Origin of the sequence: Pseudomonas sp. RIT-PI-r (genome assembly GCF_001297015.1) — a bacterium.
Taxonomy (GTDB): Bacteria; Pseudomonadota; Gammaproteobacteria; order Pseudomonadales; family Pseudomonadaceae; genus Aquipseudomonas.
Window position 1 is genome coordinate 229,348 of sequence record NZ_LIGE01000036.1, and the last position, 113,727, is coordinate 343,074.

Here is a 113,727-nt window from a genome sequence, read left to right on the forward strand (position 1 = left end):
CCGGGGTGAGGAATGCCAGACCGACGAACTGCCCTGACGTGTAGAAACCGATGGCCGTGGCGCGCTCGCGCTCGGGAAACCAGGTTGTCACCACGCGGCTGTTGATCGGGTAAGCCGGGGCTTCCAGCGCACCGACCGCCATCCGCAGCACAAACAACGCGATGAAACTGGCAGCGAAACCGAGCATCACCGTGGCCACAGACCACAACAACAAAGCGACGCTGTAAAGAATGCGCGGCGGCACGCGGTCGACCAGCCAGCCACCGGGGATCTGCATGGCGGCGTAGGTCCAGCCGAACGCAGAGAAAATCAGGCCGACGTGAATCGGATCGATGCCCAGCTCACTGGTCAGCGCTGGCGCGGCAATCGACAGGTTGCTGCGGTCGAGGTAGTTGATGACCACGGTGATAAACAGCAACACCATGATGAAAAACCGCTTGCGGCTGGGCGTGACTAAAGACGCCTGCCCGGTGAGGGTTTGCGGTTGCATGGGGAGAGCCTCTTTTTATGTTTATTGAGGTCGGCCTGAGGCCTTGCACAAATCCCTGTAGGAGTGAGCCTGCTCGCGATAGCGTTTTGTCTGGCACAGACATGCTGGATGACACACCGAATCGCGAGCAGGCTCACTCCTACATTTGAACTGTGTTGAGTCAGAGACAAATCACCACTCGGCAAAGCTGCCATCGGCGTGGCGCCAGATCGGGTTGCGCCAGCGATGCCCGACTGCCGCACGCTCGATCACGTATTCCTCGTTGATCTCGATGCCCAACCCCGGCCCGTTCGGAATCTTCACGAAGCCTTTGTCGTAATCGAACACCCGTGGATCTTTCACATAGTCGAGCAGGTCGTTGCTCTCGTTGTAATGGATGCCCAGGCTTTGCTCCTGGATAAACGCGTTGTAGCAAACGGCGTCCAGTTGCAAACACGCCGCCAGCGCAATCGGCCCCAGCGGGCAATGCAGCGCCAGCGCGACGTCGTAGGCTTCGGCCATGTTGGCGATCTTGCGGGTTTCGGTGATACCACCGGCGTGGGAAGCGTCCGGCTGAATGATGTCGACGTAGCCTTCGCTCAACACCCGTTTAAAGTCCCAACGCGAAAACAGTCGCTCGCCGAGGGCAATCGGCGTGCTGGTCAACGGCGCCAACTCTTTCAACGCTTCGTAGTTTTCGCTCAACACCGGTTCTTCGATGAACATCAGTTTGTACGGGTCGAGCTCCTTCATCAGCACCTTGGCCATCGGCTTGTGCACGCGGCCATGGAAGTCGACGCCGATGCCGACGTTCGGCCCAACCGCATCACGCACGGCGGCAACGTTGGCCAGCGCCAGATCGACTTTTTCAAAGGTATCGAGGAATTGCAGTTCTTCGGTGCCGTTCATTTTCACCGCGGTGAAGCCACGGCTCACCGCCTCTTGCGCCGCACGCGCAGTGTCGGCCGGACGGTCGCCGCCGATCCACGAATACACACGAATCTTGTCGCGCACCTGACCACCGAGCAGATCGCTCACCGACACCCCGAGGGCCTTGCCCTTGATGTCCCACAGTGCCTGATCGATACCGGCCAGCGCGCTCATGTGGATCGCGCCGCCACGGTAGAAACCGCCGCGATACAGCACCGTCCAGATGTCCTCGATGTTGCGTGGGTCTTTGCCGATCAGGTAGTCGGACAATTCTTCGACGGCAGCGGCAACGGTGTGCGCGCGCCCTTCAACCACAGGCTCGCCCCAACCGGTCACGCCCTCGTCGGTTTCGACCTTGAGGAAGCACCAGCGCGGCGGGACGATGAAGGTGGTGAGTTTGGTGATTTTCATCTTTTTGTCTCTCTTATAGATGCAGCGCACGCAGCGCCAAAAAGTCTTAGCGAAGGGCCTTCCACGCGGCCACGTAGGCCTTGGCATTCACCGCCACTTGCTGCGGCGTCATGCCCGGTTTGAACAGGCCGGAACCGAGACCGAAACCTTTCACGCCAGCGTCGATAAACGCCTGCATGTTGTCCGGAGTTATGCCGCCGACCGGCGCCAGCACCGTCCCGGCCGGCAACACCGCGAGCCAGGCTTTGACGACGGCCGGGCCCATCTGCTCGGCCGGGAACAGCTTGAGAATGTCCGCGCCCTCCTCCAGCGCCGCGAACGCTTCCGTGGGCGTGGCGACACCCGGCGACAGAAACAGCCCCGCCGCTTTTGCCGCGCGCAAGACCTTGGCGTCGCTGTGCGGCATGACGATCACTTGGCCGCCGGCTTCCTTCACCAAACCGACCTGTTCCGGCGTCAACACCGTGCCGGCACCGATCAGGCAATCGGCGGGCAAGGTATTGCGCAGGATGCGGATACTTTCGTACGGCGAAGGGGAATTGAGCGGTACTTCGATGACGCGAAATCCGGCTGTATAAAGGACTTCTCCGACAGCGGCGGCTTCCTGCGGATGCAGGCCACGCAGAATCGCGATCAGACCGTTTTGCGCCAATGCTTGCTTGAGCATGTCAGGCCTCCAGTCAGGGTTAACGGGATGAGGAATCGATCAGTCCGGCGGCCAGCGCCAGTTGCCACAAACCACGCTCGGTGGCCTGTTCGGCCAGCGTTACGTTGGCGAAACCGCAGGCATCGAGCGCGCGGCTGTAGCGCGCACAGAGTTGCGCGTTACCGATGAGGATGATCGAAGGGAGATTCGGATTGTTGCGGCGACGCCGCTGAACCGTGGCCAGCGCCGCCAGTTCATGGCCGATCATCAGGCCGGACAGATAATCCGCCTGCGCGGTCGGGCTGAGTTCGCCGGTCAGACCCAGGGTACGGGCGCTGAACAACGTCGACAGCACGCCGAGTTCACCGTCCGCCGACTGCGCAACCTGCACGCCCCGGTCAAACGCCAGAGCATCGAACGCCGCGCCTTGCTTCAGGGTCCGGCCGAGAATGCTGTGCTCGCTGAGTACAGCGAACACTTCGCCAGTCATGAACGTGTCGAAATGAGTGATGCAGCCATCGACCACGTCGACCCATTTCGAGTGGCTGCCCGGCAGGCCGATCAACAGATCGGCACCCGCCTCAATCGGCAGATTCTGCAGCACACCGAGCACTTGGGTTTCTTCGCCACGCATCACATTCGGCAGACGCGAACGCTGAATCACACCCGGCACGATATGCACGAGAGTGCCGCGCAGACTGACAACTGTTTGTAGGGAGTTTCCGAGATTGGCGACGTTCGCCGGCGTCTCGCAGTAGGCCGCTTCACGCCAGCCCTGTGCGCTGCCAACCATGCCGCAGGCAATCACCGGCAGATCCGGCTGCGCATCGAGCCAGTCGCCGCACGCCTCGTCAAAGGCCAATTCAAAACCATCGGTGCATTCGCGACCGTTGATGATTCGCGGGGTCTTGGGCAATTGCATGATCCCGGACGACAGCGCGCGCTGCTCCAGCACCACACCGCCCGCCGCGAGTTTGTAAGCACGTAATGAGGTCGTCCCCCAGTCGAGCGCGATCAATTGCGCCAGCATCGCTTCACCTGTTTTGTTTTTGGCAGTGAGTGCGACGGACTATAGCCCTCCCGGAAGGGAAATCTCAATATGTAATTTTACATCCCATATTATGGGACGGAATCAGTCCGTTTTGTCCAGCGCTGAACGACATCCAGATTGTTGTCGATCAGGATCCTCACTGTTTCGTACTCGCTGGATCCCACCTCATGTGTGCGGCCCTTGTCGTCAGTTACTCCGGGCTCCCGGCGTCCGTCAGCGCGAATAATGGTGTACGCCGCGAAGGGCGCCGGGTTTTCCTCTGAACCTGAAACAACCTTCAGCTTCGTGTTGTTCGGCGCAAACGAGGCCAGCATGCCGGTATAGGGCACGTCGCTACAGAGTCCGAGGCTGTCAATCTGGTCATAGCCGAGCGTCAGGTCATAGCGCCAGCGCACGATGCACACTGAGGCAAAAGGCAGCAACGACCTTGGTTGGTCGGGCTGTTTGAGCGAAATACGCGCGGGTGCCACGCGCGGATGTTCTATTGCGGCAATGAACCGCGACGTGGGCATGTACATGACTTTCGAGTAATACGCCACGAACGGGAACGCGGTGATCACCACCTTGCACGGAATGTATTCCTGCGGTTTGAGGATCTGCACCAACTCAACCGGTCGGATGTGGTTACGGCCGTCATTGACAGCGTGATTCTCGACACTGATATTCGCGAACATCTCATAGCGACGATCGCCTTCGATCACGCGCATGCCGCTGACGATTCCCGAGGCTTCCAGAACGATTTCATGTTCGATGGAAAAATCCGCATCGCCATTCAACGAGCAATGGATCCAGGTACCAATCTGCCCTCGTCGCCCATGATCCTCATACAGGTCAATGAGGTTTCGGTCTGAGGTGAAACGCAGGTCGTAAGAGGAAGATATCTCGTGATTGATCGAGACAAATTCAAGCCTGGCGGGTGGGACATTGAGGTGCAGGCAAGATGAACACAATAAAAAACCGGCAATCAATAAAACCTTGTAGATTTTTCGATTCATTAGCGGTGTTCCTCCTGAATCACACACGGTTGCAACTGTTGAAATGAATATTCAAGATCACCCGCCGAATACAAAGTTTGATCCCGAAACAATAATTCGGCTTATTTATCCAAAGCACAAAACAACTGACTCATCACTCCAAGCCATCGATTTCTTTTAAAAAATCTTTGGAAGGAATACGCATAAATTCCGAAAAGTAGGTTTTATATTTTGTTGTATGCACTCTGAATGTACACACAACGAAATCATTCGCCATTAAAGCTCCGCGCAACCCATTACCATCAAGAATACGCTCCTTACCCTGCACTTCGCCGGTCTCTTTAAAAATAACTCTGGCGATATACTTTCCTTTCGACGGGTTTTCACTCACCTCAACGATACCGTTGCCGTAGAGCTTCTGATAATGGCCTATAGAAAAATCCAGATCAGCACCCAAGGTGCAAACCAGTTCCTCGCCAATTTTAGACTGGAACAACCCCAACAAATCGGTATGACTTGAGAAACCAATGAAGAACGAACTTCCACTCGAGCTAAGTGAAACCGCTCTGTAATCAAGAGCGGCAATTGGCCTGCCATGATTCGAGGAACATGAGCAACAAAACAATAGGGCAAGCGTCAACAAAAATCTATTCAAAGTCTATTTCTCCCTTAGATAGCCAAGTATAGAGTCTGCCAACAGCTGGCGAGCGGACTTACCCCCATCCAGTTTTTTATCGAACATGACATCCGCATCTGCGTGATTGACATCAACTCGGCCACTGACATCAGGACCTGAAGTTATTTCCCATTGCTCACCAAAGTCCGCGACAGTATCAGATATGTCTCGATTCTTGATTTTATCCGCACGGATATTTACCCAGAACCCCGCCTTTGGTTCAGGTTTTCGCCTATAAATGGTTGAAATACCATATACGATCTTTCCCTGCCCCACGGGATCTATCGTTATCAGCATTTTGACCTTATAACCCTTATCGGTCAAAACACTGGAGAGGTGTGCGCCGTTCCAACCGCCCAAACTGTGTCCTATGATATAAACAGGCGTGGATTTTTCAGGAACTTCAACCAATACATTTTTGGCCAGGTCCTCATCGGTCAGGAATTTATTATAAGCCAGTGCTTTCATGTCGCACTTCGACAAATAGCACAGCGCTGCAGCATCAGCCTCTACTTTAGTTCGAACATGACTCACGTTCCAGTTCGGCCCACTGAGGTAGTAACTTTCCTGGTCTCCCGCACCACCGACAAACAAAATGAAGACTTTCTTCATGCTGATCGCAATGATTTTGGCGCACTTATCTTCTGGCTTGGTTAATTCAACGCTCCCCGCGTCTCTTTTAGCCAAAGGTTCCAGGCTCGCCGCATTCTCTCCTGCCATATCAGTCACTCAACAAATAATTTAATAGTTTCAGGTAAATGCGAGCTGACGGTATGGGTAAATCCCGACGCATCGGTAACGCCATGTTCTTCACTGCCGTTACCGCGCTGAATCGTGTAGGGGTGATAAGGCACAGGCTCTCCAGTTGCCTCATTCACTACTTGCAACCTGTCCGTAAAATGCACCGGCATCGGCAACAACCCGCTAAACGCCGCCCCTCCACCACTCTGGCCAATGATCACCGTCCCCGAACCACCCACCACGACATTGCCGTGGCCGCCGGTGCTGTCGAGCGTCGCGGCATTCAAGCCGTTGATGAAAACGGTGCCGGAAACGGCTCCGGTAATCGGGCTGCCACACGCCGATTTATCGGTCATGCGCGCAGCGGCGAGGCCGTCGAAAAAGACGTCGGGCGAGCCGGAAACAATCGGGTTGGTGCCATGCCCTGGCAGTGGGCAGGCGGTCGGGTCGGTGACGCGTGCAGCGGGTTTACCACTCAATTCAAAGCTCCTTGCTTCAGGGGTTCCGGGTGCGGCTGATGAATATCGATGTCGGTCGCGGCGAAGCGCCAGCGGTTGTCGACGGGGTCGAACAGGACGTGGCAATGCTCACGGCTGTCGGGTGATGCGGCGGTTTGCAGGTGTCGCCAGGCTTCGTCGGTTTGCCAGGCCAGTTCAGCCGGCGAGGCGTCGTCGAGTTCGTTGAGCCAGGCGTTGTAGTTGCGCAGGTGATTACGCTCATAAGTCGATTGCAGCAGTTCGGCCATTTGTGCGCCGAGGTCGAGATGATGCTGGGCCGTCCACTGGCCGATCTCGGAATAGACGTACCAGCCCATCGGCATCAACCCGCCGTCCTTGAGCAGCGAATACCCGGCAGGGGAGACAAAACCGCAACAGACGTGCAGTGTCAGCCAGCCTTGATGGGCATCGATAAACGCCGTCGGATCGAAGGTGCGCAGCGCTATCACGCGGTAATCGGCGAGCCCGGCACTGCGCGTCATCAACTCGGCATCAAGGCGTGACACGAACGCACGAATGGCAGTGCCGCCCGTGCTGTTCGTCGTACAGAGAATGTCGACCGGTTGGCGCTGGGGGTTGTCGCTCGAGCCTGAGTTTTTCACCAGGCCATACAGACGCATTGTCGCCCGTAGTCCGCTCATCGCCGGTCACTCGTTGACGCAGCGAAGGCTCCACGGGCGTGGAGAAGTTGTGCCAGAGGCATTGCAGGTGTCGTCCGTGAGCGCGCAAAAATGGCGCGTAGAATGCCGGACTAGAGCGCTGGCGACAATCGAATTAGTACTGGATTGCCATCATTGTTTTCAGCCCTCGGCAAACTCGCGCAGGACCTGGCCATCCATACGGTAGCGCACCCACTCTTCCTGCGGTTGCGCGCCGAGGGATTTGTAGAATTCGATGGCCGGCGTGTTCCAGTCGAGCACGCTCCATTCGAAGCGGCCGCAGTCGTTGTCGCAGGCGATTTTCGCCAAGTGCCGCAGCAAGGTTTTGCCGGCGCCGCCGCCACGTTGTTCGGGGGTGATGTAGAGGTCTTCGAGATACAGGCAGTTGCTGCCGAGCCAGGTCGAGTAGCTGAAGAAGAACACCGCGAAACCGATGGGCAGACCATCGCGCAGGCAGATCAAACCGTGGGCGGTGGCGCCTTCGCCGAACAGGCTGCGTTCGATGTCGGCAACGCTGGCGATGACTTCGTGGCGGGCCTTTTCGAAATCGGCGAGTTCAGTGATGAAGGCGAGGGTTTGCGGGGCATCGCTGGGGGTCGCCGGGCGGGTTTCGATCGTCATTGACGGGCCTTGTCGGAAAAGGGAAACGCCATACTAAGGCGGTAAGCGGCGCTCGTCACATGGCAAAACACACACTACCCTGCGCAATGTTGCAAACACTGCAGTTACCTGTGGGAGCGAGCCTGCTCGCGAATGCGGACTGTCAGTGACATTGCGGTGAATGATACTGCCTCTTCGCGAGCAGGCTCGCTCCCACAAGAACTGGGACAATCTGAAAGGATGCTTATGAACCTTGAGCTTTTTACACCCGTGGAGGCACTGGCAGCAGAGTTGCTGCCCCACGCTCTGGAACCGTCCGACGACGGCGCCCACGACCTCGCGCACCTTCAGCGGGTCTGGCACAACGTGCGTACGCTGCATACAGAAGAAGGCGGTGATCTGGAGGTTCTGCTCGCTGCGGTGCTCCTGCACGATTGCGTGGCTGTCGAGAAAAACTCGCCACTGCGCGCGCAAGCCTCGCGTCTGGCGGCAGAAAAGGCTTCATCGGTGCTCGCCGATCTGAACTGGCCCGAAGAAAAAATCACGGCCGTCGCCCACGCCATCGAAGCCCACAGTTTCTCCGCCAACATCACCCCGCTCACCCTCGAAGCCAAGATCGTCCAGGACGCCGACCGCCTCGACTCACTCGGCATGCTCGGCGTCGCCCGTACGTTCTATATCGCCGGGCGCATGGGCTCGGCGTTGTACGACCCGCAGGATCCCGAAGCGAAACAGCGCGACTACGACGACAAACGTTTTTGCCTCGATCACTTCCAGACCAAGCTGCTGCACCTCGCCGACGGTTTCCAGACAGACGCTGGCCGGCGTCTGGCGCAGGTCCGTCATCAACGCCTGAAAGGTTTCATGGAACAATTCAAGGAAGAGATCGGCATCGCCTGAGGGTTACTCCGGCGCGCAGCGATCCTGACTTCGCCAACCTCAGACCTAATCCGCCGGCCCGCCGTGTTAAACAGATGACGCTGAATTTTTCCGGTCAAGGAACCGCGTCATGTCGCAAGCAACACCCACGGTATCGAGCAAGCTGTTCGGCCTGTTCTGCCTCGCCAGTTATCTGTTGTCGCTGTCGTATGGTTCGACGTTTTTGCTGTCGCTGCTGATCGGTTCGCGCGGTGGCAATGAACACGATGCCGGCAGTGTGATTTCGGCGGCGATGGTCAGTACGTTTGTCGCGGTGCTGGTGTCCGGGCATTTGTCGGACTGGCTCGGGGCGGCGCGTTCGATTGCGCTGTTCGGGTTGTTGCTGGTGACGGCGAGCCTGGGTTTTGCGCTGACGCCGGGGTTCGGTCATTTACTGCTGTTTTTCGGTTTGTTGTTGGGATTGGGCTGGGGCGTTTTTTACACCTTGGGGCCGATTATCGTTGCCAGTCTGGTGACGCCGGCGCAGCGGGCCAAATATTTCGCCTTGCTGTCCGGCAGCATGATGACCGGCATCGGCAGCGGGCCATTACTGGGTCGTGCGGCGAGTGCATTGGGGTTGCCGGTGACCTCGGCATTTTATCTGGCGGCGCTGGCAAGCCTGATCGGGGTGCTGCTGTTCTGGCAGCTTGGCGCAAAACTGAAAAGTACCCAAGCCACAACCGCTGCAAGAATCACCTGGCAGACGACCACTCAAGTGCTCGGTTCACGCGCCCTGTTTCCGATCATCATGGTCGGTCTCGGCGGCTGCGTATTCGGTGGCCTGTCGAGTTTTCAGACAAGTTATGCCGCCGCCCTTTCGCTGGATTATTCGTTGTTCTTTCTCGGCTTCATGAGTGCCGCGATCAGCAGTCGGATGCTGATCTCGGGATATGTCGTCAAGCGTGATCCATTACGCGCATCGTGCCTGCTGTCGGGACTGATGCTGGGTTCGATTGTGCTGTTCGCGTTCGGTGTGCACAGCGGATTCAGCTATCTGTTGGCGGCGCTGATGCTCGGCGTCGGTTATGGCCTGACGTATTCGGTAATCAATGGCCTCGCCGCCAACGAAGCACCGGCCGGCACCACATCGCAGGCGTTGTTGCTGTTCAGTCTTTCGTACTTCATCGGTGTATTTGGTTTCCCGCTATTGGCCGGGAAAATCATCGTCGAGCACGGCATGAGCACGCTGCTTTTGACGGTATTGCTCGTCGCGTTGGCCAACTGGCTGATCACCCTTGGTCGCTTGCTCTGGCGCCGAATCAACGCCAAAACCGCAGCGACGATCCAGACCGTTCGTCGTTCATCAGGCACCAATCCAATCCGAGGGCAGACCAACGACAGGTAAGGATTCCAATCACTGGAGAAGCCCTATGATCCCGTCAAGGTTGACCGCTTTCGTATTCAGCGCCCTGCTCTGCCCTGCGGTTTTCGCCGCATCTGCCACCGCTGCGGGCACCGGCCCTACCGACCCTACCCCACCCCGCGCACCCGCCATCAACAGTGCCCCCGGCATGAACACTGATGGCTCGGGCGTGCCGTTGATCAATCAGCCTCCCGCCACCGGCACCGATCCGCGCACTCAGGGCAGTGACCCGGGTCGTCAGGGCGGCATGAACACTCCCGATGCCCCCGCCACGCCAGACAACGCGGGCCCCGGCGTCGGCTCGAAAACCACCACTGGTGGCTCCGGTTCCGAAGGATCCGGTCAGTAGTTCGCCGACGCGAGCGTCCTGTTCACATCCACGAAGAGGTAACCATGAACGTCGATAAAAACCTGGAAAGAGAAGTCCTCACCCGCCTGCTGCATGCTCATCCGAGTGGTCTGGGCAAGGAGGTGCTGGACAATTACCGGGGCGAGAAGGTTGTGGCCAGCGCCCTCGCCGCTTTGCAGGATCGTGGACTGATTCACCACGGGCATGTGACCTGCAACGAGGCTGGCGAACATTCGTTGAACCTGCCGATCAAGCTCAGTGCAGCCGGCGTTGAAGCGGCACGCAAGCTGGATAGCTGAGCGATATGATCGTGTGATCGTGTGATCGTGTGATCGCTAATCATGCAGGAGCTGCAATTGGCTGCGATCTTTGCTTTTAGAAGATCAAAAGATCGCAGCCTTCGGCAGCTCCTACATTGGATCTGAGGCGAACATAAATCCCCTGTGGGAGCGAGCCTGCTCGCGAAAGCGGTAGATCAGGCGCCGCCGGAATCGAGGATAAACGCATCCACCTCAGCCGCTCCCGGCGAAGTCGCCGGCCCCCAGCGCGTCACCGCAATAGCCGCTGCCGCATTCGCCCGCCGCGCCGCTTCATGGGCAGACAAACCCTGCGCCAATCCGGCAATAAACACCCCTGCATGGGCATCACCGGCGCCATTGCTGTCCACGGCTTTCACCGCAAACCCCGGCACATGCCGACGCTCATCGCGCTGATGAATCCAGCAGCCCTGCGGCCCGTCGCGGACCACCATCAGCACTTCATTGGGTAGATGTTCAGCGAGACGATCCAACGCCACGCCAATATCCTCAGCCCCGGTAAACCGCAGCGCCTCGACACTGTTGCTGGTCCACACATCAATGCGTGGCAGCAGCGCTTGCATCATCGGCGAGTCGGGCGATTCCACCAACGGGCCCGGATCGAAAACCACGTTGATCGCGTCCGGTAACGCCAACGTCCAGTCGAGCAACGCTTGCGCTTTACCCTCGTGCAACAGGCTGTAGCCGCTGAGATAAACATAATCGCCCGCCACAACCGCAACGCTGTTCAGATCCTCTTCGGTCACCTCACCTTCAGCGCCGATATAGGAAATGAAACTGCGCTCCGCCGACGCATCGGTCAGCGCCACACACAAACCGGTGTCTTTCTGCGCGGGTTCGGTGATGCCGATGTGAATCCCCTCGGCGTTCATCGCCTGGCGCGCCAGATCGCCGAAACGTCCGGTGCCATGCCGGCCAAGATAAACCACCGGCAAACCATTACGCACCGCCGCCGCCATCACATTGAACCCGCCGCCCGCTTCAAAACCGGCCGACTGCGCCAGCACGTCACCGCCAATCTGCGGCAGCTTATCCACGGCCATGACCAGGTCGATGATGACCTGGCCGGTGTGCAACATCTTAGGCATGAGCATTCTCGGTTTGCGCGGCGCGGCGATCTTTCGCCCCGCCGAGGACGAAGTAAATGCCACCAGCGACGACGAAGGTCACGATCCAGCCGAGGCCGTTGTGGCCCAGCCACGAGTCGGACAGGAAGCCCTTGAACCAGACGTTCTCGGCAGTGGTGCCGATGGTGGTGAAACTGAAGCCGAGGACGATGGCAATCGCCCACGCGCCGAATGCGCGCCATTCGATGCCGCCGCGATACCAGTAGGCACTGCTCGGGCTGACGTCGAGCAGGTCTGTCGGGCTGTAGTAGTGACGGTGAATCAGGTCGACCACAAAGATCCCGACCCATGCGGTGATCGGCACCGCCAGCAACGAAATGAAAGTAATGAACGGCCCGTAGAAGCTGTCCGCAATCAGCATGAAGTAGATCGAGCCGGCGAAGATCGCGACGATATCGACCACCACCGCGTAGACGCGCTTGACCTTCAGGCCGAGGGTCAGCGTGGTCAGACCGGCGGAGTACACCGACAGGTTGTTCGACAGCAGCAGGCCACCGAATGCGGTGATCAGGTACGGCACCGCCATCCAGGTTGGCAGCATGTCGCGGATCGCCACGATCGGGTCAGTCGCCGACGCCAGGTCGTTGTTGCCCACCGAGAGCAAACCGCCGAGGGTGATCAACAGCACCAGCGGAATACCCGCACCAAACGCGGCAGACGCGACCAGACGCACAGCCTTGACGCTGCGATGCTGGTAGCGCGACATGTCGGCGCCAGCGTTGGCCCAACCGATACCGGTACCGGCGGCCATGGTGCCGATGCCGATGATCATTGCGCTCATCGGTGCGGGCGTGGCGTTGAACACCGCGCTCCAGTCGATGGTTGCGCAGAGGAAGCCACCAACAAGGATGTTCAGCGCGCCGAACACGTAGGTCGCCCACTTCTGGATCACCAGCAAGGTCGCGTGGCCGAGGCCGGACACCGACAGGGTCAGCAGCACAAAAATCGCGATGAAGATCAGCGTCAATACCGGTGCGCTTTTCGCTTCGACCGGTGAGCCGAACAGGATCGAACACAACGACAGCAGCACGAACGCGGCGGTGGTTGTATTGACGGTTTCCCAGCCCAGACGCGACATCAGCGAGACCAGCGTCGGGCCGATATTGCCGCGCACGCCGAAGATCGCTCGCGACAAGGTCAGGCTCGGCGCGCGGCCACGGCGACCGGCAATCGAGATGATTCCGACTACCGCAAACGAACCGGCAGCGCCGATGATCGCGACGATGATTGCCTGCCAGATCGCCAGCCCGCGAAACGCCACCAGCGTGGCGCCCAGCGGCAGACCGAGGATGGAAATGTTGGCGGCGAACCAGACCCAGAACAGCTGCAGCGGGTGGCCGTTGCACTCGGCTTCCGGCACCGGTTCGATGCCGCGGGTTTCCAGTTGCCCGGCGCTTTGCCCGGCGTTTGATGAACTCATGAAGGTGCTCCTGTTTGCCTTTTTTGTGGTTGTGGCAATTGATGCAAAACGACAAGACATCGCGGCCGTCCTCGGCCTGTCTGTGCGATCCATTGCGGGTGAATATTCGATTATGCGGTGCGCCTATCGCTGGCAAGCCAGCTCCCACAGGGATCAGGGTGTACACAAATGTGTGTTCACAGCAAAAACCTGTGGGAGCTGGCTTGCCAGCGATGGCGTCAGTTCACTCAGCGCAAGGCCAACAGCCCCTGCACCAACGGTTCAAGCTGCAGATGATTAACGGCCTTCACCGTATCAATCATCTCGGCAGGCCAACTCTCAAGGCCCAGGCAGGCCCCAAGCATTGCACCGAGAATCGCCGCGATGGTGTCAGTGTCGCCGCCCAGACTGGCAGCCATGCACAGCGCATCAAACGCGCTCATTTCACCGACCGCGACTTGCTGCGCCAGTGCAAACGAGACCACCACCGATTCCTGCGACGCCACAGATGTGCCGATCACGTCGTAAAGCAAATCGGCGAGCAGGGCCTTGTCACTATCGACGCTGATGCTGCGTGCCCAACTGATGCGTGACGCGATACGTCCACCGGCGACCCAGTGGCCGTGCTTTTCCGCTTGCTGAGCGATTTGCTGACCGAGGTTCAACGCCTCGCCCAGATCCATGCCGTTGATGCCCGCAGACACCACCGCCGCCACCGCCGCCGCGCTGGAAATCCCCAGCGTGGTGTTGTGAGTCACTTGGCAGGCCTGCACTACCGCCGCAATAAAACGCTCAGAGTCGGTCACGTCTGACGCAATTCCCACCGGGGTAATACGCATCGCCGCGCCGTTGGTGGTGCCATAGCGTCCGGCCTCTTCCGGCGAATGCCCGGCAAGGATCATTTCGATCGCGCGCTTGGTCGACGGCCCAAGCAAATCCTGCGAGCCCTTGGCCTGCATCTCGGCTTCCCACTCGATCAAACGTTGCGCGAGGATCGCCGGCTCGATGCGGCCCTTGCCTTCGACCAGCAACTCGCCGACCAGGATTGCCTGTTCGGTGTCATCGGTGATCGAGCCTTTGGGCATGTTCGCGGCAATCGGTTGCAACGGACCGGCGTCCTGCAAATCAGTGATCTTGCCGAAGCGGGTCTGGATGGTTTCGCGGTTCAGCGATTGCGTCGGCATGCCAAGCGCATCACCGAGGGCCAGGCCATAAAACGCACCGAGGGCACGGTTGAGCGCGGTCATTTCGATTCTCCAAATTGCAGGTGCAGACGAAAATGCACCGGGTCGAGCAGGCTTTCGACCAGCTCCATGAAACGGTTCTGGCGGTCGTAGGTGGTGCGCAGGGCTTTGAGGAACACCGTGCCTTCCGGGCGTCCGAGCAGTTCAGCGTCGACGGCGTTCAACGGTTCGGCGCCGATCCATTGATCACCGCGCTCGCCGATGTAGCCGTAAGCGGCCAGGGTGATGGTCAGGGAATTGTCGATCAGACCGACGCGCGGCAGGCTCTCCAGGCCGCCGGTAGCCGGCATCAAAGAACGTTCAAGGGACACCAGCGTGCCTTCGGTGGAACGGCGACGACGGTCGAGGGTGATGAATTGATCGGTGCCGAAACGCGCCATGAGATCGGGCCGGGTCACGGCTTCCAGACGCAACACTTCGGTATTGATCATCGCGCCGCTGTCGGCCAAGGCCTGCGCCCAGCCACTGCGTTGGTCGAGGGCGACACCATCGAAGGTGACGATCGAGCCGACGCCGCTTTGCGTGGCGATGTAGTTCCGCCGTTTCAGTTCGGCCAGCGCTTCGCGCAGCGTGCCTCGGCTGACCTGGAATTCTTGAGCCAACTGATGCTCGCCGGGCAACAGAAAGCCGTCCTCCATGAGGCCGCTTTCGATGCGCCGGACGAGTTCGTCGACCACCCGTTGTTTCTTGTCAAATCGTACCTGTCTAATCATGTACAAATTGATACCCGAAACAAGCGTGGGCGGGCAAGGGATATTTAGGGAGAGTGACGAAAGGCGGGAGAATCAAAAGCCCCTCACCCTAGCCCTCTCCCGGAGGGAGAGGGGACTGAATGGGGGATATTTGGGATATACATCGACCTGAAAGTGCTTTACCGAATCCACAATCGACCTGAAAGCGCCTTGCTGAATCCATAATCGACACAATCTTTCAGGTCGATGTATCACGCAAGACCACTCGGTCGGCCCCCTCTCCCCCAGGGAGAGGGCTGGGGTGAGGGGCTCTTGATTCTAGCGTTGCTTCAGTCGGTCAATCACCACAGCCAACAGAAGGATCGAACCACGAATCACATACTGATAAAACGTGTCGATATTCTTCAGGTTCATCGCATTCTCAATGATCGCCAAAATCAACACCCCGGCAATCACATGCCGAATCATGCCGATCCCGCCGCTCAACGACACCCCGCCCAGCACGCAAGCCGAGATCACCGTCAGTTCAAAACCCTGACCAATCATCGGCTGCCCGGAGGTCATCCGCGACGCCAGAATCACACCCGCCAGCGCACCGATCACACCGTGCACGGCAAAGATAATGATCTTGGTCCGGTCAACGTTGACGCCCGCGAGCAACGCCGCTTCCTGGTTGCCACCGATGGCCATGGTGTTACGCCCGTAGGTGGTGTAATTCAGCAGCCAGCCAAAAAACAGAAAGCAGACGATGGTGATCAGAATCGGCACCGGCACGCCGAACAACTGGCCATTGCCGAAAACGAAGAACGATTCCTGCGACACGCCCACCGCTTTGCCGTTGGCAAAAATGTACGCCAGACCGCGAACAATCTGCATGGTCGCCAACGTGGTGATCAATGCATTGACGCGCAACTTGGCAATCACAACCCCGTTGAACAGCCCGACAATCAGGCCCACCCCCACCGCCGCCCGGCCCCCGAGAAGCGCGCTGTTGGTGCCACGCATCCCCACCGCCGCGACCACGCCGGCGCAGGCAATCACCGAGCCCACCGACAAGTCGAAGTGCCCCGATGCCAGGCAGTACAACATGGTGCACGCGGCAATCCCGGTGGTGGAAATCGCCAGACCCAGACCACGCATGTTCAGCGGCGAAAGGAAGTTGTCGATCAGCAGCGTACAGGCAACGAAAATGCCCACAGCCGCCAGCAGCATGACCCAGTCATCGAGGAAGCGACGCATGTCCAGAGGTTTGCGTTCTTTGGGCAGGGTTTCGTTTTGGGTTGTCATCATAGTCACCTCTCAGTTCGCCACGCCGTCAGCGCGGTGGCGCGGCAAAGCCAGTTGCAGCAGGTTGGATTCATTGGCCTGGTCGCGGCTGATTTCGCCGCGCAGGGCGCCTTCGCAGAGCACCAGAATGCGGTCGGAAATACCCATCACTTCCATCAGATCGCTGGACACCACGATCACCGAAATGCCGTCGGCGGCGAGGTTATGGATGATCTGGTAGATCTCGGCCTTGGCGCCGATGTCGATACCGCGCGTCGGCTCGTCGAGCAGCAAGACCTTCATCGGCATCGACAGCCAGCGACCGAGAATGGCCTTCTGCTGATTGCCACCGGAAAGGAATTTGATCTGCTGGCCGGCATGCGGGGTTTTCACTTTCAGGGCTTTGATCTGTTTGTCGGCATTGCCCTTTTCCCACAGACCGCGAATCAGGCAACCGAGCCCCGAATGAGCACCACGTGCGCTGATGTTGATGTTCTCGGCGACGCTGGCCAGCGGGATGATGCCTTCCTTCTTGCGATCCTCCGGACAGAGCAAAATGCCCGCCGCAATTGCATCACGCGGTGAGCGCAACTTCAGTTCGTGGCCGCGCAGTTCGAGGCGTCCGGCGGTGTTGCGCTCAAGACCACTGAGCAGGCGGAACAGTTCGGTGCGCCCTGCCCCGACCAGTCCGAACAGGCCAAGAATTTCGCCTTTGTGCGCGTCGAAACTGATCGGCTCGCGCAGGCCCGGGCCGAGCAAACCGTCGACCTTCAGCGCGACGGCGCCGCGCGGACGATGGCGGTAATCGTAGATATCCTGAATGTCGCGCCCGACCATGCAGGTCACCAGTTGATCGTGGCTCAACTGGCTCATGTCGTCGAAAGTGCGCACGTAGCGACCGTCCTTGAACACCGTCACCGCGTCGCAAATGCGGAACACTTCTTCCATGCGGTGCGAGACGTAGAGCACGACTTTGCCCTCGTCACGCAGACGGCCGATGATCGCCATCAAACGGTCGATCTCGCGGGCCGAGAGGCTGCTGGTCGGTTCGTCGAAGGCAATCACATGGGCGCCGCGTGACAGCGCTTTGGCGATTTCGACCAATTGCCGCTGGCCGAGGGACAGGCGTCCGACCTTGGTCTGCGGATCGATCTCGTCGGCCAGGCCTTTCAGGCAATTCAAGGCTTGTTGGCGCAGCGTGCCGCGATTGATCAAACCGAAACTGGCCGGCAGATGGCCAAGAAACAGGTTCTCGGCGACAGTCATTTCCGGCACCAGATGCAATTCCTGGTGAATCACCGCGACGCCACTGCCGATGCTGTCGGCGGTCGACTTGAACGCCATGGTCTGCTCGCCGATCTGCAACTCGCCGCTGCTCGGGATGTAAGCGCCGCCGAGGATTTTCAGCAGGGTCGATTTGCCGGCGCCGTTCTCGCCCATCAAGGCATGAACCTGCCCCGGATGCGCGACGAAACTGATAGCGTCCAGCGCTTTCACGCCGGGAAAGGTTTTGCCGATCCCGTTGAAACGCAGGCTGCCGCTGGCGCTGTGTTGTGCTTGTGTCTGTACTTGCGCATGCATAAAGCCACCTCTTCACACCGAAAAACGGCCCGGCTGCCCGGGCCGTCGCTACGTCAGTTCCACAAGCCGATTTTTTCCAGCTCTTGCTTGAAGTTCTCGCGGGTGATCAGGGTGACGTCGTCCATCGCGGTGTACTTCGGTGGCTCTTTACCGGTGGTGACCCACTCGTACATCATCTCGGCGGTTTTGTAGCCTTCGATGTGCGGGCTTGGCAGCATCGAACCGAAGAAGCCACTGTTGGGCTTTTTCAGTTCGCCGATGGCGTCGGTACCGTTGATGCCGATGCCGATCACGTTGGCCGCAGCAAACCCGGCGGCTTCGGTGGCGCGCACGCCGCCGAGCACGGTGTTGTCGTTCATGCCGCCGATGATCAGGTTTTTCGCCGCGCTCGGCAGTTTCACCAGCGCCGAGTTGGTGGCGTCCATGCTGCCCGGTACGTCGAGGGTTTTCAGCGCGGCGAAGAGGATGTGATCCTTCGGCATGCCGGCGTCTTCAAGGGATTTCACCGAGCCGTCGGTGCGCTTCTTGCCGGTGTCGAGTTCGTTGTAGGTGTTGACCACCGCGTAGGTGTCTTTCCAGTCCCAGTTGCGTTTTTTCGCTTCGGCAACCATGGCGTTGCCCTGCTTCTGGCCGACTTCGAATGCCGCCATGCCGAGGTACGGCACGTCTTCCATGAACTTGCCGTTGGCGTCGACGAAACGGTCGTCGACGGCAATCACTTTCAGGTCATTGAGTTTGGCTTTGGCCATGATCGCCGGGCCGAGCGATACATCCGGCGGGCAAATCACAAAACCCTTGGCGCCGTTGGCGGCGAGGCTGTCGATGGCCGACAGGGTTTTCTCGCCATCCGGCACGGCGATCTTGATCAGTTCAAAACCCTTGTCCTTGGCGGCTTTCTCGGCGAAGGCCCACTCGGTCTGGAACCACGGTTCTTCCGCCTGTTTGACCAGGAAACCGATTTTCACGGTGTCGGCAGCGAGCAGCGCACTGCTCAGGCTGAACGCGGTAACCGCCAGGGCGGTACTGCACAGGGTACGAATCCCGAAACGACGTTTCATAAGCTGACTCCTTGTTATTTTTTTGAGCAAATTTTGAAAAGCGTTAAAGCGTGTTCCTGCAAAGCCTGTTGAAAATAGTCATATCGTATGATGATTGAATTTCAAGCGGACTCATCCGCATAAAACCCGATCAATCAGTCGTGGTACATCACCGAGCGCCCACCATCGATGGTGATGCATGACGCGTTGATGAACGGCGCTTCGTCGCTGGCCAGGAACACCGCGGTCATCGCCACTTCAAGCGGCTGGCCGATACGTTTCGGCGGGTGCAGATCAAACGCGCGCTGACGTTCAGCGTGCGGATCGGCGAAACCGTTCCAGTAATCGACGTTCAGTTGCGTTTCGATATAGCCGGGTGCGATGGCGTTCACGCGGATGCCCTTCGCGGCGTACTCGATGCCGAGGGCACGGGTCAGGCCGAGCAAACCGTGTTTCGCCACCGGGTACGGGAAGCAGCCGGGAATGATGTGGCTGGAATGGGTCGAGGCAATGTTGATGATGCTGCCGACGCCCTGCTCGATCATCTGCGGCAGCACCGCTTTGCAACCGAACCAGGCGCCATCGAGGTCGATGGCGAAGCAGCGATGCCAGTCTTCTTCGGTCATTTCCAAAGGATCACGGAAGACGTTGACCCCGGCGCAGTTGACCAGCACGTCAATGCGCCCGTGCAACTCAACGGCGCGTTTGGCCATGGCGTGCAAATCGTGCTGACGCGAGACATCCGCCTTCAGCGCCTGCACATCAGAGCCCTGGTCGCGCCAGTGCGCGGCCACCTGCTCGACCTTTTCGGCCTGAATATCGCTGATCACCAGTTTCGCTTGCTGCGAGGCAAACGCAGCGACGATGGCTTCACCGATGCCTTGCGCAGCACCGGTCAGCAGCACGACCTTGTTTTTCAGACGCTCGCCCTTCGGCGGTGCGGGCACCGGCGGCAGGGAAAGAGGTTCAGCCATGGAACAGGACTCCTGTTTCGCGAGCACAAAAAAACCGGGCATCTGCCGATGTCCGGTCTGGAAGGCGGTTGGAACGAAACAGGCAGGCGCGGCTGACGGCATCGAGCCGTTGCGAGACGCGGACTCCACACGGGAGTGCGATAGACATTCGCTGCATCACTTCACCTGTTTTGTTCTTTTTAAGTGTGAGTGCGTGTTACTGCTGGAGCCGACTATAAACCCGACTGCCAAATAATCTCAATATATAATTTTGCATCCCATATTTTGGGATTTAGTTTGCAAACCGTGTACAGAGTTTTCCTGCAACATCAACGCGCATCGACAGCACCGCGCCATCCAGTGGATGGTTGTGCGGACTCTGGGCGCTGGTGATGAACAGGGTTTTCAGGTCTTCACCGCCGAACACACAACTGGTCGGGCGGCTGATCGGCAGGTCGATTTTGCGCTCGACTTTGCCATCCGGTGTCAGCCGCAGCAGGCAACTGCCGTCCCAACGCGCATTCCAGATGTAGCCTTCGGCGTCCATTGCCGAACCATCCGGCCCGCCCTGCTGGTCAGGGCCGTACCAGGTTTCAGCCGCACCGAGGTTGCCGTCGGTGTGAATGAAATAGCGGTGCAGCGTGCTGTCGAGGCTGTCGCCGAACAGCACTGTTGTGCCGTCATCGCTCCACAGCAGCGTGTTGGGAATCCCCAGATTACGCAGTAAGGGTGTAACGCGTTTATCCGGATCGATGCGGAACAAACCACCGGAGCGCCGAATGATCGGCAGATCTTCCCCCTGCTCGCCGATGTTGTTTTGCATGGTGCCGAGCCACAGGCGACCTTGACCATCGCAACGCGCTTCGTTGGGGCGATTGCCTGGCTGCGGATCGGCGACGCAGAACAACGTCAGGCGTGGCTCGAGGCCGGGAGAATCGAGGTCGAGACGGTAGACGCCGCTGCTCAGGGTCACCAGTGCATCGCCGCTGGCACAGGGGATGAACGCGGAAACGTGTTCGGGCATTTGCCAGATCTGCACGTTCTGGCCAATTAGGCGCAGGGCCTGTTTGCCAGCGATGTCGACCCAGTACAACGCCTGCGTCGGTGCGTCCCAGAATGGGCCTTCGCCGAGCTGGGCGCGGTGTTGGGTCAGGGCGGTCCACGGCATATAACGGTCTCCATTGTTCTTGTTTTTACTGTAGGAGTGAGCTTGGTCGCGATCGCGGTAGACCAGTCGAAGCTACTTTGCCTGATACGACGCTATCGCGAGCAGGCTCACTCCTACAGGGGATTTTTGTGTCAGCCCGCTTTTCTGTCAGCCATGACTTTCGGGTAAAAACGTTTGATCGCCAGATCGGCGTTATCAATCAGGGTCATGCACGCCCACACACCGCGCGCAGAATCGCGGGCGGCGATGGCATCGGCCATGTCCTTGTGGATCGGCAAAGTGCGGCGCAGTTCATCCGGATCGGCCGCAGAAACTTCAAATGACACTGCGAGCAACGCACCGAGCGCCGGGACCATTTGTTCGATGAATTGATTGTGGCTCGCCGCGAGGATGCATTCGTGGAAGGACTGATCGGCGCGGTTGTAATCGGTGCCGCTGTCGACCGCACGCTCAAGGGCGTTGTAGGCCAGTTGCACCGCTTCGATCTGCTCCAGGGTCGCGCGCTCACAGGCCCAGCGCACGGCCATCGGTTCGATGGTGCGGCGCAGGTCGAGCAAGTCATCGACGAAGTTTTCCGGCAAGCCATTACGCGACAGCCAACCGACGACTTGCGGATCGAACAGGTTCCAGCGCCGCACCGGCAGCACGCGCGTGCCGACTTTCGGCCCAACTTCGAGCATGCCTTTGGCGACGAGGGTTTTGATCGCTTCGCGGATGACCGTACGGCTGACCCCGAGCTGTTCGCCCAGATCGGCCTCGACCTTGATGGTCTGCCCCGGTTTGACCTGGCCGGCGGCGATCCAGCTGCCCAGCCAGTCGACCGTGGATGCGTGATAGCTGCTGGACATGAACACCTCAAAGCGGATCGCGATGGGTGATCAAGCTAATCATCATATGATTAACTGTCAACGACAAAAAAGATCGCAGCCTTCGGCAGCTCCTACAGGTGTACGCCATGTAGGAGCTGCCGAAGGCTGCGATCTTTTAAGGTTCGAGGCCGATGCGGAAGAACTCGCCGCCGCTCCACACACCCAGCCAGCGCTGACCGTCGATTTCGCGACTCACTGCCAGTTCCACCAGTTGGTAGAACACATTGCGATGAATCAGCGCTTCAAGGTTGCTGCGGATATGCACGTAAGGCGCCGGCTCTTGCGTTGTCGGATCGATCTCGACGCGGATCGGATGCTCCGACCCGGCCTCGGCGGTTTCTTCAACGTTGGTGGTGAAGCGCAACAATTGCGCCTCCCCTTCGCCTTCAACCTCGACCGCAATCGCCACAAACGGCGCATCGTCGACCTTGATCCCGACCTTCTCGACCGGCGTGATCAGGAAATAATCATCACCATCGCGGCGGATGATGGTGGAGAACAACTTGACCATCGGCTTGCGCCCGATCGGCGTGCCCAGGTAATACCAGGTGCCGTCGCGGGCGATGCGCATATCGATGTCGCCGCAAAAGTCCGGGTTCCACAAGTGCACCGGCGGCAAGCCTTTGGTTTTCGGGATCTGTCCCAACAGGTCATTGGCTTTTTGCGGGCCACTCATGGCGTTCTCCTTGAATTATTGGTCGCCGACTCCCAACAGACTGCGCGCGTACTGTGCCAGCGGCGGGCCGATCAGGTCTTCGGGCTTGCTGTCGTGGAACGTCAGTAAACCGCCACGACTCTTGATCCGTGCAGTATCAATCAAATACTGGGTGCTGGTCTCGATCAACATGATCTGAATCACGCCGCCGTCGATGCCGAGACGATCCACGGCTTCCTGATCGAGCCACTCGTCAGAGTTGCCGATGCGGTCGTCAGCCTTGGCAAAACGCGTGTACAGCAGATAATGCGCGCCAGCGTCACGAGCTTCGCCCATTGCCTGATCGAGGCCTTCCGGCGCACGCGCGCGACGAACCATCGGGAAGTATTCGACGAAACCCTTGAAGGCTTCTTCGGCCACCACATTGGGGCGTGGATATGAACCACCCGGCGGGGCGAACGCACCTTGGGCGATGTAGATGAACGAGTCCGGTTGAATACGGAAGTTGTTCACCCGACGGCTGTCGCTGTGGTCCAGCAATCCTGCATCGCTCATCTGGTAGCGAGTGCCTTCGGCCATATCGCTGACAGTCATACAGCCGCCAAGCGCCAAAACGGCCAGCAGCAAAACCAGGCTACGCATCCTATTCCTCCAGAGGCCGGTGACGGAAAACCGGCGAATGGCCGTTGGATGCAGCTTTTGCGCCAGCTCGGGATCTTTGTCGAATGAAGGATGGCTTTCGCGAGCAGGCTCGCTCCCACAGGATTACGAAAAACGCTGTGGGAGCGAGCCTGCTCGGGAAAAAGAGGTATCAGCCGCCGATAATCTTCATGACTGTTGCGCCGCCAGAGAACGCCACTTCCTGCTTGTCCCCCAACGCTTTGACCAGCAAACGCTGCAGCGCCGGCAAGGCTTGATGACGCGGTTTGTCGAGCAGATCGCCGACATAGTGGCGGTTACTCGACGACAGGCAACCGTGCAGCCAACCGGTCGACGACAGGCGCAAACGCGAGCAGGTCCGGCAGAACGGCACGCTTTCGTTGGCGATCACGCCAAAGTTGCCCAGCCCAGGGATCGCATAACGCACGGCCGTGGCGTCCACAGGCGCATCGGTTTGCGCATACTCGTAGCGCTCGCCAATCAGCTCCAGCAACTGTTGCAGGCTGACGAACTGTTGCAGGAACGCATTGTTGTCCTTGGCCAGATGGCCCATGCGCATCAACTCGATGAAACGCAGTTCGTATCCGCGCGCCAGGCAGTAATCGAGCAGCGGCATCACCTGATCAAGGTTCTGCCCGCGCAATGGCACCATGTTGACCTTGATCTTCATCCCAGCGGCGCTCGCCTGATCCATGCCATCGAGCACGGTGGCCAGGTCACCGCCACGGGCAATGCTGCGGAACGCGCCGGCGTCGAGAGTATCGAGGGACACATTAATCCGACGCAGACCGGCATCCACCAGCAGCGGGAGTTTTTTCGCGAGGAGTTGACCGTTGGTCGTCAGGCTGATGTCGTCCAGGCCCATCTTGCCGACAGCCGTCATGAACGATTCGAGTTTGGGGCTGACCAGCGGCTCACCGCCAGTAATGCGCAAGCGCTCGATGCCAGCGGCTTCGATCAGATACGCCACGCCACGTGCCATGGCTTCGGCCGACAGTTCATCCTGCGCAGCCACCAACCGCTTGCCGTTAGGCACGCAATAGGTACACGCGTAATTGCAGGCTGAGGTCAGGCTGATGCGCAAATTGCGAAAACGCCTGCCTTGACGGTCAACGATCATGATCACTCCGGCGATAGAATTTCGAGCCGCTAAAACTTGACTCACAAATCAAGTTTTAGCAAGCCCTATGCCTGAGTATATTCCTGCGGTACTGCGTCATGTAGCGAAATCATGGCGCAATAAGGCAACTGAATGGTTCAGCTGCTTGGGGTTTCCGGATCGCGCTTGCGCTTGTTGCCCATACGCACGCCGATGTCCATCAGGAACTGGAAGAAACCTTCCTGATCTTCCAGCACATTGCTCCAGAACGGCGAGTGATACAGCGCGACAGCGCCGTGCACCAGGGCCCAGGCCGCGCAATAGTGGAAGTAAGGCGGCACGTCTTCGAGCTTGCCTTCGCTGATGCGGCCCTTGATCAGCAGGGTCAGGCGTTCAAAGTTCGAGGCACGGATCTTGTGCAGCTCCTCGACCATTTCTGGCACCTGATTGCCCTTGACCACCTTTTCTTCGAGGCGGTCGAACAGGCGATAGCGCTGCGGGTCGCGCATGCGGAATTCGAAGTAGGCGCGGGACAGCGCTTCCTTGTCCTTGTCGACATCAGCCGAATGCAGCAGCTCGTTCAAATCACGCTCGTAGTCGAGCATCAGGCGCAGATAGATCTCGGCCTTGGATTTGAAGTGCTTGTAGATCGTGCCTTTGCCGATACCCACGGCATCAGCAATCATCTCGACGGTGACACTGTCTTCACCTTGGTCGAGGAACAGCTTGAGCGCGGTATCGAGAATTTCTTGCTCGCGGCGACGAAACTCACGGACCTTACGAGGTTCTTTGTGCATAAGAAAAGGTCTGAAGGGTCAAAATTCGAAGCCGCGTATTATGCCTAACTTGCGCAAAAATGCACGGATCATCCGACCATATCTGTGTTTCTTGTTCGTTTTGAGAACGTTTTGGGCGCAATGAGAACTCAACTGAAGCGAACGTATTCCAAATTTGTTTAAAAACCCCGACCAGCTAACTGGACTGCGCGCCAGACTGATCAATACTTGAACTGTCGGGCGACATCTCCCCCAAGTGTCGCGCCGATAAAGGTACCAAAGGACCGCGTGCCTTTGTTTTACTCCTAATGGTCTTAACCCGGATTCACCCCCCAGAACCCGGGTTTTTTTTGCCTGCGATTTAACGCTTGGCCCAGCTACCTGCACATCACAACTGTAAGGGCTGCCGCAGGCTTCGATCTGTGGCCTTTGCCTGTCAAAATCAAGATCAAAAGATCGCAGCCTTCGGCAGCTCCTACGCGGCCGATTTAACGGAGGCCAGCGGGAACAGGCGCTTGAAGTTCTCGGTGGTCTGTTCGGCAAAGCGCTCGTAGTTCTCACCGCGCAACATCGCCAGGAATTCCGCCACTTCACGCACGTATTGCGGCAGGTTCGGCTTGCCGCGATAAGGAATCGGCGCCAGATACGGCGAGTCGGTTTCCACCAGCAGGCGATCCGCCGGGACTTTGCTCGCAACATCACGCAACGCATCGGCATTGCGGAACGTGACGATACCCGACAAGGAAATGTAATAGCCCATGTCCAGCGCAGCCTTGGCCATGTCCCAGTCTTCGGTGAAGCAATGCAGCACACCGGCCTGGGGCAACGCCGCTTCGCGCAACAGTTCAAGGGTATCGGCGCGAGCGCCACGGGTATGGATGATCACCGGTTTGCCGGTCTGCTGCGCGGCTTGCAAGTGCAGGCGGAAAGACTCCTGCTGCAATTCGGCGGCTTCCGGCTCGTAGTGATAATCCAGACCGGTTTCGCCGATCGCCACCACTTTCGGGTGATTAAGTTCGTGCAGCAACCAGTCCAGCGCAGGCGCCGCGCCCGGCTGTACATCCAGCGGATGCACGCCAACCGAACAATCAACGTCGTCGTAACGCTCAGCCAGCGCTTTGACGTCGGCGGCGTTATCGGCACTCACACCGATGCACAGAAAGTGCCCTACTCCGCGCTCGCGTGCCGCATCAAGTGCGGCATCCAGCGAGCCGTCATGGGCAGCGAGGTCGAGGCGATCAAGGTGACAATGGGAATCTACGAGCATAAAAAGGACGGCTACTTACATCGTATGAGTGGGACGGTCGGATTTAAGCGCTCCGGCCAGATGGGTTTCGATGCGACTGCGCGCGGTATTGTCGCCATCGTTGAACTGCACGCCGACACCGGCGGCGCGGTTACCTTGTGCACCTTTGGGAGTGATCCAGGTGACTTTGCCGGCAACCGGAATTTTCTCGGCCTCGTCCATCAGATTGAGCAGCATGAACACCTCGTCGCCCAACCTGTAGCTCTTGTTGGTCGGGATGAACAAGCCACCGTTCTTGATGAACGGCATGTAAGCGGCGTAAAGCACCGACTTGTCCTTGATGGTCAGAGACAAAATGCCGTTGCGCGGGCCCGGGCTGACAGATTCATTCATGTTGACCTCCACTGCTGATGCTCAGAGTCTAGGTACACATTCTTATCTTTGACCAGGCAATCCCGCCCATTGCACCAACAATGCTTCAAGCAACAGTGCCGGATTGAGGTTGGCCTTGCTCATGACTTTCTGGCGCTGGGCGAGAATCCAGTCCTGAATCTCGAGAACTTTGCCCTGCGCGCTTTTCTGCGCCAGATACTGCACGACTTTACGCATATCGGTCACACCGAGACCCGCTTCATCCTGCGTCAATTGATAGCGCAGGATCAGGCTCGACCAATCACAGAACCAGTCGAACAGCCGCAGCATCGGAATGCTTTTCCATTCTTCGGCCAGTTGTGTCGGCGATTGCTGTTGCTTGAGCAACTTCTTCACGCCCTCGACCACTTGCGCGCGCTGTTCGCGCACACCCTGCGACTGCAGACTGACCGCCATCAGCGGCGATCCGGCGGCCAGCGTCAGCAGTTCGACACGTTCGTCTTCGGAGCAATCCGGCAAAGCCTGAGCCAGCCATTGCAAGCTCATCGCCTCGCCCGGCAACGGACAGGCCTGCTGTACGCAGCGGCTCTTGATCGTCGGCAGCAAACGGCTGGTCTGATGGCTGACCAACAGCAAAACCGTATCGCCGGACGGCTCTTCAAGGCTTTTCAGCAAGGCGTTGGCGGCGTTGATATTCATCGACTCGACCGGCTCGATCAGCACCACTTTGCGCCCGCCCAGTTGCGCGGTCTGCACCACGAAGCTGACCAGATCACGCACCTGATCGACCTTGATGGCCTTGTCGGCTTCTTCCGGTTCGAGGATGTAATTGTCAGGGTGACTGCCAGCCTTGAGCAGCAGGCAGGATTTGCACTCGCCGCAGGCTTCCGGCGTCGGCCGCTGGCAAAGCAGGCTCGCCATCAAACGTTCGGCCAGCGCACGCTTGCCGATGCCTGCCGGGCCGTGCAGCAGATAGGCGTGCGCGTGCTGCTTACGCCCGGCCAGTTGCTGCCAGAGACTGTCCTGCCATGGATAGGCCTCAGCCACGGGCCAGCTCCAGCAGATTCGGAATCAGGGTATCCAGCGATTGCTGTACCTTGGCCAACGGCTGACCGGCGTCAATGCGCACATAGCGCGCAGGATCGGCTTCAGCGCGTTTGAGAAACGCATTGCGCACTGCCTCGAAAAACGCCCGGCCTTCCAGCTCGAAACGATCCAGACGACCACGGGCACTGGCGCGGGCCAGGCCGATTTCCACCGGCAGATCGAAAATCAGCGTCAGGTCCGGGCGCAGATCGCCTTGCACAAAGGTTTCCAGCGTGGCGATGCGCTCCAGCGACAAGCCGCGACCACCGCCCTGATAGGCGTAAGTCGAATCGGTGAAGCGATCGCACAGCACCACTGCGCCACGCACCAGTGCCGGGCGGATCACCTCGGCCAGGTGCTGGGCGCGTGCGGCGAATACCAGCAGCAATTCGGCATCCGGGGTCATGACTTCGTCAGCTGGCGCCAACAACACCTCGCGAATTCGCTCGGCCAGTGGCGTACCGCCGGGCTCACGGGTCAACACCACCTCGATACCGGCGGCGCGCAGGCGCTCGGCGAGGTATTCGCGGTTGGTGCTTTTGCCGGCGCCTTCCGGGCCTTCCAGCGTAATAAACAAGCCAGTCACAGGCAGTCCTTAATCAAAGTCATTGCGTGTTTTGTGGGGCGGCGGCTTCCGGTGCCGGGGTCGGCGCAGGCTCCTGAGCTGGAACCTGCGGCAACGCTTCCGGCGCCGTATCCGGTGATGCACCTGGAAGCGCTTCTTCCGTCGCCGGGGCCGCTTCAGGCGTCAATGCAGGCGCCGGGCTGGAACGGTAATCCGCGCGGCGCTTGAGCTGATACTCACGCACCGCATTGTTATGCGCATCCAGATCATCAGAGAAGACATGGCTGCCGTCGCCACGGGCAACGAAATACAGGCTGGTACCTTCGACCGGATTCAGCGCCGCATGAATCGCTTCACGCCCGACCATCGCAATCGGTGTCGGCGGCAGGCCGGGAATCACATACGTGTTATACGCCGTCGGCTCTTTCAAGTGCGCACGGGTCAACTTGCCGGTGTAGCGATCGCCCAGGCCATAGATGACTGTCGGATCGGTCTGCAACTGCATGCCCAAGGCCATTCGACGCACGAAGACGCCAGCAATCTGCCCGCGCTCCTGGGGTACGCCGGTCTCTTTCTCGACCAGCGAGGCCATGATCAGCGCTTGATAAGGCTCGGTGTACGGCACATCGGCAGAACGGCTTGCCCACTCTTTCGCCAGGACTTCGTCGAGGCGATCAAAGGCTTTCTTCAGCAACTCGGCATCAGACATGCCACGCACGAAACGGTAGGTATCGGGGAAGAAACGGCCTTCCGGGAACAGACCTTTATGACCAATCTTCGCCATGACGTCGCTGTCGCTCAAACCGTTCAGGGTCTGTTCGATTTTCTCGTCCTTGGCCAATGCGGCGCGCACTTGATGGAAGTTCCAGCCTTCCACCAGGGTCAGGCTGTACTGAACCACGTCGCCACGTTTCCACGAGTCGATCAGACCGTTGACGGTCATGCCCGGCTGCATGCGGTATTCGCCGCTGTGGATCGGTGTACCCGCGAGATTGAAGCGCCAATAGACCCGCAACCAGAACGCGTCCTTGATGACACCATCGGTTTCGAGTCCAAGAAAAGTACGGGTCGGTGTCGAGCCTTTCGGCACATCCAGCAGTTCTTCCTGCGTGATGTTCAGGGGCTGTTCCAGCGCGGAGTGAATCATCCAGGCGCTGGCGCCCAGCAACAGCCCTGCCAGAACCAGTCCGGTTTCCAGCAGCAGCAGCAAAAGTTTACGTCTCACTAATCAGGCATCCAGTAGGGCGCGGGCAATGGTTTGCAGTTTACGGGTGAGCGGGCCAACCGGCCAGCTCAGTGCAGCGTAGGCGCGTACCGGCCAGACGCCATAAACGCTGTTGCAGAGAAACACTTCATCGGCCCATTGCAGCTGTTCGAGGCTGATGTCGGCGATTTGCGTGGGGATGGCCAAAGACTCGGCCTGAAACAATATTTCGGCACGCATCACGCCGGCAACGCCGCAGCGCTTCAAGTCCGGCGTGATCAACACACCGTCGCGCACCAGAAACACATTGCTGAACACTCCTTCGATGACTCGACCGGCCTGATCGAGCATCAAGCCTTCGGCGTGCTCGCTGTCCTGCCATTCGGCGCGGGCGAGCACCTGTTCAAGGCGATTGAGGTGTTTGAGTCCGGCGAGTAACGGCTGTTTGGCCAGTCGCGTGCTGCACGGGAACAGGCGCACGCCCTGCTCGGCATGAACAGCAGGATAAGCAGCAGGAGGATTGCCTTGCAGAATGCGTCGACCCGGTGCGGCAGGGTCGGGCGCATAACCGCGCAAGCCGTCGCCACGGGTGAGGATAAGCTTGAGCACGCCCTCGCCCATCGCTGCCGCATAACTCAGCAGCTCTTGGCGAATCAGCTCGATATCGGCCGCGATGGCCAGACGTGAACAACCATCGGCCAATCGCCTCAGGTGTCGATCCAGCAGGATCGGCTGACCATTGCGCACAGCGATGGTCTCGAACAGACCATCGCCGTAAGCCAGGCCGCGATCTTTCAGCGACAGACTGTCAGCCGGTTGACCGTCGACCCAGCAGTCCATCAGCCTGCGAACCGACGGAACGCCAGGGTGCCGTTGGTGCCGCCAAAACCGAAGGAGTTGGACAGCACGACATCGATGTCCATGTTGCGCGCGGTGTGCGGCACAAAATCGAGATCGCAGCCTTCGTCCGGCTCTTCGAGGTTGATGGTCGGTGGCGCCACCTGGCTGTTGATCGCCAGCACGCTGAAGATTGCTTCCACCGCGCCCGCCGCGCCCAGCAGGTGACCGGTCATCGACTTGGTCGAGCTGACTGCCAGTTTGTAGGCGTGTTCACCGAACACCGACTTGATCGCATTGGCTTCGGCAAGGTCGCCGGCCGGGGTCGAGGTACCGTGGGCATTGATGTACTGCACTTGATCGACGTTGATCTTCGCATCGCGCAGGGCGTTGGTGATGCAGCGCGCTGCACCGGCGCCGTCGGCCGGTGGCGAGGTCATGTGGAACGCATCGCCGCTGGTGCCGAAACCGATCAGTTCGGCATAAATGGTCGCACCGCGTGCCTTGGCATGTTCCAGTTCTTCAAGAACCAGTGCACCGGCACCGTCGGACAGCACGAAACCGTCACGGCCCTTGTCCCATGGACGGCTGGCGCGAGTCGGCTCATCGTTGCGCGTCGACAGCGCACGGGACGCGCCGAAGCCGCCCATGCCCAGACCGCAAGCGGCCATTTCAGCACCACCGGCAATCATCACGTCGGCTTCGTCGTACATGATGTTGCGCGCCGCCATGCCGATGCAGTGCGTACCGGTGGTGCATGCAGTGGCGATGGCGTAGTTAGGTCCCTGTGCGCCCAGATGGATGGACAGGAAACCGGAAATCATATTGATGATCGAGCCTGGCACGAAGAATGGCGAGATTCGACGCGGGCCCGTCTCATGCAGAGTACGGCTGGTTTCTTCGATGTTGGTCAGACCGCCGATACCCGAACCCATGGCCACGCCAATGCGTTCACGGTTGGCGTCGGTGACTTCGAGCCCTGCATTGCGCACGGCCTGAAAGCCGGCAGCGAGACCGTACTGAATGAACAGGTCGAGCTTGCGCGCTTCCTTGACCGACAGGTATTCCTCGACATTGAAACCCTTTACCGAGCCGCCAAAGCGGGTGGAATAGGCAGAAAGGTCGGTGTGTTCGATCAGACCAATGCCACTGCGGCCAGCCAGAATGCCCTGCCAACTGCTCGGCACATCCGTGCCCAGTGGCGACAACATACCCATACCGGTGACTACGACGCGTCTACGCGACACAGCACTCTCCTTTTTCAAATGACGACGACTTTGCATCAGGCCTAAAGAAAAAACCGCACGCCATGATGGCAGTGCGGTTTTTCCATGACAGCAAACAACGATTACAAACTATTACGCCTGGTGGCTAGTAACGTAGTCGATTGCAGCTTGTACAGTAGTGATCTTCTCAGCTTCTTCGTCAGGGATTTCGGTCTCGAATTCCTCTTCCAGAGCCATCACCAGCTCAACGGTGTCAAGGGAGTCGGCACCCAGGTCTTCTACGAAGGAAGCAGTGTTGACCACTTCTTCTTCTTTAACACCCAGTTGCTCGGCAACGATTTTCTTGACGCGCTCTTCGATGGTGCTCATACCTTGTTTTCACTCCTAATGGACAAATTCAGGCAGCTGGCCAGTGGGTAAGTGTATAGAAAGACTTTTCAGCTTTTCAACTGAAAGCTTCACTCCTCAAACCCTGCGGCCCTCTGCCTATAAATAGATTGCAGCTTTATAACGGATTTTAGACAGCTCGTATGACATTTTTTTGAAGCAATCCGTCACATTTTACTTACATGTACATCCCACCGTTCACCGGGATTGTAGCCCCAGTGACGTATGCCGCACCGTCGGATGCAAGAAAAGCGACCACAGACGCGATCTCTTGAGCTTGTCCCAGACGACCCAGCGGAATCTGCGTCTGCAAGGCTTCACGCTGTGCTTCAGGCAGCTCGCGCGTCATATCGGTGTCGATAAACCCTGGGGTTACCGAGTTGACCGTAATCGAACGCGAACCGACTTCACGCGCCATTGCACGGCTGAAACCTTCCAGACCGGCCTTGGCGGCTGCATAGTTTACTTGGCCAGCGTTGCCCATGGCACCCACCACCGAGCCAATACTGATAATTCGCCCCCAACGCGCCTTGGTCATGCCACGTAGAACGCCCTTGGACAGGCGATACAGACTGTTCAGGTTGGTATCGATCACGTCGTACCACTCGTCGTCTTTCATGCGCATCATCAGGTTGTCGCGGGTAATGCCGGCATTATTGACCAGAATCGCCACTGGCGCACCAAACTGCTCCTGGATGCCTGCCAGCACGGCGCTGACCGATTCATCGCTGGTGACGTTGAGTTCGAAACCTGCGCCCTGAATACCATTTTCCTTCAGGGTCGCAGCAATGCGCTCAGCGCCCGAAGCGGAAGTCGCGGTGCCGATAACGATGGCGCCCTGACGACCCAGTTCCAGTGCGATGGCCTGGCCAATGCCGCGGCTTGCACCGGTGACCAGTGCAACTTTACCTTGCAGACTCATGCAAGTTTCTCCTGATTCAGGCTTGCGCTGCACGAGTGGCAGCGAAAGCGTCTGGGGTATTGAGGTTGGAAGTCGCCACGCCTTCGGCGCAACGTTTGTTCAGACCGGCCAGGACTTTGCCCGGGCCGCATTCGACCAGACTGGTCGCGCCTTTGGCGGCCAGAGTCTGTACCGACTCGACCCAGCGCACTGGCTTGTACAGTTGTTCGAGCAGATCACGCTTGAGGGTTTCCAGATCGGCCGGCACTTGTGCGCTGACGTTCTGTACCACCGGGATCTGCGGCGCCTGCCAGTCGATGGCGGCGATGGATTCGGCAAAACGCTCGGCAGCCGGACGCATCAGCTCGCAGTGCGACGGCACGCTCACCGGCAGCGGCATGGCGCGCTTGGCACCACGCGCCTTGCAGCCTTCGATGGCGCGCTCAACGGCAGCCTTGGCGCCGGCGATCACGACCTGACCCGGGGAGTTGAAGTTGACCGCGCTGACCACTTCGCCTTGCGCAGCTTCCGCGCAGGCTGCCAGCACGTCAGCATCTTCCAGACCGAGGATGGCAGCCATGCCGCCCTGCCCGGCCGGAACCGCTTCCTGCATCAGTTGACCACGGCGCTCAACGAGCTTGACCGCGTCAGCCAGTGTCAGGCTGCCAGCCGCGACCAGTGCGCTGTATTCACCCAGGCTGTGACCGGCAACGAATGCCGGACGCGCACCACCTTCCGCCAGCCACAGACGCCACAGGGCGATCGATGCGGTCAGAATGGCCGGTTGGGTTTTATCGGTTTGATTGAGCAGCTCTTCCGGGCCCTGCTGGGTCAATGCCCACAGGTCATAGCCCAGAGCCGCAGAGGCTTCTTTGAAAGTTTCGAGGATCAACGGATATTCCGCGCCCAGCTCGGCCAGCATGCCGAGGGACTGCGAACCCTGTCCTGGAAAGACGAATGCGAGGGAAGCAGACATGTAACAAGCCCCTAATGATCTTGTCGTCGGAAAATGACGCCCCGCTTGGGGACGCAAGAAACTGACAGTTGGATGGCCCTTTGAACCGGGCGGTCACATTTAAGCATTGTCCGACGAAAACGCCTAAGACAACAGATCCTCCAGACGACCGTGAAGGCGCTCGGGCAAGTTCTCCTGGATCTCGATCAGCGCGCGCTGAATCGCGCTCTGAAAGCCCTGAACCCCGGCCGAACCGTGACTTTTCACAACGATGCCCTGCAACCCGAGAAAGCTTGCGCCATTATGTCGCGCCGGCGCCAGGTCAGCTTGCAGGCGCTTCATCAGCGGCAACGCCAAGGCCCCGACCGCACGTGAGGCAAAATTCTTTTTGAACAAGGCCTCGATGCGCGCCGCAATCATCGTCGCCAGACCTTCGCTGGACTTGAGCAGGATGTTGCCGACAAAACCGTCGCAAACCACGACATCCGCCTCACCACGATACAAGCCATCACCTTCAATGAAGCCGATGTAATTGATACCGCGAGCAGCCTGTAACAACGTCGCCGCGAGTTTGACCTGCTGATTGCCCTTGATGTCTTCGGTGCCGATGTTCAGCAGCGCAACGCGCGGACGATTGATCCCCAGCGTCTGCGCTGCCACCGAGCCCATCACCGCAAATTGCAGCAAGTGTTCGGCGCTGCAATCGACATTGGCGCCCAGATCGAGCAACTGGCAAAAACCTTTCTGCGTCGGAATCGCGGCCACCATCGCTGGGCGATCAATGCCGGGCAGCGTCTTCAGGACAAATCGCGACAGCGCCATCAACGCACCGGTATTACCGGCGCTGACACAGGCCTGAGCCTTGCCATCACGCACCAGTTCCAGGGCGACACGCATCGACGAGTCCGGCTTGCCACGCAAGGCCTGGGTCGGCTTTTCGTCCATGGTGATGACTTCGCTGGCCGCAACAATCGTCAGGCGCGCGCGATCGGCAGCCGACTGGCCGAGGATCAGATCTTCAAGAAGGGAGGGTTGACCGACGAGGGTCAGGTGCAGCGAGGGTGTAGCAGACAGACAAGCGAGGCTCGCCTGAACAATGCTGCGGGGACCGAAGTCCCCGCCCATTGCGTCAATCGCGATGACTTGAGCGGACAAGTGATTACTCGTCAGCGCCCTTGTCGATCACTTTACGGCCACGGTATACGCCTTCTGGCGATACGTGGTGACGCAGGTGAACTTCACCAGTGGTTTTTTCTACAGACAGGGTGCTAGCCTCGAGAGCGTCGTGCGAACGGCGCATGTCACGGGCAGAGCGGGATTTTTTGTTCTGCTGAACAGCCATAATTGATTAACTCCTAAACGTTTGGGTCACGCTTTAACTGCGCCAATACACTGAACGGGTTGGACCGCGTTGACTCGTCCTCGCTCGGTTCGGGCTCATCGAGACCCGCCGGCTGCTGGCATTCTTCCGGATGATGAGCAGGCACAATGGGCAAGGCGAGCAAAAGCTCCTCCTCGATCAGTGACTGCAGATCCAATGGATCTTCGCCCAGTTCCAGCACGTCATAACCTTTCGGCAACGACTGGGTATTCGCACCCTCTTTCACCACAGCATAACTGCATTCGCTGTGGATCGGCAGGGTGACCAGCTCAAGACAACGCTGGCAAACCATTTTGACTTCGGTGTCGATAAAGCTGTGGATTACCACAGATTTACGTTCATCTCGTTCAAAAACGAATTTCGCCTGCACCGTACCGACATCGTCGGAAAGCGGGTCGCAGAGTCTCTTCAAATCGGCTAGCAGCAATTCACCTTGAAGGGTGGTGCCACGATCAGCCAATTTGCGCGGGTCAACGTGAGGTGGAATCGGGTCATTCAACATAGGCGCAGCATTATAGGGATGCACCCACCCATGTCAAAGGAAATTGTGCCCTGTCCGTCACTTGCGTGCCTCCGCTAGAATTCGCACCTGCCTCAGGAGATGCGAATGCTGCCTTTATTACTCGCTTCAAGCTCGACCTATCGTCGGGAATTGCTCGCCCGCCTGCACCTGCCGTTCGTCTGCAGCTCGCCGGATATCGATGAAAGTCATCGCCCGGGCGAGTCAGCCAGCGAACTGGTCAAGCGCCTCGCCGAGCAAAAAGCCCGGGCACTGGCCGACAGCCATCCCGCTCATCTGATTATCGGCTCGGATCAGGTAGCCGTCCTCGGCGAACAGATTATCGGCAAGCCGCATACCTTCGAGAAGGCTCGCGAACAACTGATGGCCGCCAGTGGCGCCAGCGTGACATTCCTGACCGGTCTGGCGCTGCTCAACAGCCAGACCGGCGAATGCCAGGTCGATTGCGTGCCGTTCACCGTGCACATGCGCCAGCTCGACCAGGCGCGCATCGAGCGCTATCTGCGCATCGAGCAGCCATATGACTGTGCTGGCAGCTTCAAGGCGGAAGGGCTCGGCGTGAGCCTGTTTCAATCCACGGAAGGCCCTGACGCCACCAGCCTGGTCGGCTTGCCACTGATTCGCCTGATCGACATGCTGCTGATCGAAGGCGTGCAGATCCCTTAAAGCAAAAGATCGCAGCCTTCGGCAGCTCCTACACCGATCTCTGTAGGAGCTGCCGCAGGCTGCGATCTTTTGATCTTTACAACGAATCAGCGCAACGAAGGCCCGTGGAAACCCATCCACATCGCCAATTGCTCAGCCACGCTGGCACCGAGCTTCTTCGAGAAGCGATCGAACGGTGACTCCTGCACAGTGAAGTCGACCAGTTCTTTCTCGCCAATCACATCACGCGCGACCGAACTGGCATTGCCCAGACCATCGATCAAGCCCAGCGGCAGCGCCTGCTCGCCCGACCAGACCAATCCAGAGAACAGTTCCGGATGATCCTTGTCCTTCAGACGATCGCCACGCCCCTGCTTGACGCTGTTGATGAACTGCTTGTGCGTCGTGTCGAGCACGCCCTGCCAGAACGCCGTTTCTTCAGGCTTCTGCGGCTGGAACGGATCGAGGAACGACTTGTGCTCGCCCGAGGTGTAGGTGCGGCGCTCAACACCCAGCTTCTCCATGGTGCCAACAAAGCCGTATCCGGCCGCCGTCACACCAATCGAACCGACCAGACTCGCCTTGTCGGCGTAGATCTGATCCGCCGCACTGGCGATGTAATAGGCACCGGAGGCGCCGAGATCGGAAATCACCGCATACAGCTTGATCTCGGGGTGCAGGCCGCGCAGGCGCTTGATCTCGTCGTAGACGTAACCCGACTGCACCGGACTGCCGCCAGGGCTGTTGATGCGCAGAATGACGCCCTTGACCTTCTTGTCCTCGAACGCCGCCCGCAAGCTACCAACAATGTTGTCGGCGCTGGCCGGCTCTTTGTCGGCGATCATGCCGGTGACGTCGATCAGCGCGGTGTAGTTCGGACCGCGCGTGGCGCTCTTTTCCATGTCCATCAGCGGCGTAAACAGGATCAATGCCACGAACAGATAAACAAAGGTCAAGAGCTTGAAGAAAATCCCCCAACGCCGCGAACGACGCTGCTCCTGGACGCCCGCGAGGAGGGTCTTTTCCAATAGCTTCCAGCTTTTCTCGTCACCGCCCTCGGCACTTGCCTTGGCCGGTGCTTTCCATTCGTCGGTCATGCCATCCACCCCAGCAAAAACGTATTAAGCCTGCTGCCCCAGCCAGGCATGCAATTCGGAAAAACGGTCGATCGACAGCCGCGGCTCGAACTGTTGCAGGGATTCGATCGATTGCGCGCCATAACTGACCGCCACCGAATCCATCCCCGCGTTACGCGCCATCAGCAGATCAAAGGACGAATCGCCAACCATCAGCGCCTGCTCGGCGCGCACGCCGCAATGCGCAAGGATCTGCTCAAGCATCAGAGGGTGCGGCTTGCTGGCAGTTTCATCGGCGGCGCGAGTGATATCGAAATAATCTTCCCAGCCATTGGCCTTGAGCACCCGATCCAGGCCGCGACGATTCTTGCCGGTGGCGACAGCCAGGTGATAGCCCTGCTCACGAAACGACGCCATCGACTCGACTACGCCTTCGAACAACGGCGAAGGCACGGCCTCAGCGGCGATATAGTGATCAGCGTAATACTCGCGAAACAAGGTCATTTCGGCGTCGCTGATTTCGGGATACAGCGTGCGAATCGCCTCGGGCAAGCCGAGGCCGATGATGCCCTTGACGGCAAAATCATCGCGCAACTCGAAACCGGAACGCCCGGACGCCGAGTGCATCGCCTCGACGATCCGGTGAATGGAGTCAGCCAGCGTGCCGTCCCAATCGAAAATCAGCAGCTTGTAATCAGATGGGCGCACTCAATCGCTCCACGGTCTTGGCCCACATTTCATCGACCGGCGCCTGCAAGGTCAGCTTGCCGCCATCGGGCAGCGGCACGGTCAGCATGTAAGCGTGCAGGAACAGGCGCTTGCCGCCCAGATCGCGGATTTCCTTGGTGAAATCCTCATCGCCGTACTTGCTGTCGCCAGCAATGCAATGACCAGCATGCAAGGTGTGCACGCGAATCTGGTGGGTACGACCGGTCACCGGTTTAGCCTCGACCATGGTGGCAAAATCGCCGAAGCGGCGCAGCACTTTGAACAGGGTCAAGGCTTCTTTGCCTTCTTCGTTGACTTCAACCATGCGCTCGCCGGAACGCAGATTGCTCTTGAGCAATGGCGCGCTGACTTTCTTGATCGAAGTCGCCCAGTTGCCGCGAACCAGCGCCATGTAGCGCTTGTCGACGCCATCGCCGCGCAATTGCTCGTGCAAGTGGCGCAGCATGCTGCGCTTTTTGGCGATCATCAGCAGGCCGGAGGTGTCGCGGTCGAGACGGTGCACCAGCTCCAGCTCTTTGGTATCGGGACGCAACTGACGAAAGGCTTCGATCACGCCGAAATTCAGGCCGCTGCCACCGTGAACCGCAATGCCGGCGGGCTTGTTGATCACGATCAGGGCTTTGTCTTCGAAAACAATCGAGGCTTCCAGGCGCTGCAACAGGCCTTGGGCCAGTGGCACCGGCTCGTCACGTTCAGGCACGCGAACCGGCGGCACGCGCACGATATCACCGGCCTGCAGCTTGTATTCGGGCTTGATCCGACCTTTGTTCACGCGCACTTCGCCTTTGCGCAAAATGCGGTAAATCAAGGTCTTGGGCACGCCTTTGAGCCGGGCGAGGAGAAAGTTGTCGATTCGTTGGCCGGCATACTCCGGCGAGACTTCAAGCAATTGAACGCCTGGAGTCGAAGGGGCAGTAGTTGTCATGCCGCGGATGATAACAATTTTTATGGAATTGAAGCACTTAATCATTGCTGCTATAGTCGCGAACGCCGCCAAAAGCGGCCTGGACAGCGGAACCACGGTCAAAAACCGGCCCTGACCAACGCAATTCACCAGGACGCGAGGCCGTCCTACGGGGCTTTCGCTACGTAACGGTGGAGTTTGCAGTTGTAACAAGCGCAGGTGACATGAGGCCTGAATTACACCGCCGAGCAGAGTTTTTACTCGCCTGGCAGGCACACATTCAAGGCCAGTTCACAAAGTGCAGTCAGCTGCAGATGACCCCGAGCGAATGCTTCGGAAACAACGCCTGAATTAGCCATGATGCGTGACTTCCCCTTTCGGAGCTCACGGTAAATGCCAACCCGCTGCGGATTCTGCGCGCGGCAGCACCCGAATTATCAGGGATACGTGTAGGGTGGAGATGCACAACCGCCGGACTGTGTAGCAATAGGCTTTATCAAGACGCTTCATCTCGTCCACAGCCGCTGGTTGATTCCTCCTCCTGACTGAGTGCTTAAGTAGCCACAGCAAGCAGGACGCGTACGTCGCTATATCGGCCCAATTGGCCGCATATCGCTGGACACGGGAATGGCCAACCACTCCCGACGCACCTGACACCGACCGTGAGAAGTCGTGTGTGCCGAACGCCGTTTCCGGCAGCCCGGAAACCGACGGTACTACATGAAAAGAATGCTGATTAACGCAACTCAACCCGAAGAGTTGCGTGTTGCACTGGTAGATGGCCAACGCCTCTACGACCTGGACATCGAATCCGGTGCACGCGAGCAGAAGAAGGCCAACATCTATAAAGGCCGTATCACTCGCATCGAACCAAGCCTTGAGGCTGCCTTTGTCGATTTCGGCTCCGAGCGCCACGGCTTCCTGCCCCTCAAAGAAATCTCCCGCGAGTACTTCAAGAAAGCCCCTGAAGGCCGCGTCAACATCAAGGACGTCCTGAGCGAAGGCCAGGAAGTCATCGTTCAGGTCGAAAAAGAAGAACGTGGCAACAAGGGCGCCGCCCTGACCACTTTCATCAGCCTGGCCGGTCGTTACCTCGTGCTGATGCCGAACAACCCGCGTGCCGGCGGTATCTCCCGTCGCATCGAAGGCGAAGAGCGCAACGAACTGCGTGAAGCGCTGAACGGTCTGGTTGCGCCAGCCGACATGGGTCTGATCGTGCGCACTGCCGGCCTGGGCCGCAGCAGCGAAGAAATGCAGTGGGACCTCGATTACCTGCTGCAACTGTGGACCGCCATCAAAGAAGCCTCGCTGGATCGCTCCGCGCCTTTCCTGATCTACCAGGAAAGCAACGTGATCATCCGCGCCATCCGCGATTACCTGCGCCAGGACATCGGCGAAGTGCTGATCGACAGCGTCGAAGCCCAGGACGAAGCCCTGACCTTCATCCGCCAGGTGATGCCGCAGTACGCCAGCAAGATCAAGCTGTACGAAGACAGCGTTCCGCTGTTCAACCGTTTCCAGATCGAAAGCCAGATCGAGACCGCTTTCCAGCGCGTCGTTGAACTGCCTTCCGGCGGTTCCATCGTTATCGATCCGACCGAAGCCCTGGTGTCCATCGACATCAACTCGGCGCGTGCCACCAAAGGCAGCGACATCGAAGAAACCGCGCTGCAGACCAACCTTGAAGCCGCCGAAGAAATCGCCCGTCAGTTGCGCCTGCGCGACATCGGCGGCCTGATCGTCATCGACTTCATCGACATGACCCCTGCCAAAAACCAGCGCGCCGTGGAAGAGAAAGTCCGCGAATGCCTGGAAGCCGACCGCGCTCGCGTGCAGATCGGCCGCATCTCGCGCTTCGGCCTGCTGGAAATGTCCCGTCAGCGCCTGCGTCCATCCCTGGGCGAAAGCAGCGGCATCGTCTGCCCGCGTTGCAACGGCACCGGCATCATCCGTGACGTTGAATCGCTGTCGCTGGCGATCCTGCGCCTGATCGAAGAAGAAGCCCTGAAAGACCGCACTGCCGAAGTTCGCGCACAAGTGCCGATCCCGGTCGCTGCGTTCCTGCTCAACGAAAAACGCAACTCGATCACCAAGATCGAACTGCGCACCCGTGCCCGCATCGTCATTCTGCCGAACGATCACCTCGAAACGCCGCACTTCGAAGTTCAGCGCCTGCGTGACGACAGCCCGGAAGCCGCGACCAACCAGTCCAGCTACGAAATCGCTGCTGCCGCTGCCGAAGTCGAAGAAGTCCAGCCAGCCGCTGCGACCCGCACTCTGGTTCGCCAGGAAGCCGCAGTCAAGACTGCACCGGCTCGCGCCAATGCTCCGGTTCCGACCGAAGCCGCCGCACCAGTCGCCGCTGCACCGGCTCCGGTTGCCGCACCAGAACCAAGCCTGTTCAAAGGTCTGGTGAAGTCGCTGGTCAGCCTGTTCGCCACCAAAGAAGAGCCAGTTGCTCCGGCCGTGGTTGAAAAACCGGCTACCGAGCGTCCGGCCCGTAACGAAGAGCGTCGCAACGGTCGTCAGCAGAGCCGCAACCGTAACGGTCGCCGCGATGAAGAGCGCAAGCCGCGCGAAGAACGTGCACCTCGTGAAGAACGTGCCCCACGCGAGCCGCGCGAAGAGCGCGCACCACGTGAAGCCCGTGAGCCACGCGAAGCTCGTACCGAAGCGCCAGCAGCCCGCGAAGAACGCGCACCACGCGCCCCTCGTGAAGAACGTGCACCACGTGCGCCGCGTGAAGATCGCAAGCCTCGCGGCGAGCGTGAAGAGCGTGTGCGTGAACTGCGCGAGCCACTGGACGCCGTTCCAGCTGCTGCAGCCGCCGTTGCCGTGACCGCTGAAGAGCGTCCGGCGCGTCAGCCACGCGAAGAGCGCGCACCGCGTCCGCCGCGTGAAGAGCGTCAACCGCGTGCCGAGCAGGCCGCTGCTGCCGTCGCTGAAGAAGAAGTGAACGTGAACGAAGAGCAACTGCCGGAAGACGGTTCGGAGAACGCCGAAGGCGATCGCCCACGTCGTCGTTCGCGCGGTCAGCGTCGTCGCAGCAACCGTCGTGAGCGTCAGCGTGATGCCAACGGCAACGTGATCGAAGGTTCGGAAGAATCCGAAGCCGGCGAAAACGCTGAAGAGCCTAGCACTGCCGATCTGGCCGCTGGCCTCGCTGTTACCGCAGCCGTTGCCAGCACCGTGATCAGCGCTCCGGCCGAAGCCCAAGCCCACGAGCAAGCCGAACGCGCCACCGCGGCCGTTCAGGAAACTCCTACAGTAGAAGCGCCGGTTGTTGAAGCGACGACTCCAGTCGAAGTGGTTGCTGCTCCGGAAGTCGAAGTGGCACCGGTTCAGGAAACCCTGCCTCAGGTAGAGCCAGCGCCAGTTGTGGTTGCCGAGCCGGTGATTGAAACCGTCGCTGAAACCGTAACCGAAACCGTGCGTGAAGTTCGCGAAGAGCAAACCGCCTTCAACTGGGTTGCCGAGCCGGCTGTCGCTGAAACACCAGCGCCAGTGGTTGAAGCACCGGCTGTTGAAAAGCCTGTGTTTGAAGCGCCTGCGGTTGAAGCTCCTGTGGTTGAAGCGACCAAAGTTGCCGAGCCAGTGGTCGTTGCTGAACCAGCGCCGGTTGTCGAAGCACCTGTCGTTGCCGAAGCGCCAGCTCCAGTGGTTGAAGCACCGGCTCCGGTCAGCGCCCTGACCCCTAGCGGCCGCGCGCCAAACGATCCGCGTGAAGTGCGTCGTCGCAAGCGTGAAGAAGAGCGTCTGCAGAAGGAAGCCGAACTGGCTGCCGCTGCTGCTCCGGTCGCCGAAGTGGTCGAGGCAGCTCCTGCCCCGGTCGCTGAAGAAGCGGTGGTTGACGCGGTGATCGCTGAAGCACCACGCTCCGTTCAGGACGCGGTCGAGCAACACCAGGAGGCCGAGGAAAAAGAACACGAGCCTAAACCACTCGTGTAATTCCCGAAGCCGTTAAAAAGCCCCGCCTGATTATTCAGGCGGGGCTTTTTTTATGCCTGCAATTTAGGCCTTAGCGCTATCCCCTGTAGGAGTGAGCCTGCTCGCGATAGCGGTGTGTCAGTTGACACACATTTATCTGAACCACCGCTATCGCGAGCAGGCTCACTTCTACAGGGGATCTATGCATGGGTCAGGGTTGAGGAAATACCAGAGATTCCGGCACATCGATATCCCACAGCACTCCTGGATCATCGACGGCAATCTCCACCACCCTGCCCTGCTTGAACAATGGCCTCGCCCCACGATCACCGCTCAACGCCTGCAACCCCGCGCCAAACGAACGCCCAAACCCCACAGGATGACCAAACTCGCCAGCCTGCACCGGCACGCTCACCGCATCATCAGCAATCGCCTCGACCACCCGCTCGATACTCGACGGCAAGATAAACGGCATATCCCCCAGCACAATCAACCAGCCATCGGCATCTGGGCAAGCCGCAACGCCGGCGGCAATGCTGTCGCCCATCCCGGTCGATTCAATCGAAACAATATCGCAGCCATACGCCTGCGCCATGCGCATTGCCTGCGGCCGTGCTTCGGTCGTGACCAACACGCGCTTATCAAGACTCGAAGGCAAATTCACCAATACCTGCTCGATCACCGAACGCACCGCGCCATCCAGCCCAGCGCAATCGGCGAGCAACTTGTCCTTGTCCGCACCCGCCACCTGGCGAAAGCGGCTGCCCTCACCCGCCGCCAGCACAATCACTGCAATGGATCGACTCATGCGCCCTCCAGTGTTTTTTTCTGCTTCAACTCGACACCGTTCTTGATCGCGACGATCTCCGCCAACAACGACAAGGCGATTTCCGCCGGCGAATGACTGCCGATGTGCAAACCGATCGGCCCGTGCAAGCGATCAATCGCCTGTACCGACAAGCCTAGCTGAGCCAGATTCTCGCGACGCTTCTGACTGTTGACCCGCGAACCGAGCGCGCCAACATAAAAGGCAGGCGAATCGAGCGCCGTCAGCAGTGCCATGTCATCCAGACGTGGATCGTGAGTCAGCGCGACAATCGCTGTGCGTTCGTCGGTCTGGATACTCAACACTGCGTCGTCCGGCATGCCCGGGACGAAACGGCCGTGATGCTCTTCCCAGCCGTAGACGAATTCGGTGCGCGGATCGCAGATCAGCACTTCGAAATCCAGCAGCCGCGCCATGTCTGCGACGTAGCGCGACAACTGTCCGGCGCCGATCAACAACAATCGCCAGCGCGGGCCGTAGATGGCTCGCAGGGTTTTGCCGTCGAAGGCCAGCGAATCGGACTTGCTCGCCGCCGACAGCAGCACTTCACCGGTTTCAATGTTCAGCTCACGGGCAACGATCTCGTGCGCTTCACAACGCGCGAGCAATTCGGCAACCCATGCCGGATCGCCAACCCGCTCCTCGGTCAGCCGTAAAGTGCCGCCGCAAGGCAAACCGAAACGCGCCGCTTCTTCACGGGTAACGCCGTAAGTGATCAATTGCACCGGCGGCCCGTCAGTGGCGATCCGCCCATCGTGCAGACGGGCGATCAAGTCATCCTCGACGCAGCCGCCCGATACCGAACCGATCACCACGCCATCCTCACGCAAGGCGAGCATGGCACCGGGAGCACGCGGCGCCGTGCCCCAGGTCTGCACCACGCTGAACAGCACCACTCGCTGTCCGGCGCGGCGCCATGCAAGGACGCTGCGCAGGACGTTGAGATCGACGCTGTCCATCAGGCGCCTGCCTTCTGCCAGCCCTGCAACTGATAGCGCACCGGCAGATTGCGAATCCGCTGGCCGGTGGCCGCGAAAATCGCGTTACACAGCGCCGGCGCAATCGGCGGCACGCCCGGCTCGCCGACGCCGCCCAACGGCACGTCGCCCTGTGGTGTCACCAGATGCACCGCGACTTCCTTCGGTGCCAGCGACATGCGCGCCACTTCGTACATGTGGAAGTTGTCCTGCTGGACCTTGCCGTCCTTGAAGCTGATTTCACCCAGCACCGCATTACCGAGGCCCATCACACAAGCGCCCTCGAACTGCGAGCGAATGCGCTCAGGGTTGATCTGCGGCCCGCAATCCACGGCAATATCAGCCTTGTGCACGATCAACGAACCGTCGTCCTTGACTTCGACTTCAATCACCGCCGCCACGTAGGTGACGAAGCTGTAATGCACAGCGAGGCCCAGACCACGGCCCTTGGGCAGTTTGCGTCCCCAACCGGCAGCCTTCGCAGCCGTTTCCAGCACGGTGCGCATGCGTCCGGTATCGATCGGATAACGCTCGGGAGATTCGCCGTAGTTCCACTCCTCGCTCAGCGTGCGCGGGTCAATCTGCCGATCAGGGCCGAGCAGCTTGATCTGGTACTTGAGCGGATCCTCGCCGGCCTTGTGCGCCAGTTCATCGACAAAACTCTGGATGGCGAAACCGTGGGGAATGTTCGACACCGAGCGATACCATCCGACCCGCGTATGCACAGTCGCTTCGGGGTTTTCCAGACGCACATTGGGAATCGCGTAAGCCATGTTGGTAAAACCCATGCCCAGCTCGAAAGCTGCTTCATGGTTCATGCCCGGCGCGAACAGCGCGGTGATGCTCGGCGCGACGGTGCGATGCAACCAGCCGGACGGCATGCCGTCCTTGCCGACGCCGGCCTTGAGGTATTCGGCGGACACGGTATGGAAATACGAGTTGTGGATGTCATCTTCACGGGTCCACTGCACGCGCACGGCTTTGCCGGGAAACTCTTTGGCGAGAATCGCTGCTTCAACGACAAAGTCCGGTTTCGACTTGCGACCGAAACCACCGCCAAGCAAGGTGACATTGAACGTGACGTTATCGAACGGCAGCCCAAGACGCTCGGCAATGCGCTCACGGGTGACTTGCGGCGCCTGACTCGGCGCCCACGCCTCGCAAACCCCGTCCTTGTAACGGGCGATAGCGACCATCGGTTCCATCGGCGCCTGCGCCAGATGCGGAAGATAGTAAGACGCTTCAAGGGTGCTGGCCGCGCCACTCAACGCCTTGTCGATATCGCCAGTGTTGCGCACCACTTTGCCGGGTTTCAGCGCGGCGGCTTCCAGCTCCTTGCGATAGGCAATCGAGTCGTAACTAGCATTCGGGCCATCGTCCCACTCGATTTTCAGCGCTTCGCGGCCCTTGATCGCGGCCCAGGTATTGCTGGCCACGACGGCCACGCCGCCCAACGGCTGAAATTCCGAAGGCAGTGGGCGACCTTCAATCTGAATCACTTTGAGCACGCCGGGGACTTTCAGCGCGGCGCTGTCATCCAGCGATTTGACCTTGCCGCCGTAAACTGCCGGGCGCGCGATGGTCGCGTACAGCATGCCGTCGAAATGCACGTCGGCGCCGTACACCGCACGACCGTTGACGATGTCGTCGCCATCGATGGCTTTGGTGCCTTCCTTGCCGATGTAGCGGAATTCCGATGGCTGCTTGAGGCGCAGACTGTCACGCGCGGGCACCGCCAATGCACTGGCGGCAGCGGCCAGTTCGCCATAACCCAGTTCACGACCGGACGGTTTATGGATGACTTTATGCAACTGCGCATGACATTCACCGACCGGTACTTTCCACTGCGCAGCCGCCGCTTGCTCGAGCATTGTACGGGCCGCAGCGCCGCAACGACGCATCGGCTCATACCAGTGGCGCATGCTGCGCGAACCATCGGTGTCCTGATTGCCGAAACGTACTTCATCGCCCGGCGCCTGCTGCACTTTGACGTGCGCCCAATCGGCGTCCAGTTCATCGGCAACGACCATGGTCAGACTGGTGCGTACGCCCTGGCCCATCTCCGAGCGGTTGCACACCACCGTCACCGTGCCGTCAGCGGCAATGCTGACATAGACTTTCGGATCATCGATCCAGCCGTTGGGCATGCCGTCGGCGCCGAATTTCTTTTCCTTCTCGTCGGCCAACGCGTCCTGCCAGCCCCAACTCGCCGCCAGCACCAGCGCACCGGTGGCGCCGACGCCTTTGAGAAAACCCCGGCGGCTGAGATTGCTCAGGGCGAAATCATTCGGCAGACGGCTCATGCTTTTGCCTCCTTCAAATGCGTGGACGCCTGACGGATAGCGGTTTTGATCCGGTTGTAGGTGCCGCAGCGGCAAATGTTGCCGACCATCGCTTCTTCGATCTGCTCGTCGCTTGGGTTCGGATGGGTCTTGAGCAACGCGGTGGCCGACATGATCTGCCCACCCTGACAGAAACCGCACTGCGCGACGGCTGTGTCGAGCCAGGCTTGCTGGACGATCTGCCCGACCGGGTCGGCATGCAGGTTGTCGATGGTGGTGACGTTCTGGCCGATCACCGAGCCGATCGGGGTGATGCAACTGCGCGCCGGCAAACCGTCAATGTGGATGGTACACGCGCCACACAGGCCCATGCCGCAGCCGAATTTGGTGCCGTTGTAACCGGCAACGTCGCGGATAGCCCAGAGCAGCGGCATGTCTTCCGTGACATCGAGGGGATGGTCTTGACCGTTGAGTTTCAGGGTAATCATGGGCACGCCCGCATATTTATGATGGTTATGGGGTCGAGCAATCTGCCGCCGTTTAATCGGCGGTGGTTCACGCAGATCGACTCAGGCTAATCAGGCTCTCTTGTGCCGACGCGAACGTCTGCACCGGGCCTTTGGTGGAGCAAATGACGGTTATCGTTAGCTCGCTAAGTTAACCCAGCGTTAACAAAAAAGCCCTGCACTTTTTCATCAATGCAGGGCTTTGGATGGCGTCTGGAAAGCGTAGCCTCAATACCGATTGGGCTCCATTTCCAGTTCAACATTGAAACGTTCTGCAATGTCTTTCTGAATGCGTTGCGCCAGATCGAACAATTGCAGACCGGTCGCCGTGCCATAGTTGACCAGCACCAGCGCCTGCAATTTATGCACGCCAGCATCGGCTTCGCGGAAACCCTTCCAGCCAGCGCGCTCGATCAGCCAACCCGCCGCAAGCTTCATCTGCCCGTCCGGTTGTGCGTAAGCCACCACATCCGGGTGCTGCGCTTTGATCTGCGCGACAGTGGCCGCCGACACCAGCGGATTCTTGAAGAAACTGCCGGCATTGCCGAGCACCGCCGGATCCGGCAGTTTTTCACTGCGGATGCTGCAGATGGCGCGGCTGACGTCAGACGGCGTCGGTTGCTCGATGCCCTGCTCGCTCAGGCGCTGACGCACCGGGCCATATTCCAGATGCAGATGCGCGACGCGATTGAGCATGAAGCGCACCCGCAGAATCAGCCAACGCCCCGGTTGCTGTTTGAACAGGCTGTCGCGGTAGGCGAAGTTGCATTCCTCCAGGGTGAAATCACGTAGCTCGCCAGTCTGGCGATCCAGCGCCGTGAGCCCGGCAAACACATCCTTGATCTCGACGCCGTAAGCGCCGATGTTCTGCATCGGCGCAGCGCCGACGGTGCCCGGGATCAGGCTGAGGTTTTCCAGGCCGGAAAAACCCAGCGCCAGCGTGTGCTGAACAAACGGATGCCACGGCTCGCCGGCTTCAGCTTCGATCACCACACGGTTGCCGTCATCACTGATCACGCGAATACCCCGCGTTGCCATGCGCAAGACCAGCGCCGGGATATCTGCGGTCAGCAGCAAGTTGCTGCCACCGCCGATCACCAGTAATGGCACGTCGTGCGCGGTGGCATACGCCAGCGCTTCACGGACATCGGCATCGCTGTGAGCTTCGGCGAACAGTTGCGCGCGGACATCGACGCCGAAACTGTTGAACGGTTTCAGGGAAACCTGCGGTTGCACCTGCAAACTCATAACCGGCCCTTCACTTCGATCAACAATTGGTCACACGCCGCTTCAATCAGATCCAGCACCTGCTCGAAACCCTGATCGCCGTCGTAATACGGGTCCGGCACTTCATCGACCAACCCGGCATAGCGGCGCAGGAACAGATCCAGCTCGGCTTTGCCGGTGGACGGTTGCAGGGCTTTGAGGTTGCGCAGGTTGCTGTTGTCCATGGCCAGAATCAGGTCGTAACTGGCGAAATCAGCACGGCTGACCTGCTGCGCACGTTGCGCCGACAGGTCATAACCGCGCACCTTGGCGGCGGCCTGGCTGCGTTTGTCCGGCGGGTTGCCGACGTGCCAGTCACCGGTACCGGCGGAGGCCACTTCGACCTGATCCGCCAGCCCGGCTTCACGCAATTTATAGCGCAACACACCCTCGGCCGTGGGCGAACGGCAAATGTTGCCCAGGCACACAAACAGAACGCGCATCAGGCCCCCAGCAGGCGACGAACGCGCTCGAGGTCTTCAACGGTGTCGACGCCGGTTGGCGGCGCAATCAGCGCGTCGGCGACGTGAATCCGCACGCCGTGCCACAGGGCACGCAATTGCTCGAGGGATTCAGTGTTTTCCAGCCAGCACGGGCCCCAGATCACGAAATCCTGGAGGAAACCGGCACGATAGGCGTAGATGCCGATGTGGCGGCGGTACGGCACGCCTTCCGGCAATTGCTCGCGGCTTTTGGCGAACGCGTCGCGCGCCCATGGCAACGTCGCACGGCTGAAGGTCAGCGCCAGACCGTTGATGTCGCTGACGACCTTGACCACGTTCGGGTTGAACAGGGTGTCGACGTCCTCGATCGGCTCGGCCAGCGTGGCCATGCGCGCTTCGGTGTGGGCAGCGAGGTTGGCAGCGACCTGATCGATCACGCTTGGCGGAATCAGCGGCTCGTCACCCTGCACGTTGACCACGATCGCGTCGGGCTCAAGACCCAGTTTCGCTGCGACTTCGGCCAGACGATCAGTGCCGGAATTGTGATCTTCACGGGTCAGCACCACTTCGGCGCCAAAGCCTTTGCAGGCCTCGACGATGCGCGCATCGTCAGTGGCAACGACCACTCGGGTCGCGCTGCTTTTGCTCGCCTGTTCCCAGACGTGCTGGATCATCGGCTTGCCGGCGATGTCCAGCAGCGGCTTGCCCGGCAGGCGGGTCGAGGCATAACGCGACGGGATGACAACGGTGAAGGCGGTGGTCATTTATCCAGACGCTCGTCGGTGGTCAGGGTGCGGGCTTCGCTTTCGAGCATCACCGGGATGCCGTCGCGGATCGGGTAAGCCAGGCCGGCGCCCTTGCTGATCAGCTCGGTCTTGTCGGCACTGAGCTTGAGCGGGCCTTTGCAGATCGGGCACGCGAGGATGTCGAGCAATTTGGTGTCCATGAACTTTCCCTGGATAAAAGAATTAAGGCAAAAGCCGATCGGGTAACAGGCGCATCAGCTGTGTGTCGAACCAGGCCACGAAGGCCGGCGACGGCACGGCATCGACCGCCAGATACCACCAGTCGGCAACAGCGAAGGCACGGCACTTCACCGCGTCCTTTTCGGTCATCACCAACGGCAATGACGGTGTGAAATTCAAGGCCTGCACGCTGTATTCGGCGTGATCGGCAAACGCGTGCGGGACTGCTCGCCAGTCTAGCGCTTCGAGGGTATTGAAGAAACGCTGCGGATTGCCGATCCCGGCGACCGCGTGCACGCTCTGGCCGGGCGCAAAGTGTTCGAGCGGCTTGCGCTCGCCGCTGCGCAGGTTGACCAGCGCCGTCGGCTGCAGATGGAAGGCAAATCCGTCGTCGCGATCTGCAGTGGCGCCGTTGAACAGCACGCCGTCGACGCTTTGCAGACGTTCGATCGGTTCACGCAGCGGGCCTGCCGGCAAGCAGCGTTTATTGCCGAGACCACGGGCGGCATCGATCAGCACCAGCTCCAGATCCCGCGCCAAACGATAATGCTGCATGCCGTCATCGGAGAGGATCAGATCCAGCGGTTCACTGGCGAGCAAGGCTTTGACCGCAGCGCTGCGATCCGGGTCGATCATCAGCGGCACGCCGGTGCGCTGGACGATCAGCAATGGCTCGTCGCCAGCGACGTCAGCAGTTTGATCGGCCTCGACGCGCCACGGCAGTTGCGGCGGCTTGGCGCCATAACCACGGCTGACCACGCCAACGCGCAAACCACCGCGCCGGCAATGCTCGATCAGCCAGAGAATCATCGGTGTCTTGCCGGTGCCGCCAACGGTGATGTTACCTACCACAATCAACGGCACGGGTGGCTGGTAGATCTCGCCTACACCGTCGAGAAAGCGCTGGCGTTTACCCACCACCACACGGCGATACAACATTTCCAGCGGCCGCAGCAGCGTCAGGGCCGGGTGCCCCTGGTACCACGCAGCGAGCAAACGATCGGACAGGCTCATCAGGATTTCGGCGCAGCCTCAACCGTGGTCATGCGCAGATGGCTGAAACCGAGCTTGCCGGCGGCGTCCATGACGGTGATCACTGATTGATGCTGAGTCTTGCCGTCGGCACTGATCGACAACGGCATGTTGGTGTCACCGTTGGATTCTTTCTGCATGGCTTCCATCAACGTCGCCAGATCGTTTTTCGGCAAAATCTTGTTGTTCACCGAAAACACGCCTTCGGCGCTGATGGCGACATCCAGTTGCTTGAGCTGCTGGTCTTCGGCCGGCGAGCCGCTGACCGCTTCCGGCAGATCGACGCGCAACTGGGTTTCACGGGTAAACGTGGTGGTCACGACGAAAAACAGCAGCAGAATGAACACCACGTCGATCAGCGACGCGAGGTTGATATCGATGGTTTCCCGAGGCTTGCGACGGAATTTCACGCGCGGCCCTCGGCCAGATCGACGTCACGGTCGCCCTGCACCACTTCAACCAGCTTGATCGCTTCCTGTTCCATGCCCACCACCAGCTCATCGATACGGCGTTGCAGGAACCGGTGGAAGAACACCGCCGGAATACCGACCATCAGGCCTGCCGCAGTGGTGATCAGCGCTTTGGAAATACCACCGGCCAATACCGAAGCGTTGGTGGTCATGCCTGAGCCAGTGAATGCGCTGAAGATATCGATCATGCCCAGCACCGTACCCAGCAGGCCGAGCAACGGCGACATCGCGGCGATGGTGCCCAGCGCATTGACGTAGCGTTCAAGCTCGTGGATGACGCGGGCGGCGGCCTCTTCAATGCACTCTTTCATGATCTCGCGACCATGCTTGGAGTTGGCCAGACCGGCGGCGAGGATTTCCCCCAGCGGCGAATTGGCGCGCAATTCCTTGAGTTTTTCTTTATTGAGCTGCTTGTCCTTGATCCAGACCCAGACCTGACCCAGCAGATGCTCGGGGGTGACGCGACTGGCGCGCAGGGTCCACAGACGCTCGGCGACGATCGCCATGGCCGCGATGGAACTCAAAATGATCGGCAACATCATCCAGCCGCCGGATTTGACCAATTCCCACACAGTGACAGTCCCCTCGAAAAAGTGCGCCACTTTACCATACCGGTCAGCGATTAAGACCCGCCGCCCCGACGACCGTAATGTCGAGTTCGCCTGCGCCCCGATCAACGGGCGACTGCCGACGGATCCCGCCAGAAACGCCGCTGTTGACGCATCGTCCAGGGCGGTTTGAAGCGGCCCAGTTGCAGATGAATGGCGCCTAGTTCGGCACTGTCGTAAATGCGCAGACCCTGTTTGCGATAGCGCGCCAGCACGGTCGGGTGCGGATGGCCGAAGGAATTGCCATGGCCTCGGGAGATCAGCACCGACTCGGGCCGCAACGTTTGCAGCAGCGCCATGGATGAGGAGCTGCGGCTGCCATGATGGGGTGATTGCAGCCATTGCGTCGGCACAGCCATCGGGCTGTCGAGCAGGCTTTGTTCCGCGTGGGTATCAATGTCGCCGGTCAGCAGGATTCGCTCACCATTGGCTTCGATCTGCAACACGCAGGAGCGCTGATTGCTGTCGTGGGCATCCGCCCATTGCCAGAGCTGAAAGCGCACGCCGTCCCATTGCCATTGCGCGCCACTTTTGCAGACTTCAGCGCTCAATTCGGCGGGCAGCCCCGGCGGATCGCCGCTCAGTACCCGGACGACCTTCATGCCACGTGTAATCGCCAGCGCACCGCCCGCGTGATCGGCATCGGCGTGACTGAGCAGCATCAGATCGAGTTTCTCCACGTTGAGTTTGCGCAGCGCCGGCAACACCACACGTTCGCCGAGATCGAAATCACCGAAACGTGGGCCAGCGTCGTACAGCAGCGTGTGGTGACGGGTTCTGATCAGGATCGCCAGACCCTGGCCGACATCCAGTTGCCAGACATCGGCCAGGCCCTCGTTCAAGCGCTCGCGCGGCGGCACCACCAGAATCAGCAGCAACGGCCAGCCCAGCAGCCGCATCGGCACACCACGGGGCAACAGCAACAACATCGCGCCGAGGCTGCCAATGGCCCAGACCCAAACGGGTATCGAAGGCGCAACCCATGCAGGCCATAGCCCAGCAATCAGCGCCAGCGCTCGAAACAGCCAATTGATCAAACCACCGGCCAGCCACAGCAGCCCATCGCCGACATAAGGCACCGACAGCAGTAAGGTCCCGAGCAGCGCCGGCGGCAGCACCAGCAGACTGACCCAAGGCACCGCCAACAGATTTGCCAGCGGCCCACTGAGACTGATCGGCAGGTTCAACGCCAGCAGCACCGGGCATAAACCGATGGCGATCAACCACTGCGCGCGCGTCCAGGCCTGCCACCAGCGCCACGCGCCCAAACGACCGCCGAAGGTGAAGATCAGCACCGCCACTGCTGCAAACGACAGCCACAAACCCGGACGCAGACTGGCGAGCGGATCGAGCAACAGCACACCATTAAAGGCCAGCAACAGCGGCCACCATGCCCCCAGATGGCGAAAACGCAGGCGCCACAACAACACCAATCCCACCATCACGCAGGCGCGCTGCACGGGCACCTCGAAACCGGCGAGCAAGCCGTAACCGAGCGCTGCTGCAAACGCCAGTCCACAAGCCCACGGCAGCCATGGCCAACGCAGCGGCCACAGCCCATACCGCGCGAGCCCGGCGACCAGCAAATACATCACCGCCGCCAGCATCCCGATGTGCTGACCGGAAATCACCAGCAAATGCACGGTGCCGGTGTCCTGCAGAATCTGCCAATCCTCACGACTGAGCGCTGAACCATCGCCCAGCACCAACGCCGCCAGCGCACCGGCCCGACCGTGCGCGTCCACCGCGAGCAAGCGCTGACGAATGCCGTCGCGCCAGGCCCACCGGGCTTCGCTGAGGCGCTGGCCATCCTTGATCGTGCCCGTCGCACCGATGCGTTGCGCCAACAGCCACGCTTCATGATCGAAAGCATCCGGGCTGAGCAAACCATTCGCACGCTTGAGTTTGACCGCCAGCCGCCAGCGCTCACCGCTGTTGACCGGCGGCCCGGCATACCAGGCCAGGCGCATCCGCGTGGGCAATTTTTCGTGACGAGAGCGGGCATCAACCAACTCGAAACGCACCACGCCGTCCGCGTTTTGCGGCAAACCGACCACACGCCCTTCGAGCCAACGGGTTTCGCCATCCAGACGCGCCGGCAGTCGATCATTCAAGGCCCACTGCGCGCTGACACAGGCCCAAGTGAAGCCGAACAGCAAAAACGCCAACGGATAGCTGCGAAACGGCAGCAACATCAAACCCAACACCGGTAACAGCAACATCCACCCGACCGACGGCAATGCCGGTAAAAACATCGGCACCAGCAGACCGACTGCCAGCGCCATCATCCCTGTGCGCATAAGCCCGTCCTTGAGAGTCCCGCACTTAGGCATAGCGGGTGTCAGGCACGTCCGTCGTCAACAATTGTCACAAAGTCTGAATGGGCGCCTCGTAGAATCCAGACATACTTGCCGCCTTAACCGACCGAGAAGCCTTATGCCCCGGCGCTTATTCAAACGTTACATGCCCGACCCGACGAGCATCAGGGAACACAAATCCTTACGCTTTCTCGGCAAGTTGCTGCATGACCCGAACCTCTGGCACCTCAATCGCCACTCTGTCGCACGGGCGATGGCGGTGGGCCTGTTTGCGGCTTTCCTGCCGATTCCCGCGCAGATGCTGGTAGCGGCGGCGCTGGCGATCACTGTTCGCGGCAACATGCCGATTGCCGTCAGTCTGGTCTGGCTGACCAATCCGGTCACCATGCCGGCGGTGTTCTTCTGCACCTATCAGGCGGGAGCGTGGTTGATGGATGTGCCTGCCCGGCATCTGCCGGATGAGCTGACCTGGGAATGGATCAGCGGCGAGTTGTCGACGTTGTGGCAGCCGTTTCTGCTCGGCTCGGTGGTAGTGGGGTTGGTGCTAGGCGCCCTCGCCTATTGCCTGGTGATGATGTATTGGCGCTGGTGGGTGGCGCGGCAATGGGCGCGGCGCAAGAAAAGCCGCATGCGCTGAATGCAAAACGGCCTCCGCAGTGGGAGGCCGTTTTGATTGGTGGCGTCTGAATTGGCCCCATCGCGAGCAGGCTCACTCCTGCATTGGAATGCGTTCCCCTGTAGGAGTGAGCCTGCTCGCGATGGCCACGACTCGGTCTGGAGTCAGGTACGCATCCCGCGCCCACTCACCAGCAACCGTGCACAACCGAGGTACAGCACAACCGTCGCCACCAGCATGAAGGTGATCGCAATACCGATCTTGATATCCGACACACCCAGAATGCCATAACGGAACGCGTTGACCATGTGCAGCACCGGGTTGGCCAACGAAACGGTCTGCCAGAACGGCGGCAGCAACGTGATCGAATAGAACACGCCACCCAGATACGTCAGCGGCGTCAGCACGAACGTCGGGATGATCGAAATATCATCGAAGTTGCGCGCAAACACGGCATTGATAAAGCCCAGCAACGAAAAGATTGTTGCTGTCAGCACCACCACAAGGATGGTCACGCCCAGGTGGTGCACCTGCAAATGGGTGAAGAACAGCGACAGAATCGTCACGATCACGCCCACCATCAGGCCACGCAACACGCCGCCAATGGTGAAGCCGATCAGAATCGTGTGCGGCGACACCGGCGACACCATCAATTCCTCGATGGAGCGCTGGAACTTGCTGCCGAAGAAACTCGAGACCACGTTGCCGTAAGAGTTGGTGATCACCGACATCATGATCAACCCCGGCACGATGTACTCCATGTAGGTGAAGCCACCCATGTCGCCGATCTGCCGACCGATCAGGTTGCCGAAGATTACGAAGTACAGAACCATGGTAATCGCCGGCGGCAGCAGGGTCTGCGGCCAGATCCGCGTGAAGCGTTTGACCTCGCGGTAAACGATGGTCTGCAGGGCGACGAGGTTGGGACGCAATTCAGAACTCATACCGCTACCTTCGACAGATTTTTCTCCACCAGGGACACGAACAGCTCCTCAAGGCGATTGGTTTTGTTGCGCAGGCTCAGCACTTCAATGTTCTGCAGCGCCAATTGGCTGAACAACGCCGTGATGCCCATGGATTTGTCGACCTGAACTTCCAGCGTATGGCTGTCAATCAACCGGGCCGGATAACCGAGCAGTTGCGGCGTGACGCTCAAGTCGTTTTTCAGATCCAGCAAGAAGGTTTCCACGTGCAGCTGGCCCAGCAATTGTTTCATGCTGGTGTTCTCGACAATGGTGCCGTGGTCGATGATGCCGATGTTGCGGCACAACTGCTCAGCCTCTTCCAGATAGTGCGTGGTGAGGATGATGGTGATGCCTTTCTGGTTCAGTTCGGTAAGGAACGTCCACATTGAGCGGCGCAGCTCGATGTCGACGCCTGCGGTCGGTTCATCGAGGATCAGCAGACGCGGTTCGTGCACCAGCGCACGGGCAATCATCAGGCGCCGTTTCATGCCGCCGGACAACGAACGCGACGGCACATCGCGCTTGTCCCACAGGCCCAGTTGCGTCAGGTACTGCTCGGCGCGTTCCTTGGCGATCTTCGCCGGAATGCCGTAGTAACCGGCCTGAGTCACGACGATGTCGAAAGTCTTCTCGAACTGGTTGAAGTTGAATTCCTGGGGCACCACGCCGATCGAGCGCTTGAGCTGCGCAGGATTCTTGTCCAGGTCATGACCGAAGATATTCACCGTGCCGCTGGTCTTGTTCACCAGGGTCGAGAGAATGCCGATGGTCGTGGATTTGCCGGCGCCGTTGGGGCCGAGCAAGGCGAAAAAATCACCTTCGGCGACGTCCAGATCGATACCACTCAAGGCCTGGAACCCGTTGCCGTAGGTTTTGGTTAGCTGCCGGATGGACAGAGCGGAACTCATATCTGATTTACGCACCATTGAAGGAAAAAAGGAGACGGCGGCGAGGGGTCGAACCGCAGCGCAAGTGCGCAATGGTGCTTGCCGCCGCCGTACAAGTACAGTCAAGTGTGTCGATAGTAGGTATTAAGTCAACGCGGTCATAACCGCTTTTTGGTAGGCCGGACGTTGCTTCAGGCGTTCGTACCAGGCTTGCAGATGCAGTTGCGGCGCGCGTTCGATGGGCATCTCGAACCAGGCATAAATGAAACTGCCGAGCGGGATATCGCCCATGCCGATATCTGTACCGGACAGATACGGTTGGCTGGCGAGTGCCTGATCGACCATGCTCAGCAACTCGTTGCATTCCTGGATCGCGGCGTTGATTGCCGCCCAGTCCTGCTTGTCCGCTGGCGTGCGCAGCACACCCCAGAACACCGTGCGAAAAGGCCCGGCGAAACTCGACGTGGTCCAGTCCATCCACTTGTCAGCGCCGGCACGGACTTGCGGATCCGCCGGATACCAGGCGCTGTCGGGCGCATGTCTGGCCAGCAGATAGCGAACGATCGCATTGGATTCCCACAACACGAAACCGTCGTCTTCGATCACCGGCACCCGGCCGTTCGGGTTCATCGCCCGGTACTCAGGTGTGTCGACTACGCCAAATGCACCACCGGCATCGATCGCCTCGTAGGCCAGGCCAAGCTCTTCAGCAGCCCACAATGGCTTCCGGACATTCGATGAGTTTTTCCGTCCCCAGATCTTCAGCATGACCGCCTCTTTTCAAATGAGTGGGCAGGCAGCATACGCCGGATCAGACACGTCTCACATCACTGTGCATATCGCCCAGCAATGGCGGCTGCTGATCGGTGAACAGATGCGGATAGCACTTTTGCAGATGCTCGAAGAAGAAGGTTTCCGGCACGTCGGCGAATTGGCCGTGATCGACCAGATACTCCATCAACTGCGCGCCATCACGGTTGTAGGGGTGGAAAACGCTGTCATTGATACCGTCGAACTCCAGCGGCGCGACGTTGAACAGTTCGCAGAGTTTCTGGTTGAACGCCGGCGTGGCCTTGACCCAGCGATCGTTGAGGAAAAACTCGGTGTAGCCGTGCATAGCGAACATGTCGCTTTTCAACAATTCAAGCAGGCGCGGCGTCGACAGGTGGTTTTTCACATCGGCCAGGCCGATCCGCGCGGGGATTCCGCAATGCCGCGCGCAACCGGCGAGCAGCGTGGCTTTCGGCACGCAATAACTCTCCCCCGTCGCCAACGCATAACTGCCGCGCAAGGTCTGCGGATCGCGACTGAAGGTGTAGGGGTTGTAGCGCACGGCCTCGCGCACGGCGTAATAAAGGCTGATCGCCTGCGCGAGCGGATCGCGACTGGCCCCACGGTGCTGTTCGGCGAACTCCACCACCGCCGGGTGGTCACTATCGATGAAGCGACCGGGACTCAGATACTCGTGCATGACGACAATCTCCTGAATGAGCCTGGAGTCTAGCGACAGCTCAAGCACAGAGATAACGACGTTTCGGCCAAACTTGGACGCAAAGACGCGGATTGATCGAACGATTTCCCACACGCGTTGCCCACCGAACCTACGAAAACCATCCGGGGTTTCCCACGATTTCAATCACCTTGGTCTGACCACCCGGTTTTGCAGATGCCGTCTAAGCTCTGGAGGGTCGATTTGCCTTGGTTCACGGAGGACTGAATATGCTGTTGTTGTGGATACTGGTTTTGCTGGTCGGCGTGGCGTATCTCGCCCACCGGCGTATTTCCCCTCTGCCCGCGTTGGGCATCGTTGCCGTGTACCTCTTGGCGATGGGTATTTTCAGTCACGCACCGGGCTGGCTGATGCTGGTGTTCTGGGTCGTGCTGGCCGCGGTCGCCGCACCGTTGCTGCTGCCCGACCTGCGCCGCAAACATTTCACCGCGCCGCTGTTCAACTGGTTCCAGAAAACCCTGCCGCCGATGTCGCAGACCGAGCGCGACGCGATCGATGCCGGCACCGTCTGGTGGGATGGCGAGTTGTTCAGCGGTCGTCCGGACTGGGACAAACTGCTGGCCTATCCGAAGGTGCAACTGACTGACGAAGAACGGGCGTTCATTGACGGCCCGACCGAAGAACTCTGCGCCATGGTCACCGACTGGCAGATCGGCCAGTCGATGGACTTGCCGCCCGAAGCCTGGACGCACATCAAGGAACATGGTTTTTTTGCCCTGATCATTCCGAAAGAATTTGGCGGTAAAGGCTTCTCGGCCTATGCGCACTCGCAAGTGGCGATGAAACTTGCGACCCGCAGCGGCGACCTCGCATCCACCGTGATGGTGCCCAACTCCCTCGGCCCGGCTGAACTGTTGCTGCATTACGGCACCGATGAACAACGCACTCACTACCTGCCACGACTGGCTCGCGGCGATGACATTCCGTGCTTCGCCCTCACCGGTCCGCTCGCTGGCTCGGATGCCGGGGCGATGCCCGACACCGGGATCATCTGCAAAGGTCAGTGGCAAGGTCAGGAAGTCATCGGCCTGCGTCTGAACTGGGAAAAGCGCTACATCACCCTCGGTCCGGTGGCGACACTGCTAGGTCTGGCGTTCAAGGCGTATGACCCGGAGCATCTGCTGGGTGACAAGGAGGACCTCGGCATCAGCCTGGCGCTGATTCCGACCGATACCGACGGTGTCGAGATCGGCCGCCGTCACCTGCCATTGGGTGCGGCGTTCATGAACGGCCCGAACTCCGGCAAGGACGTGTTCATCCCGCTGGACTTCCTCATCGGCGGTCAGGAGATGCTCGGCAAAGGCTGGATGATGCTGATGAACTGCCTGTCGGTCGGCCGTTCGATCTCGCTGCCGGCGGTCGGTACCGGTGCGGCCAAGTTCACCAGTCTGGTGACCGGCCAGTACGCGCAGATTCGTGAACAGTTCAACGTGCCGCTGTCGGCGTTCGAAGGCATTCAAGAGGCGATGGCGCGAATCGGCGGCAACGCATGGATGATGGACGCCGCGCGCATGCTCACGGCCAACGCAGTGGATCTCGGCGAGAAACCGTCGGTACTGTCGGCGATCCTCAAATACCACCTGACCGAGCGCGGTCGCGAATGCATCAGCCACGCCATGGACGTGCACGGTGGCAAGGCGATCATCATGGGCCCGAACAATTACCTGGGGCGTAGCTGGAACGGTGCGCCGATCTTCATTACGGTGGAAGGCGCGAACATTCTCTCGCGCAACCTGATGATCTTCGGTCAGGGCGCAATTCGTTGCCATCCGTTCGTGCTCAAGGAAATGGCCCTCGCCGGTCGCGAGGACAAGGACCAGGCGCTGAAAGAGTTCGACGGTCTGCTGCTCAAACACATCGGTTTCGCCGTGAGCAACGCCGCCAGCACGCTGGTGCTGAACCTGGGCTTCGGTCATTTCGAACATGCACCGGGCGACAAGATCAGCCAAGGCTATTTCCGCGCGCTGAATCGTCAGGCAGCAGCCTTTGCGATGCTTGCCGACTTCAGCATGATGCTGCTCGGCGGTGAACTGAAACGCCGCGAACGCCTTTCGGCACGTCTCGGTGATGTGTTGAGCAACCTGTATCTGGCCTCGGCGGCGCTCAAGCGTTATCACGATCTGGATTCGCCGGCGTACATGGAGCCGCTGTTCCGCTGGGCGATGGAAGAAAGCCTGGGTCAAGCGGAGCGGGCGATGGATGAATTGCTGCGCAACTTCCCGAACAAAGTCTTCGGCTGTCTGCTGCGCGTCATCGTCTTCCCGTTTGGCCGTCGTCACAAAGGTCCGTCGGACAAACTCGGTGCCGAAGTGGCTGGGGTGATTGGTCGAGCCAAAGGCGACCCGGCGCTTGAAGAGCTGCTAGCCGGTTGCTATCGCCCGCAATCGGCGGACGATGCGGTCGGTGCGCTGCAGCACGCAAGCGATCTGCTAAACGCCGCGCAGCCGTTGCACAAGAAGCTGCACACGTCGCTGAAAAGCGGTCAGGTCAAACCGGCCGCAGGCGAACACGCCATCGACGCCGCACTGGAGGCTGGTGTGCTGCAACCGGTTGAAGCGCAAAGTCTGCGTGATGCCGAAGCAGCGCGGCGCAAGGTGATCGATGTCGATGATTTCGATAAAGAAGAGCTGAAACAGGCAGAGGGCAAAGTCCGCTGATCCCGACAAGCATATCGCCGTTTATATGTGATAAATGGGCGCAGGAGCTTTATACTCCCGCGCCCGTTTTGCTCTTGAGGACTTATCTCGTGTCCAACGTCGTTGCCGATCATCTCGTATTGCTCGACCACCTGCGCAGTATCCTGGTCGCCGTAGGTGAGGCCGAACAGGTTCCCGAAGAAAGCCATGCCCTGTTTCTGGAGCGCTTCGACGAACTGCTGGCATCGCTGCCGATCGACCCGATCGAAAGCCAATACCTGGGCCAGGACATCCTGACTCAAGTGATTACCCGTTACCCGCAAATTGCCCACCTGATCCCGCGGGATCTGCTCTGGTTCTTCGCCGGTGATTGCCTGCACTACCTGGCCGATGAAGAGATCGACCTGTATCAGGCGCTGGAGGAACGTCGTTACGAAGCCGAACAGAACGATGAACCGTTCGACTGGAACCAGGAAAAGCAGTTGCTGGCGATGTCCGCTCAGGACAGCAAGCACTGATTCAGTTTGCTGGTTGAAGATCAAAAGATCGCAGCCTTCGGCAGCTCCTACATTGACCGCGTATGTAGGAGCTGCCGAAGGCTGCGATCTTTTGCTTTTGCGCTACAACAACCCTTCGCTTTCAGGTAGCTCGTACGCCATCGCGGTGTTACTTGCATTGCCCGGCTTACCGGGTTTACTCAGGGTCGGTTCCTTCTCCAGACACTCCACCAGAAAATCGATAAACACCCGCAACTTCGGCGGCAGGTACCGAGTGGGCGAGTGCAACAGCCAGAGCCCGCCATGATAAGAGGCGAGGAACGTCCAGTCTGGCAGTACCTGCACGATCAACCTCTGCTCCAAGGCATAACGCGCCGTGAAATACGGCAGGCTGCCGATACCAATGTGCTGCAACACCGCGCCCAAACGCACGCCGGTGTGATTGGCGGCATAGCGACCGCGCACGCCGACCGTTACCGCTTTACTGCCTTTCTTGAATTTCCAGCGCGCATCGCTCGGCGTCTCGCCCAGATAAATACAACTGTGATTGAGCAAGTCGTGAGGGTGAGTCGGCGTGCCGTGTTCGGCCAGATATTGCGGCGTGGCGCAGAGCAAATGGTCAATGGTCAGTAGTTGACGGCCCACCAGCCCGGCCGGTGGTCTATCGGTGATGCGGATCGCCAGGTCAACATGATCGTCAATCAGATCAACCTGCCGGTCTTCCAGCAATAACTCGACGTCGACCTTGGGATAGCGCCGCAGAAACTCGGGCATATGCGGATGAACCACAAAGCGCCCCACCGCTTTCGGCACGCTGACCCGCACCAGTCCTTCTGCCTCATGGGTGAACTGGCCGCTGATTTCCATCACTGACTTGGCGGCGCTGACCATCTCCTGGCAGCGCTTGAACACCTCTTCGCCACCATCACTCAAACGTAATTTGCGCGTAGTGCGTTGCAGCAACCGCGTGGCCAAGGCCTTTTCCAGCCGAGAAATGCTGCGACTGACCGCTGAGGGTGATGACCCGAGCTGTCGTGCTGCTTCAGAGAAGCTGCCGGTCTCCACGACCTTGACGAAAATCGCCATTTCACCGAGCAGTGGAAGTGGGAGATTTATGCTCACAGCGCACAAGTCCTTTGATGTTTGAACGGATTATCACGTTATTACACGATTCATATAATAAAAATAGAAACTTTAATAAGGGCATGGAATATGACGCTTCGCCTCTTTTTCCATAGTGATGACCTCAAGGCTAATGTGGAAGTCCTCGACTGCACGCCCCACGAGCATGAATTTTCCGTGGTATTGCGCGCCACGCTGTTCCATCCGCAAGGCGGTGGGCAGCCCTGCGATACCGGCTGGATCGGTGAAGCCCAAGTGCTGCGCGTGGTCCAGGAGCCAGACCGCATCATTCACTTTGTCGACAGACCGGTAACGCTTGGCATGACCGCTATACGGATTGATGAAGAGCGCCGCCGCTTCAACACCCGCATGCATTCGGCCGGACATCTGATCGGGCACTTTATCCAGGCCATGGGCTGGATGCCGGTCAAGGCGCACCACTGGCCGGACGAAGGTCGGGTGCAGTTCAAACCTGGCGACGCCGCTCAGGAAGTCGAAGCCCAAACCGTTCAAATCGGCATTGAGCAATGGATCGAACACGATCTGCCACGCCTGATATCCCTGCGCGAAGGCGCGCGGGAAATCGGCTTCGGTGAACTCCCGGCCTATGGCTGTGGCGGCACCCATGTACGCAGCCTGAAGGAACTTGGCACAGTCACGATCGCGTCCCTTTCGCAGAAGAAAGGCACGTTATCCGTCCACTACCGCGTGGATTGAGCATTCCCGGACGCTGCCCTCGCGCAGCATCCGGCGCCGGGGGAACCGCACTCGCAGGTTCCGTTGACTATCGATAGATGGACCTAAATAACATGATGCTAGACGTCGAGCGTCTCGATGAGACGTGCATAAAAAAACTGGCCAACGAAGAAGTCCTCGCCATCCGCGTCAAAGGCTTTCTGCCGGAGCCGCTGGCGATCGAGATTGGCGACAAGATCCTGGCTCCGGGCTTTGAGGGCTACATCAACGCACCCAGCATCGGCCGCATCGGCATGGCGTTTTATGAAGCGGAAAACCAGCCGCTGCTGATCGAGGACTACTTCGAACGCGCCACCAGCAACATCGCTGAATTGCGCAATCGCTGCGCGCCCTACTCTTCGCCGGTCGACACCTTGCGCTGTATGCTCGACGAATCATGGCCGGCGGGGGCGCATCTGGAAAACCTCTACGGCCGCAAGATGTACGTCGGCCTTTCGCGCGTGGTAAAGCCCGGAGTGTGCTTCCTTGCCCACCACGACATCTTTGCCAAGGATGCGCCGGACAGTTTCCAGGCCCGCAGCCTGGAGGCGCAATTCGCCTGCAACGTCTATCTGAACATGCCAACCGACGGCGGCGCATTGCAGATGTGGGACGACAACATTACTCCCGACCAATTCGACGAGATGCGCGGCGACAGCTACGGCATCGACCCGGCGCTGCTCGGGCCGCCAACCCTTGAGGTGCGACCGCAGCCCGGCGACTTCATCATGTTCAATTCGCGCTGCATGCACTCGGTGACCCCGGGCGTGGCGGACCCGCGCTTGAGCCTTTCCTTCTTTGTCGGCTATCGCGGCAATGCTTCACCCCTGACCTTCTGGAGTTGAAATGTATTCGAATTACCTGGGCGAGTTTCTAGCGCTGGCTACTATCCACTTTCTCGCCGTGGTCGCCCCCGGCCCGGACTTCGCAGTGACCATCCGTCAGAGCGTACGCTTCGGCCGATTGGTGGGGATCTGCACGGCGCTGGGCATTGGTGCGGGGATTTCCGTGCACGTGCTGTACACCCTGCTCGGTGTCGGCGCATTGATGCACACCACCCCGTGGTTGTTGACCGTGGCCAAGGTAGTCGGTGGTGCTTACATTTTGTATCTGGGTGTCAGCCTGATCCGCAGCAAACCGAAAACCACCCTTGAAGGCGAAAAAGCCGCCGATGAACCGTTGGTGGAACAGTCGTTGTTCAAGGCGTTCAGCACAGGTTTCCTGACCAACGCTACCAACCCCAAGGCAACCCTGTTCTTTCTGGCGATTTTCACCACGATCATCAGTGCCAGCACCCCCCTGCAAGTCCAGGCGTTCTATGGTTTGTGGATGTGTTTTGTGAACGCGTTGTGGTTCGTGATCGTCGCGCTGTTTTTCTCCAGCAACAAAGTGCGCTTGCTGTTCATGCGCATGGGCCATTGGTTCGAACGCAGCATGGGAGTGATCCTGATTCTGTTCGCCGGGCGCTTGATGCTGTCGATGTAAGCGACAAAAAAGTCCCGGCAATCGCTTGCCGGGACTTTTTCATTTCTGCGCCTCTTTTGCGTTTCTGTGCGACAGATCAAGTTTCAGGACTCCCTGGTTACTCGCCCACAGTGTTAGTTTGCAAAATGTTTCTGACGCAGCAGACAGAAATATCTCTCATCAATTGCCCGCAAGGAAAGCCTCCGTAATGGATTTCTCCCTCAAGCAACTGGCCGCCGCTACCCTGATGCTGGCCAGCCTCGCGTCATTCACCACCGCCGCTCAAGCCAACATCACCCCGCAGCAGAGCGCGGTCATCCTCAAATCCTTCGACGACAAAAACGTCACGGATTTCCGCGAGTTTCTGGGCAGCCTGGCCAAGAGCGACATCGCCAAAAGCGATAATCTCGGTCCGGCCATCAGCGCTTTCCTCGACAATAAAACCCTGACCGCTGAGCAGCAGAACGAAATCCATCGTCTGCTGGGCATCTACACGCGCGTCAAATACGGCAAGGCCGCGCTGCAAACCCTGCGCGAACTGGTCGAAATTCCAACCTTCCAAAAGGAAGGCGTCGCACAGCACGACAACCCTGAGTTCATCAAGATTGCCGGCAAGATCCAGAGCCTTGCCGAGTCGTTCAATCTGAACTTCCGCAACATCGACAACCGCGTCTACGAAATTTCCCTGGAAGGCAAGGGTGACGAAGTCGTCGGCATCCACGCACACGCTGACGTGGTGCCAGTGACCCCGGAAAACTGGGTGCTCAAGGACGGTACCAAGCTTGATCCGTTCAAAGTCACCCTGATTGGCGATCGCATGTACGGTCGCGGTACCGAAGATGACAAGAACGGCATCGTCGTTGCGATGTACGCAATGAAAGTGATCAAAGAAGAAAAACTGCCATTGGCGCGCAACTTCAAGCTGCTGGTCGATACCACCGAAGAAACCACCGGCGACGCCATTCCCTATTACTTCGAAAAAAACCCCACGCCGGCCTACAACATGGCGCTCGACGGTGGTTACCCGGTGGTGATTGCCGAAAAAGGCTACGGCACCGTGATGGCCAAATTTGCCAAGCGCACAGCTGAAGGCAAAGGCGCAGAGATCACCTCGATGACAGGTGGCCTGGCCACCAACCAGATACCGTCAGCCTCGGTCGTGACCCTGGTGACCGACAAGCCTGGCGAACTGGCAGCAAGCCTGCAAAAAGCCGGGACTGAATACGCCAAGCACAACGGTAGCGACTTCCAGGTCACCGCCAAGGTTGAAGGCAAAGACGTCAAACTGACGGTCACCGGTGTTTCCGCGCACTCCTCCGAGCCCGAGTCAGGTGTTAACCCGGTCGCCCGGATGCTGAGCTTCATCAATGGACTGGACGGCAAAGTGCCGCTCAAGCACAACCAGTTCACCGACGCTGCACGTTACGCTGCGGATAACTGGGGACTAGATTATCTGGGCAAAAAACTCGCCGTGGATTTCTCCGATTCGTTCATGGGGCCGCTGACCACCTCCCTGACCTATGTCGGCGAGGATGACAAAGCCTTCAAACTGGCGGTCAATCTGCGTGTACCAAAGGGCAAATCACCAGAGAAGCTCAAGGCTGAAATCGCCGACAAGCTCAACGCCTGGACAAAGAAAACTCACGTAGCCGTGGACTTCGATTACTCGGTCGCCGAACCGATGTACCGCAACCCGGAAGGGGAATGGGTCAAGGCATTGCTGGCAGTGTCGACAGAAAACCTCGGTATGAAGCACGAGTTCGGTACCTCTGCCGGTGCGACGTCGGTGCATGAACTGCCTAACGGCGTGCAATTTGGCTTGGCGCGTCCCGAGGTGAAATACACCGGGCACACCGATGGCGAGTTCAAGACCGTTGACCAGTTCTTGCTGGACCTGCAGATCGTCACCGAAATGATGGGGCGCATCGGGCAATTGCCGAAGCTGTGATCGATCCTTCGAACCCGGTCAGCGCATGGCCGGGTTCTGGCAGACGCAAAAAAGGACCGCGAAGGTCCTTTTTTATTGGCGACGACAAATCGCGCACAAACAAAAACGCCGATCATCACTGATCGGCGTTTTTGTGAATATGGAGCGGGAAACGAGACTCGAACTCGCGACCCCGACCTTGGCAAGGTCGTGCTCTACCAACTGAGCTATTCCCGCAAGGGCGCCCCCTAGGGGACTCGACCCCCTGTTACCGCCGTGAAAGGGCGGTGTCCTAGGCCACTAGACGAAGGGGACACAGGCTACAACTTTCACTAATAAAAACGCCGCTCACTGAGCGGCGTCTTTAGAATTTGGAGCGGGAAACGAGACTCGAACTCGCGACCCCGACCTTGGCAAGGTCGTGCTCTACCAACTGAGCTATTCCCGCAAATGGCGTCCCCTAGGGGACTCGAACCCCTGTTACCGCCGTGAAAGGGCGGTGTCCTAGGCCACTAGACGAAGGGGACACGCTACCCGGAACACATGGTGTGTGTTTCGGTGTCCAGATCCGTATCCGAAGACTTGGTTCTGGTTTCACTCAGCCCCGCCCGAAAGCAGTGCTGTTTAAAATTGGAGCGGGAAACGAGACTCGAACTCGCGACCCCGACCTTGGCAAGGTCGTGCTCTACCAACTGAGCTATTCCCGCATTGGCGTCCCCTAGGGGACTCGAACCCCTGTTACCGCCGTGAAAGGGCGGTGTCCTAGGCCACTAGACGAAGGGGACACACTACAACATTCACTTCCTGCCGCGCTTCGCTGTGTGCTTTACGCTGCAAGTGGCGCGCATTCTATGGATGGATTGAGAGGTCGTCAACCCCTTGATATAAATTTATTTAAATCAATGACTTCGACCTGCTTTGCAGCTGCAATCCGGCTTTTCCGTCGTCCGACGATTGACGCCTATATTCCGCCACTCGCCAAGACGTTATAGTCCACCGCACAGTGATGGCAATCTGAACCCGTAGCGCCAGCATTCATATAAGCAGCGCGCGGCCGATACAGATTGAACCTGCCGAACCAACCAGTCGAGCGGCGCTAGGCGGTTAAATGCCCAGCCACTACACTCGCATGCGAACCCTATAAAGAGGTCTTACCGGTGACACCACTCATGATCACCCTGCTAGTCGTAGCCGGGATCGCAATTCTGATCGCCATTGGCTACATGAACCATGTGGTGGAAAACAACAAACTGGAGAAGGCCCGCACCAAAGTCGAACTCAACGACCGCCTGCGTCGTTGCGGCGAACTGACCGAAACTTTCCCCGGTCAATTCATGACCCCGGCCTTGAAGCTGCTGCTGACGCGCCTGGAACTCAACGTTTGCCAGCGCCTGTTGAGCCTGGAAAAAACCAGCGCCACTACCAAGGCACGCATCACCGAACTGAGTGGACTGGTCGCCCAGGGCGAGTCGATCCCGGTCAACAACCCACCAGCACCGATCATGACCGAAGCCAAGGCCAAGGACGTACGCTTCCTCCTCGAAGCCCTCCACGGCCAAATCACCCGCGCCGCCCACGACGGCTTTCTGCCACCAAACGAAGCCAAACACTGGGTTCGTGAAGTGCGCCACATCCTGGTGTTGCTGCACATCGAGTTCTTCAACAACCTCGGCCAACAGTCCCTGCAACAAAACCAGCCCGGCCAGGCTCGCCTCGCCTTCGAACGCGGCGTGCAATACCTGCGCAAACAGCAGGATCCACAGATGTATGCAGAACAACTGCAATACCTGGAAAAACTGCTCGCTCGCGCCAACGCCCAGGTCATGGACAAAATCGCCCCGGTCGAAGGCGAAGAAAACCAACTCACCGCCGGCCTCAAAGACGTCGAAGCGGATGCAGACTGGAAGAAAAAAGTGATCTACGACTGATCGTCGATGCAGGAAAAGAAGCCACCGCCGAGGTGGCTTTTTTGTGGGTGACCGATGAGGATCGGGTGAATGGACGACCGCCATCGCCAGCAGGGTGACTCGCCGTAAGGGCGAAACCGCCAGCCGCAGCAACCGCAGAACCGGACACTCACCCAAAACCCCAAGAGCATGGTCGGCCCAAAGGCCGCCAAGCCCAAAGCGTCAAAGCGTCAAAGCGTCAAAGCGTCAAAGCGTCAAAGCCGAAAATGCCCAACCATCCCGCGCAACTCACTCCCCAACTGCGCCAGCTCAACACTGGAAGCCGCATTCCCGCGCATCGCCATCGATGACTGATCCGCACTGGCACGAATACTCGTCACACTTCGATTGATCTCCTCTGCCACCGAACTCTGTTCCTCCGCTGCCGCCGCAATCTGTTGATTCATCTGCTGTATCAATGAAACCGCTGCCGCAATACTCCCCAATGCACTTTCCGTCTGCAGTGCATCACTGACCGCAAGCTTCACCAACTCACCACTGCTCTGAATCTGCTGCACCGAAGCATGCGCCGCCGCCCGCAAGGCGCTGACCAACCGCTCGATCTCCTCGGTCGATTGCTGTGTACGCCGTGCAAGCGCGCGAACCTCATCGGCCACCACCGCAAAGCCCCTGCCCTGCTCACCGGCGCGCGCCGCTTCGATTGCCGCGTTGAGCGCCAGCAGATTGGTCTGCTCGGCAACACTCTTGATCACCTCGAGTACCGTGCCGATATTCTGAATCTCGGCACTGAGACTCTCGATGCTGGTACTCGCAGAAGTCGCCGAGTCCGCCAACTGCTCAATGCGCGCCATGCTCTGACGCACTACCTGCTGACCCGTCTCGACTTTGTCATCCGCCGTCTGCGCCGCCAACGCGGCCTCTTCGGCATTACGCGCGACATCGTGAACAGTCGCCGTCATCTGGTTCATCGCGGTGGCAACCTGTTCGGTTTCCTCCTTCTGACTGCTGACTTCAAGATTGGTCTGCTCGGTCACCGTCGACAGCGACTGCGCAGAACTGGCCAATTGCTCGATGCCGGCCTGCAAGCCGCTGACAATCGTGCTCAGTCCTGCGCCCATCTGCTGCATCGCCAACATCAACTGGCCGATTTCATCCCGGCGCGTCACGCCAATCGTCGCGCTCAAATCACCGGCGGCAATCTGCTGGGCCACCTGAATCACGCTGCGCAACGGCGAAACAATCAGCCGGGTTATCACCCAGGCTGCGATCAACCCGACCACCAGTGCCAATGCCGAAGAGCCGATAATCAGCAATGAATTCTTCTTCAGTTCCGCCTGCATCGCGCCATCTTCAGCGACATACGCCTGATCCACCCGCTCCATCACTTGCGCGGCACGCTGGTGCAATTGTTCGTAAACGGTTTTTTCCTGCGCCAGCAACCCGGTGTATTCGGCCAGTTTGTCGTTGAACCCGGCGATGTGCCCGGACACCTCATTGAGCACCGTCAGATACCCCTCATCCTTGACCGTGGACTTCAGCTCTTCGGCTTGCGCCTGCGCCTGCGCGGCCTGCTCGATATTGCCCTTGCCGGCACTGTCGGCATCGCCCTTGCGACTCTGATCGAGACGAATCCGTGCTTCGTTCATGGCCTGCAACATCAAGCGTGATACCTGGCTGACCTGACTGGCCTGCTCGATAAACTGCGCACCGTCCTTGCCCTCGGTGTCTTTCAAGGTATAGGCGCCATCATCGGCCAGTCCGGCCTGCAACACATCGAGGTTGTTGGCCACGCTGGACACCGACCAACTGGCCATTTCCAGCGCGAGATCCTTGGCCTGGGTCAACGAGACAAACTCGTCGAACGCCTTGCGATAGGCATCAAGCGACTGTTCGACATCACTCATCACCGGTACATTCGCCGGCGACTGCGCCTTGAGCTGGTTGGCCAGGGCAATAAGAGCAACAACACCTTCGCGCAAGGCATCGGCGGTTTTCGGATTGTTGCGCAAGGCGTATTCCTGCTCCAGCAGGCGTACGTTGAGCAGGCCACTGTTGAGCGAAGACATCTGCTTGAGCCCATTGAAACGCTGACTGATGGTTTGCAGGGACCAGACACCCATTGCTGCCACCAGCGCGGTCAACAGCAGTACGAGCACAAACCCGACACCCAGTTTTTTCGCCATACCGAGGTTGGCAAAACGTCCTTGCACGGCCGAAATCATTGCGCGAAGCCCCTTGCCAAAGTGTGTGGACGAAGATTCGCAATGGCCATGGACCGGCACAAGTCTCTGGCGTCGGAATAATGGCAAAAAGCTACGCCCGCGTCGTTTTCAGAACGCTTGAGGTCGATCCACGCGGGTGCTGCGGAAAAACTGCCGTGCACGGGGGTCGCAGGCGTATGCGACGTTGATACGCTGCCACTCGCACACCTCGCCACCGGGACTGAATGCTCCCGACGCGGCAAGCGATACACCACTGCCCAGCGCCTGTCGACGCAATCGGGCAGGATCGGCAGATGGCGAACGCGCCCAGATGAACAAGCCACCGCACGGTTTTCCGAACACTTCCCACTCGGCGTCTTCCAGTACTTGCAACGCGGCTGCACGGTCGACACTCAAGCGCTGACGCTGACGATGCACCAGCTTGCGATAGGCGCCACTGGCAAGGAGACGAGCCAGTACCGCCTCATTAAAGCCTGAAGACCCCGCACTGCTGATCATCTTGATCCGCGCAAGCCGTGCGATCAGCTCAAGATCGGCGAAAACGAAGCCCACCCGCAATGAGCTGCTCAGGGTTTTTGAGAAACTGCCGACGTAAATCACTCGTTGATCAAGTGCCGCCAACCGTGTGCCATTGCCATTATGCAAATCGGCGTAGACATCATCTTCGATCACGCGCACATCACCGGCATTGCACAGCTGCAGGACCTGCCGGGCTACGGTCGGACTCAAACAGGAGCCGGTGGGATTGTGATGATGACTGTTGATAAACATTGCCACTGGCCGGAACTGCTCCAGCACGCGCGCCAGCGCGTCGATGTCAGGCCCGTTCGGGGTGCGGCGAACTTCGAGCAAGTGCACGCCGTGCAATCGCAAAAGATCGAACAGCTGCACATGTCCCGGGTTCTCGACCACCACGTAATCGCCAGCCTTCAGCAGGGCGCGCACAATCAGGTCAAGGGCTTGAGTCGCACCGCAGGTGGTCATTATCTGCGCGGCGCCAGCCTGAACATTGATCATTTTGAGGCGTTTGACGATCTGTTCGCGCAGCGCCGGCAGCCCCAGTGGCGTGCTGTAGTTGAACAGACTGCTCATGTCGGTGCGAGCGACCTGACCTATCGCATAGCTCAAGTCATCAGACTCACGCCAGTTTTCAGGTAACCCGCCATCGCCGAGATTCAACGTGCCCGGTAAACCGCAAACACTTCCCGCCTCTGGCCGAAGCCGATCGATACTCGCCGGTACAGGCGTATTTATCGCACGGCGAGGCGCTGCTGCCACCATGAATCCCGAACCTTGGCGCGGCGCCAGAACGCCTTGTGCCACGAGTCGATCACAAGCCTGAACCACGCATGACTGACTGAGCAAATTGCTGCGTGCGATTTGCTGTACTGAAGGCAACCGTGTGGCAGGTGGCACATCACTTCGCACGATCCAGTCGATCACTCCGTCAACAATCTGCTGTACGACTGGCACCATTGCCTGTCGGTCAATTCTCAATTCCATGAGCACGCAAACTCCTGTCCGTTTTGCTGGCGGCAGTAAATCACAGCCGCGCCGGACAGGCTGTGCGACAACGCCGCCAAAAGCGACCGTTCTAACCATTTGATACACATTGTTTAAGGGGCTTCACGGAACTGAACGTGATCCACAAAAAAGCCCGCAACGAATGCGGGCTGTCTTTCCTGCGCTCTGTTCAGAATGCGGTGACACCGCCATCCACAGCCAGCGAGTGGCCAGTGGTGAATGCCGCACCGTCGCTGCACAGATACAACACGGCACTGGCGATTTCCTCGACTTTGCCAATGCGGCCGACCGGGTGCATGGCGTTGGCGAACTCAGCCTTTTTCGGATCGGCCTCATAAGCGCGACGAAACATGTCGGTATCGATCACCGCCGGACACACCGCGTTGACGCGGATTTTCTTCTTCGCGTATTCGATGGCGGCCGATTTGGTCAGACCAATCACCGCATGCTTGGACGCCGCATAGATGCTCATCTTCGGCGCCGCGCCCAGCCCTGCCACCGAGGCGGTGTTGACGATCGCTCCGCCGCCCTGCGCCAGCAACAGCGGTAGTTGATACTTCATGCACAACCAGACGCCTTTGACGTTGACCCCCATGATTGCGTCGAACTCATCCATCGAGCCGTCGGCCAGTTTGCCTTTTTCAATTTCGATGCCGGCATTGTTGAAGGCATAGTCCAGACGGCCGTAGGTATTGATGACCTCGTCCATCAGATTTTTCACTTCGCTTTCGATGGTCACGTTGCAACGCACAAAGTTCGCTTCGCCACCGGCTGTACGAATCAACGCGACCGTGCCCTCCCCCCCTGCCGCGTCCAGGTCGGCGACCACCACTTTCAGGCCTTCGGCAGCGAACGCCTGCGCGGTCGCACGACCGATACCGTTGGCCGCGCCGGTGACTACGGCAACCTGACCGGAAAACGTCATGCTCATTGTTGTGTCCTCGAAGGGATAGATGCAGGGGATGTGTGGCATCGCAGCATAGCCATTGAGGCCGGCCACGCGTCAGCACTATCCAATGGCTGTTTATGTGGCCATGCATCGCAGTGATAAAACTGTGCGGGTGATCATCACTGCATTGGATCGGCGTGCATTCGCCGCGTCAGCCAACCTTGCGAGATCGGCGCTGAAGGTCTATCAACAAGGCTTCATTCAATTCGAGTGCCTGCCATGACCTCCCAGACCAATCGCCAGTTCCTGCTCGCCAAACGCCCGGTGGGCGCCGCGACCCGCGAGACCTTCACCTATCAGGAAATACCGGTCGGCGAACCGGCGGCGGGACAGATTCTGGTCAAGAACGAATACCTGTCGCTCGACCCGGCCATGCGTGGCTGGATGAACGAGGGCAAGTCCTACATCCCGCCGGTTGGAATCGGCGAAGTCATGCGCGCACTGGGCGTAGGCAAAGTCGTCGCCTCGAACAACCCAGGGTTTGCCGTCGGGGACTACGTCAACGGTGCCATTGGCGTGCAGGATTATTTCCTCGGCGAACCCAGAGGTTTCTACAAAGTCGATCCGAAACTGGCGCCGCTGCCAGTGTATCTGTCCGCGCTGGGCATGACCGGCATGACCGCTTACTTCGCCCTGCTGGATGTCGGCGCGCCGAAGGCTGGCGATACCGTTGTGCTTTCAGGCGCGGCAGGTGCGGTAGGCAGCATTGCCGGGCAGATCGCCAAGATCAAAGGCTGCCGCGTGGTGGGAATCGCCGGCGGTGCCGACAAGTGCAAATTTCTCATTGATGAGCTGGGCTTCGACGGCGCCATCGACTACAAGAACGAAGATGTGATTGCCGGCCTCAAGCGCGAATGCCCGAAAGGCGTCGACGTGTATTTCGATAACGTCGGCGGTGACATTCTCGACGCAGTGCTGAGTCGCTTGAACATGAAGGCGCGTGTGGTGATCTGCGGCGCGATCAGCCAGTACAACAACAAGGAAGCGGTCAAAGGCCCCGCCAACTACCTGTCGCTGCTGGTCAATCGTGCGCGGATGGAAGGCTTTGTGGTGATGGACTATGCCGCGCAATACGCCAGCGCCGCGCAGGAAATGGCCGGATGGATGGCCAAGGGGCAACTCAAGAGCAAGGAAGACATCGTCGAGGGCCTGGAGACCTTTCCAGAGACGCTGATGAAACTGTTCAGCGGCGAGAATTTCGGCAAGTTGGTGTTGAAAATCTAAAATCCCCAGAAAACAAATGTAGGAGTGAGCCCTGCTCGCGATAGCGGTGTGTCAGTCAACATTAACGTTGTTTGACACACCGCTATCGCGAGCAGGCTCACTCCTACAGGGTTTCGCGGTGTCTGATCAGGCGATTTCGGCTACAACCGAAGCCAATGCCTTGGCCGGATCCGTCGCCTGGCTGATCGGACGGCCGATCACCAGATAATCGGAACCGGCATCCAGTGCCTGACGCGGGGTCAGAATGCGGCGCTGATCGTCCTGCGCACTGCCCGCCGGACGAATCCCCGGGGTCACCAGTTGCAGCGATGGGTGTGCGGTTTTCAGTGCAGTGGCTTCCAGCGCCGAGCACACCAGGCCGTCCATGCCAGCCTTCTCGGCCAATGCGGCCAGACGCAGCACTTGCTCTTGCGGTTCGATGTCCAGACCGATACCGGCGAGGTCTTCACGCTCCATCGAGGTCAGTACGGTGACGCCGATCAGCAATGGCTGCGGGCCACTGCGCTTGTCCAGCACTTCACGGCAGGCGGCCATCATGCGCATACCACCCGAGCAATGCACGTTGACCATCCACACGCCCATCTCGGCAGCGGCTTTCACGGCCATCGCGGTGGTGTTGGGAATGTCGTGGAATTTCAGGTCGAGGAATACTTCGAAACCCTTGTCACGCAGGGTGCCGACGATTTCCGCGGCGCAACTGGTGAAGAGTTCCTTGCCCACTTTGACCCGGCACAGTTTCGGGTCCAACTGGTCGGCCAGCTTCAGTGCGGCGTCACGGGTGGGGAAATCCAGGGCGACGATGATAGGAGTCTGGCAGGCGGACATGAATGGGCTCTCAGGCAGGTCGAAATCGGCGCGCATTGTAGCGGAACCGGCGGCGGCGCGGCACCCGATGATCGGTAAATCGTCGCGCTGACCATGATCAGCATAGCGTCCGCTGCTATTGTGTCGACTCCGATACACAACCGACATGCCGCCAACACGCGCCCGCGCTAGCCTCGCCAGCCGCAACACGCCCTTACATCAGCACTTCCCGCCTCACGGCAGGACGCCTATGCTGAAACCACAACCTCGCAGCCCATCTTTGTGGTTGGCGGCCTACTGGCAGATGAACAGCCCCATGCACAACACCCAAACGACCGCGACGGATGAGCCAAAAGACGACAAGCGCTGGAGCATCCGCGCGCTGATCGTCGACGACGACGTGCCGATCCGCGAGCTGATGATCGATTACCTCGCCCGCTTCAACATCCACGCCAGCGGCGTCACCGACGGCGCGGCGATGCGTCAGGCGCTGCTCGCCGAGCATTTCGATGTTGTCGTGCTGGACCTGATGCTGCCCGGCGAAGACGGCTTGTCGCTGTGCCGCTGGCTGCGCGCCGAATCGGACATCCCGATCCTGATGCTCACCGCCCGTTGCGAACCGACCGACCGCATCATCGGCCTGGAACTGGGCGCCGATGACTACATGGCCAAACCCTTCGAACCGCGCGAACTGGTGGCGCGCATTCAGACCATTCTGCGTCGGGTGCGCGATGATCGTACCGAGCAACGGGCCAACATTCGTTTCGACAACTGGCGCCTGAACAGCGTTCTGCGCCAGTTGATCGCCGACAACGGCCTGGTGGTGCCGCTGTCCAACGCCGAATTCCGCCTGCTCTGGGTCTTTATCGAACGCCCGCGCCGAGTGCTCAGTCGCGAACAACTGCTCGATGCCGCGCGCGGCCGTTCAATCGAAGCATTTGACCGCAGCATCGATCTGCTGGTCTCGCGCCTGCGCCAGAAGCTCGGCGACGACCCGAAAGCCCCGCAGTTGATCAAAACCGTACGCGGTGAGGGTTACCTGTTCGACGCACGGGACATCGGCTGATGCGAGCGCGCTTCGACACGCTGTTCGGACGCCTGTTTGGCGTGCTGTTCGTGGCGATTGTCCTGGCGCACTTGCTGGCGTTCACCTGGTTCCGCCTCTACGGCCCGCCACCGCCACCACCGCCGCCAGAGTTTTCCCAGGGTGTCGAAGGGCAACGGCCCATGCCGGATCCACGCTATGCGCAGCGGCCACCGCGCCCCTGGTTCGGTGGCCCGGTGGTGCCACTGACCTTTCAATTCATCACGCTGATGATCGCGGCGTGGTACGGCGCCAAACTGCTCAGTCGGCCGATCCAGCGTCTGAGCGACGCCGCTGAGCGCCTCAGCGAAGACCTCGACAGCCCGCCACTGGACGAGTCCGGCCCGCGCGAAGCACGGCAAGCGGCGCACACCTTCAACCTGATGCAGCAACGCATTCGCGAGCAGGTGCAGCAACGCGCGCGCATGCTCGGCGCGGTTTCCCACGACCTGCGCACACCGCTGTCACGTCTGAAACTGCGCCTGGAAAACATCAGCGATGAACGACTGCAGGGCCAGATGCGTCAGGACCTCGACGACATGATCGGCATGCTCGACGCCACGCTCACCTACCTGCATGAACAGCGCACCAGCGAAGCGCTGCAAATGATGGATGTGCAGGCACTGGTCGAATCGCTGGCGGAGAATGCGCAGGATCAGGGCGCCGACGTGCAGGTCAGCGGCCATTGCACGCCCTTGCCCGTGCAGCCGATGGCACTGCGCTCGTGCATCAACAATCTGATGGATAACGCCTTGCGCTATGCCGGGCAGGCGCAAATCGAATTGCAGGATCAGCGCGAGCAATTGCTGATTCGCGTGATCGACCACGGCCCGGGAATCGCCGCCGACAAACGCGAAGCCGTGTTTGAACCGTTCTATCGGCTGGAAGGTTCGCGCAATCGCAATTCCGGCGGTGTGGGGCTAGGGATGACCATTGCCCGCGAGGCGGCGCAGCGTCTGGGCGGCCAGCTCAATCTTGAAGAAACCCCGGGCGGCGGCCTTACCGCCATCATTCGCCTGCCACGCCCCTGAGAACGCCACCGACTCACTGTGGGAGCGAACCCGCTCGCGAAGGCGTCATCTGATCCAACATCTTTTTTGGATGTACTGGCCTCTTCGCGAGCAGGCTCGCTCCCACAGGGTTTGGCGGTGTTCATTCTGCCGTGTGTACCGTCCGGTACAAACCCCACATACCCCGGACAACTCGCACCCTGACCCTGCATAAGCCGGTACCCCCGCCGGTTTGCCATTCAGGGAGTGAGCCCGATGATCGGTAGCGTCAGCAACTACACGAGCTATACCAGCACCAGCAGCACCGCCACGCAAAATTCGCGCAGCCAGCAACTGCAAAAAGAACTGTTCGCCAAGCTCGACAGTAACGGCGACGGCGCAGTGGATCAGGACGAACTGAAAAGCGCCCTGTCGCAGAAGTCCGACGACGGCCTGCTGGTCAACCTGAGCAAGCAGTTCGGTGATCTCGACAGCGACGACAGCGGTAGCCTCAGCGCCGAAGAAATGACCGCCATGGCGCCGCCCCCGCCGCCACAGGATCAAGCACCGAACACCGACCTCGCCGACGCCCTGATCAGCGCCCTCGACATCGACGGCGACGGCGCCATCAGCAGCGACGAACTGAGCAGCGGCCTGACCAGCGCCGGCAGTACCGCCGACAGCAACGAACTCTTCTCCGCCCTCGACAAGAACAAGGACGGCACCGTCAGCCAGGACGAACTAACCGCCAGCCTGACCCCACCGCCACCACCGCCACCACAAATCAACAGCGACGAACTGTTCAGCCAGCTCGATGCGGATGGCGATGGCAGCGTGACGGCCACGGAATTAAGCAGCGCTGTGCAGACCGGCAACAGCACCTCATCGACCAGCACCGACACCAGCGCAGCGCTACTCAAAGTGCTCGATAGCGACAGCAGTGGTGGCGTGAGCAGTGATGAGCTGAAAGCGGCTTTACAGGCCGGGCGTGAACGACCGGACGAAGAACAGACGGCATCGACCCAGAGCACGACAGAAGCTCTGAATCGCATGATTGCCAATTTGAGCAAGCAGTACTCGCTGGAAAACACTGCGTCGGTGGGCAAGTATTTGAATGTGGCGACTTGAGTCGACGCCCCTCACCCTAGCCCTCTCCCAAAGGGAGAGGGGACTGATCGAGGTGTTTGGGAGAGGTACACCGACGTGAAATACCGAGTCGAACTCAGATTCCGAAACAGATCAAAAGCCCCTCACCCTAGCCCTCTCCCAAAGGGAGAGGGGACTGATCGAGGTGTTTGGGAGAGGTACACCGACGTGAAATACCGAGTCGAACTCAGATTCCGAAACAGATCAAAAGCCCCTCACCCTAGCCCTCTCCCAAGGGAGAGGGCTAGGATGAGGTGTTTGGGAGAGGTACACCGACGTGAAATACCGAGTCGAACTCAGATTCTGAAACAGATCAAAAGCCCCTCACCCTAGCCCTCTCCCAGAGGGAGAGGGGACTGATCGAGGTGTTTGGGAGAGGTACGCCGACGCGCGATACCGCGTTGAACGCAAATCAAACGCCGAACACCCCACGCTCTTCACCACTCAATAGGCCGAGTGTCAGCTCGCCTGCTCTTGATCTTGATCCACGGGCGACGTCGGAAGGCTGAGTGGAGGGATTGATCCGGGCGTGGGAGCGCAGCGACCGTTTGGCGAAGCCAAACACAGCGAGAGGAGGTGCAGCGCAGCAAACCGTAGGCGCTGCGCCCGGATCGATCCCGCAGCGAAGGAACCCCGAGCCCCAGCGAGCGGGCCGCACGCAGGAGCAAGCCTTTTGGGTTACCTTTTCGGCGTTTGGAAAAGGTGACCCGCCGTAAGGGCGGAACCCTAAGCAGCCGTTACCGCAGCAATGGATATACACCCAAACCCAAACCCAAAACCCAAAACCCAAAACCCAAAACAGCTACCGCCGATCCTCAACCCGAGACTGACTCTTACTCCAATCCGTCAACAAACTGTAAGCCACCGCCAACAACGTAGGCCCGATAAACAACCCGATAAACCCAAACGCAATCAACCCGCCAAACACCCCAAGCAACACAATCACCAACGGCAAATTGCCGCCTCGGCTGATCAGATACGGCTTGAGCACGTTGTCCACGCCACTGATGATGAACGTTCCCCAGATCCCGAGAAACACCGCCATCCCGTACTCACCCTTCCACGCCAGCCAAGCCGTCGCCGGCACCCACACCAACGGCGGCCCCATCGGAATCAGACTCAGCAAAAACGTCACAATCCCGAGCACCAGAGCCCCGGGAACGCCGGCAATCAAAAACCCGATCAACGCCAGAATCGCCTGCGCCGCCGCCGTCCCGATTACGCCGTTGACCACCCGCTGCACCGTACCGGCGACCAGTTCGATGTAATAGCCGGCGCGATCACCGATCAGGCGCTCCAGCAGACTGTGCACAAACGCCGCCAGTCGCGGGCCGTCGCGGTAGAAAAAGAACACAAAGACAATGCTCAGCGTCAGCTCGAGAATGCCGCCGCCAATCTGCGCACTGCGCGCCAGCAACCAATTGCCGACCTGACCCAGATACGGCTTGATCGACACCATCAATGCCGCGCCCTGCTGATCGATGCTGTTCCAGAGGCCGACGAGCCGTTCACCCACAAACGGCACAGTAGCCAGCCATACCGGCGCCTCCGGCAAACCGTCGACCTGCACGTCCTTGATGAACGCCGTGGCATCGCGCACATGATCGGCCAGGTTGAACCCCAGCCAGACCAGCGGCGCCGCCACCAGCAACATCCAGCCGAGGGTCAAAATCGCCGCAGCCAAAGCCTCGCGTCCCTTGAGCAAACGGGTCAGCAGGCGCATCAGTGGCCAACTGGCGAACGCCAGCACCGCGCCCCAGAACAGCGCCGACCAGAACGGCGCCATCACCCAGAAGCTGGCACCAAACAACACCAGCAGCAGGATCTGCACCAGCAGGCGATCGTTATTGAGCATGTAAGGTCTCGAAAAAGTCAGTCAGGCCAAGAGTAGGCGAACACGCCGTGCGTGCTCGCTCGCCACAGCTTATCGCAACAGGTCGATGCGCAGGCCTTTACCCTCGACAGTGCCGGTTTCCATCCGCGCAGCGCGCACGCCCTGATTGATCAGGGCCTGACGCCAGGCCTCGGCCTTGGGCCCGGATACCGTGACGCGCAATGTCGTGTCGAGGTTCAGGCCACGGGAGATCAGGCGCAGCCAGGTGTCATCCGGATCATCGACTCGATCGGGGAAATCCAGTTCGCCGGTGCTTTTGAGTTGACGCAACAGGGTCGCCGAGGTCGGCAGCAACTCGCCCAGCGGCGCAATTGCTTCGAACTGTTCAACATGCAGATAGGCTTTGCGATTGCCGCGAGTGATGCTGTACAGCGCCACCAGCGTGTTGTCTCGCGGCGCTGCCAGTCGCAACAGCAGATACGCTTGCTGCTCGTCAGCACCGTACAACTTGGAGTTGCCGAATACCTCGTTGGCCCACAGGCTGCTTTCACCACAATCACGGGCCTGGCACCAGAACAGCAACTCGGCGTCCTGCTCCTGCAAGGCTTCGCGGGCAGCGGTAAAGGCTTCGGTGGCGGAATGTTCGGGCGGTAACTCGTAGGTCACCGAAGTGATTTGGCCACGGGCGGTGACCTGGCCGTCGAAACGTAACTGGCCGCTGATCTTGCGGATAGAGCCCAACGGATAGATGCGCTCCAGCTCGGCCGGCGGGCGATAGTCGACGATTTGCGCATCGGCCAGCCGTGGCACGATCTGCAGATCGTGACTGCCCGGCACGTCGGCAGCGAAAGAAACGGAACTGAAACAGCACAGTGCCAACAGACTGAGTGACCGCATAGTCAGGCTCATCGGATCGGAGTGACTGTGTGATTCGGGGTCGCAGCGGTATAAAGATCCATCGTGGTTGTCTCCCATTTCAACCCGCCCAGCCTCGACAGTTGCCCACGGCAAGTCAAGGAATGGCGAAGAACCGATTGAAACAGTCTGCGACAAGACCCGCGCCTGGCTCGTCGTTCAAGTGCAGATGGTGCCCGCCCGGCAGCTGTTCCTGGCTAAAGGGTAGCCGCTCCAGCAGTTCGGAGTGTTTGGCCAGCATGCCATCAGCGGCAACCACCAAATGCGCCGGGCAACTGACGCGCAGGGCGAAAGCCATTGCCTGCTCCTGGGTCAGGCGCAGCGGCGACGGCAAAGTCAGGCGATTATCCGTGCGCCAGGTGTAGCCGCCCGGCACCGGCATCAATCCGCGCTGCGCCAACAGTTCAGCCGCCTCACGACTGACCGCGACCAGCCCCTTCATGCGCGCTTCGATGGCGCGGTCGAGGGTGTTGTAGACCGGTTTGCGTTTCTCGCGCAGATCCAGTTGCGCCTGTAGGGCCATGCCCATGCGCTCGGCTGCGTTTTCGCCTTTGTCTGTAGGAGGAATGACGCCGTCGATCAACGCCAGATGGCTGATACGCTCCGGCAACGATCCCGCCAATACCATGGAAACGATGGCCCCCATCGAATGCCCGAGCAGGCCGAAACGCTTCCAGCCCAGTTGTTCGGCGACTTGCAGCACGTCATGGGCGTAGTCCCACAGCGCATAACCGGCGCCGTTCGGTCGATGCCCGGAATGCCCATGCCCGGCCATATCCAGGGCAATGATGCGTAAGCCTTTGAGCTTCGGCGCCAGCCGCGCGAAGCTGTTGGCGTTGTCGAGCCAGCCGTGCAGCGCAATGATCGGCAAACCGTCCTCGGGACCGAACAAATGCGCCGCCAGCTCGATATGCGGCAGGCTCAGGCGCACTTCTTCGAAGGTCGGGCTCATGCGCAATCCTTGTCCTGACGGTTTTCCCAACGGGCAAACAGGTTCTTCAACAACCGCGCAGTGTCTTGCGGACGCTCCAGCGGGAACATGTGCCCGCCGGGCATGCTCAGCGCCTCGCCTTGTGCCAGGCGCGAAACGAAGCGGGTGTGATGACGCATGACCACGCGGCTCTTGGGCCCGCCCCCCACCGCCAGTGGCACCTGTAACTGCCGGGTGCGACCGGGGCTGGTGTGCGGCACACCACGATAGATGCTGATTTCAGTGGCGGGGGCGAAACGCGGGCGCCGCTTGTCGCCGACCGGGTGCAAGCCGTATTGCAGATAGGCATCGAAGCATTCCGGGTCGAGGCCCCGGAACAGCGTTTTACCGGCAAAATAGCTGCGCGCACGGTCGAGATCGGCGAACTCTTCACGTCGGCCCAATGTGCGCCCCGCCGGTGTCAGTTTGTCGATGAAACCCAAGCGCTTGGCGGCACGGATCACCCACTGATCGGTGCGGGTCAGCACTGGCGAGTCGAGCATCACCACGCCGCGATACAGCTCAGGGCAACGCAGCGCCGCGTGCAGGTGCAAAACACCGCCGAAAGAATGGCCGACACCCCATACCGGTTGATCCTGCTGCTGCAAATGGTGGATCAGCTCGTCAACCAGGTTGTACCAGTTGTCATCCGCCGGGAAACGCGGGTCATGGGCGTGCAGCTCCAGATGCGCGACCCGGTACTCGGGCGCCAGCGCCGCGAACAACTTGCCATAGGTGCCCGAGGGAAACCCGTTGGCGTGGGCGAAAAAGATCGGTTGCGACATACCGGAAAATCCATGAGCGGGAAACGTGGTGTTGATTGTCCGTAAGACCGTGCCTTACAGCAATGACCGTAACTGCCAGGAATGATGACAGTCCGGTCAGGGCTATGGTGAGTCAGCCGGATCGCTACCCCCTCACCCCAACCCTCTCCCCCAGGGGGGCGAGGAGGAAAGGGAGCCGATCTCCATGCTATTGCGAATCTGTATTCGACTCGATATCTCAGGTCGATGTACTTCGAACAACCCACTCGGTCAGTCCCCTCTCCCTCTGGGAGAGGGTTAGGGTGAGGGTGGCTGCTCACCCAAAGGCACCACCGCCATGGTCAGCCGTGACACACAACTGGCCTTGCCTTCGTCACTGGTCAAACGGATATCCCACACATGGGTGGTGCGGCCAATGTGAATCGGCTTGGCCACCGCCGTCACCCGGCCACTGCGCAAGCCGCGCAAATGGTTGGCGTTGATTTCCAGCCCCACGCAATAAAACTTGCTGGCGTCGATGCACAGGTAGCTGGCCATCGAACCCACGGACTCCGCCAGCACCACCGACGCGCCGCCATGCAGCAAGCCGTAAGGCTGGTGCGTGCGATGGTCGATGACCATGCTTGCAGTCAGCGATTCTTCGTCGAACGCTTCGAAGCGGATGTCGAGCACTTCGCCGATGGTATTTTTCTGGATCGCGTTCAACTGCTCGATGTCGGGAGTAGTACGCCACAAGCTCATCGCAGACTTCCTTTGTTGTTGTAGTGGTCGCTCAATCCTGCCACAGCACCGCCTCGCTGCGCTCGCTCCATTCTTCGAAACGCGCGCCATAGGTGTCTTCGATGACGTTGCGCTTGATCTTCAGCGTCGGCGTAAGAAAGCCGTTCTCCACCGCCCAGCTGTCCTTGACCACCACCAGGCGGCGCAGGCGTTCGTGCTTGTCGAGCACCGCATTGACCTCTTCCAGGAGTTTTTCCAGACTCGAATGCAGGCTGGCCCGGGCCTCTTCCTGATTGACCGTCGACAGCACGCACAACCCCAGTGGCGCGCTCAGGCCATCGCCGACCACGCACACTTGCTCGATCCGTGAATGCACGGCCAAACGGTTTTCGATCGGCGCTGGAGCGACGTATTTGCCCTTGCTGGTCTTGAAGATTTCCTTGAGTCGCCCGGTCAGGCGCAGACGCCCTTCGGCATCCTGCTCGCCCTTGTCACCGGTACGCAGGAAGCCGTCCTCGGTGATCGTTTCGGCAGTTTTCTGCGGTTCCTTGAAATAGCCGAGCATGTTCGCCTGACTGCGCACCTGCACTTCACCCAACTCATCGATGCGCACTTCGACATCCGGGCACGGTTTACCGATCCAGCCTTGTTTGTATTGCCCTGGCAGACAGATGTGCGAGTAACCGCAACCCTCGGTCATGCCATAGACCTCAAGCACGTCGAGACCGAGTTTCTGATACCAGGCGAGCAGGGTCTGCGGTACCGGCGCCGCACCGGACAACGCCACGCGCAAGGCGTCCAGCCCCAGCCCGGCGAGGACTTTGTGCCCGACCCGTTTACCGATGAAAGGCAGACCAAGAAGAAAATCCAGACGTTTTGCCGGGATCCTGCTGTACACGCCCATCTGGAATTTGGTCCAGATTCGCGGCACGCCAAACATCGCGGTCGGCCGCGCGCGCTGCAAATCGGTGATGAACGTATCGAGGCTCTCGGCGAAGAAAACCGTCTGCCCGGTATAGATCGAGGCCAGTTCTACAAACATGCGTTCAGCGACGTGGCACAGCGGCAGGTACGACAGCAACCGGTCGTTCTCGTTGAGACCGAACAGCTGCGTGCCGCGCGTGGTGGCGAAACCGAGATTGGCGAAACTGTGCATCACGCCTTTGGGCAGGCCGGTGGTGCCGGAGGTGTAGATGATGGTTGCCAGTTGCTCGGCGGCAGGACGCGGATCGTCCTGGATCGGCGAACTGCGTTGCAGGTCTGCCCAGTTGAAATCGAATTCGCCAGGCGGATGCAGCGGCAGGCTGATGGTCGGCAAATCGGCCGGCACGCCTTTGGCCATGCCCGGCCAGTCATCGAGTTTGCCGATGAACGCCAGGACGCTTTCCGAATGATTGAGCACCTGCGCTACGGAGTCGGCGGTGAGATTGGGATAGAGCGGAACAGAAACGTGCCCGGCCATCCAGATGGCGAGGTCAGCGATGATCCAGTGTGCGCAGTTTTTCGAGATCAGGGCGATGTGGCTGCCGTGCGGCAACTCACGGGCACGCAACCAGTGCGCGGCGCAGCGGGCCTGATGGCCGACGTCGGCCCAGGTCAGGGTCTCGACCTGCCCGCCGCCAGTGGGCTGCACCAGAAAGCGCTGGCGCGGATGCCGGGCTTCACGTTCGTAAAACACGTCCAGCGGCAATCGGAATGCGGCAGACATGCGACTCGCTCCTGTGATTTTGGTCTGGAGCAAGCGTAGTCAACCAAGCAAGTGCTTGGTTGGAAAATTCAAACAAATAATTTCATGGTGTACGCGGTACCTGTAGGAGTGAGCCTGCTCGCGATAGCGGTCTGTCGGTCGACATAAATAGCGACTGATAGACCGCTATCGCGAGCAGGCTCACTCCTACAGGGGTCGGTGTTTACAACTTCACGGGTGTTTGAGGCTGTTAAGGGTCATCGAGCCGATCAGCAACTCCGGGCTTTCCAGCTCAGCCAGATCGGCGGTGCTGACCCGCTCCGGAGGATGTCCGGCGCCATGCTGCAGATAGCTCAGCAGATTGCCCACCAGCGGGTTGTGGCTGACCAGCAGCACGTTGCTTACCGACACCAGTTGATCGGTAACCTTGTCCGGGTCGACCTCCGGAGTCAGCCACTCGACCGTGCGAATCTCCGGTTCGAAACCCAGCGCTTCGCGCACAATCTGTGCAGTCTGCTGCGCCCGCAGATAAGGGCTGGCGTAGATCGCAGTAAGCGGCTGGCCAATCAAATGGGCAGCGCTGCTCAAGGCTTCTTTGCGACCGTGCTCGGTCAACTCCCGTTCGGAATCGGGGCACGAGCCGTAAGGCACGGCCTCACCGTGACGCAATACCCAGAGTTTCATAGCTTGGGTTCCTCATCTCGAACCGGATGCGGTGTCGGCGGCACGGTGTGCGGCGCTTCACCTTCCGGGGTACGCGGCGCTGGCCAGTCGGCGAACGGCCAGGGTTTCTGGTCGCTGTGGAAACTGCCGAAGCGGCCGATCTGCGCCAGAAACTGGCTCAGGCTGTCGCCGAAGTTCATCAGGCTGGCGCTCGGTGCGCCATAGATCAAACGATAGATCAGTTGCACCAGCACCACCGCGCCGAGGATGAACTGCGCCACTTGCCAGACCAGCACGTAGACGATCATCCACAGCACCCGCAGGAGGATGGATTCGTACTTGGCTTCGGTTTTCGGATCGTTCATGGCTTGCTGCTCCCGGCTCACTCAGTTGAAACCACTGGTGGAAATAAAGTCGACGTCGGTTTTTGGCTCGGCTCGCATCAATAGACCGATCACCTGCTCCAGCGTGCGTCCTTCGAACAGGATCGCATGCAGCCCGGCGACCAGCGGCATGTACACGCCGACCTCCTGGGATTTGGCCTTGAGCACTTTGAGGGTGTTGACGCCTTCGGCGACTTCTCCGAGGCGCGACACCGCTTCGTCGAGGCTCAAGCCCTGACCCAGCGCGAAACCGACCTGATAGTTACGACTCTTCGGCGACGAACAGGTGACGATCAGATCGCCGACACCGGCCAGACCGAGGAAGGTCATGGGATTAGCGCCCTGATTCACCGCAAAGCGGGTCATCTCCGCCAGTGCGCGGGTGATCAGCATGCTCTTGGTGTTCTCACCCATTTCCAGCGCGACCGCCATGCCGGCAATGATCGCGTAAACGTTTTTCAACGCCCCGCCCAGCTCGACGCCGAAGCGATCAGCACTGGCGTAGACGCGGAAAGTACGACCATGCAACGCGGCTTGCACCTGCTTGCAGAGTTCTTCGTCCTCACTGGCGACCACCGTGGCGGTCAGCGCATGTTCGGCGATTTCCCGCGCCAGGTTCGGCCCGGACAGCACGCCAATGCGCGCTTGCGGGGCGATCTCTTCAAGAATCTGGCTCATCAATTTGAAGGTCTGCGCTTCGATGCCTTTGGTCAGGCTGACCAGCATCTTGCCGCTCAAGCGCTCGGCGTGGGCCGCGAGCACCGTGCGCAGCGCGCTGGACGGCAGTGCGACAAAGCACAAATCACAGGCGTCGAGGGTTTCCTGCAGGTCGGTGACGGCGGTCACGCCCGGCAGAATCTTGATGCCTTTGAGGTAACGCGGGTTTTCGCGATTGACCCGGATGGCCTCGGCCTGCTCGGGGTCACGCATCCACTGCCGGACTTGATGGCCGTTCTCGGCCAAAAGGTTGGCCACGGCGGTACCGAAACTTCCGCCTCCCAGGACCGCAATCGGGCGCTGTTCAGTCATATGCAATCCGTTAATCCATACCAGTGGCGATGGCGGCATTATACGGGGCAGCCCGGTCGCGGCCAGCCCCAGCAACAATTACCGACACTTGTAGGAAGAAGACCAATAAAACCTAGGAAAATGCTACTAACGTGAATGGAAAAGTCACGGTGCTCGGTTAACATGCGCGCCAAATCTTTACGATCAAGGCTGCGTCGTGTTTTTCGCTCCTCGCCCTCCCCGTTCGCCCCTGTTGCTGGCGCTGTTGTTCAGCCCGCTAGTGCTGGCGGACGACCTGTTCATGGACAACCAGGCACTGCCACAGGTGCTGACGGCCACGCGCCTGAAACAGACACCGGCAGAAGTGCCGGGGAGCATGACCGTACTCGACAGCGAATTGATCAACGCCAGCGGTGCCCGTGACATCAGCGAACTGCTGCGCCTGGTGCCTGGGATGATGGTCGGCAACATCAGCGGCAATCAGGCGGCGGTCAATTACCACGGCACCAATGCCACCGAAGCACGGCGCATGCAGGTGCTGATCGACGGCCGTTCGGTGTACCGCGCAGGTCTGGCCACGGTGGACTGGAGTGACATCCCCGTGGCCATGGAGGACATCGAGCGCATCGAAGTCTTTCGCGGCCCGAACACCGTCAGTTATGGCGCCAACGCGCTGATGGCGGTGGTCAATATCATCACGCGCAACCCGGCGGATAGCCATGGAACGCGTCTGAAATATACCCGCAGCCAGCGTGGCATCAATGATTTCTATGCCAGCCAGGGCACCGGCTGGAATGGCGGCGATCTGCGCCTGTCGCTGTCCGGTCAGGAAGATGACGGCTTTGACAGCGATCGCAGCGGCGCCGATTACCGTGACAGCCGCCGCTTGAACCGTTTCAGTCTCGCGGTCAGCCACACCCTCAGTGATAACCAGAGTCTCGACTGGCAGGTCAACGCCAAAGACGGCACCAACCAGCGGCCCTACACCTATCGGCCGGTGTTCTCCGGGATTACCGCCGCCGGGAACAATTCTGACGTAGTCGCCAAGGATTACGCCGGTTCGGTGCGCTGGAACCTCGACATCAATCCCGAACACAGCCTTTATATACAAGGCTCGGCGCAACACTGGGATCGCCAGCAAACCTGGCGCGCCTGCGATGCCGAGGTGTCATTCAGCCCCGAGTTGACGCAACTGTGGCAACTCAACCCCAATTACACCGAACGCCTGGCGCGCAACATCACCCGTTTCACCGGCCCCGGCGCAGCACCGGGCACACCGCAGGAAATGGCTCTGGCCAATCAGGTGCTGGATCAATGGCGCAATGGCGCCAGTCAGACCTTGTGCGGCGACATCGACCAGAGCGCCCGCGAATCGCGCTACGACCTCGAATTGCAGGACACCCTCAGCCTGTCCGACAGCCTGCGTCTGGTCAGTGGCATGAACTATCGTTACGACCGCGCCGATTCCGAAACCTATTTCAATGGCACGCTGGACGACACCACCTGGCGTGCGTTCGGCCAACTGGAATGGCGCGCCACTGAGCACTGGTTGTTGCAGGGCGGCGCGATGTTCGAAGACACGCAACTGATCGGCAGTTCGCTGACGCCGCGCTTTGCCGTCAATTATCTGATCAATCCGCGCCACGGCTTGCGCGCGGTGTACTCGGAAGCAATCCGCTCGCCGGACATGTTCGAGAACAATGTGAACTGGAGCTATCAGGTCAACAACCTGCGGCCCTCGGCCTACGGACAGTCTTCGGCGCGCTACTTCGTCAAGACGCGCGGTCCGGGCGATCTCGATCAGGAACACATGCGCTCGCGTGAACTGGGCTACAACGGCTATTTCGCCGAACTGGGTCTGGCACTCGACGTAAAGCTGTTCTACGACGAAATCACCGGGATGATCAGCGAGCCATTACGCAACAATCAGTACATCGCCAGCAACGCCAACAGCTCACGTTTTCGCGGTACCGAAACCCAGCTCGACTGGCGTGTGAGCAGGGCCGACCGCTTGCGTTTCACTTACGCTTTTGTCGATGCCGAGGCGAGCAATCCGCTCGATCAGCAATTCACTTCGCGTAACAGCGGTTCCGCCGGCTGGCTGCGCGACTGGGGGCACGGCTGGAACAGCGCCCTCTTCTATTATGGTGACAACGCGCTCAATGGCTACCGCTTCGAACGGGTCGACACGCGCATCGCCAAACGCATCCCGCTGGGCAAGGCTCAGCTGCAATTGGCCGGCGTGTTGCAACAACGTCTCGACCATGAGCCGACTACCTTCGTCGACAACAACTACGACGAGCGCCGGGTGATGTACTTCAGCGCCGAACTGGAGTTCTAGGATGCGTCACGGCCTGTCACGGAAGACGCCAACCCTTGGCCACTGGCTGGCCGGGGTCTGTCTGTTTTTGACTGCGTGGCTGCACGGTGTCGCGGTCCAGGCCGCGGACATTCTGCTCACGGGGGCCGAGGAAAGCCCCGGCGTACAAGCGTTCGTTCAGGCTCTGAGCGAATTGCGCCCGACCGACAACGTGCGTTTCCAACCGCTGGACAGTCTCCCGGCACCGGGCAAACTGCCGGCCAGCCTGCGCCTGATCCTCCTCGATCTGCCAAGCCTGGATTGGCGCCTGCAAGACCCCCAAGGTCCGGCAACGCTGGTGCTGCGCATCAGCCGCTTGCAAGCGCGCCAGCGTTTTGGTGACGCAGAACCTGCACACCTGAGCCTGCTGTGGAGCGATCCACCACTGAGTCGGCAACTGCAATTGATCCGGCGAATCTTGCCGCAGGCACGGCGGGTCGGCGTGCTGTTCGATCAACACAGCGAGTTTTTGCTGAAAGAACTGAATCTGGCTGCACAACCGCTGAATCTGCAAATCGTCAGCCAGCGCTGGGACAACACCCTTGACAGTCGCCCACTGCAAGCCGTGCTGAAAAACAGCGACGTGCTGCTGGGCCTCGACGATCCCGATCTGTACAACCCGAAGACCGCGAAGAACCTGTTGCTCAGCAGCTACTCGCGGCAAGTCGCGCTGGTCGGACCCAACGTCGCTTTCGTCCGTGCCGGCAGCCTGGCCAGCAGCTACAGCGATCAGAACGATTGGCTGGCAATCCTTGATCAATTGCTTGACCAACCCTCGGCTGCTTGGCCGCGAGCGCTCTATCCCGCACGTTTTAATGTTTCAAGTAATGCACAGGTGGCTCGTTCATTAGGTATCGAACCGCTGAATGATGCGTCTGTCGCCAGAGCGCTGGCCGAAGGAGAACGCCGCCCATGAGTTTCCGTCGCCGCTGGGACATCAACACCCGCACCCAGCTGATCAGCCTGGGCCCGGCGCTGTTGCTGACCTTGCTGTTGATCAGCTTCTTCACGTTTGTGCGCATCCAGGATTTGCGCCAGGAGCTGAACCACACCGGCCAACTGATCGCCAACCAACTGGCCCCTGCCACCGAGTACGGAGTGATTTCCGGCAACAATGAAGTGCTGGAGAGCCTGCTCAAAGCCACACTGGCTACGCCCAATGTGCGTTTTCTTGAAGTGCAGGACAGCGCCAACCGGATTCTGGTGTACGTCGAACAACCGGCTGACACCCACAATCGCCCGCATCAGGTCGAAGTGTTTCAGGCCCCGGTGCGACTGCAGCGGATCTCCCTGCACAATGATTTCTTTCAGGACGGCAAAGTCAGTAATGGTGCGGCCGCCGAGGATTATCTGGGACGCGTGATCGTCGGCCTGTCCAACGATGCCTTCAGTCAGCGTCAGCAGGAAATTCTGCTCAAGGCCGGGATTCTCGCGCTGTTCGCCCTGCTCTTCACTTTTGTCCTGGCTCGGCGTCTGGCCGGTAGCCTGTCGCAGCCGATTCGCGACATCGGCGATGCGGTCAAGGCGATTCAGGACGGCGACTACAAGACCCCGTTGCCGATTGTCGACGACACTGAATTGGGGGCTTTGTCGCAGCACATCAACAACCTCGCACAGGCGCTGGAACAGGCCAGCCGCGAGCAGCATCAAGCCATGGCGCAACTGATCCAGACCCGCGAAGAAGCGGAAAAGGCCAACAACGCAAAATCCGACTTCCTGGCGATGATGAGCCATGAACTGCGCACCCCCATGAACGGTGTGCTGGGCATGCTGCAGTTGCTCGAAACCACCGAGATGACTGAGGAGCAGATCGAGTATGCAGCCCTCGCGTCGGAGTCCACCGAGCACTTGCTGAAAGTCATCAACGACATTCTCGACTTCTCGCGCATCGAGCGATCAGAACTTGAGCTGGAGCACATACCGTTCAACCTCACCGAGCTGATCGGTGCCTGCGCGCAGTCGTTCCAGCACAGCGCGGTGCAACGCGGCCTGGCGCTGAATCTGCGGATCCCGGACGACATGCGCAGTTTGCAGGTGCAGGGCGATCCGACGCGGATCCGGCAGATTCTGGTCAACCTGGTCGGCAACGCACTGAAGTTCACCGAACAGGGTCGGGTCAGCATCGAGGCGCAGTGGCAATCGCTGGATCACGAATTGCTGTGGTTCACCTGCTCGGTACGCGACAGCGGCATCGGCATTTCTTCCGAAAGTCTGGAATTGATGTTCAACGCTTTCCAGCAGGCCGACAGTTCGATCTCGCGGCGCTATGGCGGCACCGGCCTCGGCTTGCCAATCGCCCGCACCCTGGCAGAACGCATGGGCGGCACTTTGCGCGCGCAGAGCGAGGAAGGTCGCGGTTCGGTCTTTACTCTGGAGATCCCGCTGGCGCTTTATAAGCAAGCGCTACCGCCATTGGCCGCGCCGCGCGCGCTGAACGGCAAAGGACAGGGTGAAGGGCGCAATGTCTTGCTGGTGGAAGACAATCCGGTGAACCAGACGGTTATCGAAGCGATGCTGCGCAGTCTGGGCTTTACTGTCAGCGTCGCCGTCGATGGCGCGCAGGCCGTACGCAGCGCTGAAGAAAGTGATTTCGAAGTGATTCTGATGGATTGCCGCTTACCGATCATCGATGGCTATGAGGCGACGCGACAGATCCGCCAACTGCCGGGACGCAGCGACGTGCCGATCATCGCACTGACCGCCAACGCGTTGCAGGGTGACCGCGAAACCTGCCTGGAGGCAGGCATGAACGATTATCTGGCGAAGCCGTTCAAACGTAATGATCTGCAGCAGATTCTGCAGCGCTGGGTGTCGTAGTGTGGGCCTTTCGACCATCTGCGACTGGCGTGAAAAGCGAAAGTGCGGCAGTCTTAGGCACCCGAACAAGCCTCAAAAGGGGCTTGAATAAAAATTTCAGTGCACAAGTGTACATTCATGTCCTTGGTGCTGTGACTTTCACCACAACGCAATAGTCTATGAGTAGGCTGCCGGTTCGAGGCATGAACGCGTCGAACGGTCGGGAAGATTTGCCCCACCTGCCGCATGGGATTATTGAGGAGCTCGCATGACCAAACAAAACGCCTTTACTCGGGAAGATCTGCTGCGCTGCAGTCGCGGTGAGCTGTTCGGCCCAGGTAACGCGCAACTGCCCGCCCCGAACATGCTGATGGTCGATCGCATCACCCTGATCAGCGAAGAAGGCGGCAAGTACGGCAAAGGTGAATTGGTCGCCGAACTGGATATCAACCCTGACCTGTGGTTCTTCGCCTGCCACTTCGAAGGTGATCCAGTGATGCCGGGCTGCCTGGGCCTGGATGCCATGTGGCAACTGGTCGGCTTCTTCCTGGGCTGGCAAGGCCTGCCGGGCCGCGGCCGTGCGCTGGGTTCGGGCGAAGTGAAGTTCTTCGGCCAGGTCCTGCCGACCGCCAAGAAAGTCACCTACAACATTCAAATCAAGCGCGTCCTCAAGGGCAAGCTGAACCTGGCCATTGCCGACGGTTCGGTGTCTGTTGACGGTCGCGAAATCTACACCGCCGAAGGCCTTCGCGTCGGCGTGTTTACCTCCACTGACAACTTCTAAGGGTTATTCGCATGCGCCGCGTCGTTATCACTGGTCTGGGCATCGTTTCGTGCCTGGGCAATGACAAAGAGACCGTCTCCGCTAACCTGCGTGCAAGCCGCCCTGGCATCCGGTTCAACCCGGAATATGCCGAAATGGGTCTGCGTAGCCAGGTTTCCGGCTCCATTGACCTGAACCTTGAAGAGCTGATCGATCGCAAGATCTATCGCTTTGTCGGCCACGCAGCGGCTTACGCCTACCTGGCCATGAAAGACGCCATTGCTGACTCCGGCCTGACCGAAGAGCAAGTGTCCAACCCGCGTACCGGCCTGGTGGCTGGCTCCGGTGGTGCTTCCACGCTGAACCAGATGGAAGCGCTGGACATCCTGCGCGAGAAAGGCGTGAAGCGCGTTGGCCCGTACCGTGTCACGCGGACCATGAGCAGCACGGTTTCCGCTTGCCTGGCCACGCCATTCAAGATCAAGGGCCTGAACTACTCCATCGCTTCTGCCTGCGCCACCAGTGCTCACTGCATCGGTACCGCCATGGAACAGATCCAGATGGGCAAGCAGGACATCGTCTTCGCCGGTGGCGGTGAAGAAGAGCACTGGAGCCAGTCGTTCCTGTTCGACGCCATGGGCGCTCTGTCCAGCAAGCGCAACGACACCCCGGAACTTGCTTCCCGTGCCTACGACAAAGACCGTGACGGTTTCGTCATCGCTGGCGGTGGCGGCATGGTCGTGGTTGAAGAGCTGGAACACGCTCTGGCCCGTGGCGCGAAAATCTACGCCGAAATCGTTGGCTACGGCGCAACGTCCGACGGCTACGACATGGTTGCCCCAAGTGGCGAAGGCGCGATCCGCTGCATGCAGATGGCGATGTCCACCGTTGATACCCCGATCGACTACCTGAACACCCACGGCACCTCGACTCCGGTCGGCGACGTTGCGGAAATGAAAGGTGTGCGTGAAGTGTTCGGCGACAAGGCACCTGCGATCAGCTCGACCAAAAGCCTGTCCGGTCACTCCCTGGGCGCTGCCGGCGTTCACGAAGCGATCTACTGCATGCTGATGATGGAAGGCAACTTCATTGCCGGCTCCGCCAACATCGACGAGCTGGACCCTGAAGTGGCCGATCTGCCGGTGCTGACCAAGACCCGCGAAAACGCCACCATCAACACCGTGATGAGCAACAGCTTCGGCTTCGGCGGCACCAACGCCACGCTGGTACTGAAGCGCTGGGAAGGCAAGTAATTCCCCCCGCTTGAGCCACACATGAAAACGACCCGACTGGTTCGGGGCGTTTTTTTTGCCTGCAGAAATTAGCCGGGACACTACCGGTCCGTGTTGTTGATCGTTCCCACGCTCTGCGTGGGAATGCAACCCCCGTGACGCTCCGCGTCACTGGACGCGGAGCGTCCCCAGAGGCATTCCCACGCGGAGCGTGGGAACGATCAACAATGGGTTTCGGCGCTTCTGAAAATGAAACTTCTGTCATGAAACTTACCGCCCTGCGACCGAATGTCGCGGATTACGCGGGCTGCAGCACTGTTGCAAAAAACGCAACAACACCTTGCACAAATCAGCCGTTTACTTAGCAAGCTAACAAATCATATAACAGAGTCCTGCACACGCCTTGCTGCAGATAACTTGAGATTTGGAGCTAGCAGATGACTGTAAAAGTAACTGAACGCGACGATTCACACATGTCCCACGAAGGCGTAGCCGCCGGTATCCGCATTTGGGATGTGCATCAACAGGACTTGCTGGTCGGCATGTTCCACAACGAGATCGATGCCCACAACTATAAGGCCGAGCTGGAAGTGCAAGAACAGCAACGTGATCTGAAATCCGCCTGATTCAACCACAGCATTGAAAAAGACAAACCCCGCCATGAGCGGGGTTTGTCGTTGTTACAGCTTTATCGGTTTACCACATCAGATCATCAGGGATCTGATACGCCGCGTACGGATCGTCCTCGGTGCTGACCTCTTCGGTCTGCACATTGAGCTGAACGATACGTTGCGGATCGCGCTCCTGGATCTTCAGGGCCGCTTCACGCGGAATCACTTCGTAACCACCGGCATGGTGGACGATCGCCAGCGAACCGCTGCTGAGCTTGTTGCGCATCAGCGTGTTGACCGAGAGGCGCTTGACCTTCTTGTCGTCGACGAAGTTGTAGTAGTCCTCGGTCGTCAGCTTCGGCAGACGCGAGACTTCGATCAACTGCTTGACCTGCGCCGCACGCGCCTTGGCCTCGGCTTTCTCTTTCTGCTGACGGTTCAGTTCCTGGTCGCGCTTGACCTTCTCGGCCATGGCTTCCTGGGCAGCACGCTGCTGCGAGTCGTCCAGTTCGATCTGGCCTTTATGCGCCAGACGTTGCTGCTTCTGCTTGTCCTTGCTGACCTGCTTGGCCTGCTTTTGGTTGACCAGACCTGCTTTGAGCAACTGGTCGCGAAGGGAAATACTCATCGGGCTTACTCACTTGGGCAGTTGCTCAGCCGCAGCTGGGCGCATTCTTTTCCTGACGTTTGGCTTCGCCCCACAGGGCGTCCAACTCTTCGAGGGTGCAATCTTCTATGGGACGGTGGGTGTCGCGCAATGCCTGTTCGATAAATCGGAAACGTCTTTCAAACTTGCCGTTGGCGCCACGCAGCGCGGTTTCCGGATCGACCTTCAGATGCCGGGCCAGATTGACCACGGAAAACAGCAGGTCGCCGATCTCGTCAGCCACCGCGACGGGATCGTTTTCGGACATCGCTTCAAGGACTTCATCGAGTTCTTCGCGCACCTTGTCGAACACCGGCAAGGCGTCCGGCCAGTCGAAACCGACCTGCCCTGCGCGCTTCTGCAACTTGGCCGAACGCGATAACGCCGGCAGTGTGGCCGGCACGTCATCGAGCAGCGACAGTTGCTCGGGCGCAGCGGACTTCTCGGCGCGTTCTTCGGCTTTGATCTCTTCCCAGCGCTGCTTGACCTGCTCCTCGCTCAAGCGCGGTACGTCGAGCGGCGCGTACAGATCGCCGGTGGGAAAGACGTGGGGATGACGACGGATCAGTTTACGGGTGATGCTGTCGATCACGCCGGCAAATTCGAAGCGCCCTTCTTCCTTGGCCAACTGGCTGTAATACACCACCTGGAACAGCAGATCGCCCAACTCACCCTGTAGATGATCGAAGTCGCCGCGCTCGATGGCGTCGGCCACTTCGTAGGCTTCTTCGAGGGTGTGCGGGACGATGGTCGCGTAGGTTTGCTTGATGTCCCACGGGCAACCGTACTGCGGATCGCGCAGGCGGTTCATGAGGTGGAGCAGGTCTTCAAGGCTGTACATCATTTATCTCTCACCACAAAACCCTGTAGGAGTGAGCCTGCTCGCGATCGCGGTGTATCAGTCACCATTGATGCTGACTGACACTCCCTCTTCGCGAGCAGGCTCGCTCCCACAGAGAAACCACATCACGGAGTACGGTTACGCCGCGTTTCGATGATGTTCGGCAACTGCGAAATCCGCCCGAGCAATCGTCCCAGCGCATCCAGACCCGGGATCTCGATGGTCAGGGACATCAGCGCGGTGTTGTCCTCCTTGTTCGAGCGGGTGTTGACCGCCAGTACGTTGATCCGCTCGTTGAGCAGCACTTGCGACACATCACGCAGCAGACCGGAACGGTCGTAGGCGCGAATGATGATGTCCACCGGATAGGTGAGCACCGGCACCGGGCCCCAGCTGACCTGAATGATCCGCTCTGGCTCACGCCCGCCCAGTTGCAGCACCGAGGCGCAGTCCTGACGGTGAATGCTCACGCCACGGCCCTGAGTGATGTAACCGACGATCGCATCGCCCGGCAGCGGCTGGCAGCAGCCGGCCATTTGCGTCATCAGGTTGCCGACGCCCTGGATCTGAATGTCGCCGCGCTTGCCCGGTTTGTAGCCGGTGGCTTTGCGCGGGATCAGCTCCAGCTGTTCGTTGCCGCGTTCCGGCTCGACCAGTTGCTGCGCGAGGTTGACCAATTGCGCCAGACGCAAGTCGCCGGCACCGAGGGCGGCGAACATGTCTTCGGCAGTTTTCATGTTGGCCTTGTCGGCCAGCTTGTCGAAATCCACCGCAGGCAGACCGAGGCGCGTCAGTTCGCGTTCGATCAGGGTTTTACCAGCGGCAACGTTCTGGTCGCGCGCCTGCAATTTGAACCAGTGGACGATCTTCGCCCGCGCCCGCGAGGTGGTGACATAACCGAGGTTGGAGTTCAGCCAGTCGCGGCTCGGCGTACCGTGCTTGCTGGTGATGATCTCGACCTGCTCACCGGTCTGCAGGCTGTAGTTGAGCGGGACGATGCGCCCGTTGATCTTCGCGCCACGGCAGTTGTGACCGATTTCGGTGTGCACGCGGTAGGCGAAGTCCAGCGGCGTTGCGCCTTTCGGCAAGTCGATGGCGTGGCCGTCGGGGGTGAAGATGTACACCCGATCCGGTTCGATATCGACACGCAGCTGTTCCGCCAGACCGCCGATGTCGCCCAGCTCTTCGTGCCACTCGAGCACCTGACGCAGCCAGGAGATTTTCTCTTCGTAGTGATTCGAACCGGATTTGACGTCGGTGCCCTTGTAGCGCCAGTGCGCGCAGACACCGAGTTCGGCTTCTTCGTGCATCGAGTGCGTACGAATCTGCACCTCAAGCACCTTACCCTCAGGGCCGATCACCGCGGTGTGCAGCGAACGGTAGCCGTTCTCTTTCGGGTTGGCTATGTAGTCGTCGAATTCTTTCGGGATGTGCCGCCACAAGGTGTGGACGATACCGAGCGCGGTGTAGCAGTCGCGCATTTCCGGCACCAGCACGCGCACCGCACGCACGTCGTAGATCTGGCTGAATTCCAGACCCTTGCGCTGCATTTTGCGCCAGATCGAATAGATGTGTTTGGCCCGGCCGCTGATGTCGGCGTCGACGCCGGTGGCCTGCAATTCGTCCTTGAGCTGGGTCATAACGTCGGCGATGAAACGCTCACGGTCCAGCCGTCGCTCGTGGAGCAACTTGGCGATCTGTTTGTATTGATCCGGCTCCAGGTAACGGAAGGACAAGTCCTCCAGCTCCCATTTGATATGACCGATACCGAGGCGATGTGCGAGCGGCGCATAAATGTCGAACACTTCCCGGGCGACACGGTTACGTTTTTCGTCGTCAGCGGTTTTCACCGCACGAATGGCGCAGGTACGTTCGGCCAGTTTGATCAACGCAACGCGAACGTCATCGACCATCGCCACGAGCATCTTGCGCAGGTTTTCCACCTGCCCTTGCGTGCCCATCACCATCGACTGACGCGGACTGAGGCTGGCGCTGATCGCAGCCATGCGCTGCACGCCGTCAATCAGCTTGGCCACCACCGGGCCGAAGCGCTGGCCGATGGCCGCGAGTTCGATCTGGCCTTCGCGTACGCCGCGATACAGGACCGCCGCGACCAGCGAATCCTGATCGAGCTTGAGGTCGGCGAGAATCTCGGCGATTTCCAAACCAGTACTGAAACTGCCGGAGCCTTCGGCCCACAGGTTCTTCTTGGCGTTGGACTGTTGTTCGGCCTCGCGAGCGAACTCGCAGGCTTCTTTCAAGGCTTCGCGATCCAGTGCCAGATCGACACTGACCGCGTGATCGAGCCAAGCCTCGAGATTGATACTGCCGTCAGTGTTGATCGGCTGGTGTGCTCTCACCTGTACCATCTTGCTTTACCTTCCCTACGACGCAGATTCAATGCGTCAAATCGCTGACCTCTACGGTCCGTTTGCGCTCGCGGGGCCGATGCGAGCGCTGCGCGGACAGGTCAGACGGATTCAGACGAGCCATCCTGGCTCGCTTCAAATAACGCCATGGCCTCGACATGTGCCGTCTGAGGAAACATATCGAGAATCCCGGCACGTTTTAACCGGTAGCCCTGCTTGATCAATTCGACCGTATCGCGCGCCAGCGTTGCCGGATTGCACGACACATACACCAACCGTTTGGCACCCAGGCTCGCCAGCTTGCGTACTACCTCGAAAGCACCGTCACGTGGTGGGTCCAAGAGTACCGCAGAAAAGCCGTTTCCGATCCACTGGGCATCGGTCAAAGGCTGGGATAAATCGGCTTGAAAAAACTTTGTGTTATGCAAATTGTTACTGGCGGCGTTGGCTTCAGCGCGATCGACCATGGTCTGCACACCTTCCACCGCGACCACTTCGCGCACGGTTTTGGCCAGCGGCAAAGCGAAGTTGCCCAAGCCGCAGAACAGATCCAGCACGCGCTCGTCGCGGCCCGGTTTCAGCCATTCCAGCGCCTGCGCCACCATGGCTTCGTTGACACCGGCGTTGACCTGGATGAAATCCCCCGGCCGATACGCCAGGTCCAGATCCCACTGCTCCAGGCGATAGCCCAGCGACTGGGTTCGATCGACCGGTTGTGGCTCGCCTTCGCCATGCAGCCACAATTGCGCTTCATGAAACTCGCAGAAGTCCTTGAGGATGGTCAGATCCGCTTCGGACAAGGGCGCCATATGCCGCAGCAGCACCGCCAGCGACGAACCGCTGAACAACTCGACATGCCCCAGCGCCTGCGGTTTGCTCAAGCGACGGAGCATCTCCGGCAAACGGGTCATGATCGGTTGCAAGGGCTGTACCAGCACCGGGCATTCGCTGATCGCGACAATGTCCTGGCTGCCGGCGGCGCGGAAACCGACTTCGAGGTTCTTCGCTTTCATGTCCCAGCGCACGGCAATCCGGGCACGACGGCGATAGCCAAATTCCGGACCGGTCAGCGGTGCGGCCCACTCTTCAGGTTCGACAGCGGCAACCCGCGACAGTTGTTCGGCGAGCATGCGCTGTTTCAGGGCAAGCTGTTCGTCGTGGGGCAAATGCTGCACGCTGCAACCGCCGCAGCGGCCGGCATGCTGACACGGTGCCGGGCGGCGCAGTTCGCTGGCCTTGAACACGCGCTCGGTGCGCGCCTCGACCACTTTGCCGTGGGCGCCGAGCACCCGCGCTTCGACCTCTTCACCGGCAAGGGCGCCAAGGACGAACCAGGTTTTGCCTTCGAAAAACGCGATACCGCGACCGTCATTGGCCAGGCGCTCGATGTTCAAGCGCTGCTTTTTGCCGGTCGGGATTTGCGGTGCCTTGCTGCCGCCTGTGGGCTGGAAGCGCAGGCCTCTCTCGTGCTTGGCCATCAGTTGGGTGCGTCGAAAATGCCGGTCGACAGGTAACGGTCGCCACGGTCGCAGATGATCGCGACGATCACCGCGTTTTCAAGTTCTTTGGACAGGCGCAGCATCGCTGCCACCGCACCGCCCGAAGACACGCCACAGAAGATGCCTTCTTCGCGGGCCAGACGACGGGTGACGTCCTCGGCTTCGCTTTGCGCCATGTCGACGATGCGATCAACACGGTCAGCCTGATAAATCTTCGGCAGGTATTCTTGCGGCCAGCGGCGGATGCCGGGAATGGCCGAGCCTTCCATCGGTTGCAGACCGACGATCTGCACGGTGTCGCTCTGCTCTTTCAAGTAGCGCGAAACGCCCATGATGGTGCCGGTGGTGCCCATCGAACTGACGAAATGGGTGATGGAGCCCTGGGTCTGACGCCAGATTTCCGGACCGGTGGTGGTGTAGTGCGCCTCAGGATTGTCGCCGTTGGCGAACTGATCGAGCACCTTGCCACGGCCTTCGGCCTCCATGCGCTGCGCGAGGTCGCGAGCGCCTTCCATGCCTTCTTCCTGACTGACCAGAATCAGCTCGGCGCCATAAGCGGTCATCGCCGCTTTGCGCTCGGCGCTGGAGTTGTCGGGCATGATCAGGATCATCTTGTAACCCTTGATCGCGGCGGCCATGGCCAGGGCGATCCCGGTGTTGCCCGAGGTCGCTTCGATCAGCGTATCGCCGGCATGGATCTGCCCGCGCAACTCGGCGCGAGTGATCATCGACAGCGCCGGACGGTCCTTGACCGAACCCGCCGGGTTATTCCCTTCGAGCTTGAGCAACAGGGTGTTGCTGGTGGCACCGGGCAGGCGCTGCAAACGCACCAGCGGAGTGTTGCCGACGCAATCGGCGATGGTTGGGTACTGCAGGGTCATGGCGTATTCGCAATCCAGACGTGCGGGGGCGCCTATCATACCGGCAAACCCGCGCAGGCCATATCACGCAAAGTGCGGTGCTTATGGCTTATGGGAATAAGCAGCGGTTAGTCGCTATTTTCTGCTGGCGCCGTATCCATTGCATAAAACTCATGCAACTTGGCCTGCAGCAACTGCTTATCCGGCAGACAGGTTTGATATTGCGCTATCAATGCGGGCGAAAGACTGCGATTGAGGGCGTACTCGACGACCTCATCTTCCTTGCTTGCACACAGCAGGACACCGATGGCCGGACTTTCGTGAGGCTTGCGGACATTGCGATCCAGCGCCTCCAGATAGAAATCCAGCTTACCGAGGTATTCCGGCTCAAAACGGCCGACCTTGAGTTCAATGGCTACAAGGCAGTTGAGCCCTCGGTGGAAAAACAGAAGGTCGAGAGAGAAATCCCGGCCGCCGACCTGCAGTGGATATTCGGAACCGACAAAGCAGAAGTCGCGACCGAGCTCAATAAGGAACGCCTTGAGACGTGAAAGAAGCCCCTGGTGCAGATCGGTTTCGGAATGAGCAGCGGGCAAGTCGAGAAATTCGACCATGTAGGAATCGCGGAATATCTCGAGAGCTTCGGGATGATTTTGTTTCAGTGCGGCGGAGGCTTTTGCAGGATCGGTGACGCTTCGCTCAAACAAAGCAGACTTGAATTGGCGTTCCAGTTCGCGCTTCGACCACTGTTCCTGAACGGCCATTCGCAGGTAGAACCCACGCTCTTCCGGGTGTTTGCTTTGGCTCAAAATGATCATGTTATGAGTCCACGGCAATTGTCTCACCAGTGGTGAGACAATTGGATCATCCCGATAGGTTTCATAAAACTGGCGCATTCGGAACAGATTTGGTCGGGTGAACCCACGCAAGCCCGGTTGGGTATACGCCAGATGTGCGGCCAGTTGAGTTATGACCGAATCGCCCCACTCCGCCTGCTCAATCTTACGACTGATATGCGCCCCCACCTGCCAATAAAGCTCAATCAGCTGTGTATTGACCGCTTGCATGGCCTTATGTCTGGAACTGTGAATCAACGCGAGCACTTCGTTGAAACGTTCGCCATCCGGGTTGCCAGTAACGCTGGATACAGTCATGCGCAATTCCTTGAAGATCAGGTGAAGCACGAGCCTAACCCCTTCAGGAAGCTTGAAATGACCGCCGATGCAACTTGGGAAATGTCGTACAAAAAAAGGCGAGCGCTCCGGCAAGCCATCAGGATTGGCCACCCGAATGGACTACATCGCGAGCAGGCTCACTCCTACAGGAGATCTGCGTTGATCACACAACCTGCGGCGAACCGAGATCCAATGTGGGAGCGAGCCTGCTCGCGAAGGCGTCAGTCGGCGCAACGCCATCGTCAGCCACCAACCGCAAATTCAACCGCAACCCCGCCCCGCTATTCTCCGCCCAAATACTTCCGCCCTGACGCTGCACGGCATTGCGCGCGATGCTCAGGCCCAAGCCGAATCCACCGTCGCCGGGCCGCGAGCCGTCGAGGCGGGTGAACGGCGAGAAGATCCGCTCCAGATCCCCTTCCGCTACGCCGCCGCCCTGATCTTCCAGCCACAGATGCCAGAAATCGCCGTCGCGCCGTCCATCCAGTCGCACGACCCCACCCGCAGGCGAATGCCGAATCGCGTTACGCAGAATGTTCTCCAGCGCCTGCGCCAGCGTATTCAGATTGCCACGCACCCAGCACGACGCCTCGACCGAACACTGCAATTGCAGGCTCGGCCAGCCGCTTTCATAACAGGCGTTGTCCGTGAGCATTTCCCACAGGGCCTGAATCTGGATCGCTTCCTCGGGCAGCGGCGTGCGGTCGGTATCGAGCCAGGCCAGTTGCAGGGTGTCTTCGACCAGCCGTTGCATACCGTCAACTTCACGACCGATGCGCTCGCGCAGTTGCATCAGACCCTGTTCGCTTTCACTGGCGACACGCAAACGGCTCAGCGGCGTGCGCAATTCGTGGGACAGATCACGCAGCAGTTGCTGTTGCAGAGCCACGGTCGATTGCAGGCGCTCGGACATCGAGTCGAACGCTCGCGCCAGCTCTCCAAGCTCATCCGGCCGCTGGGTGATGCCGCTCGACAGGCGCACATTCAACTGGTCGGCGCGCCAAGCGTTGGCCTGTTCACGCAAGTTGTTCAGCGGCACTACCAGAAGACGATAGAGACCGACGCACAGCAGCAAAGTGAACAACCCCGGAATCACGCCGTTGGTGATGACGCGCCAGAACAGCCGATATTTACCCGGCAGAAATCGCTCGGGCAATTCGATCACCAGGCTGCCGGCGGACGGCTCTTTGGGAAAAGGTATGCGCAGCCACGGCCGGTTCTGTTTGTGGATCGGCCAGTCAAGACCGCGCAAGAACGTCAGGTGCTGGATTTCCTGTTCATTCAGCGGATCGCTGCTCAGCGACTGCAAGTTGCCACCGATGACGCCGACCCAACTGGCTTCACGCAACTCCATGCTCTGCAACCAGTCATCGACCCCGCTGCGGCCGCCGTGCTGCCACGCCTGCTCGGCCTGTGAGGCGTAACGACTGAGCGTGCCCCGCGCTTCGTCGGAGAGGAACTGGTTGCGCTCCTCCATATAACGGCCCCACGACCAGCTCAACCAGATCATCAGCAGACAGAACGCGACCAGCAGAAACGCCAGTTTCCAGAACAGCGAATGCCGCCCCGGCAGTTCAGAGCGTTTCATCGGCCGCGCTCAGAACGTAACCCTTGCCCCACACGGTGCGCACTTCACGCTCGGTGTAACCGATGGCTTTCAGTTTGCGGCGGATCTGGCTGATGTGCATGTCGAGGCTGCGGTCGTGGGCCGCGTAGCCGCGCTGTAAAACGTGCTGATAAAGGAAGGCTTTGCTCAGCACTTCCTCGTCATTGCGATTGAGGGTTTCCAGTAAACGGAACTCGCTGCGGGTCAGCCCGGCGGCTTGCTCGCCGAACAGCACATCGCACCGTTCATCGTCGAACCGCAGCGTACCGGCCGCCACGGGCGCCGCCAGCGATGCCGGGCGCCGATCCAGCGCAACCCGGCGCAGGATCGCTTCGATGCGTACATGCAGCTCGGCCATGCTGAACGGTTTGGGTAGATAGTCGTCGGCGCCCAGACGGAAACCGCTGATGCGATCCGCCTCGGCACCGAGAGCCGACATCAATAGCACCGGCGTCGAATGGCTCTGGCGCAATTGCGTCAGTACGTTCAAACCGTCCATGCCCGGCAGCAGAATATCCATCAGTACCACGTCGAACGGCTGGCGCCTGGCGATGCTCAGACCTTCCTGGCCGTTCTGGCACCAGGTCACCTGAAAGCCGCTGCGACCCAGATGTTCGTGAACATAGGCGCCGAGAACCGGATCGTCCTCGATGGAAAGTATGCGTGGCTGGGCAGCGGGAACAGGAGTCATGACTATCTGCAAGTAATTCTCAGTTGAGGGCGATTATTCAAGATTGCCGGGCATCGGGCAACCCAAGGATGTCCTATCGGACCAACGAGCCTCTGCGCCCTGAACCGACCCGAGCGCATTTTTCCGGAGATTGCCTGCGAGCAAATCGCTACACTGCGCCAATGTCGCGTGCCGGATGCACGCATGAGTCAACAGTTCAGCGGGATGCAGGAGATAGGTGTGCTCAAGAAACTGGGAATCAAAGGTCGCGTGTTGTTGCTGACCTTGTTGCCGACCAGCCTGATGGCGCTAGTGCTCGGTGGTTATTTCACCTGGGCGCAGCAGTCCGACTTGCAGACCCAGTTGATGCAGCGCGGCGAAATGATCGCCGAGCAACTGGCCCCGCTGGTGGCGCCGGCCATGGGCCACGGCAACAATGAATTGCTCGAGCGCATCGCCACCCAGTCCCTCGAACAACCGGACGTGCGCGCCGTCACTTTCCTTGCGCCGGATCGCTCGCCGCTGGCCCACGCCGGCCCGACCATGCTCAATCAGGCACCCAGCGGCGACAGCGCGCAATTGCAACGGCGCAGCGGCAATGACGCGACGCGCTACCTGATGCCGGTGTTCGGCAAGCACCGTAATCTCGCCGGAGAACTGATCCCCGAAGAGTCCGATCGTCTGCTCGGCTGGGTGGAACTGGAGCTGTCGCACAACGGCATGCTGCTGCGCGGTTATCGCAGCCTGTTTGCCAGCCTGTTGCTGATCGCCGCCGGTCTTGCCGGAGCGGCGTTGCTGGCGTTGCGCATGGGCCGCACCATCAACCGCCCGCTGAGCCAGATCAAACAGGCCGTCGCACAACTCAAGGACGGCCACCTGGAAACCCGTCTGCCGCCGCTCGGCAGTCAGGAGCTGGATGAGCTGGCGTCGGGCATCAACCGTATGGCCGGAACGTTACAGAACGCCCGCGAAGAACTGCAGCACAGCGTCGATCAGGCCACCGAAGACGTCCGGCAGAATCTGGAAACCATCGAGATCCAGAACATCGAACTGGATCTGGCGCGTAAAGAGGCACTGGAAGCCAGCCGGATCAAATCCGAATTTCTTGCCAACATGAGCCACGAGATCCGCACGCCGCTCAACGGCATTCTCGGCTTCACCCATCTATTGCAGAAAAGCGAGTTGACCCCGCGCCAGCTCGACTATCTGGGCACCATCGAAAAATCCGCCGACAGCCTGTTAGGCATTATCAACGAGATCCTCGACTTCTCGAAAATCGAGGCCGGCAAACTGGTGCTCGACCATATTCCGTTCAACCTGCGTGACCTGCTGCAAGACACCCTGACCATTCTTGCCCCCGCCGCTCACGCCAAGCAGTTGGAACTGGTCAGCCTGGTGTACCGCGACACGCCGCTGTCGCTGGTCGGTGATCCGCTGCGCCTCAAACAGATCCTCACCAACCTGGTCAGCAACGCGATCAAGTTCACTCGCGAAGGCACCATCGTCGCCCGCGCGATGCTTGAAGAAGAACACGAAGACAGCGTGCAACTGCGCATCAGCATTCAGGACACCGGCATCGGTCTGTCGAATCAGGATGTCCGTGCGCTGTTCCAGGCTTTCAGTCAGGCCGATAATTCGTTGTCGCGCCAACCTGGCGGCACTGGCCTCGGGCTGGTGATTTCCAAGCGCCTGATCGAGCAGATGGGCGGTGAAATCGGTGTCGACAGCACGCCGGGCGAAGGTTCGGAATTCTGGATCAGCCTGAACCTGCCAAAGACCCGCGACGATGCCGAGGACCTGCCTTCGGCGCCGCTGCTCGGACGCCGCGTGGCAGTGCTGGAAAACCACGAACTGGCGCGTCAGGCCCTGCAGCATCAACTGGAAGACTGCGGCCTCGATGTCACCACGTTCAACACCCTCGAAAGCCTGACCAATGGCGTCACCGGCGCGCATCAGACCGATCAGGCGATTGATCTGGCGGTGCTCGGCATCACCAGCAACGACATGCTCCCGGAACGTTTGAACCAGCACATCTGGGACCTCGAACACCTTGGTTGCAAAGTGCTGGTGCTGTGCCCGACCACCGAGCAGACGCTGTTCCATCTCTCGGTACCGAACCCGCATAGCCAGCTCCAGGCCAAACCGGCGTGCACGCGCAAACTGCGCCGCGCGTTGTCGGATCTGGCCAACCCGCGCCAGCCGCGCAATGAGCCGGGCGAACCGCTGTCGAGCCGCGCACCGAAAGTGCTCTGCGTCGACGACAACCCGGCCAACCTGTTGCTGGTGCAGACCCTGCTCGAAGACATGGGCGCCAAGGTTCTCGCCGTGGAAAGCGGCTATGCCGCCGTCAAAGCGGTGCAGAGCGAATCTTTTGACCTGGTGCTGATGGACGTGCAGATGCCGGGTATGGACGGGCGCCAGAGCACCGAAACCATCCGCCAGTGGGAAAGCGAACGGCATTGCACGCCGCTGCCGATTGTCGCCCTCACCGCCCACGCCATGGCCAACGAAAAACGCGCGCTGCTGCAAAGCGGCATGGACGACTACCTGACCAAACCGATCAGCGAACGGCAATTGGCTCAAGTCGTATTGAAATGGACCGGTCTGGCCTTGCGCAATCAAGGGCCGGAGCGCTCCAGCGAAAGCGCCTTGGGCAATCACGAACTGCCGGTGCTCGATCATGAGGAAGGCTTGCGTCTGGCGGCCGGCAAGGCGGATCTGGCGGCAGACATGCTGGCGATGCTGCTCGCCTCACTGGAAGCTGACCGCGAAGCCATCCGTACGGCACGCGACAACCACGACCAGAATGCTCTGCTCGAGCGTGTCCATCGCCTGCATGGCGCGACACGTTACTGTGGTGTGCCGCAGTTGCGCGCAGCCTGCCAACGCAGTGAAACCCTGCTCAAACAAGAGGATCCGAAAGCTTTGATGGCGCTCGATGAACTGGAGCGGGCAATCAATCGTCTGGCCACGCAGGCGAAGATCAGCGCCTGATCCACGGCAATGCCGGCAATACAGCAGGGCGCTACAGTGGTCGCGGGTGATTTGCGCCCGCGTCGATGCTCCAGGAGGATTTCATGCGCACGATCGTTTTCAGCAGCCAGACCTACGACCGCGACAGCTTCCTCGGTGCCGCTTGCCCAAGCGGGATCGAATTGCATTTCCAGCCGGCTCGACTCAGCCTCGACACTGCCGCACTGGCCGACGGCCACGAAGTGGTTTGCGCTTTTATCAACGATGACCTCAGCGCGCCGGTACTGGAGCGCCTGACCGTTGGCGGCACGCGCCTGATTGCCCTGCGCTCGGCGGGTTTCAACCATGTTGACCTGATCGCGGCCAAACGCCTTGGGCTAAGCGTCGTGCGCGTCCCGGCCTACTCGCCACATGCCGTGGCCGAACATGCTGTCGCGTTGATTCTGGCCCTGAATCGACGTTTGCATCGCGCCTATAACCGCACCCGCGAAGGCGATTTCAGCCTGCACGGTCTGACCGGTTTCGATCTGGTCGGCAAGACCGTCGGCATCGTCGGCACCGGACAGATCGGCGCGACGTTCGCAAAAATCATGCACGGCTTTGGTTGCCAACTGCTGGCTTACGACCCGTATCCGAACCCGGAGGTCGTGGCCTTGGGCGCGCGTTATCTGAGCCTGCCCGAACTGCTTGCGCAATCGCGCATCATCAGCCTGCACTGCCCGCTCAACGAGCACAGTAAACACTTGATCAACCGCGACTCGCTGGCGCACATGCAGACCGGTGCGATGCTGATCAACACCGGACGCGGTGGTCTGGTCGACACGCCGGCGCTGATCGACGCCTTAAAGGACGGGCAGTTGGGTTATCTCGGGCTGGATGTGTACGAAGAAGAGGCGCAGATATTTTTCGAGGACCGCTCCGACCTGCCGTTGCAGGACGACGTGCTGGCGCGCTTGCTGACCTTTCCTAACGTGATCATCACCGCGCATCAGGCGTTCCTGACCCATGAAGCACTCGGCGCGATCGCCGCGACCACACTGCACAACATTGCGACCTGGGCGGCAGGTGCACCGCAAAACCAGGTCGAGGGTTGATGGCCTGACGGTTTACTTTGGCGACAGCGTGGACGCCAGGATCAACAGAGCCAGCCAGCCAAAGCCGAAAAAGCGCTGCTTCATCGAGTGCCCGCTGCGCAGCAGAAACCAGACAAAAACCATCGGCAGCAGGAAGATCATGATCTTCAGCCAGCCTTCTACCGGACGGCTGCCATCGGCATTGGTCTGCGTTTGAAACGCTGGCGCCGGCTGTTCGACTGGCTGCCGGCGCCGACGCCCCGCCGCTGCCGGCATGACTTTCGGTAACGGCTCCGGCGCAGGGGGTGCCACGGCTTCCGGAACTGCCTTGTTGCGCGGCAGGCTGCCAAAAGAGATCGTCGAAGGCTTAGCAGGCGCAGGTGCCGGTTCTGCTGCCGCGACCGTCTGCGCATGAGCGCGAACGATCTGCTCCGCCATCGGAGCCCCACAATGAATGCACGCCGCGGCTTCGGAACTGATGCTCCGCTTGCATTCATAACATTCGATCAGCGCCATGTTCCGTTCCTTCAGAGTCGAGGGGCGGCAGTTTGCCATGAGCGCCTGTCGATTTGAACCGGATCGAAGGTCGCAAGCGCACATCATTCTGCAATCGAGCCCGTGCTAGCATGTCGCGCATATTTGGAGGACCCATGGTCGAACACGATTTCCGCTACACCCTGATGAACCCGCAACACACCCTCACCGAATGCCGCGCCCTGGTTCCGGGCCGCTATCAGGTCACCGGTAACGGTGGTTCGATCCGCATCGGTGATGTCCTGTTGGTCACCCTCAAAGGCAGCAAGGATTTGTCCATGCGCCTGACCGTCGACACCGTCCGCCACCTGATCACCCCGCCGGGCCAATGGACCGCGATGACCACAGGCCCGGTGTTCGGCGAACTGGCCATCCACACCTGGCAGGTCAACTGCGACAGCTGCGCCAAAGAGCTGAGCTTCGAGTTCGCCGTGGATGCCAAACTCGGCAAAGCCGCCGAGAAACCGGCCGCCACCGCGCGCATCGCCGAGCTGGGCTGGAAAGCCGTCGGCGACAAGCACCTGTGCCCGAAATGCCAGGAGCCGGCATGATGAAACGCCTTGCCCTGGCCGCTCTGGTCGGTGTCGGTTTGGCAGGCTGCGCTGCGGAGCCAGTGCAACTGCAGCAAAACCGCAGCTACATTCTGGAGTGGATCGGCGAACGGCCATTGATGGATTACAGCCACCTGACCATCACCCTCGGTGAAGATGGCCGTGCCTATGGCAACGGTGGCTGCAACCATTGGTTCGCGCCGTACACCCTTGAAGGTGACAAGATCACCTTCGGCAAGATCGGCAAGACCCGCAAGCTCTGCGCTCCGGCGCTGATGGAGCAGGAACAACGCTTCCTGCAGGCGCTGGAACATGTCCAGCGCTGGGACATCTCGCCAATCGAGCAGATGCGCTTCTGGCCGGCTGAAGGCAAACCGTTGCGCTGGTGGCTGGAAGAGGGTTGAGTCTCAAGACCGCCAAGCCCTCATCGGAACGCCGCCCGCCTAGCCCTCTCCCAGAGGGAGAGGGGACTGATTGGGGGATATTGGAGAGGTACGCCGACCTGGAAGGTTTTCGCCGAATCCATAATTGACCGAATCCCACTCTGGCGACTGCCTAATCGAGCTGATCTGGTTTTGACGAATCCACAATCAACTCGATCTCTCAGGTCGATGTAACTCGCCAGACACCTCGGTCGGCCCCCTCTCCCTACGGGCGGTCCGACGTTTCGGGAGGGCTGGGGTGAGGGGCTTTTGACGTTACTGGGTCGCCTGCAACGCTTCGAGTTTGGCCAGCACCCCCGCCGCCGTCTGCTCACCCATCAACTGCTCACGTACCTTGCCTTTGTTGTCGATGATATACGTCACCGGCAGTGCCTCCCTGCGCGGCAACTCGAACAACTCCGCCGGATCCTGCGCCAGCACGGTGAACTTGATGCCGAGTTTCTCGCTCGCCTCTTTCAGTTCCGCGCCCTGCACATTGTCGAAATTGACCCCGAACACACCGACATTCCTGCTTTTGAGCTCATCGGCCAAATGGTTGAGTTCCGGGATTTCGGTTCGGCAAGGACCACACCATTCGGCCCAGTAATTGAGCACCACCCACTGTTTGTCCAAACGTTCGGAGGCGACTTTCTGCCCATTCTGATCGATCCCGTAATCATTGCCGCAGCCCCCCAGCATCAACGCCCCGATAACCGTCAATGCCGCTGCCAATCGCCGTGTCATGTCGTGTTCCTTGTGAAAATTTAAACGCGCCTGCGACCCATCGCCTCTGACAGTTCTGGATTGCGCGCTGCACAGTTAGAATAGCCGCCACTTTACGCCAGAAGCGACCCGCCATGACCGATCTGACGCTTTATCACAATCCGCGCTGCTCGAAATCCCGCGGTGCGCTGGAGCTTCTTGAAGCCCGCGGCCTGACACCAAACGTCGTGCGCTACCTCGAAACCCCATTGAACGCGGCGCAAATCAAGGCCCTGCTCGGCAAACTCGGGATCAGCGCGCGTCAGTTGCTGCGCACCGGAGAAGATGAATACAAAATGCTTCAACTCGCTGATGACAGCCTCGGCGAAGCGCAATTGATCGACGCTATCGCCCAGCACCCCAAGCTGATGGAACGACCGATTCTCGAAGTCGGCAACAAAGCGGTGATCGGGCGTCCGCCGGAAAAAATCCTGGAGTTGCTACCGTGAGCGCGCCGTACATTCTGGTGCTGTATTACAGCCGCAGTGGCTCCACCAACGAGATGGCGCGGCAGATTGCGCGCGGCGTCGAACAGGCCGGCCTCGAAGCGCGCCTGCGCACCGTACCGGCGATCTCCACCGAGTGCGAAGCCGTAGCGCCAGACATTCCGGATGAGGGCGCGCTCTACGCCACGCTCGATGATCTGAAAAACTGTGCCGGCCTGGCGCTGGGCAGCCCGACACGTTTCGGCAACATGGCCGCGCCGCTGAAATACTTTCTCGACGGCACCAGCAACCTGTGGCTGACCGGCGCCCTCGTCGGCAAACCGGCCGGTGTGTTCACCTCTACCGCCAGCCTGCACGGCGGCCAGGAAACCACCCTGCTGTCGATGATGCTGCCGCTGCTGCACCACGGCATGCTGATCACCGGCCTGCCGTACAGCGAATCGGCGCTACTGGAAACCCAGGGTGGCGGCACGCCTTATGGCGCTAGCCACCACGCCGGGGCTGACGGCAAAAGTGGTCTGGATCAGCACGAAGTCGCACTGTGTCGCGCCCTCGGCTTGCGCCTGGCCAAAATTGCGCAAAAACTGGAGGGCTGACAGTGGCGAAGAAGCCGAAGGTTTTGCCTTCCATCGAATGGCTGGAGCCACGAGTAAAAGCGATGCGGGTGGTCAGCCTGCTGAGTTTTTTCGCTCTCGCCGGTTTGCTCGCCGCCTACTACCTGCTGTTCGCCGACCTGCACGGTGCGCGGCCGTGGGTGATTCTGCTGATCGAACTGATCCCATGGATCGTCCTCGCACCGGCGATGATCATGGGCAGCGCCCGTGGCCATTCGTGGATGTGTTTTGTGGTGAATCTGTATTTCATCAAAGGCGCACTGGCGGCGTATGACCCGAACCGGCAGTTGTTTGGTGTGCTGGAAATGGTCGCGAGCCTGGCGCTGTTCTGCTCGGCACTGCTGTATGTGCGGTGGCGGTATCAGTTGAATCGCAAGTTGGCTGGCGAGGGGGAAATCTCCGTCGCCTGATGGAAAAAGATCGCAGCCTTCGGCAGCTCCTACATTCGATCGTTCCCACGCTCTGCGTGGGAATGCATCCAGAGACGCTCTGCGTCTCAGGGACGCGGAGCGTCCCGGGCGGCATTCCCACGCGGAGCATGGGAACGATCGGATTGACTCAATGATTGACGGTGTAAGCGAGCATCATCGAAATCTGGCTCATCGGCCGCCCGCCACTTTGTTCATGCCACTGGTTGAACACGTCCTGCACAATCTTCAGATCGCGCAGACTGGTCGGCACCTTGTCGACGATCTTCTGTGCGTTCAGCGCCGCGACCACGTCGTAGCTCGGCACGAAGGTATCCTTGCCGACCATGCGCAAAAAGCGTGGCGCCGACAGTCCGCCCAATTGATGACCGTGCTTTTTCAGGTACGTCCACAGACCGACGATATCGGTCACCGGCCAGTCGGCGATCAGCGCGCCAAAACTGCCCTTCTCTTTCTCGACATCAAGAATGAACTGCGCATTGCGCGGCACGCTTTTCAGTTTGCCGAGATGGCGAATGATTCGCGCATCCTGCATCAGACGCTCAAGGTGCTCGGCGCTCATCA

Annotated in this window: 112 protein-coding genes, 6 tRNA genes and 1 pseudogene (2 of these 119 cut by a window edge); 31 read left to right on the forward strand and 88 right to left on the reverse strand. The window is 59.7% G+C overall.

Annotation, left to right across the window (positions count from 1 at the left end; all coding sequences use genetic code 11):
* The 10 genes from AK821_RS21430 to AK821_RS21475 all read right to left on the reverse strand — a co-directional run.
* A protein-coding gene (locus AK821_RS21430; protein WP_064391478.1) for an MFS transporter crosses the window boundary here: on the reverse strand, positions 1-490 show its start. It extends 821 nt beyond the left edge of the window; only the first 490 of its 1,311 coding nucleotides appear in the window; its start codon is at positions 488-490; its stop codon lies off the left edge, out of view.
* A gap of 171 nt (positions 491-661) precedes the next feature.
* Positions 662-1,810, reverse strand: a complete 1,149-nt coding sequence (gene dgoD / locus AK821_RS21435) for a galactonate dehydratase (RefSeq protein ID WP_064391479.1) — start codon at positions 1,808-1,810, stop codon at positions 662-664.
* Positions 1,811-1,856: 46 nt separating this feature from the next.
* Positions 1,857-2,477 (reverse strand): 2-dehydro-3-deoxy-6-phosphogalactonate aldolase, encoded by a 621-nt coding sequence (locus tag AK821_RS21440; protein WP_064391480.1) that lies wholly within the window; start codon positions 2,475-2,477, stop codon positions 1,857-1,859.
* A 19-nt stretch (positions 2,478-2,496) separates the two neighbouring features.
* Entirely contained in the window at positions 2,497-3,486 is a 990-nt protein-coding gene (locus AK821_RS21445; protein WP_064391481.1) for a 2-dehydro-3-deoxygalactonokinase, read from the reverse strand.
* An 89-nt stretch (positions 3,487-3,575) separates the two neighbouring features.
* Complete coding sequence (locus AK821_RS21450; protein WP_152974188.1) at positions 3,576-4,502, reverse strand: hypothetical protein; 927 nt, start codon at positions 4,500-4,502, stop codon at positions 3,576-3,578.
* Positions 4,503-4,635: 133 nt separating this feature from the next.
* On the reverse strand, positions 4,636-5,136 hold the full coding sequence (locus AK821_RS21455) for a hypothetical protein (protein ID WP_064391483.1): 501 nt from the start codon (positions 5,134-5,136) through the stop codon (positions 4,636-4,638).
* Positions 5,137-5,139: 3 nt separating this feature from the next.
* On the reverse strand, positions 5,140-5,877 hold the full coding sequence (locus AK821_RS21460) for an alpha/beta hydrolase (RefSeq protein WP_064391484.1): 738 nt from the start codon (positions 5,875-5,877) through the stop codon (positions 5,140-5,142).
* Positions 5,878-5,882: 5 nt separating this feature from the next.
* Complete coding sequence (locus tag AK821_RS21465; protein ID WP_064391485.1) at positions 5,883-6,377, reverse strand: PAAR domain-containing protein; 495 nt, start codon at positions 6,375-6,377, stop codon at positions 5,883-5,885.
* Complete coding sequence (locus AK821_RS21470) at positions 6,374-7,036, reverse strand: hypothetical protein (protein WP_064391486.1); 663 nt, start codon at positions 7,034-7,036, stop codon at positions 6,374-6,376. The genes AK821_RS21465 and AK821_RS21470 overlap by 4 nt, the downstream gene beginning before the upstream one ends.
* A gap of 159 nt (positions 7,037-7,195) precedes the next feature.
* Positions 7,196-7,675 (reverse strand): GNAT family N-acetyltransferase, encoded by a 480-nt coding sequence (locus AK821_RS21475; protein ID WP_064391487.1) that lies wholly within the window; start codon positions 7,673-7,675, stop codon positions 7,196-7,198.
* Between the two features lie 225 nt (positions 7,676-7,900).
* On the opposite strand from AK821_RS21475, the gene AK821_RS21480 reads away from it, so the two are divergent.
* The 4 genes from AK821_RS21480 (at position 7,901) to AK821_RS21495 (ending at position 10,583) form a co-directional block, all read left to right on the forward strand.
* Positions 7,901-8,554: an HD domain-containing protein gene (locus tag AK821_RS21480; protein WP_064391488.1), complete on the forward strand. Its 654-nt coding sequence runs from the start codon at positions 7,901-7,903 to the stop codon at positions 8,552-8,554.
* A 109-nt stretch (positions 8,555-8,663) separates the two neighbouring features.
* Positions 8,664-9,917 (forward strand): MFS transporter, encoded by a 1,254-nt coding sequence (locus AK821_RS21485; RefSeq protein WP_064391489.1) that lies wholly within the window; start codon positions 8,664-8,666, stop codon positions 9,915-9,917.
* 25 nt (positions 9,918-9,942) lie between these two features.
* Positions 9,943-10,284, forward strand: coding sequence for a hypothetical protein (locus AK821_RS21490; protein WP_007908306.1), 342 nt, complete (start codon positions 9,943-9,945; stop codon positions 10,282-10,284).
* A gap of 44 nt (positions 10,285-10,328) precedes the next feature.
* Positions 10,329-10,583 carry a hypothetical protein gene (locus AK821_RS21495; RefSeq protein WP_064391490.1) on the forward strand — a complete coding sequence of 85 codons (255 nt, stop codon included), beginning with the start codon at positions 10,329-10,331 and terminating at the stop codon, positions 10,581-10,583.
* A 176-nt stretch (positions 10,584-10,759) separates the two neighbouring features.
* Here the strand turns inward: AK821_RS21495 and AK821_RS21500 are convergent, their stop codons facing one another.
* From AK821_RS21500 to AK821_RS21635, 27 genes are all read right to left on the reverse strand, one after another.
* The gene (locus AK821_RS21500) at positions 10,760-11,689 is read right to left on the reverse strand and encodes a PfkB family carbohydrate kinase (protein ID WP_064391491.1); all 930 of its coding nucleotides are present in this window, start codon (positions 11,687-11,689) and stop codon (positions 10,760-10,762) included.
* On the reverse strand, positions 11,682-13,148 hold the full coding sequence (locus tag AK821_RS21505; RefSeq protein ID WP_038364464.1) for a purine-cytosine permease family protein: 1,467 nt from the start codon (positions 13,146-13,148) through the stop codon (positions 11,682-11,684). The genes AK821_RS21500 and AK821_RS21505 overlap by 8 nt, the downstream gene beginning before the upstream one ends.
* Before the next feature lie 227 nt (positions 13,149-13,375).
* Positions 13,376-14,374 carry an ADP-ribosylglycohydrolase family protein gene (locus tag AK821_RS21510; RefSeq protein WP_064391492.1) on the reverse strand — a complete coding sequence of 333 codons (999 nt, stop codon included), beginning with the start codon at positions 14,372-14,374 and terminating at the stop codon, positions 13,376-13,378.
* On the reverse strand, positions 14,371-15,084 hold the full coding sequence (locus tag AK821_RS21515) for a GntR family transcriptional regulator (RefSeq protein WP_064391493.1): 714 nt from the start codon (positions 15,082-15,084) through the stop codon (positions 14,371-14,373). Before AK821_RS21515 ends, AK821_RS21510 begins: the two co-directional genes overlap by 4 nt.
* Before the next feature lie 297 nt (positions 15,085-15,381).
* A complete protein-coding gene (gene araH, locus AK821_RS21520; protein ID WP_064391681.1) occupies positions 15,382-16,350 on the reverse strand; it encodes an L-arabinose ABC transporter permease AraH in 969 nt (322 codons plus the stop codon).
* Between the two features lie 12 nt (positions 16,351-16,362).
* The gene (gene araG / locus AK821_RS21525; RefSeq protein ID WP_064391494.1) at positions 16,363-17,910 is read right to left on the reverse strand and encodes an L-arabinose ABC transporter ATP-binding protein AraG; all 1,548 of its coding nucleotides are present in this window, start codon (positions 17,908-17,910) and stop codon (positions 16,363-16,365) included.
* Between the two features lie 53 nt (positions 17,911-17,963).
* Positions 17,964-18,968 carry a substrate-binding domain-containing protein gene (locus AK821_RS21530; protein ID WP_064120360.1) on the reverse strand — a complete coding sequence of 335 codons (1,005 nt, stop codon included), beginning with the start codon at positions 18,966-18,968 and terminating at the stop codon, positions 17,964-17,966.
* Between the two features lie 134 nt (positions 18,969-19,102).
* Positions 19,103-19,921: an SDR family oxidoreductase gene (locus tag AK821_RS21535; protein ID WP_064391495.1), complete on the reverse strand. Its 819-nt coding sequence runs from the start codon at positions 19,919-19,921 to the stop codon at positions 19,103-19,105.
* A 271-nt stretch (positions 19,922-20,192) separates the two neighbouring features.
* Positions 20,193-21,068: an SMP-30/gluconolactonase/LRE family protein gene (locus AK821_RS21545; RefSeq protein ID WP_064391497.1), complete on the reverse strand. Its 876-nt coding sequence runs from the start codon at positions 21,066-21,068 to the stop codon at positions 20,193-20,195.
* A gap of 131 nt (positions 21,069-21,199) precedes the next feature.
* Positions 21,200-21,916: a FadR/GntR family transcriptional regulator gene (locus AK821_RS21550; RefSeq protein ID WP_064391498.1), complete on the reverse strand. Its 717-nt coding sequence runs from the start codon at positions 21,914-21,916 to the stop codon at positions 21,200-21,202.
* Positions 21,917-22,052: 136 nt separating this feature from the next.
* A complete protein-coding gene (locus tag AK821_RS21555; RefSeq protein ID WP_064391499.1) occupies positions 22,053-22,613 on the reverse strand; it encodes a DUF1285 domain-containing protein in 561 nt (186 codons plus the stop codon).
* Between the two features lie 15 nt (positions 22,614-22,628).
* Positions 22,629-23,234, reverse strand: a complete 606-nt coding sequence (locus AK821_RS21560) for a DUF4823 domain-containing protein (protein WP_064120365.1) — start codon at positions 23,232-23,234, stop codon at positions 22,629-22,631.
* Positions 23,235-23,403: 169 nt separating this feature from the next.
* A complete protein-coding gene (locus AK821_RS21565) occupies positions 23,404-24,372 on the reverse strand; it encodes a GTP 3',8-cyclase MoaA (protein WP_064391500.1) in 969 nt (322 codons plus the stop codon).
* 137 nt (positions 24,373-24,509) lie between these two features.
* Complete coding sequence (locus AK821_RS21570) at positions 24,510-25,148, reverse strand: TetR/AcrR family transcriptional regulator (protein WP_016986022.1); 639 nt, start codon at positions 25,146-25,148, stop codon at positions 24,510-24,512.
* Positions 25,149-25,602: 454 nt separating this feature from the next.
* Complete coding sequence (locus AK821_RS21575) at positions 25,603-26,394, reverse strand: TatD family hydrolase (protein ID WP_064391501.1); 792 nt, start codon at positions 26,392-26,394, stop codon at positions 25,603-25,605.
* Between the two features lie 15 nt (positions 26,395-26,409).
* Positions 26,410-26,766 (reverse strand): PilZ domain-containing protein, encoded by a 357-nt coding sequence (locus tag AK821_RS21580; protein ID WP_064391502.1) that lies wholly within the window; start codon positions 26,764-26,766, stop codon positions 26,410-26,412.
* Between the two features lie 42 nt (positions 26,767-26,808).
* The gene (locus AK821_RS21585; RefSeq protein WP_064391503.1) at positions 26,809-27,792 is read right to left on the reverse strand and encodes a DNA polymerase III subunit delta'; all 984 of its coding nucleotides are present in this window, start codon (positions 27,790-27,792) and stop codon (positions 26,809-26,811) included.
* Positions 27,785-28,417, reverse strand: coding sequence for a dTMP kinase (tmk, locus tag AK821_RS21590; protein WP_064391504.1), 633 nt, complete (start codon positions 28,415-28,417; stop codon positions 27,785-27,787). The genes AK821_RS21585 and tmk overlap by 8 nt, the downstream gene beginning before the upstream one ends.
* Before the next feature lie 19 nt (positions 28,418-28,436).
* Positions 28,437-29,621 (reverse strand): endolytic transglycosylase MltG, encoded by a 1,185-nt coding sequence (mltG, locus tag AK821_RS21595; protein ID WP_064391505.1) that lies wholly within the window; start codon positions 29,619-29,621, stop codon positions 28,437-28,439.
* Positions 29,622-29,624: 3 nt separating this feature from the next.
* Complete coding sequence (gene pabC / locus AK821_RS21600) at positions 29,625-30,440, reverse strand: aminodeoxychorismate lyase (protein ID WP_064391506.1); 816 nt, start codon at positions 30,438-30,440, stop codon at positions 29,625-29,627.
* On the reverse strand, positions 30,440-31,684 hold the full coding sequence (gene fabF / locus AK821_RS21605; protein WP_064391507.1) for a beta-ketoacyl-ACP synthase II: 1,245 nt from the start codon (positions 31,682-31,684) through the stop codon (positions 30,440-30,442). The genes pabC and fabF overlap by 1 nt, the downstream gene beginning before the upstream one ends.
* Before the next feature lie 111 nt (positions 31,685-31,795).
* A complete protein-coding gene (acpP, locus tag AK821_RS21610) occupies positions 31,796-32,032 on the reverse strand; it encodes an acyl carrier protein (RefSeq protein WP_003175607.1) in 237 nt (78 codons plus the stop codon).
* A 196-nt stretch (positions 32,033-32,228) separates the two neighbouring features.
* On the reverse strand, positions 32,229-32,972 hold the full coding sequence (gene fabG, locus AK821_RS21615) for a 3-oxoacyl-ACP reductase FabG (RefSeq protein WP_034155354.1): 744 nt from the start codon (positions 32,970-32,972) through the stop codon (positions 32,229-32,231).
* A 16-nt stretch (positions 32,973-32,988) separates the two neighbouring features.
* A complete protein-coding gene (gene fabD, locus AK821_RS21620) occupies positions 32,989-33,927 on the reverse strand; it encodes an ACP S-malonyltransferase (RefSeq protein WP_064391508.1) in 939 nt (312 codons plus the stop codon).
* A gap of 123 nt (positions 33,928-34,050) precedes the next feature.
* On the reverse strand, positions 34,051-35,061 hold the full coding sequence (gene plsX, locus AK821_RS21625; protein WP_082355480.1) for a phosphate acyltransferase PlsX: 1,011 nt from the start codon (positions 35,059-35,061) through the stop codon (positions 34,051-34,053).
* A gap of 4 nt (positions 35,062-35,065) precedes the next feature.
* Positions 35,066-35,248, reverse strand: a complete 183-nt coding sequence (gene rpmF, locus AK821_RS21630) for a 50S ribosomal protein L32 (RefSeq protein ID WP_003179396.1) — start codon at positions 35,246-35,248, stop codon at positions 35,066-35,068.
* Between the two features lie 13 nt (positions 35,249-35,261).
* Positions 35,262-35,789 carry a YceD family protein gene (locus tag AK821_RS21635; RefSeq protein WP_008086273.1) on the reverse strand — a complete coding sequence of 176 codons (528 nt, stop codon included), beginning with the start codon at positions 35,787-35,789 and terminating at the stop codon, positions 35,262-35,264.
* 105 nt (positions 35,790-35,894) lie between these two features.
* Here AK821_RS21635 and AK821_RS21640 point away from each other — a divergent pair, with 105 nt between their 5' ends.
* On the forward strand, positions 35,895-36,473 hold the full coding sequence (locus AK821_RS21640; protein ID WP_064391509.1) for a Maf family protein: 579 nt from the start codon (positions 35,895-35,897) through the stop codon (positions 36,471-36,473).
* A gap of 86 nt (positions 36,474-36,559) precedes the next feature.
* Here AK821_RS21640 and AK821_RS21645 read toward each other — a convergent pair whose 3' ends face one another.
* Genes AK821_RS21645 through rluC form a run of 3 tightly spaced genes read right to left on the reverse strand, consistent with a single transcriptional unit; the run spans position 36,560 to position 39,182 of the window.
* Positions 36,560-37,549, reverse strand: a complete 990-nt coding sequence (locus AK821_RS21645; protein WP_064391510.1) for a S49 family peptidase — start codon at positions 37,547-37,549, stop codon at positions 36,560-36,562.
* 24 nt (positions 37,550-37,573) lie between these two features.
* The gene (locus AK821_RS21650) at positions 37,574-38,236 is read right to left on the reverse strand and encodes an HAD-IA family hydrolase (RefSeq protein WP_064391511.1); all 663 of its coding nucleotides are present in this window, start codon (positions 38,234-38,236) and stop codon (positions 37,574-37,576) included.
* Positions 38,223-39,182, reverse strand: coding sequence for a 23S rRNA pseudouridine(955/2504/2580) synthase RluC (rluC, locus tag AK821_RS21655; protein WP_064391512.1), 960 nt, complete (start codon positions 39,180-39,182; stop codon positions 38,223-38,225). Before rluC ends, AK821_RS21650 begins: the two co-directional genes overlap by 14 nt.
* A 699-nt stretch (positions 39,183-39,881) precedes the next feature.
* On the opposite strand from rluC, the gene rne reads away from it, so the two are divergent.
* A complete protein-coding gene (gene rne, locus AK821_RS21660; RefSeq protein ID WP_064391513.1) occupies positions 39,882-43,109 on the forward strand; it encodes a ribonuclease E in 3,228 nt (1,075 codons plus the stop codon).
* A 190-nt stretch (positions 43,110-43,299) separates the two neighbouring features.
* On the opposite strand, the gene AK821_RS21665 is transcribed toward rne, so the two are convergent.
* From AK821_RS21665 to AK821_RS21720, 12 genes are all read right to left on the reverse strand, one after another.
* Positions 43,300-43,896, reverse strand: a complete 597-nt coding sequence (locus AK821_RS21665; protein ID WP_064391514.1) for a nucleotidyltransferase family protein — start codon at positions 43,894-43,896, stop codon at positions 43,300-43,302.
* A complete protein-coding gene (locus AK821_RS21670) occupies positions 43,893-44,873 on the reverse strand; it encodes an XdhC family protein (protein ID WP_064391515.1) in 981 nt (326 codons plus the stop codon). The genes AK821_RS21665 and AK821_RS21670 overlap by 4 nt, the downstream gene beginning before the upstream one ends.
* A complete protein-coding gene (locus AK821_RS21675) occupies positions 44,873-47,194 on the reverse strand; it encodes a xanthine dehydrogenase family protein molybdopterin-binding subunit (RefSeq protein WP_064391516.1) in 2,322 nt (773 codons plus the stop codon). The genes AK821_RS21670 and AK821_RS21675 overlap by 1 nt, the downstream gene beginning before the upstream one ends.
* Complete coding sequence (locus tag AK821_RS21680; RefSeq protein ID WP_064391517.1) at positions 47,191-47,661, reverse strand: (2Fe-2S)-binding protein; 471 nt, start codon at positions 47,659-47,661, stop codon at positions 47,191-47,193. The genes AK821_RS21675 and AK821_RS21680 overlap by 4 nt, the downstream gene beginning before the upstream one ends.
* Positions 47,662-47,907: 246 nt before the next feature.
* The gene (gene murB, locus AK821_RS21685; RefSeq protein ID WP_064391518.1) at positions 47,908-48,927 is read right to left on the reverse strand and encodes a UDP-N-acetylmuramate dehydrogenase; all 1,020 of its coding nucleotides are present in this window, start codon (positions 48,925-48,927) and stop codon (positions 47,908-47,910) included.
* Positions 48,924-49,388: a low molecular weight protein-tyrosine-phosphatase gene (locus AK821_RS21690; protein ID WP_064391519.1), complete on the reverse strand. Its 465-nt coding sequence runs from the start codon at positions 49,386-49,388 to the stop codon at positions 48,924-48,926. The genes murB and AK821_RS21690 overlap by 4 nt, the downstream gene beginning before the upstream one ends.
* Positions 49,388-50,152, reverse strand: coding sequence for a 3-deoxy-manno-octulosonate cytidylyltransferase (gene kdsB, locus AK821_RS21695; RefSeq protein ID WP_064391520.1), 765 nt, complete (start codon positions 50,150-50,152; stop codon positions 49,388-49,390). The genes AK821_RS21690 and kdsB overlap by 1 nt, the downstream gene beginning before the upstream one ends.
* Positions 50,149-50,334, reverse strand: a complete 186-nt coding sequence (locus tag AK821_RS21700; RefSeq protein WP_003174668.1) for a Trm112 family protein — start codon at positions 50,332-50,334, stop codon at positions 50,149-50,151. Before AK821_RS21700 ends, kdsB begins: the two co-directional genes overlap by 4 nt.
* Before the next feature lie 22 nt (positions 50,335-50,356).
* The gene (lpxK, locus tag AK821_RS21705; RefSeq protein ID WP_064391521.1) at positions 50,357-51,367 is read right to left on the reverse strand and encodes a tetraacyldisaccharide 4'-kinase; all 1,011 of its coding nucleotides are present in this window, start codon (positions 51,365-51,367) and stop codon (positions 50,357-50,359) included.
* Complete coding sequence (locus tag AK821_RS21710; RefSeq protein WP_064391522.1) at positions 51,367-51,795, reverse strand: ExbD/TolR family protein; 429 nt, start codon at positions 51,793-51,795, stop codon at positions 51,367-51,369. The genes lpxK and AK821_RS21710 overlap by 1 nt, the downstream gene beginning before the upstream one ends.
* On the reverse strand, positions 51,792-52,427 hold the full coding sequence (locus tag AK821_RS21715) for a MotA/TolQ/ExbB proton channel family protein (protein WP_007908216.1): 636 nt from the start codon (positions 52,425-52,427) through the stop codon (positions 51,792-51,794). The genes AK821_RS21710 and AK821_RS21715 overlap by 4 nt, the downstream gene beginning before the upstream one ends.
* 101 nt (positions 52,428-52,528) lie before the next feature.
* Positions 52,529-54,763: a DNA internalization-related competence protein ComEC/Rec2 gene (locus AK821_RS21720; RefSeq protein ID WP_064391523.1), complete on the reverse strand. Its 2,235-nt coding sequence runs from the start codon at positions 54,761-54,763 to the stop codon at positions 52,529-52,531.
* Positions 54,764-54,899: 136 nt separating this feature from the next.
* Here AK821_RS21720 and AK821_RS21725 point away from each other — a divergent pair, with 136 nt between their 5' ends.
* Positions 54,900-55,418 carry a DUF2062 domain-containing protein gene (locus tag AK821_RS21725; protein ID WP_064391525.1) on the forward strand — a complete coding sequence of 173 codons (519 nt, stop codon included), beginning with the start codon at positions 54,900-54,902 and terminating at the stop codon, positions 55,416-55,418.
* 143 nt (positions 55,419-55,561) lie between these two features.
* On the opposite strand, the gene AK821_RS21730 is transcribed toward AK821_RS21725, so the two are convergent.
* The 4 genes from AK821_RS21730 to AK821_RS21745 all read right to left on the reverse strand — a co-directional run bounded on the left by AK821_RS21730 (position 55,562) and on the right by AK821_RS21745 (position 58,720).
* The gene (locus AK821_RS21730) at positions 55,562-56,341 is read right to left on the reverse strand and encodes an ABC transporter permease (protein WP_064391527.1); all 780 of its coding nucleotides are present in this window, start codon (positions 56,339-56,341) and stop codon (positions 55,562-55,564) included.
* The gene (locus AK821_RS21735) at positions 56,338-57,270 is read right to left on the reverse strand and encodes an ABC transporter ATP-binding protein (protein WP_064391529.1); all 933 of its coding nucleotides are present in this window, start codon (positions 57,268-57,270) and stop codon (positions 56,338-56,340) included. Before AK821_RS21735 ends, AK821_RS21730 begins: the two co-directional genes overlap by 4 nt.
* A gap of 123 nt (positions 57,271-57,393) precedes the next feature.
* Complete coding sequence (locus AK821_RS21740; protein ID WP_064391531.1) at positions 57,394-58,017, reverse strand: glutathione S-transferase family protein; 624 nt, start codon at positions 58,015-58,017, stop codon at positions 57,394-57,396.
* Between the two features lie 43 nt (positions 58,018-58,060).
* Positions 58,061-58,720, reverse strand: coding sequence for a transglutaminase-like domain-containing protein (locus AK821_RS21745; RefSeq protein ID WP_064391533.1), 660 nt, complete (start codon positions 58,718-58,720; stop codon positions 58,061-58,063).
* A gap of 248 nt (positions 58,721-58,968) precedes the next feature.
* Between AK821_RS21745 and AK821_RS21750 the strand changes: the two genes are divergently transcribed.
* Together AK821_RS21750 and AK821_RS21755 are read left to right on the forward strand one after the other, a co-directional pair.
* Positions 58,969-61,416 (forward strand): acyl-CoA dehydrogenase, encoded by a 2,448-nt coding sequence (locus AK821_RS21750; RefSeq protein WP_064391536.1) that lies wholly within the window; start codon positions 58,969-58,971, stop codon positions 61,414-61,416.
* 89 nt (positions 61,417-61,505) lie between these two features.
* A complete protein-coding gene (locus AK821_RS21755; protein ID WP_064391538.1) occupies positions 61,506-61,913 on the forward strand; it encodes a PA2817 family protein in 408 nt (135 codons plus the stop codon).
* A gap of 102 nt (positions 61,914-62,015) precedes the next feature.
* Here AK821_RS21755 and AK821_RS21760 read toward each other — a convergent pair whose 3' ends face one another.
* On the reverse strand, positions 62,016-63,014 hold the full coding sequence (locus AK821_RS21760) for a LysR family transcriptional regulator (RefSeq protein ID WP_064391540.1): 999 nt from the start codon (positions 63,012-63,014) through the stop codon (positions 62,016-62,018).
* A gap of 90 nt (positions 63,015-63,104) precedes the next feature.
* Between AK821_RS21760 and AK821_RS21765 the strand changes: the two genes are divergently transcribed.
* The 4 genes from AK821_RS21765 (at position 63,105) to AK821_RS21780 (ending at position 67,161) form a co-directional block, all read left to right on the forward strand.
* On the forward strand, positions 63,105-63,731 hold the full coding sequence (locus tag AK821_RS21765; RefSeq protein ID WP_064391542.1) for a hypothetical protein: 627 nt from the start codon (positions 63,105-63,107) through the stop codon (positions 63,729-63,731).
* Positions 63,732-63,823: 92 nt separating this feature from the next.
* Positions 63,824-64,594 (forward strand): 2OG-Fe(II) oxygenase, encoded by a 771-nt coding sequence (locus AK821_RS21770; RefSeq protein ID WP_064391543.1) that lies wholly within the window; start codon positions 63,824-63,826, stop codon positions 64,592-64,594.
* Between the two features lies 1 nt (position 64,595).
* Positions 64,596-65,234: a LysE family translocator gene (locus tag AK821_RS21775; protein WP_064391546.1), complete on the forward strand. Its 639-nt coding sequence runs from the start codon at positions 64,596-64,598 to the stop codon at positions 65,232-65,234.
* Between the two features lie 187 nt (positions 65,235-65,421).
* Positions 65,422-67,161 (forward strand): dipeptidase, encoded by a 1,740-nt coding sequence (locus AK821_RS21780; protein ID WP_064391548.1) that lies wholly within the window; start codon positions 65,422-65,424, stop codon positions 67,159-67,161.
* Positions 67,162-67,301: 140 nt separating this feature from the next.
* Here AK821_RS21780 and AK821_RS21785 read toward each other — a convergent pair.
* From AK821_RS21785 to AK821_RS21810, 6 genes are all read right to left on the reverse strand, one after another.
* A tRNA-Gly gene (locus AK821_RS21785) sits at positions 67,302-67,377 on the reverse strand.
* Positions 67,378-67,382: 5 nt separating this feature from the next.
* Positions 67,383-67,455 (reverse strand) — tRNA-Glu (locus AK821_RS21790).
* A 57-nt stretch (positions 67,456-67,512) separates the two neighbouring features.
* Positions 67,513-67,588: transfer RNA gene (locus AK821_RS21795), tRNA-Gly, on the reverse strand.
* Positions 67,589-67,591: 3 nt separating this feature from the next.
* Positions 67,592-67,667: transfer RNA gene (locus AK821_RS21800), tRNA-Glu, on the reverse strand.
* Between the two features lie 104 nt (positions 67,668-67,771).
* A tRNA-Gly gene (locus tag AK821_RS21805) sits at positions 67,772-67,847 on the reverse strand.
* Positions 67,848-67,849: 2 nt separating this feature from the next.
* Positions 67,850-67,925, reverse strand: a tRNA-Glu gene (locus AK821_RS21810).
* A 384-nt stretch (positions 67,926-68,309) separates the two neighbouring features.
* On the opposite strand from AK821_RS21810, the gene AK821_RS21815 reads away from it, so the two are divergent.
* On the forward strand, positions 68,310-69,068 hold the full coding sequence (locus AK821_RS21815) for a hypothetical protein (protein ID WP_064391550.1): 759 nt from the start codon (positions 68,310-68,312) through the stop codon (positions 69,066-69,068).
* Positions 69,069-69,301: 233 nt separating this feature from the next.
* On the opposite strand, the gene AK821_RS31430 is transcribed toward AK821_RS21815, so the two are convergent.
* The 4 genes and pseudogenes from AK821_RS31430 to AK821_RS21830 form a co-directional block, all read right to left on the reverse strand.
* Entirely contained in the window at positions 69,302-70,183 is an 882-nt protein-coding gene (locus tag AK821_RS31430; protein WP_371920187.1) for a methyl-accepting chemotaxis protein, read from the reverse strand.
* Positions 70,163-71,269 (reverse strand): annotated as a pseudogene (locus AK821_RS31435) (HAMP domain-containing protein); the annotation flags it as partial. The pseudogene AK821_RS31435 and the gene AK821_RS31430, both read right to left, overlap by 21 nt.
* Positions 71,270-71,377: 108 nt before the next feature.
* The gene (locus AK821_RS21825) at positions 71,378-72,772 is read right to left on the reverse strand and encodes an aminotransferase-like domain-containing protein (RefSeq protein WP_064391554.1); all 1,395 of its coding nucleotides are present in this window, start codon (positions 72,770-72,772) and stop codon (positions 71,378-71,380) included.
* 190 nt (positions 72,773-72,962) lie between these two features.
* Positions 72,963-73,724 (reverse strand): SDR family oxidoreductase, encoded by a 762-nt coding sequence (locus AK821_RS21830; protein WP_064391556.1) that lies wholly within the window; start codon positions 73,722-73,724, stop codon positions 72,963-72,965.
* A 237-nt stretch (positions 73,725-73,961) separates the two neighbouring features.
* Here AK821_RS21830 and AK821_RS21835 point away from each other — a divergent pair, with 237 nt between their 5' ends.
* Positions 73,962-74,966, forward strand: a complete 1,005-nt coding sequence (locus AK821_RS21835) for an NADP-dependent oxidoreductase (RefSeq protein WP_064391557.1) — start codon at positions 73,962-73,964, stop codon at positions 74,964-74,966.
* Positions 74,967-75,092: 126 nt separating this feature from the next.
* Here the strand turns inward: AK821_RS21835 and pyrF are convergent, their stop codons facing one another.
* A complete protein-coding gene (gene pyrF / locus AK821_RS21840; protein WP_161806667.1) occupies positions 75,093-75,791 on the reverse strand; it encodes an orotidine-5'-phosphate decarboxylase in 699 nt (232 codons plus the stop codon).
* 295 nt (positions 75,792-76,086) lie between these two features.
* On the opposite strand from pyrF, the gene AK821_RS21845 reads away from it, so the two are divergent.
* The 3 genes from AK821_RS21845 (at position 76,087) to xopAW (ending at position 78,971) form a co-directional block, all read left to right on the forward strand.
* Positions 76,087-76,836 (forward strand): response regulator, encoded by a 750-nt coding sequence (locus AK821_RS21845; RefSeq protein WP_064391684.1) that lies wholly within the window; start codon positions 76,087-76,089, stop codon positions 76,834-76,836.
* Complete coding sequence (locus AK821_RS21850; RefSeq protein ID WP_064391561.1) at positions 76,836-77,885, forward strand: sensor histidine kinase; 1,050 nt, start codon at positions 76,836-76,838, stop codon at positions 77,883-77,885. The genes AK821_RS21845 and AK821_RS21850 overlap by 1 nt, the downstream gene beginning before the upstream one ends.
* 234 nt (positions 77,886-78,119) lie before the next feature.
* Positions 78,120-78,971: a XopAW family type III secretion system calcium-binding effector gene (xopAW, locus tag AK821_RS21855; protein ID WP_064391563.1), complete on the forward strand. Its 852-nt coding sequence runs from the start codon at positions 78,120-78,122 to the stop codon at positions 78,969-78,971.
* A gap of 820 nt (positions 78,972-79,791) precedes the next feature.
* On the opposite strand, the gene AK821_RS21860 is transcribed toward xopAW, so the two are convergent.
* The 9 genes from AK821_RS21860 to AK821_RS21900 all read right to left on the reverse strand — a co-directional run bounded on the left by AK821_RS21860 (position 79,792) and on the right by AK821_RS21900 (position 87,954).
* A complete protein-coding gene (locus AK821_RS21860) occupies positions 79,792-80,844 on the reverse strand; it encodes an AI-2E family transporter (RefSeq protein ID WP_064391566.1) in 1,053 nt (350 codons plus the stop codon).
* Between the two features lie 69 nt (positions 80,845-80,913).
* On the reverse strand, positions 80,914-81,720 hold the full coding sequence (locus AK821_RS21865) for a DUF4892 domain-containing protein (protein ID WP_064391568.1): 807 nt from the start codon (positions 81,718-81,720) through the stop codon (positions 80,914-80,916).
* A 115-nt stretch (positions 81,721-81,835) separates the two neighbouring features.
* Positions 81,836-82,690, reverse strand: a complete 855-nt coding sequence (locus tag AK821_RS21870; protein WP_064391570.1) for an alpha/beta hydrolase — start codon at positions 82,688-82,690, stop codon at positions 81,836-81,838.
* On the reverse strand, positions 82,687-83,493 hold the full coding sequence (locus tag AK821_RS21875; RefSeq protein ID WP_064391572.1) for an alpha/beta fold hydrolase: 807 nt from the start codon (positions 83,491-83,493) through the stop codon (positions 82,687-82,689). Before AK821_RS21875 ends, AK821_RS21870 begins: the two co-directional genes overlap by 4 nt.
* A 276-nt stretch (positions 83,494-83,769) precedes the next feature.
* Positions 83,770-84,213, reverse strand: coding sequence for a hotdog fold thioesterase (locus tag AK821_RS21880; protein ID WP_064391574.1), 444 nt, complete (start codon positions 84,211-84,213; stop codon positions 83,770-83,772).
* A gap of 31 nt (positions 84,214-84,244) precedes the next feature.
* Positions 84,245-85,900: an AMP-binding protein gene (locus AK821_RS21885; protein WP_064391576.1), complete on the reverse strand. Its 1,656-nt coding sequence runs from the start codon at positions 85,898-85,900 to the stop codon at positions 84,245-84,247.
* A gap of 210 nt (positions 85,901-86,110) precedes the next feature.
* Complete coding sequence (sixA, locus tag AK821_RS21890) at positions 86,111-86,563, reverse strand: phosphohistidine phosphatase SixA (protein ID WP_064391578.1); 453 nt, start codon at positions 86,561-86,563, stop codon at positions 86,111-86,113.
* On the reverse strand, positions 86,560-86,907 hold the full coding sequence (locus AK821_RS21895; protein ID WP_064391579.1) for a DUF4389 domain-containing protein: 348 nt from the start codon (positions 86,905-86,907) through the stop codon (positions 86,560-86,562). The genes sixA and AK821_RS21895 overlap by 4 nt, the downstream gene beginning before the upstream one ends.
* A gap of 21 nt (positions 86,908-86,928) precedes the next feature.
* On the reverse strand, positions 86,929-87,954 hold the full coding sequence (locus AK821_RS21900) for an NAD(P)H-dependent glycerol-3-phosphate dehydrogenase (RefSeq protein ID WP_064391581.1): 1,026 nt from the start codon (positions 87,952-87,954) through the stop codon (positions 86,929-86,931).
* A 196-nt stretch (positions 87,955-88,150) separates the two neighbouring features.
* Between AK821_RS21900 and AK821_RS21905 the strand changes: the two genes are divergently transcribed.
* The 6 genes from AK821_RS21905 to AK821_RS21930 all read left to right on the forward strand — a co-directional run bounded on the left by AK821_RS21905 (position 88,151) and on the right by AK821_RS21930 (position 95,709).
* Entirely contained in the window at positions 88,151-90,274 is a 2,124-nt protein-coding gene (locus tag AK821_RS21905; protein ID WP_064391583.1) for a TonB-dependent receptor plug domain-containing protein, read from the forward strand.
* 1 nt (position 90,275) lies between these two features.
* Complete coding sequence (locus AK821_RS21910; RefSeq protein ID WP_064391585.1) at positions 90,276-91,208, forward strand: ABC transporter substrate-binding protein; 933 nt, start codon at positions 90,276-90,278, stop codon at positions 91,206-91,208.
* Positions 91,205-93,109 (forward strand): response regulator, encoded by a 1,905-nt coding sequence (locus AK821_RS21915; RefSeq protein ID WP_064391588.1) that lies wholly within the window; start codon positions 91,205-91,207, stop codon positions 93,107-93,109. Before AK821_RS21910 ends, AK821_RS21915 begins: the two co-directional genes overlap by 4 nt.
* A gap of 247 nt (positions 93,110-93,356) precedes the next feature.
* On the forward strand, positions 93,357-93,872 hold the full coding sequence (gene fabA, locus AK821_RS21920; RefSeq protein ID WP_064391590.1) for a 3-hydroxyacyl-[acyl-carrier-protein] dehydratase FabA: 516 nt from the start codon (positions 93,357-93,359) through the stop codon (positions 93,870-93,872).
* 11 nt (positions 93,873-93,883) lie between these two features.
* Entirely contained in the window at positions 93,884-95,104 is a 1,221-nt protein-coding gene (gene fabB, locus AK821_RS21925; RefSeq protein WP_053122750.1) for a beta-ketoacyl-ACP synthase I, read from the forward strand.
* Positions 95,105-95,520: 416 nt separating this feature from the next.
* Complete coding sequence (locus AK821_RS21930) at positions 95,521-95,709, forward strand: hypothetical protein (protein ID WP_007917473.1); 189 nt, start codon at positions 95,521-95,523, stop codon at positions 95,707-95,709.
* A 70-nt stretch (positions 95,710-95,779) separates the two neighbouring features.
* Here AK821_RS21930 and AK821_RS21935 read toward each other — a convergent pair whose 3' ends face one another.
* The 8 genes from AK821_RS21935 to AK821_RS21970 form a co-directional block, all read right to left on the reverse strand.
* On the reverse strand, positions 95,780-96,322 hold the full coding sequence (locus AK821_RS21935; protein WP_064391592.1) for a DUF2058 domain-containing protein: 543 nt from the start codon (positions 96,320-96,322) through the stop codon (positions 95,780-95,782).
* A 25-nt stretch (positions 96,323-96,347) separates the two neighbouring features.
* On the reverse strand, positions 96,348-97,181 hold the full coding sequence (mazG, locus tag AK821_RS21940) for a nucleoside triphosphate pyrophosphohydrolase (protein WP_064391686.1): 834 nt from the start codon (positions 97,179-97,181) through the stop codon (positions 96,348-96,350).
* A 125-nt stretch (positions 97,182-97,306) separates the two neighbouring features.
* On the reverse strand, positions 97,307-99,550 hold the full coding sequence (gene relA / locus AK821_RS21945; protein ID WP_064391594.1) for a GTP diphosphokinase: 2,244 nt from the start codon (positions 99,548-99,550) through the stop codon (positions 97,307-97,309).
* A 101-nt stretch (positions 99,551-99,651) separates the two neighbouring features.
* On the reverse strand, positions 99,652-101,028 hold the full coding sequence (gene rlmD / locus AK821_RS21950; protein WP_064391596.1) for a 23S rRNA (uracil(1939)-C(5))-methyltransferase RlmD: 1,377 nt from the start codon (positions 101,026-101,028) through the stop codon (positions 99,652-99,654).
* On the reverse strand, positions 101,028-101,930 hold the full coding sequence (gene cysM, locus AK821_RS21955) for a cysteine synthase CysM (RefSeq protein WP_064391598.1): 903 nt from the start codon (positions 101,928-101,930) through the stop codon (positions 101,028-101,030). Before cysM ends, rlmD begins: the two co-directional genes overlap by 1 nt.
* 107 nt (positions 101,931-102,037) lie before the next feature.
* The gene (locus tag AK821_RS21960; RefSeq protein ID WP_064391600.1) at positions 102,038-103,063 is read right to left on the reverse strand and encodes a PDDEXK nuclease domain-containing protein; all 1,026 of its coding nucleotides are present in this window, start codon (positions 103,061-103,063) and stop codon (positions 102,038-102,040) included.
* 184 nt (positions 103,064-103,247) lie between these two features.
* Positions 103,248-104,672, reverse strand: a complete 1,425-nt coding sequence (locus tag AK821_RS21965; protein ID WP_064391601.1) for a sensor histidine kinase — start codon at positions 104,670-104,672, stop codon at positions 103,248-103,250.
* Positions 104,659-105,381, reverse strand: coding sequence for a response regulator transcription factor (locus AK821_RS21970; protein ID WP_064391603.1), 723 nt, complete (start codon positions 105,379-105,381; stop codon positions 104,659-104,661). Before AK821_RS21970 ends, AK821_RS21965 begins: the two co-directional genes overlap by 14 nt.
* Positions 105,382-105,600: 219 nt before the next feature.
* Here AK821_RS21970 and AK821_RS21975 point away from each other — a divergent pair, with 219 nt between their 5' ends.
* Together AK821_RS21975 and AK821_RS21980 are read left to right on the forward strand one after the other, a co-directional pair.
* Positions 105,601-108,354: a response regulator gene (locus tag AK821_RS21975; RefSeq protein WP_064391688.1), complete on the forward strand. Its 2,754-nt coding sequence runs from the start codon at positions 105,601-105,603 to the stop codon at positions 108,352-108,354.
* 83 nt (positions 108,355-108,437) lie between these two features.
* Positions 108,438-109,427 carry a 2-hydroxyacid dehydrogenase gene (locus tag AK821_RS21980; protein ID WP_064391604.1) on the forward strand — a complete coding sequence of 330 codons (990 nt, stop codon included), beginning with the start codon at positions 108,438-108,440 and terminating at the stop codon, positions 109,425-109,427.
* Positions 109,428-109,439: 12 nt separating this feature from the next.
* On the opposite strand, the gene AK821_RS21985 is transcribed toward AK821_RS21980, so the two are convergent.
* The gene (locus AK821_RS21985) at positions 109,440-109,922 is read right to left on the reverse strand and encodes a hypothetical protein (RefSeq protein WP_064391606.1); all 483 of its coding nucleotides are present in this window, start codon (positions 109,920-109,922) and stop codon (positions 109,440-109,442) included.
* Between the two features lie 134 nt (positions 109,923-110,056).
* Between AK821_RS21985 and AK821_RS21990 the strand changes: the two genes are divergently transcribed.
* Both AK821_RS21990 and AK821_RS21995 read left to right on the forward strand, forming a co-directional pair.
* The gene (locus AK821_RS21990; RefSeq protein WP_064391608.1) at positions 110,057-110,491 is read left to right on the forward strand and encodes a hypothetical protein; all 435 of its coding nucleotides are present in this window, start codon (positions 110,057-110,059) and stop codon (positions 110,489-110,491) included.
* A complete protein-coding gene (locus tag AK821_RS21995; protein ID WP_064391610.1) occupies positions 110,491-110,895 on the forward strand; it encodes an META domain-containing protein in 405 nt (134 codons plus the stop codon). Before AK821_RS21990 ends, AK821_RS21995 begins: the two co-directional genes overlap by 1 nt.
* A gap of 294 nt (positions 110,896-111,189) precedes the next feature.
* Here AK821_RS21995 and AK821_RS22000 read toward each other — a convergent pair whose 3' ends face one another.
* Entirely contained in the window at positions 111,190-111,657 is a 468-nt protein-coding gene (locus AK821_RS22000) for a TlpA disulfide reductase family protein (protein ID WP_064391612.1), read from the reverse strand.
* Between the two features lie 113 nt (positions 111,658-111,770).
* Between AK821_RS22000 and arsC the strand changes: the two genes are divergently transcribed.
* From arsC to AK821_RS22015, 3 genes are read left to right on the forward strand one after another with little or no spacing between them, the layout of a single operon-like run.
* On the forward strand, positions 111,771-112,124 hold the full coding sequence (gene arsC, locus AK821_RS22005) for an arsenate reductase (glutaredoxin) (protein WP_064391614.1): 354 nt from the start codon (positions 111,771-111,773) through the stop codon (positions 112,122-112,124).
* On the forward strand, positions 112,121-112,717 hold the full coding sequence (gene wrbA / locus AK821_RS22010) for an NAD(P)H:quinone oxidoreductase (protein ID WP_064391616.1): 597 nt from the start codon (positions 112,121-112,123) through the stop codon (positions 112,715-112,717). The genes arsC and wrbA overlap by 4 nt, the downstream gene beginning before the upstream one ends.
* Positions 112,718-112,719: 2 nt before the next feature.
* A complete protein-coding gene (locus AK821_RS22015) occupies positions 112,720-113,145 on the forward strand; it encodes a DUF2069 domain-containing protein (protein WP_064391618.1) in 426 nt (141 codons plus the stop codon).
* 148 nt (positions 113,146-113,293) lie between these two features.
* Here the strand turns inward: AK821_RS22015 and AK821_RS22020 are convergent, their stop codons facing one another.
* A protein-coding gene (locus AK821_RS22020; protein WP_064391620.1) for a DNA-3-methyladenine glycosylase I crosses the window boundary here: on the reverse strand, positions 113,294-113,727 show its 3' portion. The gene runs 241 nt beyond the window's last position; only the last 434 of its 675 coding nucleotides appear in the window; its start codon lies off the right edge, out of view; the stop codon is at positions 113,294-113,296.

What these genes read in the sequence shown, in the direction of transcription:
- AK821_RS21775 (WP_064391546.1), top strand. Translation starts at nt 64,596, where the DNA reads ATGTATTCGAATTACCTGGGCGAGTTTCTAGCGCTGGCTACTATCCAC.
- AK821_RS21510 (WP_064391492.1), bottom strand. Translation starts at nt 14,374, where the DNA reads ATGACCGCGCTCAACCGTGCCCTCGGTGCGTTTTATGGCCTGGCCCTC.
- AK821_RS21895 (WP_064391579.1), bottom strand. Translation starts at nt 86,907, where the DNA reads ATGAACGATCCGAAAACCGAAGCCAAGTACGAATCCATCCTCCTGCGG.
- AK821_RS21505 (WP_038364464.1), bottom strand. Translation starts at nt 13,148, where the DNA reads ATGAGTTCATCAAACGCCGGGCAAAGCGCCGGGCAACTGGAAACCCGC.
- lpxK (WP_064391521.1), bottom strand. Translation starts at nt 51,367, where the DNA reads ATGAGCCTGTCCGATCGTTTGCTCGCTGCGTGGTACCAGGGGCACCCG.
- AK821_RS22000 (WP_064391612.1), bottom strand. Translation starts at nt 111,657, where the DNA reads ATGACACGGCGATTGGCAGCGGCATTGACGGTTATCGGGGCGTTGATG.
- AK821_RS21680 (WP_064391517.1), bottom strand. Translation starts at nt 47,661, where the DNA reads ATGATTACCCTGAAACTCAACGGTCAAGACCATCCCCTCGATGTCACG.
- araH (WP_064391681.1), bottom strand. Translation starts at nt 16,350, where the DNA reads ATGACAACCCAAAACGAAACCCTGCCCAAAGAACGCAAACCTCTGGAC.
- AK821_RS21575 (WP_064391501.1), bottom strand. Translation starts at nt 26,394, where the DNA reads ATGCTCGTAGATTCCCATTGTCACCTTGATCGCCTCGACCTCGCTGCC.
- AK821_RS21640 (WP_064391509.1), top strand. Translation starts at nt 35,895, where the DNA reads ATGCTGCCTTTATTACTCGCTTCAAGCTCGACCTATCGTCGGGAATTG.
- dgoD (WP_064391479.1), bottom strand. Translation starts at nt 1,810, where the DNA reads ATGAAAATCACCAAACTCACCACCTTCATCGTCCCGCCGCGCTGGTGC.
- rluC (WP_064391512.1), bottom strand. Translation starts at nt 39,182, where the DNA reads ATGACAACTACTGCCCCTTCGACTCCAGGCGTTCAATTGCTTGAAGTC.
- AK821_RS21545 (WP_064391497.1), bottom strand. Translation starts at nt 21,068, where the DNA reads ATGCCGTGGACCGCCCTGACCCAACACCGCGCCCAGCTCGGCGAAGGC.
- rlmD (WP_064391596.1), bottom strand. Translation starts at nt 101,028, where the DNA reads ATGGCCAAGCACGAGAGAGGCCTGCGCTTCCAGCCCACAGGCGGCAGC.
- fabD (WP_064391508.1), bottom strand. Translation starts at nt 33,927, where the DNA reads ATGTCTGCTTCCCTCGCATTCGTCTTTCCAGGACAGGGTTCGCAGTCC.
- AK821_RS21475 (WP_064391487.1), bottom strand. Translation starts at nt 7,675, where the DNA reads ATGACGATCGAAACCCGCCCGGCGACCCCCAGCGATGCCCCGCAAACC.
- AK821_RS21980 (WP_064391604.1), top strand. Translation starts at nt 108,438, where the DNA reads ATGCGCACGATCGTTTTCAGCAGCCAGACCTACGACCGCGACAGCTTC.
- AK821_RS21935 (WP_064391592.1), bottom strand. Translation starts at nt 96,322, where the DNA reads ATGAGTATTTCCCTTCGCGACCAGTTGCTCAAAGCAGGTCTGGTCAAC.
- AK821_RS21765 (WP_064391542.1), top strand. Translation starts at nt 63,105, where the DNA reads ATGACGCTTCGCCTCTTTTTCCATAGTGATGACCTCAAGGCTAATGTG.
- AK821_RS21965 (WP_064391601.1), bottom strand. Translation starts at nt 104,672, where the DNA reads ATGAAACGCTCTGAACTGCCGGGGCGGCATTCGCTGTTCTGGAAACTG.
- AK821_RS21635 (WP_008086273.1), bottom strand. Translation starts at nt 35,789, where the DNA reads ATGTTGAATGACCCGATTCCACCTCACGTTGACCCGCGCAAATTGGCT.
- AK821_RS21995 (WP_064391610.1), top strand. Translation starts at nt 110,491, where the DNA reads ATGAAACGCCTTGCCCTGGCCGCTCTGGTCGGTGTCGGTTTGGCAGGC.
- AK821_RS21470 (WP_064391486.1), bottom strand. Translation starts at nt 7,036, where the DNA reads ATGAGCGGACTACGGGCGACAATGCGTCTGTATGGCCTGGTGAAAAAC.
- AK821_RS21500 (WP_064391491.1), bottom strand. Translation starts at nt 11,689, where the DNA reads ATGCCTAAGATGTTGCACACCGGCCAGGTCATCATCGACCTGGTCATG.
- AK821_RS21725 (WP_064391525.1), top strand. Translation starts at nt 54,900, where the DNA reads ATGCCCCGGCGCTTATTCAAACGTTACATGCCCGACCCGACGAGCATC.
- AK821_RS21560 (WP_064120365.1), bottom strand. Translation starts at nt 23,234, where the DNA reads ATGCGTAGCCTGGTTTTGCTGCTGGCCGTTTTGGCGCTTGGCGGCTGT.
- AK821_RS21780 (WP_064391548.1), top strand. Translation starts at nt 65,422, where the DNA reads ATGGATTTCTCCCTCAAGCAACTGGCCGCCGCTACCCTGATGCTGGCC.
- arsC (WP_064391614.1), top strand. Translation starts at nt 111,771, where the DNA reads ATGACCGATCTGACGCTTTATCACAATCCGCGCTGCTCGAAATCCCGC.
- AK821_RS21645 (WP_064391510.1), bottom strand. Translation starts at nt 37,549, where the DNA reads ATGACCGACGAATGGAAAGCACCGGCCAAGGCAAGTGCCGAGGGCGGT.
- AK821_RS21740 (WP_064391531.1), bottom strand. Translation starts at nt 58,017, where the DNA reads ATGCTGAAGATCTGGGGACGGAAAAACTCATCGAATGTCCGGAAGCCA.
- AK821_RS21495 (WP_064391490.1), top strand. Translation starts at nt 10,329, where the DNA reads ATGAACGTCGATAAAAACCTGGAAAGAGAAGTCCTCACCCGCCTGCTG.
- AK821_RS21440 (WP_064391480.1), bottom strand. Translation starts at nt 2,477, where the DNA reads ATGCTCAAGCAAGCATTGGCGCAAAACGGTCTGATCGCGATTCTGCGT.
- rne (WP_064391513.1), top strand. Translation starts at nt 39,882, where the DNA reads ATGAAAAGAATGCTGATTAACGCAACTCAACCCGAAGAGTTGCGTGTT.
- AK821_RS21860 (WP_064391566.1), bottom strand. Translation starts at nt 80,844, where the DNA reads ATGCTCAATAACGATCGCCTGCTGGTGCAGATCCTGCTGCTGGTGTTG.
- xopAW (WP_064391563.1), top strand. Translation starts at nt 78,120, where the DNA reads ATGATCGGTAGCGTCAGCAACTACACGAGCTATACCAGCACCAGCAGC.
- AK821_RS21490 (WP_007908306.1), top strand. Translation starts at nt 9,943, where the DNA reads ATGATCCCGTCAAGGTTGACCGCTTTCGTATTCAGCGCCCTGCTCTGC.
- AK821_RS21815 (WP_064391550.1), top strand. Translation starts at nt 68,310, where the DNA reads ATGATCACCCTGCTAGTCGTAGCCGGGATCGCAATTCTGATCGCCATT.
- AK821_RS21850 (WP_064391561.1), top strand. Translation starts at nt 76,836, where the DNA reads ATGCGAGCGCGCTTCGACACGCTGTTCGGACGCCTGTTTGGCGTGCTG.
- AK821_RS21450 (WP_152974188.1), bottom strand. Translation starts at nt 4,502, where the DNA reads ATGAATCGAAAAATCTACAAGGTTTTATTGATTGCCGGTTTTTTATTG.
- AK821_RS21990 (WP_064391608.1), top strand. Translation starts at nt 110,057, where the DNA reads ATGGTCGAACACGATTTCCGCTACACCCTGATGAACCCGCAACACACC.
- AK821_RS21910 (WP_064391585.1), top strand. Translation starts at nt 90,276, where the DNA reads ATGCGTCACGGCCTGTCACGGAAGACGCCAACCCTTGGCCACTGGCTG.
- AK821_RS21550 (WP_064391498.1), bottom strand. Translation starts at nt 21,916, where the DNA reads ATGTCCAGCAGCTATCACGCATCCACGGTCGACTGGCTGGGCAGCTGG.
- AK821_RS21445 (WP_064391481.1), bottom strand. Translation starts at nt 3,486, where the DNA reads ATGCTGGCGCAATTGATCGCGCTCGACTGGGGGACGACCTCATTACGT.
- AK821_RS21770 (WP_064391543.1), top strand. Translation starts at nt 63,824, where the DNA reads ATGATGCTAGACGTCGAGCGTCTCGATGAGACGTGCATAAAAAAACTG.
- AK821_RS21565 (WP_064391500.1), bottom strand. Translation starts at nt 24,372, where the DNA reads ATGATCGTTGACCGTCAAGGCAGGCGTTTTCGCAATTTGCGCATCAGC.
- acpP (WP_003175607.1), bottom strand. Translation starts at nt 32,032, where the DNA reads ATGAGCACCATCGAAGAGCGCGTCAAGAAAATCGTTGCCGAGCAACTG.
- AK821_RS21535 (WP_064391495.1), bottom strand. Translation starts at nt 19,921, where the DNA reads ATGGCTGAACCTCTTTCCCTGCCGCCGGTGCCCGCACCGCCGAAGGGC.
- AK821_RS21665 (WP_064391514.1), bottom strand. Translation starts at nt 43,896, where the DNA reads ATGAGTCGATCCATTGCAGTGATTGTGCTGGCGGCGGGTGAGGGCAGC.
- AK821_RS21480 (WP_064391488.1), top strand. Translation starts at nt 7,901, where the DNA reads ATGAACCTTGAGCTTTTTACACCCGTGGAGGCACTGGCAGCAGAGTTG.
- AK821_RS21930 (WP_007917473.1), top strand. Translation starts at nt 95,521, where the DNA reads ATGACTGTAAAAGTAACTGAACGCGACGATTCACACATGTCCCACGAA.
- AK821_RS21985 (WP_064391606.1), bottom strand. Translation starts at nt 109,922, where the DNA reads ATGGCGCTGATCGAATGTTATGAATGCAAGCGGAGCATCAGTTCCGAA.
- AK821_RS21875 (WP_064391572.1), bottom strand. Translation starts at nt 83,493, where the DNA reads ATGTCGCAACCGATCTTTTTCGCCCACGCCAACGGGTTTCCCTCGGGC.
- AK821_RS21700 (WP_003174668.1), bottom strand. Translation starts at nt 50,334, where the DNA reads ATGGACACCAAATTGCTCGACATCCTCGCGTGCCCGATCTGCAAAGGC.
- fabG (WP_034155354.1), bottom strand. Translation starts at nt 32,972, where the DNA reads ATGAGTCTGCAAGGTAAAGTTGCACTGGTCACCGGTGCAAGCCGCGGC.
- fabA (WP_064391590.1), top strand. Translation starts at nt 93,357, where the DNA reads ATGACCAAACAAAACGCCTTTACTCGGGAAGATCTGCTGCGCTGCAGT.
- AK821_RS21530 (WP_064120360.1), bottom strand. Translation starts at nt 18,968, where the DNA reads ATGAAACGTCGTTTCGGGATTCGTACCCTGTGCAGTACCGCCCTGGCG.
- AK821_RS21485 (WP_064391489.1), top strand. Translation starts at nt 8,664, where the DNA reads ATGTCGCAAGCAACACCCACGGTATCGAGCAAGCTGTTCGGCCTGTTC.
- rpmF (WP_003179396.1), bottom strand. Translation starts at nt 35,248, where the DNA reads ATGGCTGTTCAGCAGAACAAAAAATCCCGCTCTGCCCGTGACATGCGC.
- AK821_RS21745 (WP_064391533.1), bottom strand. Translation starts at nt 58,720, where the DNA reads ATGCACGAGTATCTGAGTCCCGGTCGCTTCATCGATAGTGACCACCCG.
- cysM (WP_064391598.1), bottom strand. Translation starts at nt 101,930, where the DNA reads ATGACCCTGCAGTACCCAACCATCGCCGATTGCGTCGGCAACACTCCG.
- AK821_RS21460 (WP_064391484.1), bottom strand. Translation starts at nt 5,877, where the DNA reads ATGGCAGGAGAGAATGCGGCGAGCCTGGAACCTTTGGCTAAAAGAGAC.
- pabC (WP_064391506.1), bottom strand. Translation starts at nt 30,440, where the DNA reads ATGGACTGCTGGGTCGACGGTCAACCGGCTGACAGTCTGTCGCTGAAA.
- AK821_RS21670 (WP_064391515.1), bottom strand. Translation starts at nt 44,873, where the DNA reads ATGGACAGCGTCGATCTCAACGTCCTGCGCAGCGTCCTTGCATGGCGC.
- AK821_RS21580 (WP_064391502.1), bottom strand. Translation starts at nt 26,766, where the DNA reads ATGAATGAATCTGTCAGCCCGGGCCCGCGCAACGGCATTTTGTCTCTG.
- AK821_RS21675 (WP_064391516.1), bottom strand. Translation starts at nt 47,194, where the DNA reads ATGAGCCGTCTGCCGAATGATTTCGCCCTGAGCAATCTCAGCCGCCGG.
- AK821_RS21515 (WP_064391493.1), bottom strand. Translation starts at nt 15,084, where the DNA reads ATGATTAGACAGGTACGATTTGACAAGAAACAACGGGTGGTCGACGAA.
- AK821_RS21870 (WP_064391570.1), bottom strand. Translation starts at nt 82,690, where the DNA reads ATGAGCCCGACCTTCGAAGAAGTGCGCCTGAGCCTGCCGCATATCGAG.
- murB (WP_064391518.1), bottom strand. Translation starts at nt 48,927, where the DNA reads ATGAGTTTGCAGGTGCAACCGCAGGTTTCCCTGAAACCGTTCAACAGT.
- AK821_RS21830 (WP_064391556.1), bottom strand. Translation starts at nt 73,724, where the DNA reads ATGAGCATGACGTTTTCCGGTCAGGTTGCCGTAGTCACCGGCGCGGCC.
- AK821_RS21735 (WP_064391529.1), bottom strand. Translation starts at nt 57,270, where the DNA reads ATGAGTTCCGCTCTGTCCATCCGGCAGCTAACCAAAACCTACGGCAAC.
- AK821_RS21900 (WP_064391581.1), bottom strand. Translation starts at nt 87,954, where the DNA reads ATGACTGAACAGCGCCCGATTGCGGTCCTGGGAGGCGGAAGTTTCGGT.
- kdsB (WP_064391520.1), bottom strand. Translation starts at nt 50,152, where the DNA reads ATGACCACCGCCTTCACCGTTGTCATCCCGTCGCGTTATGCCTCGACC.
- AK821_RS21970 (WP_064391603.1), bottom strand. Translation starts at nt 105,381, where the DNA reads ATGACTCCTGTTCCCGCTGCCCAGCCACGCATACTTTCCATCGAGGAC.
- AK821_RS31430 (WP_371920187.1), bottom strand. Translation starts at nt 70,183, where the DNA reads ATGTTGGCGATGCAGCAGATGGGCGCAGGACTGAGCACGATTGTCAGC.
- mazG (WP_064391686.1), bottom strand. Translation starts at nt 97,181, where the DNA reads ATGTACAGCCTTGAAGACCTGCTCCACCTCATGAACCGCCTGCGCGAT.
- AK821_RS21880 (WP_064391574.1), bottom strand. Translation starts at nt 84,213, where the DNA reads ATGAGCTTGTGGCGTACTACTCCCGACATCGAGCAGTTGAACGCGATC.
- araG (WP_064391494.1), bottom strand. Translation starts at nt 17,910, where the DNA reads ATGCATGCGCAAGTACAGACACAAGCACAACACAGCGCCAGCGGCAGC.
- fabB (WP_053122750.1), top strand. Translation starts at nt 93,884, where the DNA reads ATGCGCCGCGTCGTTATCACTGGTCTGGGCATCGTTTCGTGCCTGGGC.
- sixA (WP_064391578.1), bottom strand. Translation starts at nt 86,563, where the DNA reads ATGAAACTCTGGGTATTGCGTCACGGTGAGGCCGTGCCTTACGGCTCG.
- AK821_RS21720 (WP_064391523.1), bottom strand. Translation starts at nt 54,763, where the DNA reads ATGCGCACAGGGATGATGGCGCTGGCAGTCGGTCTGCTGGTGCCGATG.
- AK821_RS21845 (WP_064391684.1), top strand. Translation starts at nt 76,087, where the DNA reads ATGCACAACACCCAAACGACCGCGACGGATGAGCCAAAAGACGACAAG.
- AK821_RS21750 (WP_064391536.1), top strand. Translation starts at nt 58,969, where the DNA reads ATGCTGTTGTTGTGGATACTGGTTTTGCTGGTCGGCGTGGCGTATCTC.
- AK821_RS21570 (WP_016986022.1), bottom strand. Translation starts at nt 25,148, where the DNA reads ATGCACAAAGAACCTCGTAAGGTCCGTGAGTTTCGTCGCCGCGAGCAA.
- pyrF (WP_161806667.1), bottom strand. Translation starts at nt 75,791, where the DNA reads ATGTCCGCCTGCCAGACTCCTATCATCGTCGCCCTGGATTTCCCCACC.
- AK821_RS21885 (WP_064391576.1), bottom strand. Translation starts at nt 85,900, where the DNA reads ATGTCTGCCGCATTCCGATTGCCGCTGGACGTGTTTTACGAACGTGAA.
- AK821_RS21835 (WP_064391557.1), top strand. Translation starts at nt 73,962, where the DNA reads ATGACCTCCCAGACCAATCGCCAGTTCCTGCTCGCCAAACGCCCGGTG.
- AK821_RS21915 (WP_064391588.1), top strand. Translation starts at nt 91,205, where the DNA reads ATGAGTTTCCGTCGCCGCTGGGACATCAACACCCGCACCCAGCTGATC.
- AK821_RS21960 (WP_064391600.1), bottom strand. Translation starts at nt 103,063, where the DNA reads ATGACTGTATCCAGCGTTACTGGCAACCCGGATGGCGAACGTTTCAAC.
- AK821_RS21825 (WP_064391554.1), bottom strand. Translation starts at nt 72,772, where the DNA reads ATGGAATTGAGAATTGACCGACAGGCAATGGTGCCAGTCGTACAGCAG.
- AK821_RS21690 (WP_064391519.1), bottom strand. Translation starts at nt 49,388, where the DNA reads ATGCGCGTTCTGTTTGTGTGCCTGGGCAACATTTGCCGTTCGCCCACG.
- relA (WP_064391594.1), bottom strand. Translation starts at nt 99,550, where the DNA reads ATGGTACAGGTGAGAGCACACCAGCCGATCAACACTGACGGCAGTATC.
- AK821_RS21730 (WP_064391527.1), bottom strand. Translation starts at nt 56,341, where the DNA reads ATGAGTTCTGAATTGCGTCCCAACCTCGTCGCCCTGCAGACCATCGTT.
- AK821_RS21555 (WP_064391499.1), bottom strand. Translation starts at nt 22,613, where the DNA reads ATGAGTGGCCCGCAAAAAGCCAATGACCTGTTGGGACAGATCCCGAAA.
- AK821_RS21865 (WP_064391568.1), bottom strand. Translation starts at nt 81,720, where the DNA reads ATGCGGTCACTCAGTCTGTTGGCACTGTGCTGTTTCAGTTCCGTTTCT.